The sequence below is a fragment of the Sporomusa sphaeroides DSM 2875 genome, assembly GCF_001941975.2.
GTDB lineage: Bacteria > Bacillota > Negativicutes > Sporomusales > Sporomusaceae > Sporomusa > Sporomusa sphaeroides.
The window spans coordinates 1,507,844-1,623,186 of the sequence record NZ_CP146991.1 but is presented as its reverse complement, the minus strand read 5'-3'; the positions used below and the strand labels follow the sequence as shown (position 1 = coordinate 1,623,186).

Here is a 115,343-nt window from a genome sequence, read left to right as displayed (position 1 = left end):
TTTTTGCAATAATGTTCTGCACCCGATACCTGAAGCGACTCTCGCAGCTTGATCACTGTTCCTATGGCATTAGTCCCTACCGTTTCTTCCTTCCAGCTAACCCCGGGATAAAAGTATTTCGTCATCGGATTCTGCCGGGTATCTTCGTCACATACCATTGCAAGAATACAGCCATTTTCGTCAGTTAATACAACAATAAAGCCAGAGCCTTTAAAAAATTCATAAAGTCTGGACATAAAGGGTTTTGCTGCCTCAATCAGTTTTTCCTTTCTTTTTAAAACCTCACTAAGGCTCAAATCATCCAACCAGTGGTGAATGTTATCATCATAAGGATCTATCCCCTCATGATAACACCTGGCCCATGACTCAATAATTTGCTGACGGGCTTTGCATGTATAGGGGTTACCTGTACTTAGGAATTTTTCCCATTCATGATAAACAGGGTCCTTCATCGGCAAAGAAATTATCGTCATGCAACCCTCCCCCTTTTCTTAGCAGGTATTCGCTCTATGCTGCGCCGAACGCCTAACCGCCACCCACTGGCGGAAATAAGCCCACCCGGTCACCCTCATGTACCGGCTTGTCAAACTCGCATCCAATACCATTAATCATAATCAGATGAATCTCTGCCGGATCAATGTTAATTTTTCTCACCACATCCAACACCGTGCTACCGTCAGGCACCACTACCGTTATTACTCCATTCGGGCTTGCTGGCGTATAACGCCTTAATGTAGCATATAAACGCACTTCCAATATCATAAAAAATCCTCCCGTAGTTATGCAAACATTTTAAGCTTGTCTGTCGCAGGTATTCCTTGAAAACAAGAACATTAAACCGTTTGGTTCACCATAATCCAATGGTTCGAACCATTTTGGGTATCAGTTGTAAAAAGCCGGGCTAAAAGCCCGGCTTTTTATAGTTTCCTAGAAATTGAAGACTTCGTCGATTTCTTCAGGTGCGAAGTCCCAGACAGCATTATGCGGCGGGCATGGCTCATATTCAAAGAATTCAGGCAAACGGTCATGAGCGTTTGTAAAACCGGCTGCTGCATTAAAGGCTCTCTCCGCTTTAAGAATTGATTTGCCGAGAGCAGTTACGTCGTCGGCAGTCAGCGATAGATCATAGCGGGCATTAATCATATCAACCAGCGCGTTAAAGCCCTCCGGAATATCCAGAATAGCGAAGGCAATAAAGAGACACATACCTGTACTATCAACAGCAGCGGTGGCAATCTGCAGGTTACGGGAAAGTTCAATTTGTCCTTCCTTCACAAGCGGGTCCACATAACCACCAACTTTTAGAATGTTGGTAGCAATACAGTAACCAGATGTATGATCGGCTCCCATCGGCGTAGTGGCATATGTCAGACCGATACCTTTTATAGCCCGCGGATCATATGCCGGGATAGCCTGATCTTTAACAACCGGGGTGCGGAATAGACCGCAAACCTTGCCGACAATAGCCGTACCGCCACCAAGTATCCGGCCAAGCGGAGTGGGAATGGCAATTTGCTTGACAGCATCCAAGGCAGCCTTGCCGTCACCCCATGGCAGTAAACCTCCTTCAATAGCAGTGGCTATGGCAACGGAAACGTCGATCGAATCTACACCGACATCGTCCATAGCACGGTCAAGGTAGGCGATGTCATCCATATCTTGAATGCCGGCGTCAGCACCCAGGGCCCATACGGTTTCATACTCAAAACCACTGGTAATGTATTTGCCGTTCTTGTCCGGATACCACTGTGAACAACGGATAATACACCCGGTATGGCAACCGTGGGAAACTTTGCCCTCGCCGCCACGCTCACTGATCGTGGCATTCAGAGTTTCACCAGAAATTTTGTCATTCCAGTCGATACGACCGGCAGTGAAATTCTTAGCAGGCAAACCGCCGGCTTCATTTATGATATTAATCAATACATCGGTACCATACGCCGGCAATGCCTGACCGGTAACCGGATGACTCGTCAAAGCCTTGGCAAATACTTTAGCTGCTGCCTTGAACTCCTCAGGTTTCGCGATGGTAACGCCAGGTGCGCCGGTATCATCAATTACAACAGCCTTTACCTTCTTTGAGCCCAGCACCGCACCCAAACCGCCACGACCGGCACTACGAATATTGCCTTCAGGATCTTTAAAGGAAATATTAGCGGTAGGCAACCGATATTCACCAGCCGGACCTGCCAGCGCGATGCCAGCTTTGGCACCATATTTTTCATTTAGAACTTTAATAGCTTCATAGTTTCCACAACCACCGAGGATTTCAGCCGGCGCCTCGTCTATGCTTACACCCTGCATGTCAACCTTGAGTATATAAAACTTGTCTTCTGCCGGCATTCCTTCAATAACAAGTGCTTTAATACCCATTTTGGCCATTTTCTGTGAGAAGCTGCCGCCACTGTTACTTTCCTTGATGGTACCGGTCAACGGACTTTTGGCCCCTACCGAAATGCGTCCCGACTGGGCAGCATAAGTGCCGCTAAGGAAACCAGGAGCAAAAATCAGCTTGTTGTTTTTCCCCAGAGCATGACATGTCGGCTTAACTTCATCGTTAACAAAGTTTGAAGTAAGCGCACGGCCTGCCAGACCTGCATATTTCGCTGGGGTCTCACTCATTGTGACTTCCTTGGTCGTCATGTTTACCCGGATAAAATTATTCATAAAAAAACCACCCTCCTTAATAATTTGACACATAAAAAAAGAGGCGCTAAAAATATTTTAGTACCTCTTCCTTTGCACATTGGCGGGCACGATAATTGCTTATCGTACCTTAACGTTTATTACCTCCCTGAGGGATAATAATAAATCGGAAGCAAATATTAATTTTTCTTGTCTCTATAAGCCAAATAAAATCCTCCGGTAAAATACAAAAAAAGCCCGTATTAACGGACTTCCTTTGCACAATGGCCGGCGCGAAAATTCCTTCCCGCACCCCGATTACCAGCACCGGTCTGGCGATAGTAATTCGGAACTCTTGTAATATATATTCGTTGTAGAGCTTTATATTCCTGCAATAATTTTACATTTAATTTATTTATTTTTCAGTAAATAATAATTGCCTGACAAAGGCTTTTACTAAACACATTCTGCTGCATTTTTTGAATGCCGCTAGATATTTCCAACAAGTACAAGCCGGGCACTTCGCTGTTACTAAGCGCCCGGCTTGTATCGGTAAAACATACACGAGTTATCCGTTTTGACGGGAAAGGTAATAAGACATACTGCTTAATCCCACCGATAAATCTTCACTGACTACATGAATCGTATCAGGCACATTTATTTTAATCGGGGCAAAATTCCATATCCCTTTAATACCGGCCTCTACAAGTTGTGTGGCAGTACTTTGGGCAAATTCCATCGGCACGGTGATAATCCCAATTTGAATGTCCCGTTCAGTCACTATTTCCTTCATCCGGCTAACATGGAAAATCTCTACTTCATTTATATAACGCCCGATTTTGTCAGGATCAATATCAAAAATAGCCTGCAGGTGGAAGCCTTGCGGTGAAAAATTCGCATAGTTGGCCAAAGCCCAGCCCAAATGCCCAACACCACAAATGGCAATATTCCATTTACGGTTAAGCCCCAATATCTCGCCAATATTGCGCATAAGCTCGCGCACATAATAGCCTACACCTTTTTTGCCGAACTCACCAAAGGCTGATAAATCCTTACGTATCTGTTCCGGCGTAACACCAATCTTCCGCCCCAATTCATCAGAAGATATTATCTCTATGCCTTCTTCCTGACTTAGCTTAAGTGTACGGTAATAAAGCGGCAACCGGTCAATCGTAGCTTTAGAAATTACTGCATTTTCTTTGCTTTCTTTCATAACAACTCTCCCTAGCACAATAGTCAACGCTCATCCAAGCGGTTTATTTTCACATACTTGTATTCTATTCTCACTTGTATTTTAAAATCCTGCTATTTTTAGTAATAAACTCCTAGATTTGTTATATTATTTCACATATAATCTATTTTATGTAAAAACAAGCTACACGAATCCCTGTAGAAAAAACAAGCCGGTGCGATCCTTATCCGGGAAAATTAGTTATACTCTTACCTGCTGTTAAGCAGAAAAAAAAGGCTGCCGACAATACTTTGTCGACAGCCCGGGATGTCCTTGCGGACATCTTTTTTTAGCATTTCTTTTGCGGATGATAGTGGGTATGAAGGAGATGGTGTGATTTTTCACCAAGCGGTTTTCCCAGATAAGTGTCATAGAGTTCTTTAACCGCCGGATTATCATGTGATTTTCTCAGTTCTGAGCACTTGTCGCACTCATAAATAGCATCAATGCGTTTTTGCCGGTGTTCGGCTGAAGTAATAATCGGTTGTCCGCCGCCGCCAGAGCAGCCACCCGGACAAGCCATGATCTCAATAAAATGATAATCAGCTTCGCCGGCACGAATTTTTTCCAGGATTACCCGGGCGTTGGCCAACGTATGAGCTATGGCAACTTTAGCGGTTAAGCCTTCTTTTAACGGCACCGAAGCTTCTTTAATGCCATTCATCCCGCGTACGGCCTCAAACTCAATATTGTCAAGTTCTTTGCCTGATACCATCTTGGCAACTGTCCGGAGAGCAGCTTCCATTACACCACCGGTAGCACCAAAGATCACGCCGGCACCTGAACCAACGCCAAGCGGCGCATCAAATTCAGTCTCAGGTAAATTGTTAAAGGTGATGCCGGCTTCACGAATCATGCGGCCTAATTCACGGGTTGTCAAAACGTAGTCAACATCCTGATAGCCGCTGGAATTCATTTCAGGACGGGCTGCCTCAGCTTTTTTGGCAGTACAAGGCATAATCGATACTGAAACAATATCTTTAGGATCAATACCGACTTTTTCGGCATAATAGGTCTTGGCCAGTGCGCCAAACATTTGTTGCGGTGACTTCGCAGTGGACAGGTGGTCCAAAAGGTCAGGGTATTTCAATTCGATGTAGTTAACCCAGCCTGGGCTGCAGGAGGTAATCATGGGCAGTTTGCCGCCGTTAGTCAAGCGGTCAATAAGCTCTGAGCCTTCTTCCCAGATAGTAAGGTCGGCACTAAAATTAGTATCAAATACTTTGTCAAAGCCCAACCGCTTGAGTGAGGCCACCATTTTGCCGGTAACAATAGAGCCGTTGGCTAAACCAAGAGCTTCACCCAAGGCTACGCGAACAGCAGGAGCCGTCTGCACAATTACATGTTTTGACGAATCATTGATGGCTGCCCATACGGCCTCGGTATCGTCTTTCTCAACAATAGCACCTGTCGGGCATACGGCGGCACATTGACCGCAGTACGTACAGGAAACTTCGTCTAACCCCAAATCAAAGGCGGGAACAACGGTGGTATTAAAACCTCTGTTAGCAAAGCTATATACATGCACACCCTGACGTTCGCTGCAGGCACGAATACAACGGCCGCACAAAATACATTTGCTCTGGTCGCGAACCAAAGACGGATTCTTGGCATCAAGCGGATAGTTTTTCTTTTCACCGTCAAAACGAATTTCTCTAACACCAACGTCGGCTGCTATAGTTTGCAGTTCACAATTCAAATTGCGTTGACAAGATAAGCAGTCAGTCGGGTGGTTGGCCAGCAGCAGCTCCACTACTGTCTTGCGCGCTTCACGGACAGCCGCGGTATTAGTGCGAACAACCATTCCCTCGTTGACCGGATAAACGCAAGACGCAACCAAACTGCGAGCGCCTTCAACCTCTACCATACATACCCGGCAGGCGCCCTCTACGCGCAGCTCAGGATGATAGCACAGAGTCGGAACTTTTATTCCAAGCGAAAGTGCAGCGTCCAAAACAGTCGATGTTTTCGGCACAGCTACTTTCTGTCCATCGATTGTTATATTAACCATTTCCATCGTCGTGTCACCCTCTCTTCTCCCAATCATTATGGGTATTACCGGTGGTTAACCGGCAAGTTTATCCTTTAACAATTGATTTGAACGGGCATTTGCTAAAGCAGGCACCACATTTGATGCATATAGCCTGATCAATCGCATGCTGTTCTTTCTTCTCACCGCTGATTGCTTCCACCGGACATGCCTTTTTGCACAAGCCGCAGCCTTTACAGGTATCGTTAATGCTGTATTCCAGCAGATTGGTACAAGCACCGGCCGGACAGCGTTTATCTTTGATATGGGCTTCGTATTCATCCCGGAAATAATGCAAGGTGGAAAGTACCGGGTTGGGAGCCGTTTGCCCCAAACCGCAAAGAGCCGTAGCCTTAATGTTCTTGGCCAGAGACTCTAAGAGTGCAATATCCTCTTCGCGGCCTTGTCCTTCGGTAATCCGGGTAAGGATTTCCAGCATACGCTTGGTGCCTTCACGGCAAGGAGTACATTTGCCGCAAGATTCAGCTTGGGTAAAGTTCAGGAAAAACTTCGCAACATCAACCATACAGGTGGTTTCGTCCATTACAACCAAACCGCCTGACCCCATCATGGCGCCGGCTTTAATGAGTGAGTCATAGTCTACCGACAAATCCAGCATATGCTCAGGCAGACATCCGCCGGATGGACCGCCGATTTGCACTGCTTTAAACTTCTTGCCGCCTTGAATACCGCCGGCAATACCATAGATAATTTCGCGCATGGTAATACCCATGGGAACTTCAGCCAAGCCGGTATTATTGATACGGCCGGTAAGGGCAAATACCTTGGTGCCTTTACTTTTTTCCGTACCGATAGATGCGTACCAATCGGCACCTCTGGTGATAATTTGCGGCACATTGGCAAAGGTCTCAACATTATTGATATTAGTAGGTTTGCCCCACAGTCCGGAAATAGCAGGGAATGGCGGACGTGGGCGCGGCATACCGCGTTTGCCTTCGATGGAAGCCAAGAGCGCTGTTTCTTCACCGCAGACAAAAGCGCCGGCACCTTCTTTGATCTTGAGCCTGAAGTTAAAGCCTGAGTTTAAAATATTTTCGCCTAACAGCCCCAGTTCTTCTGCTTGCTGAATGGCTATTCTCAGGCGTTTGATGGCCAGCGGATACTCTGCACGAACATAAACATAGCCTTCATCTGCGCCAATGGCGTACCCGCAGATTGCCATGCCTTCAATAATACGGTGCGGGTCGCCCTCAAGCACGCTGCGGTCCATAAATGCACCAGGGTCACCTTCGTCAGCATTACAGACAACATACTTCTTCGTGCCCGGTGCACTGCGGGCAAAGCCCCATTTCATACCAGTCGGGAAACCGCCGCCCCCCCGGCCTCTCAGCCCGGACTTTTTAACTTCTTCAACAACTTCATCAGGCTTCATAGTTTCCAAAGCCTTGCCTAAAGCTTCATAACCGCCTTCGGCTATATATTCATTAACATCCTCAGGATTGATGTGACCACAGTTTGCCAGTACTATTCTCATTTGTTTTTTATAAAAATCAATATCATTATAGCTAGGAATTGCTTCATGAGAACTAGGCTCTTTGAATAGTAAGCGTTCTACAGTACGCCCTTTGTAAAGATGGGTTTCCACCAGTTCAGGCACGTCGCTTTCCTGAACCCGAACATAGAATGTACCTTCAGGATAAATGATAACCAGCGGGCCCATTTCACAAAAACCATGGCAGCCGGTTTCAATAATTTTTACTTCTTTATCCAACCCTTTTTTAACCAACTCTGCCTGAAATGCGGCTTCCACTTTTTTCGAGCCTGATGACACGCAGCCAGTGCCGGCACAAATGAGCACATGCGCTCTGATATGTTCCATACGATCCCCTCCTGTTACTCTACCAAAATTATTCGATGATTTTACCGATAGCAAGTTCTTGTATGATTCTGCCATTAACTACATGCTCGGCAATAATTTTGGGGACATCTGCCGGCGTAACTTTGCCGTAGGTTATCCTCGGTTCGCCAGGACGTACAACGTCAAGCAGCACTTCTTGTTCACACATACCGATACAACCTGTTTGGCGAACTTTAACATCTTCAAGCTTCCGTTTGGCAATTTCATCTAATACAGCAGTCAAAACTTTTCTTGCGCCGGCAGCGATACCACAAGTACCCATGCCAATAATTACCTGAATGCCTCCGTCATGGCGCAGGTTGTTTTTTGTCTTAAGCTGTTCGCGCAGACGTTTCAAATCTTCAATCGTTTTCATTTTTAGCACCTCCGTACAAATTGTCTATGCTTTCTGACAAGTACCCGTCCAACCAAATTAACACATCCGGTTGCGTTAAGGGTATACCATCCAAAATATCGGCGATCTCCTGGGAGGAAACTGAAAGGCTTTGATCATTGAAAGTATGAGAATAAAAAAAATGTAACTCCGGATTAGCGACAAGTATGCTTTTAATGGTTTCCGGCAAGTCTCCCATTGGCGGCCTATCATAGTGGCTGTGCCGGTACATAGCCTCAATTACAGTACCTTGTCCCGGTATGGAATTAATGTCTAAATATCCGTCACAACGTTTAGTCGACATATCCATTAGCGGTAATCCCAAGCCTATTCGTCGGGTAGTCCTGGTGGTTATAAAAGGATCAATGACTAATTGACGCATTTTTTCATTCATACCCCGGCCATTATCAGAAACTCTGATGATCATACGATCATTGACTGTATCTTCAATGATTTCAAGTTTAACAGACGTCGCCTCAGCTTCGATCGAATTTTGGACCAAGTCAAGTATATGAAGTGATATTTCACGCATGGGCTACAACTCTAGGCGTATTGTGACAATAAATCAGGAATCACCTCAGGAGTTAGGCGACCATGGGTATCGTCATTAACCATAAGTACTGGCGCTAAACCACAAGCACCGATACAGGCTACGGTTTCCAATGTAAATTTGAGATCCGGAGTGGTGCCGCCGGCTTTAACCTGCAAGCTATCTTCCAGCGCTGTAAGAATGCTCTTAGCGCCGCGCACATGGCAGGCAGTCCCCTGGCAGACGCGAATAATGTTCTTACCCCGGGGATTGAGGTGGAATTGGGCGTAGAAGGTTACTACACCGTAAATCTGGCTGACCGGAATTCCCATTTTTTCAGCAATATATTGAATAACTTCTCTGGGCAGATAACCATAAGCATTTTGCGCTTCCTGCAATACCGGAATAAGAGCTCCCTTTACACCATGGTATTTGGCAAGAACTACTTCTACCTGGTCCATAGCCAGCTTGCCCGCTTCACCGCCACCACAGCAGCATTTAGTTTCTTTGTCGCTGTTCATGTTTAACTCCTCCTTTGAAAAATCACATTTGTTCCTCGTGCTAGTAAATAGTGGCTAAACCACCACCTTTCGCAAGTTTTGAGCTAATAATGCCTGCCGGATTTCTGCTAATGTCGGTTGCTCAATATGAAAAACAGTTTTTGGACCACTAATAAAATCGTCCATTACATGGGCATCGGAAGCTGTTATAATTGGCAGACAGCCAATAGCGGGAATACGCTGCGGCGCATGCTCTACACTCATATTCCTTGATACTTCCACCGCCGCTAGCTCAACATCTGGTGGAATAAAACCTAGTTGTGAAATAATGCTGTATACTGGCCTGTCAACATGGCTGGCAATACATATTCCGCCAAGCTCTTTTACCTGGGCGGAGATTTCTGCAACGCCTGCAGTCAACGAGGCTAAAAGCATTTCGGTTTTTTCCGCGACAAAATTATCCTCTGCGTCAACAATAAACTGAGCGCCAAAACGTTCAGCATCATTCAGGCGCCCCGACATATGCTGCTGGGTAAATTGTTCCCACGCTTTGAGTTGTCGCATTTTTTCGAATAAAACAACGAGATGTACTTCCTCTTTGCTTTCCACTTCCATACCCGGCAGTATAGTTACATCAGTACCTTTTGCCGCCTCCAGGGCGGCCACGACATTATCACAAGCGTTATGATCGGTAATGGCAACGATATCAACACCGTGCTGCTGTGCGTGCCAGACAATGTTACGCGGCGTCATTTCAATGGCAGCACAGGGCGACAAAAGTGTATGTACATGAAGATCGGCCACAAACCGCCTGATCATTCTCCCTTTATACCCAGCTGGTATAAACGGCCAACCACTTCATATGCAGTCAGTGGTGTGGTAAGAATAACGATTTCTTCTGTCGACGCTTTGCGCAAAGCATCCTCATCAGGCTCCACGCCACCGGCAACAATAATCGCCGTCAATCCCACCAGTAACGCCACAGCCACAATATTCTGGTGACCTTGCATAGTAACCCATACATTACCAGCCTGCGCCTGCCCCATGACATTGCTCAGCAGATCAGACGTATACCCGCCGCTGATTTTTTTGTTGAGGTTGGACTGGCCTGATACTACTGTTAGCGACAACGCGTCCGCTATCTCTTGTACAGTCACAAATACTCCTCCCAATACTGATTTGCTAATTTAACTATTCAGCTTGCTCCTCTTGATCATCCTGATCTTTATCAAGCGGTGGCGGCAGCTTGGCAGCCAGGTTAACCATTTCATATGCCAAATCCCGCACTTTGTTGCGCAAGATGAATACACAATCGGTCAGACTAGCACATCCCTGGGCAATATCTTCAGCCAACGCTTTGCAGTTAGGCGAGCCACAGGAACCGCAATCAAGACCAGGCAAGCATTTTAACGTTGCATCCATGATTTCGATTTTGGACATTGCTTTAGAAATATCGGCATCAAGCCGCAATACCGGTTTAGGTTCAATCGCCCGCCGCCCGGCCACCCCCAGTTCGAATTCTGAGTAATCGGTGCGTGGCAGTCTGCCAAGCTTGGGGTCTAGCATTTTTTTCTTTTCAATTCGCTGTTTCATCCGGTGTTCGGCTACATAACGATTTTCCACCGTCAGGGCTCCGCCTACACAGCCTCCGGTACAGGCCAATACTTCAATATAGTCAACATCTTTGAGTTTACCTAAGGCAACTTGCTCCAGCACATTGATAACCTGGTAAATGCCGTCTACTACCAGTACGTTATCCACACCTACAGCAGCGGTCTCGCCACCCGACACTGCCCAGCCGACACCCAGCCAGGAAGCTTGACGGCGGGCGTCTTGAACATCGGCGGTTACCACTTTAAATAAATCATGATATATTTTACTGATGGCAATGGCACCGCTAATACTGGATGTTTCTGTGCCAAGAGGCTGATATACTGCGGTCATTTTCGCCGGACACGGGGTAATGAACCAGATGCCAATATCTTTCGGATCAAGACCATAGAGCCGCTCAGCCTCAGCCCTGGCCAATCTTCCGGCCACCTCGACAGGAGCGTCAAAAGGTACGATATGATTAATAATCTCAGGAAATTTGACCTGAATCAGTCTGACAATAGCCGGGCAAGCCGAGGAAATGGCCGGACGGGCAATATCAGTGCGCTTCATGTAATCTCTAATTGCCAGTGAGATAATTTCTGCTCCGTGAGCTACTTCAAATACTTCGTCAAATCCCAGTTTTAATAAGCCTGACAAAATGGCCCTAACCGGAATCTCAGGGTTAAACTGACCATAAAGGGACGGCGCAGGCAAAGCAATATTATGTTTAAATTTTTTCAGGTCGCTTAAATCATCAGTCACGGCCGTTTTAGCGTGAGCAGAACAATGCCGGATACATTCACCGCAATCAATACAGCGGGAAGAGGTTATCTGAGCTTTGCCGCCACGGATGCGGATAGCTTCCGTTGGACAGCGTTTCGTGCAATTTACACAGCCCTGGCACCGTTCCGACATTAACCGCACTGAGTGAAAACGCGCTTCCATCACTTTCACCACTCAATCTATAAAATACACACTTATTTCAGTGGTAAATGACCATACTAAGCTTTGTTCCCTTTCCTAGATCGGTTTGGATGTCAAATTCATCTGTACAGCGCGCCATATTGGGTAACCCCATTCCTGCACCAAAACCCATTTCGCGAATATGATCAGGAGCGGTAGAATACCCGGCCCGCATGGCAAGGTCAATATTAGGAATCCCCGGACCTTCATCATCAACTGTCAATGCAGTTCGGTCAGAATAAATCTCAGCCCGGATAACACCCCGTAAAGCATGAATAATTACGTTCATCTCTGCTTCATAGGCACTGACAGCAATTCGCCTGATGATCTCCGGACGTACCCCCAGTTGCTGCAAGGTACGTTTAATTTTGCTGGATGCTTCACCGGCGCCTTCAAAATCGGCGCCTACTAATCTAAATTCTAAGACTATTCCCGGTTGTGGAAGCACGGAGTTTCCTCCTTTTGCGAACTTCCCTTGAGCCCGTCTTTGTACAGAATGCCGCAGGCTTCATACATTTGCCGGTCTGTCGATAACAAAGGTATTTCCATAATTTCGGCCAATGCAATTACTTCTGGTCCCGGCCGTTTTCCCCGTACAAATAATATGGCTACTAAGTCGCTCATTTCAGCAGTACGAATTACTTGAATGTTTGTCAGGCCTGTTAACAAAAGTGCTTGTTCTTTGGTAAAGGCCAAAACATCACTCATCAGGTCTGCGCCACATGCGCTTTTTGCTTCTCGATCAAGCCATTCCATTCCGCAGAGTACCTCGGCATCCAACACATTTCTTACTTGTGCCAGTTTCACTACGGCACCTCCATGAGCCAAATTTGATGTTTGTGCGAAATTTCACAAAACTTACAAGAAAAAATTAAGGGGATGCCCCTCATTGTCGAAAGTTCCACTAATATTTTTGTATATTCGCGTTGCGTATTATAAATCCTGCTGCAAATTGCAAAATAATTAGTTTTTTCCAAAAAATTCTTGTGGGAATTATTGTAAACCCAAACAACAACTTCAACAAGTTCAGGCTGCCGTTCGCTTAATGGTCGATAAGATTCTCTCAATTATAACGATAATTGCCTTCCCACACAACAATAATGATGGCATTGAGCAGCCAGAACAACATCGACAGCTGCACATTAAACATAATATAATCGGTGAAACCATTGAGCACTAAACCTAAGACAGCTGCCATTACTCCGAATATAATCCCGGCTATCATGCGATTGTTGGTCTTGCTTAAAATATCAACGGCTTTTTTGGCGTGACCAAAAATAATTGCCAAAAAGGCCAAAAGACCGGGAATTCCGATCTCTGCCGCAATGTGCAGATACATATTATGAGCATGAACAATCCGGGCGTCAGGATTATTTAAAAAAAAGTCATATTCCGGGTATACCTGCCAATAAGCTCCCCAACCGATACCCAGCAAAGGCTTGTCCATGATCATGGCCAGTGTGCTTTCCCATAGTGCAATCCGCAGTGTCGAGGAAGTGTCTGTGGGATTCAAGACAGACAGCAGCCGTTCCATCACGGCATCATGACCAAAAAATGCAATCAGCGGAATGATTAAAAATAGCCACAGTACCTTGCGGTTGTATAAATGAGCACAGATGGCAGCAACGGCTAAAACACTCAGCCAGGCACCGCGAGAGTAGGTAAGCACCAAACACGCCCCAAAGACAGCAGCAAGCGCAAATAACAGTAATTTCCCCGGCATTGATTCTGTATGCAACCCTAAACCAACAGCCAGCGACATCACCACAACCAGGAAACCGGCCAGCAGATTCGGGTTTTGCAGTGTGGAAAATACCCGGATTTTAAGATCAGGAAACTGCTCGCCATCCACCCAGTGAAAGGTGGATATATCCACTCCCTGAATGTATTGATAAAATCCATAGAAAGCAACCAGTACAGCCGAAATCAGCACCGACCAAACCAGTCGCTGCAGTTGACGCAGTGAATGCAGATTGTTAACAACAAGATAGTAACTGACTATATAGCGCCCCATTAAGTGGTAATAGTTGTAAAAACTAAAATTCCTGTCAGGCGATGCGGCAATAGAAGCAGCAGATAAAATGACGAAAAGCAGGATAAGTTCATCAAAAGGGGTGCGTTTGAACAACAGTTTTCTGGTTACTATCATCTTACCAACCCATAAGGCTGTTCCCACTCCTAAAAACAGAGTGGCGGCATCCAGCGACAAGGGTAAGCAGAAGACCATTGCCAAAATACAGTGTTCAATCAGGTAATCCAGCCGGTATTGGGTTTGGCTATTAAACGAATATGCAATATGCACCACTTCACCTACGGTTCTAAAAACTACTGGCGCTTGAAATCACACCCAAGCGCCAGTAATTATTATATACAATTCTGTCATATTTGTCTACTTTTTAAAGATAATCTGACGGGCTTCGCCAATGAGATACAGTGAACCGGCTACACAAACAATCCCCTCAGCACCGGCCAGCTCCTTAGCCCGGTCAATACCCGACTCAATGGTGGCAGCAGCTTCCACATGGCGCGCCTCTATTTCCCGGGCAATTTCCTCCGGTGTCGCCGCCCGGTAGGAAAGCGGCTGAACGGTAACAACCGTATCTGTTGGGCGGATAAGCTCACAAATAATGCCTGATACGTCCTTATCGCGCAAGATGCCTAAAGCAAAGGTGATATCCTTGCCCGGAAATACCTGATCAAGATTTTGGCGAAGCACCCGTGCGCCATCGGGATTATGGGCACCGTCAATAATCAGAACAGGAGTGCCGGGAACTATTTCGAATCGCCCCGGCCAAAGAACCGCCGCCAATGCCGCTTTTACTGCCTGTGGCGTAATGCGGGTATCATTAGCTCCCAGAATCAACGCAGTGGTAACTGCCACAGCGCTGTTTTCCACCTGATGACAGCCAATAAGATTAAGCTCAGCCTCTATTTTGCCAAATTTGCCAGCCTCTATAGCTACCAGCTGCCTGCCATTTGCCAGGCCCTTAAACTCGCCGGTAAAATGTTCATCTTTAACATAAACTTTAGCGCCTTTTTCTGCTGCCGTCTGCTTAATGAAGGCCAGCGCCTCACCTTTAGCGGCAGTCACAACCGGCACGCCATCTTTTATGATACCGGCCTTATGGCGGGCGACATCGGCAATCGTCGAGCCGCAACGGTCAGTATGTTCCAGGGTGACATTGGTAATAACTGAGATTTCGGGAATAATTACATTGGTTGAATCCAAGAGGCCGCCCAGTCCCACTTCAATAACCGCATATTCGACACCTGCTGCCGCAAAATAGTAAAAAGCGGCGGCAGTAAGTACTTCAAACTCAGTCGGCTGTTCAAAACCTTCTGTCAGCATTTGTTCAACAAAGGTGCTCGTATAAGTAAGCGCTTGAGCAAAGGCTTCCCTGGTAATTTCCTGTCCATTGATTTTCATCCGTTCAGGATAGTCGGTAAGATGCGGCGACGTGTACATACCGGTTTTTATCCCGCTGGCCGACAGCATGGCTGCCAGCATGGCGGTTGTGGAACCTTTGCCGTTGGTACCGGTAACATGGATGGTTTTAAAGCGGCGTTGGGGCTGCTGCATGAGTTCCAGGAGCCGCTCAATCCGGTCCATTCCCAGATTAATACCGAATTTACTCAGGTTTTCGAGGTAGGCTAACGTTTCTTCATAAGTCATATGCTGCACCTCCATATTAATATAAGGGTACTAGTAGTCCACCAAGCCCAAATCCGCAATGTTCTATTCATCCTACAGCTTTAAACTTGGCAGACTACAGGCACTGTGCTACAGTTGGGCTAAATAGGCCAGGCGCTCTTTAATGGCTGCCTGTTTTTCCAGATACTCAGTTTGTTTGATCTTTTCTTTCTCAATAACCTCTGCAGGAGCTTTGGCGGTAAAGGCAGGGTTATCAAGTTTGCCGGCAATACGGGAAAGTTCTTTGTCCAGACTGACCATTTCTTTGTTTAGCCGGGCTGTTTCTTTTTCAACATCAATCAGTCCCTTAAGCGGCAGGTAAATCTCCACGCCATTTGCCACTGCGGTCATAGCGTTCTCCGGTGTGGCGGCATCAATGGCAAGAATTGTCACCGGCTCGGCGGCAGCCAATATTCTGATATAGTCACTATTGGCTTCAAGCCGGGTTTTAAGCTCAGCAGCGGCAATCTTTAAAATAACCTCACTCTTTTTCCCCGGTGGCACATTGACTTCGGCCCGCATATTGCGCACCGCTTTAATTACTTCCATCAAAATACCCATAAGCTGCTCGTCCTGAGGGTAAGACAGTTTTGTGTCTTCCACCGGCCAGCTATTGGTCATAATACTAAGTCCCTGGTGCGGCAGGCTCTGCCAGATGGCTTCAGTGATAAAGGGCATAAAGGGATGAAGCAGGGTTAGCGTATTACCTAATATATAACTGAGAACATACTGGGCCACTTTGCGGCTTTCAGCATCTTCCTTATTATAAAGACGGCCTTTGGCCAACTCAATATACCAGTCACAGAACTCGTCCCAGATGAACTCATATACCATGCGGGCAGCTTCCCCCAGCTCAAACCTTTCCAGATTGCGGGTAACATCCGCCACCGTCTGATTATAACGGCTCAAAATCCATTTGTCGGCAAGGGTAAAGGCTTTGGCATCTGGTACAAATGCCGGGTCAAAGCCTTCCAGGTTCATCAGCACAAACCGCGAAGCATTCCAAATCTTGTTGGCAAAGTTCCGGCTGGACTCTACCCGTTCCCAGTAAAAACGCATATCATTGCCGGGCGTGTTGCCGGTTACCAGCATAAAGCGCAAGGTATCGGCACCGTATTTATCAATCACGTCTAACGGGTCAATACCGTTACCGAGCGATTTACTCATCTTCCGTCCCTGACTATCACGTACCAGGCCATGAATAAAGACATGCCGGAAAGGAATATCCTCCTGAAACTTCAGTCCCATCATGATCATTCTGGCAACCCAGAAGAAAATAATATCATAGCCTGTCACCAGTACACTGGTCGGATAAAATTGTTTTAATTCGGCGGTATTTTCCGGCCAGCCCATGGTGGAAAACGGCCATAACGCCGAACTAAACCAAGTATCCAGCACATCGGGGTCTTGTTCAACACTGCCGCCACACTTGGGGCAGGCGGTAATGTCATCCCGGGATACGGTAACTTCACCGCAACCACAATACCAGGCCGGAATCCGGTGACCCCACCAAATTTGACGGGAAATACACCAGTCCCTGATGTTCTCCAGCCAATTGGTGTAAGTTTTTGTAAAACGCTCAGGTACAAATTGGATGTTGCCTGAGGTTACCGCTTCAATCGCCGGTTTAGCCAGCGGCTCCATCTTGACAAACCATTGTTTCGATACCAGCGGCTCAACAATTGTGCTGCAGCGCTGGCAATGGCCGACAGCGTGATTGTGCTCGTCAATTTTTACAAGATAACCCTGGGCTTTGAGGTCGTCAACAAGCGCCTTACGGCATTCATAGCGGTCTATGCCGGCATATTTGCCGGTATCTGCAGCCATAGTACCGTCAGGATTTATAACAACAATTTCGGGAAGTTTGTGCCTTAATCCCATGTCAAAATCGTTAGGATCATGCGCCGGTGTCACCTTTACCGCGCCTGTGCCAAAAGAAGGGTCAACATATTCATCAGCCACAATCGGCAAACGGCGGCCTACCAGCGGCAGTACCAGATATTTGCCCAGCAAATGTTTATACCTGGCATCCTCGGGATGAACAGCCACCCCGCTGTCTCCCAGGATGGTTTCCGGCCGGGTGGTGGCAACAGTTACATACTCACCGTCAGCACCTTCTACCGGATAACGGACATGATACAAATTACCCGGCTGTTCCTCATGCTCTACCTCAATATCACTAAGCGCCGTATTACAGCGCGGGCACCAGTTGGTGATACGGTTGCCCTGGTAAATAAGCCCTTGCTCATACAAGCTGACAAATACTTCGCGGACAGCTTTCGAGCAGCCCTCATCCATGGTAAAGCGTTCGCGCTGCCAATCACAGGAAGCACCCAAACGCTTGAGTTGATTGATGATGCGGCTGCCGTACTGGGCTTTCCAGTCCCATACCCTGTCAATAAAGGTTTCGCGCCCCAGATCATAACGGGTTTTCCCGTCCTGGGCCAGCATTTCTTCCACCTTTATCTGGGTGGCAATTCCTGCATGGTCGGTACCCGGCATCCACAGCGTGTCATAACCCTGCAGCCGCTTAAACCGGATAAGAATATCCTGCAGGGTGTTATCCAGGGCGTGGCCCATATGTAATTGTCCGGTAACATTGGGCGGCGGAATAACAATGCTGAAGGGCTGTTTATTCGGATCTGTCTTGGCATGAAATAAATTATTTTCTTCCCAGAATGCATACCATTTGGCCTCAACGGCCTGCGGGTCATAGACGGTTGGAATATTGTTCTTCTGTTCCATATGTCCTCCTTGAATATGTGTTTGCATGAACTGACAGCAGAGCTATTGCTGCTATAATTTGCATAAAAAAAATCTTTTCATCCACTATAAGGACGAAAAGAATTAACTTCCGCGGTACCACCTTGATTTTCGGCCAAAACCGAACACTTGCTCTGCCGTAACGGGGCAATCCGGCCACGCCTACTAAATCGGTTCAGCGGGGCGGCTCCTGGATGACCTTCAGCTTGCACACAGAGAAACCTTCCAGCCTCGGGTTCCCTCTCTAAAACAGGCGCATCAGCCTACTTTTCCATTCTTCGCCGTTATTGTATGTAATTGGTTTTTATTATACCTGTTTAAAGTAAACCATGTCAAGATTTGAGGTTATCACGCGACTGCACAAGGTAACGCTCAGCTGCTGTTAAATCTTCCACTGTATTCACATTTAAGAAATAATGATCCAGGATATTCAGCCCAGTCATCTCAGGTTGCTCAACATAGGCGATATTTACATCTTGAAAAAAAGATTGAACACAGCAATGATCTTTATGAAGATGAAGCTCAATCGCAGCTATGCACTGCTTTGAGTATATTGCGTGCAAAGGCTCTACACTTTCGCCGTTATGCGGAATAAGAATATCTTCCCCTGCTAACCGGTTCATCATATAGTGGATAAAGGCTTTTTCGATAAAAGGCATGTCACAGGCAAAAACAAATATGTAAGGTGTAGGTGAACTAATCAGCCCTGCATGGATGCCGCCTAACGGGCCTTTATCTTTGACAATGTCACCAATCATGTTACACCCTAAATAAGAGTATTCCTCCGGATGATTGGTAATAATCACCGGTTTCTGCTGGAAAATGTCGGCCACTTTCCCGACAACAATTTCGATTAACGGCCTGCCGCCCAGTCTTACAAAAGATTTATTTCTCCCCATTCGCCGGCTTTTCCCTCCAGACAATATGAACGGAGTAATAGTATTCCGCCACCTGGGGTTATCCTTGAATATACTCAATAAAACCAGCGCTCCATCTCATAATTAGACATTATATTTAATTATAATAAGCTGTACCAATAATGTCAAGATTATGTCTATTCAATCGCTTGACGGCCTATGAGCACACTATTCAATGACCAATCCACAGTTTTAGCTTAGTACAACCAGCTAAAACTCAAGTCACTTCAGTGCAATATTCCTACCATTCAGAATAATTAGTTAGCGCTTATGCCAATCTGTTTTTATAATATAACTTGATACGAGACTTGGATATCCGGAAATCACAATCTAAGTTAAGAAGGAATTTCAGCAGGTAAAGTGGAACTTTTTTTAAAAGGAGGACAGGCGTTAAGCAATTAGTACTCATCCGGGCCTATGAAAAATTGCACAGGCAAAATATTTTAAAGGTTCTGCTCAACATTACCCCTATACTACGATAAGGAGTGTGAACACTGGTAATGGTCAATTTAACCATTGATGGACAGGTTATTGAAATCGCTGAAGGAAGTACTCTGTTAGAGGCAGCTCAACAAGCCGGAGTAACAATCCCCACTTTGTGCCATCTTGCCGACTTAACTCCCGAGGGTGCCTGCCGGGTCTGTGTCGTGGAGGTAGAAGGTGTGCGAGGGCTGGTTACTGCCTGTACCTATCCGGCTTCAGCAGGACTGGTGGTACGCACTAACTCTGCAGTTATCCGGGAAGCACGCAAAAGTGTGGTTGAGCTCATATTGGCTAACCATCCGCAGGATTGCCTGCATTGTCAACGCAGCCAGGATTGCGAATTGCAGTCGCTCTCAAGCAATCTTGGCATTCGCGAAATTCGCTTTGAGGGAGAACGCCGCAGCTATGCCATAGATGACAGCAACCCCTTTATTATCCGTGATAACAACAAGTGTATTCTTTGTGGACGCTGTGTCCGCGTTTGCCGGGAAATACAATGTTGTGATACCCTCGATTGGACAAACCGGGGCTTTGATACTAAGGTAACGCCGGCTTTTGACGAACCAATGGTCGATTCGTCCAGTTGTGTATTTTGTGGAACCTGCGTATCGGCCTGCCCGGTAGGCGCTTTGACAGAAAAACCTATGCAGCATGCCGGTTTGCCGGATAAAAAGGTCAAAACCACCTGCCCCTTCTGCGGCGTTGGCTGCAATTTTGACCTGAACGTAAAGGACGGCAAGGTCATTGGGGTTACCTCCAATTTGAGCAGCCCTGTCAACGGTCGCCTTACCTGCGTTAAAGGCCGTTTCGGCATTGACTTCATCCACAGCCCGGAGCGCCTTACCACACCTTTGATCAAGAAAAATGGCGAATTTGTGGAAGCAAGCTGGGATGAAGCGCTCGATTTGATTGCCAGCAAATTTACCGACATAAAAACTTCCCACGGCAGTGATGCCTTAGCGGCACTTAGTTCTGCCCGGTGTGTTAATGAAGACAATTATCTTATGCAAAAATTCATGCGCGCAGCGATCGGCACCAATAATATCGATCACTGCGCCCGTACCTGACACGCTCCCACCGTGGCCGGTCTGGCCACTTCATTCGGTTCCGGAGCAATGACCAATTCCATTAACGAAATTCCCCACAGTAAAGTTCTGTTTGTCATTGGCGCTAACCCAACCGAAGCCCATCCTGTCATCGGAGCCAAAATGCGTCAAGCCCTCCGCAACGGTGCTACTCTCGTGGTAGCCGATCCACGGAAAACCGAGCTGGCCGGCAAAGCCCACGTATGGCTGCGCCTGAAGCCTGGTACCGATATTGCCTTAATCAACGGTCTTATGCATATTATTCTTAAGTCCGGCTGGCACGACGAGGCCTTCATCAAAGAATGCACCAGCGGCTTTGAGCAGGTAGCGGAAACCGTGGAAAAATACACCCCCGAATATGTGGAAAAGATTACCGGTGTACCCGAACACTTGTTGTTTGAAGCAGCCAAAATTTATGGTACTGCGGAACGGGCTCAGATTTTCTATACCTTGGGCATCACCGAACACATCTGCGGCACAGATAATGTTATGAGCTTAGCCAATCTCACTTTAATGACAGGCAATATCGGTAAACCCAATGCCGGCCTGAATCCGATGCGCGGCCAAAACAATGTGCAGGGTGCCTGTGACATGGGGGCTTTGCCTAATGTTTACCCAGGCTACCAAAAAGTCGATTTCCCGATGGTGCAGGATAAGTTTGAAGAAGCATGGGGCGTAAAATTATCGAACAAAGTCGGGCTCATGATTCCCGATATGTTTGATAAAGCCATTAGCGGCGAAGTCAAAGCCATGTATATCATGGGGGAAGATCCGGTGCTGACTGACGGCGACGCCAATCATGTACGCAAAGCCCTCCAGCATCTGGATTTCCTGGTGGTGCAAAATCTATTTCTGACCGAAACTGCCAAGTTGGCAGATGTGGTTCTGCCAGGAGCCTCCTTTGCCGAAAAAGACGGCACCTTTACCAATACCGAACGCCGTGTGCAGCGGGTCCGGCAAGCCATCAACCCGCTTGGCGACAGCCGTCCTGACTGGCGTATCCTGATCGATCTGTCCAATCGTATGGGATATCCGATGTCCTACAATCATCCGAGTGAAATTATGGATGAAATGGCCTCGCTCAGCCCGATCTACGGCGGTGTTTCCTTTGACCGCCTGGACGAAAGCGGCCTGCAGTGGCCGGTAACGGACAAAAACCATCCCGGTACCCAATATCTTCATGATAAAGGCAAATTCAGTTGTGGTATTGCCAGGTTCCAGCCAATAGAACACCAGCCGCCCGGCGAGGAGCCGGACGCCGAATACCCCTTCCTCTTAAGCACAGGCCGTATCCTCTATCATTACAATATTACAACCCCCGGGTATTCAAAAACGCTGACTTCTTTCCGCTCTGAGGAACAAGCCATGCTGAATCCTGACGATGCCAAACGACTGGGTATTCAGGATCAGGAAACCATCAGTGTGGCCTCACGGCGCGGCAAAGTACAGACCAAGGCATGGGTAACCGACCGGGTGCCGCCGGGAGTCATCTGGATGTCCTTCCACTACCTGGCAACTCCGACCAATGAGCTTACCAGCAGCAATGTCGACAAAACGACTAAAACCTATGAGTATAAGGTATCTGCCGTTAAGATTGAAAAGCTATAACGCCAGCAAATAAAATAGTCAGCTGCCCATTGATTGGGCAGCCGACCGTTTACACCACCGAAGATAACGTTCAGTATCCGACAGTTCAATAGCTTACATGCAATACCCCGTATCTTTTGGCAATGTCCGCATAGCCTCTGGATGCGGGGTATTTGTTATTTGACCCAACTAATGCAGTTCCCCTTCATAATTAAACATTTTCCCGGGGTTCATAAAGTTTTCAGGATCAATAACCGCCTTCACATCCTTCCCCAGCTTATAGCCGACAGGACCCACCTCGGCGCGCAAATACGGCGCTTTGGCAAAACCGATTCCATGCTCGCCGCTTAAGGTTCCGCCTAACTCCAACGTCACAATATGCACATCCGCCAATGCCTTTTCGGCCCGCTCGAACGCGGCTTTATCCCTTTTGTCAAACAGAATCGTCGGATGCATATTGCCGTCACCGGCATGACCGCAAATCAGGATAGGTATATTATGTTTTTTCGCTATTTCCATTGACTTTTCCACCAATACCGGAACCAGGCTGCGCGGTACGGTGGCATCTTCAGCATATTTGCAGGGGGCAATCTGACCAAAGGCTTTGGCGATACCCCGGCGGGCCGCCCATAGTTTTTCGGCTTCGGCTGCCGTTTGAGCGATTTTAAATTCCATTACGCCGCACTCTTGGCAAATTTCGCTGATCCGCTTGGCATTTTCCTCTACCGTTGACGGCACTCCGTCAACTTCAATAAGCAGCAACCCGCCAGCATGTACCGGCAAGCCAATTTTCAATGCCTTTTCCGTAGCCACAATGGCCATGTTATCCATTAACTCCAGCGTAGTCGGAATAATTCCGGACGCCATGGTCACACTCACGGTTTTGGCCGCGTCTTCCAGGCGTTCATAAATAGCCAGCATGGTCTTTTTGGTTATGGGAGCCGATACTAGCCGCAGGGTAATGGCCGTAATCAAGCCCAGTGTTCCTTCTGAACCAGTCAGCAGCATAGTCCAGTCCGGCCCGCACATATCACCGTCTACCGCATTGCCGGTTTCAACCACTTGACCATTTGGCAATACCACTTCCAAACTCAGCACAAAGTTACGGGTAATCCCATATTTAACCCCTTTGGGACCGCCGGCACATTCGGCTACATTACCGCCCAGCGTCGATTCTTTCCAGCTGGAAGGATCAGGCGGATAGAGCAGACCTTGTTTGGCGGCTTGTGAAGCCAGCTCGAAGGTAATAACCCCCGGTTCAACAACGGCTACCTTGTTAGCGGCGTCAATGCTACGGATGCGGTTCATTCTTACCATGTCGACAATAATTCCGCCTTTGAGGGCAATGGCTCCGCCGGACAGGCAGGTACCTGCTCCCCGTCCGGTAACGGGAATATTGTTCCTGGCGGCCAATTTGACAATGGCAACCACTTCTTCACGGGTGGCCGGCTGTACCACGACGTCCGGACAGTAGTCAAACATGGTGGAATCACTGGCGTAAATGATCCGGTCTTCTTTTTCACTCATGACATATCTGTCGCCGACTATGCGCCGGAGTTCATTGAGAATAGTGCTGTTCATTAAACCTGACCCCCCTTTTCCTTTTGGCCTGCCTCATAAGCCTTGTCAATAATTTCAGCGGTGTGCAGGAATTTAACCCAGCTGTTTCGTTGGTTCAGGCCATCGGTAATATGCATCCGGCAGGATGAGCAGCCGGCTGTGACATAGTCCATGCCGGTGGCTTCAATGTTGTCGATTTTAACGTCATTGATTTTACGTGACAGTTCATAGTATACGGCACTGAAGGTTCCGCCGCAGCCGCAGCAGCGGTCTGCCTCTTTCATTTCGGTAAATTCCAGGCCGGGGATGGCTTGGAAGATTTGCCGCGGTTGTGCCGCGACATTCATGCCACGCACGAAGTGGCAGGCGTCATGGTAGGTGATTTTCAACGGCAGCTTGCCGAAGCTTGTCAGATCGCCGTGCTGTACCACAAACTCAGTGATGTCCATGACTTTGGCGGATAGGGTTTCCCATTCGCGTAAGAGCGGCGAATCCTTAAGCAGGGACTTGTATTCTGCCCGTAAGGCGGTGCCGCAGGTTGGGCAGGCGGTAATGATATAGTCATACTGTTGCTGGTTAATGGCTTTGATGTTTTGTTCGGCCAGTATCCGGGCGGTTTCGACATCGCCGGAGGTAAGGGCCGGGGTGCCGCAACAGCATTGGTCTTCAGGGATGATAATATCATAGCCGTTGCGGGTCAGGATACGAAGTACGGCTTCGCCGGTTTCGGGGTACATGTAGTTTAGTGTGCAGCCGGTAAAGAAAATAACTGTACCTTTGCTTTGCGAGGTTTGAGCTTTGGTGAGGTATGGTATTCGTGACCGGAACGGCTTGCTTGTCATATTGGGTACGACCCTGCGTACACTGAGGCCTGCTCCGGGCAGGGGAATACGGGCTACTTTGCCGCTGCCGTCTGGCAGGGATTTGAAGATTAGTCCCTGGAAGACGCCTCCCATGCGCAGTCCCAAATCAAATAACTTGCGGTAACGCTGGGCAGTAAAAGCCATTTTTTTGAAGGGATTGAGTCCGTTGCGTTTGACTAGCTTGGCTCTGGCTTCCAAAACCAGTTCATCTACTGCAACACTGGAACCGCAGCCTGACTTACAGGCTTTGCAGAGCAGGCATTTTTCAAACCGGGATTGTACGGCAGGGGTCAGTTCTACCTGGCCTGCCAGTACGGCTTCAAGCATGCGCACTTTGCTGCGGGCTGTGGTATTTTCCTGGTGCTCGGCGATGGTGACAGGGCAAACCGAGCGGCAACCGCCACAGCGTGCACATTTGACGATTTCTTTTTCCAGGTGTTTGATTTCTTCTTGATTGTTCACTGGCTAACCACCCCCTGGTTAAATATCTGTTGGGGATCAATGCGTTGTTTGAAAGCCAGTTCCAGTGCTGTGAGTGGGCTGCACATCTGAGGCCCGTACAGCCGGTTATATTTTCCGCTGACTGCGCCTCCCAGTTTACAGGCTTCAGCCTGCAAGGCGGCAATAACTGTTTTGCTTGCTTCTTTTTTGCAGTTCAAACAGAGATGGATTTTCCCGTCTGCCAGTTGTCCGAACAAGCCTCCCGCTATACCTGTTTCACTTATTGTCTTAACTGTGTTGGCGGCAAAGGTGTCCATTGCCGTATAAGGTACTTTCAATTCATCCAGCAGCCAAAAGATGTCTGTGTTTGCTTCCAGGCCGGAGAGTGCCGGTATGGTTGCCGGTTCGGCTGCTGGCCGGCTGTTGGCAGCAGCCAGATAGGCGTCGACTTCTTTGGCATAGTCTATAACTTCTGCCTGATTTCCGTCCAATTCAAAGAGAACCCGCTGGCCTTGGTGCGTTTGCCTGAATAGCCTGCTGCCCACGGTTTCGTCGACCCAAAAGAGCCAGGCGGGCGGAACAGGCCGGCTATGCAGGTAATTAATAAGTTCGATGGCGTTCGCCAGTGCAGGAACGGTAATGTCATAACGCTTACGGCAGGCCGGCTGCGGCATAAGTTTAATGATATAGCGGACACCTGCGGCCAAATCGGCGTAACCGCCTGTCAGATACCGGGTAAAATCGTAGCCTGTCACGTTTTTGATGCAGCTGCCACCCACCGGCGTGGTATCACCGTTGGGCAGTACATAGTTACCGCCAAGCAGAAAGTGTTTCCCGGCCCCATATTTCCAGGCTGACGGATTGGGGCAGCCTTGGTAGGCCCATTCACCGATACTCAGGTTCTCATAGGCTGGAGTATCGGCCGGAATAAACCGCAGCCCCTTGGCAGCGGCAATGGCGTTGAGTTCTTTGAGCAGGATTCCGGGCGGTACAATGACCATCAGATTGTCGATGTCAAAAGCCTCGATTGCATTCCATTCACTAAAATCTAAGGCAATTCCGCCTGGCTGTCCCTTGCGGTACAGGGAAACCGGGGTTTTCTTTGCCTGTGCCTGGCGAAATAGTTCTTGAAGCTGTTCTGTTGAGGTTATTTTCTTTGCTGTTGTATTGTTCAAATGCCGTGGCCTCCTTCTTTAACACATTTTTTGCCTAATACCCCTTTAATGTCGAAATTCCCACATATTTTTTTGATTCTAATAAAAATATAGAAATCCTTCTAAATAAATAGAAGAAGCACCAAATCGTTCCAATGCTCCTCTTTACTTTTTACAGCGCGGCTTCGGCAAAAGTCGATGCTGCTCTTATCCTGCTTAAAAAAAAAGTTATACTTTCTGTTAACACAAAAAAAGCTGCAGCACTAGAGAGTGCCGCAGCTTTTTCTATTAGTCATATATCCTAGCCGGGAGTTGTTAAGCGTTTCTTACTGCATTAGTACGTTTTGCTTTAATGCTGCTCGTGATAGACTCAGGCAAAACAAGCGACAACGCTTTGGTCGGGCACTTTTTTATACACTGAGGACCTTCAGGCGTTTCAATGCACAAATCACATTTGTAAGCTGTCTTTTGACAAGGATTCTCTTCCACCCGCGTCAGGTACACAGCCCCGATCGGGCAGGCCATCAAACAGTTTTTACAGCCAACACATTTGTTGGCAAGTACATAAATGGTTTGCTCACGCTGAACAATAGCTTTTTCCGGGCAGGCTTCCGCACAAGGCGCATCTTCACATTGGCGGCATTGTATGGGAACACTGACATCTTCGGTTTTTACGACAGATAACCGGGGTACAAACGGTACATCCTTAATTGCTTCAGTACCCAGTTTTTTCTCGGTATGCGCTAACACACAGGCAATCTCACAGGTACGACAGCCGATACACAAGTCAGGGTTGCCGATCACAAAAGCAGTATTAAGCATTTCTTATCCCCTCCTGACATAATGGGTATGCAGCAGGTCGTGAGATTTGTGTCCCAGCGGCTTGCCCAAAAAGTCTTTGTACAGCTTGGTAACTTCAGGATTTTCATGCGACTTTCTCAAGGGCAGTTCCTCATCATGCTTATACATGGAAGCCATCCGGCTGGCATAAACAGCTTTGCGCTCAGTTTCCAGGAGAACTTTAGGCTGGCCGCCACCGCTGATACAGCCTTGCGGACAAGCCATTACTTCAACAAAGTGGAAATCAGCCGTACCATTTTTTATTTCTTCAATAATGGGGCCCACATTAGCCAGTCCGGCAACAACCACTGTTTTGACAGCCAGGTCTCCGACCTGAATGGTAGCCCGCTTCACGCCTTCGCTGTAGCGCACATCCAGAATGTTTATATCATCAAGCGCTTTGCCGGTAATCAGCTCATAGCCTGTGCGCAGCGCGGCTTCCATAACTCCGCCGGTAACGCCAAATATATGGCCGGCGCCGGTATAAGCCCCTAATACGGAATCCGGCTGGCTGGGTTCAAGATTCTTAAAGTCGATGCCGGCATGCTTAATTAAATTGGCCAGTTCTCTGGTTGTCAAAACAAGGTCAACATCCTGGCTGCCGCTTGATTTCATTTCCGGCCGGGATGCCTCAAACTTTTTGGCCGTACAGGGCATAACTGATACACTGACTATTTTCTTAGGATCCAGCTTATCTACCTGGGCGCCGTAAGTCTTAAACAATGCGCCGGCCATTTGCTGCGGCGATTTACAGGTAGACAGGTTTTCGTGAAGCTCAAATTGTTCCTGCTCCACATATTTGACCCACGCCGGACAACAGGAGGTAAACATAGGCAATGCACCATTTTCCTGTATCCGCTTGATTAACTCACTGCCTTCTTCCATAATGGTCAGGTCGGCAGTAAAGTTGGTATCATATACTTTATCAAACCCAAGTTTTCTGAGCGCGCTAATCATTTTGCCATCAACCAGTTTGCCTGATTCCATACCAAAATCTTCAGCCAGGCCCACCCTGACAGCCGGAGCACATTGCACCATGGTCACTACCTCAGGATTGTTAAGGGCTTCCCATACTTTTTGTGCATGGCCCATATTATGAGCGGCAAACAGCGGTTCTTTCACACTTTCTAATAAACCGCGGTTTTTCAGCTTGGTTTCGCGCGGCGCGCTGGTCTCTGATTTGTATTCCTGGTATGCGCTGCAAACCTGCACACACTGACCGCAAAAACAACATTTATCATAATTAATATCTACTGACATACCTTCCGGCCCGCCGATAGCTCCCACCGGACAGACCTCGGTACAGCGTTGACATCCGGTACATAATTCCTGATCAATTTCAATCGTATATTGCATAGTACTCACCTCCTATTTCTTAAACATGCCGACAATAGTGGCAACTGCTTTTCTATTCTTCTCTTTTTTTTCCTTATGAGGCTCCACCAAACGCAAGGCTTGTTCCGGGCATATTTCAACACAGATGGGGCCATTGGGCCGGGTATGACACAAATCGCATTTGTTGCCATACAGCAGTGGTTTACCTAGGTTTTCCTGAATGACTTCCCTGCCGTTAACAAACTGCGGTACAAGCTCCACGGCACCGAACGGACAGGCTACCAGGCAGTCTTTACAGCCTTTGCATTTTTCGGTATGAATCAGTACTTTGTCCCCGGCAAAATAAATGGCCTTTTCCAGACAAGCCTGGGCACAAGGGGCATCTTCACAATGATGACACTGTACCGGCATGGTTACTTCCTCCACCCGGGTGACAAATAATTTGGGGAATACCGGAGTATCAATGTTTCCCGCCGTAATCCCTTTTACATTATGGGATGCATGGCAGGCAACCTCACAGGCCTTGCAGCCGATACATTTCTCCCCGTCCCCAACAACAAACGGGCTTAACTTCTCCATATTTACCTCCCTTTCAAGAAGCTACGCTTCCTGTTTTATTTTAAGACACTTCGGCACCCATTTTGCGTTTCAGGTCATTGTAGCTGGCAATAAGCTGCCGTTCTGCTTCCTCCTGATCCGCAATTGCCTCCAGTTTCACTGCACAATATTTGTATTCAGGCGTTTTTGAAATCGGATCAAGGTTATCAATAGTAAGTTCATTACAGGCCCCTATCCACCATTGATAGGTCATATATACGGCTCCCGCTTTTACCCGGTCACTAACTCGGGCTCGTGAGATTACTGACCCGCGCCGCGAGGTAACACGCATCAGTTGTTCATCTTCAATATCCAACCGGGCAGCATCTTCAACACTAATCTGAACATAACCGGGTTCGTCAGCCAGCTGAGACAGCCCCCAGCAGTTGCCAGTCATCGTCCGGGAGGAATAATGCCCCACTTCGCGGACAGTACATAGAACTATGGGGTATTGTTCATCCGGCACCTCTGCCGGTGCCCTCCACTCAGTGGCAAAGAAAATTCCCTTTTTACTGGTGGTTTGGAATATATTCCCTTTGAATAAATAATCGGTACCGGGGTCCTCCAGGGTACGGCAAGGCCATTGCACACTGCCCTGGCGCTCCATTTTTTCATAAGTTGCGCCAGCATAGCTCGGGCATAAGCTAATCATTTCATTCCAAATTGCTTCAGTATTTTTATAAGTTAGCTCATAACCGAATCGCTTTGCCAGTTCGCCGATAATGACCCAGTCATCTTTAACATCTCCTTTGGCGTCAACAGCTTTTCTAAAGCGTTGGAAGCGACGGTCAGCCCCGCTGAATACGCCGCCATGTTCACCCCAGGAAGTGGCCGGCAGGATAACATCGGCATACAGCGCCGTTTTGTTCATAAATATGTCCTGAACTATTACAAATTCCAAATCATTAAGCGCCTTTTTCAAACCGCCTGAATCTGGATCGCTTTGCACCGGGTCTTCACCAATAATGTAGAAGGCTTTTAGCTTGCCTGCGGCAACAGCATGGGGAACCTCAGTTATAGTAAAGCCGATTTTATCCGGTAAAGTCTCCACACCCCAGGCCTTGGCAAACTTTTTGCGGTTGGCGGCATCGGTGACTGCCTGATAGCCTGGATAGATATTAGGCAATGCGCCCATATCACAGGCTCCCTGTACGTTATTTTGACCGCGTACAGGCCCAACACCGGAGCTCGGCTTGCCAATCTGGCCGGTTAAAAGACATAACGAACCCAGTCCTTTTACCACGTCAACCGCCTGGCCGAATTGCGTTACCCCCATTCCCCACAAGATAAAAGAGTTCTTGGAATGAGTATAGATTTTCATGGCTGCTTCTACTAAATCCGGCTCAATCCCGGTTATGGCCTGAGCATATTCCGGCGTGTATTTCTTTACCGTGTTGCAATATTCGGCAAAGCCTTCAGTAAAATTATTAATAAAATAGTCATTGTGCCAGCCTTTAGCTAAAATAATATTGGCAAAACTATTTACCAGAGCCATATTGGAACCATTTTTAAGTTGCAGCCACAAGTCCGAAATGCGCGCCGCCTCAGTTTTGCGCGGATCTACAACAATAATCTTAGCTCCTTTTTGCTTGGCACGTAAAATCCGTTTTGCCACCAGCGGATGTGCGTCTGCCGCATTGTAACCAAAAATCAGCAAGCAATCGGCATCTTCGATCTCAGGTATTGAGTTGGACATGGCTCCACTGCCAAATATAGCTGTCAGACCAGCGACAGAAGGTCCATGGCACACCCGGGCACAATGATCAACATTGTTAGTACCAATAACCGCGCGCATGAATCTCTGCATCACATAATTGGTTTCATTGCCTGTTCCCCTGGCGGAGCCTGTGCCCATAATGGCATCCGGTCCATATTGCTCTTTGATAGTTTTAAGTTTGCCGGCTACATAGTCCAGTGCTTCGTCCCATTCAACCTCGCGTAAGGGTTCACTGCGGGTGTATCTAAGCATGGGTTTGGTAAGGCGTTTACTCAAGATTTTTGTGTCGTTTAAAAAATCCCAGCCATAGTGGCCTTTTAAGCATAGTTCACCTTCATTGATTGGTCCGTTTGCAGGTTCAGCCCCAACAACCCGGTTGTCTTCAACACAAAGGTATAATTGGCATCCTGACCCACAATACGGGCATACTGTCAATACTTTCTTCAACTTAATTCTCCCCTTTTTATAAAACTCGTGATTTATATAAAACGCCGGGAGAACTATTTAGCGAAATCAGCCAAACTTTATCATACCGTTTGCGCCGCAACATTCACCGGATTATCATTATCCCCGGCAAATTACGGCTCGCATGTTTAGCAGTTCTGATTTAGCCTGGCATTGTCTGAACAACCAGCTAAGGCTTGAGCTTTATTAATCGATACACATCAATCCTGCAGCAAAACATTATTAAGAAACGACAGCACCCATTTTGCGTTTAAGATCATTGTATGCCGCAATAAGCTCTTCTTCAGCCTGTTTCTGGTCTGTAATAGCTTCTACTTTGACCGCGCAATACTTATATTCAGGTGTTTTGGAAATAGGGTCCACTACATGAATAGTAAGTTCGTTACAGGCCCCAATCCACCATTGATAAGTCATATAAACAACACCTGCACCCACCCGGTCGGTTACCAAAGCTCTGGTAATAACCGAGCCGCGCCTGGTAGTCACCCGCACAAGCTCCTCATCAATAATACCAAGTTTATCAGCATCTGCCGGATTAATCTGGAGATAGCCCGGTTCATCGGCCAGTTTCGCAAGACCCCAGCAATTGCCTGTCATCGTACGTGCTGAATAATGACCTACTTCCCGTACAGTAGACAATACCAGCGGATACTCAGCATCAGGCCGTTCCACCGGTGGCCGCCACTCGGCGGCAAAGAAGTTCCCCTTCTTGCTGGGAGTCTGGAACACATTGCCTTTGAATAAATACGGAGTACCGGTATCCTCTACCGTACGGCACGGCCACTGAATACTGCCGAGCTGCTCAATTCTCTCATACGTAGCACCGGCAAAGCTCGGACACAAGCTGATCATTTCACTCCAGATTTCCTCGGTATTTTTATAGTTCATTTCATAGCCAAAACGTTCGGCTAATTCGCAAATAATCACCCAGTCGTCCTTAACGTCGCCTTTAGCCTCCACCGCTTTACGGAAGCGCTGGAATCTGCGATCGGCACCGCTGAATACGCCGCCATGCTCGCCCCAGGAAGTGGCAGGCAGGATAACATCGGCATGCAGCGCCGTTTTATTCATGAAAATATCCTGAACAATAACCAGTTCAAGCTCATCCAGCGCTTTTCTCACACCGGCAGCATCCGGATCACTTTGCACCGGATCTTCACCGATAATATAGAAAGCCTTGAGTTTGCCTTCCTCAGCACAATGAGGAACATCGGTCAGCGTATAGCCTGGTTTCTCCGGCAAGCTTTCCACGCCCCACGCTTCGGCAAACTTTTTCCGGTTGGCCGGATCGGTAACTGCCTGATAACCGGGGAATACATTAGGCAAGGCCCCCATGTCGCAGGCACCCTGCACATTATTTTGCCCGCGTACCGGACCAATGCCGGAACTGGGTTTGGCAATTTGTCCTGTCAGAAGACATAACGAGCCTAAGCCTTTAACCACATCTACCGCCTGGTTGTATTGTGTTACCCCCATGCCATAGAGGATAAAGGACCTGTCAGATTTAGCGTAAATTTCCATAGCCTGCTCAACAAGCTTCGGCTCAATACCGGTGATTTGCTGAGCATACTCAGGTGTATACTTAGCCACCATTTTTCTGTAATCTTCGAAACCTTCGGTATATTTCTCAATGTATTCCTTGTTTTCCCAGCCTTTGGTTAAAATGAGGTTGGCAAAACTATTGACTGCCGCCATATTGGAACCATTTTTAATGGGCAGCCATAAGTCGGCAATCCGGGCGGCTTCCGTTTTACGGGGGTCAACAACAATAATTTTGGCCCCTTTTTCTTTGGCTTTCAGAATGCGGCGGGCCACCAGCGGATGGGAATCGGCACCATTATAGCCAAAGATAAATAAACAGGTAGCATCTTCGATTTCCGGTATGGAGTTGGTCATCGCTCCACTGCCAAATGTAGTAGCCAGACCGGCTACAGAGGGAGCGTGTCAAACACGGGCGCAATGGTCGACATTGTTGGTGCCGATCACTGCGCGCATAAATTTTTGCATGAGATAGTTGGGTTCATTGCCCATACCCCGGGCTGAGCCTGTGCCCATAATGGCATCAGGACCATGTTTGTCCCTGATGGCTTTCAGCCTGTCGGCGACAAAATCCAGAGCTTCATCCCATTCCACTTCATGAAACTCCTCACTTCTGTCATGCCTGAGCAGCGGTTTGGTTAAACGCTTACTCAAAATTTTGGTGTCATTCAGAAAATCCCAGCCATAGTGGCCCTTTAGACACAGCTCACCTTCATTGATGTGTCCGTTTGCCGCTTCAGCGCCAATCACACTGCCATCTTCTACCAGCAGGTACATTTGGCAGCCAGCACCACAATACGGGCAAACTGTTAAAACCTTCTCCAAAATTCTTCCCTCCTAATTTAGTCATTTAACATTTGGGTAAGCTTTCCATGCAGTTCAGTACGGAATTATTGCCCTTTGAGATAAAAATTTTAATCTTCTGATTTTATTCCATCCTTGGTCAAGAAACTCCTGCTGGATTTTGAAAAAAATTTCACAAAGTCTGTCCGGATACTTTTGCTAACTGATTTTACTAATGGCTTGCACGAATATTCATGGTGCACTTATAATAAAAGTAATGCAAATAATAGGGAAAAGGGGTAAATTACGCCATGATTCCAGTAATCTCAATTGTAGGACGTTCTGATTGCGGCAAAACTACCTACTTGGAAAAATTAATCCGGGAAATCAAACAGCGTGGCTATAGAGTGGCTACGATAAAGCATGATGTCCATGGTTTCGACATTGACAAACCAGGCAAAGACACCTGGCGTCATGCCCAAGCAGGAGCGGACATTGTCTGCATATCATCACCGGAAAAAATGGCAATGATAAAGAAGGTGGACAAAGAATTATTGCTTGAGGAGGTAGCTGCCCATATCAGCGGTGTTGATATTATCTTTACCGAAGGCTATAAACGTGAAAGTACATGCAGGATTGAAGTATTTCGCAAAGAAGCCTGTGAAAGCCCGTTGTGTTTAAAGGATGAGCTATTTGCCCTGGCATCTGATACCATGCTGTATGATGATGTGCCGCATTTCTCTGTTAATGACCCTGCTCCAATGGCTGATTTTTTGGAAACAACTTTCTTACAAAAAACTATACACAAACCGTAAAACAGCTGCTGACAACAAACGGCGATATGCTCCCAAAGGGCGGCATATCGCCGTTTTGCATCTTACCTCAAACTCTGCTAACTGTCTGCTGCTGTGGCTGCCGCTGTCTGCTTCCCATCATCAGCATACTGGAAATAATAAGGAAACCTCCTGCCCCTTGTGCATAACTGATTGTTTCTCCCAAAAAGAAGAGAGATAAGAGCATAGAAGTCAAAGGAATCATCCCTGAAAAGGCGGCGGTTGTATACGCGTCACAGCGATTGACCCCTGCATAGAAAAACACAAAGGCCAAGGCGGTTACAATCAGTCCGTACCAAATCAACGCCAGCCATTCTTTCAGCCCAATCACCCGTAAAGACGCAAAAGGCTGTTCCACCAAAGCCGGAACAAGCGATAGTCCGAAAGCAATTGCTGATACGATCAGAGTTTGTACCACAGGATGAATTCGCACATCTGCACTGTCCCGCTGCATTGTCTTATGCTTTCTCGAAATAATGTTAAAGACAGATTCGCTTGCCGCAGCACAAAGCATAAATACATTCCCCCCAAAATGCCAGGCTGATAGCTGAATGGAATACAAGCTCGTTCCCTGCAGCAGCACAATACCCGAAACAGTACAGGCAATGCCAAAGGCTGTCCACTCTGAAGGTTTTTCCCTAAGTACAAGAAAAGCCAAAATAGCGGTAATGGCAGGTGTCGTTCCTGTCAATATTCCGGCCTCTACAGTGCTGGTCAAATTTACTCCTAAAAGTAAGAAGACGCGAAACAGAAATATTCCAAAGACAGCCTGAAGCACAAGCAGGTTCCAGTCATTTCTTTTCAACAAACGAATCGTTTGAACGGTTTTCGCTCCGTAAAATGGGGATAAGCACAAGATCATAATGCCTAAACTAACAGCAGTTATTGTAAACCGGTTTAACTTTTCAGAAAGGATATAGCCTGTAATCACCGATGTCCCAGCCAAGGTAAACGCAAACAGCAAATAAATTTTTCCCGTAATATTTTTCATCTGCCACCTTCTTTCTTTACACCCAAGCCTGTTGCTATATATAATAGTATCTTATAAACTGGAATGGTATAAGATCCAGTACAAAGGTCTTTTTATAGAGCCAGTTGGAGGAGGACATATGTGGGGTATTGAATTGCGTTATAAAGCCGAAGTCAGTTTAGCCCGTCAGATTTTTTTATCACTGAAACAGCGTATATTGGCAGGAGAGATTTCGCAGGGAGAGGCTTTGCCATCTACACGGGAACTGGCAAAAGGTTTGGGCGCTTCTCGCAATACTGTTTGTGAAGCATATGATATGCTTTTGACAGAAGGATTCATTGTAAGCCATCAGGGCGCCCCGTCCCGTGTTGCAGCAGGACTTCATCTCACAACGAAAAAAGCCCCCGTTCCTGCGGCAAGGAAGCAAGAGCAGGCACCTATCCTGTGGGACTTCAAAACAGGTCAGCCCGACTTATCCCAATTTCCCCGTCAACTCTGGAGCCAACTGGTACATGCTGCCGCCAATAACCTGACTACGCAGCAGCTGGAATATAGCGGCCCCAAAGGTTATGAGCCTTTATGCGAGGAGATCGCCCACTGGCTGCTGCGCAGCAGAAGCATGGAAGTAAAGTCTGAAGATGTGTATATTACATCAGGTGCAACGGCAGCACTTCATTTGCTCGTAGATATACTGAATAAAGCCGGTCATGCGTTTGCACTGGAAAGCCCGTCCCATCCGGGCATTCGAACTGTCATTGCCGATAGAGGGTATCCCTTGCAATGGCTGCTTGTGGATGAGCAAGGAGCTGATATTTCTACACTCCAGGGCAAAGATATCTGCGCGGTTTATGTCACACCCTCCCATCAATTCCCTTTGGGCGGTATTCTCCCCGCCGGACGTCGGGCCGCGTTGCTACGTCTTGCAAGTGAACATGATTTTTACATCATTGAAGATGATTATGACAGCGAATTTCGGTATACCGGGCCTCCTGTCAGTCCAATCTATTCCATGGATTCCTCCCATGTGATTTATGTGGGAACCTTTAGCAAAACCCTGTTTCCTGCTTTGCGTATCGGGTTTGTGGTACTGCCCAAACAATTGCAGAAGAGTTGGAGACATTCCCGCAATTATATGGATGTCCAGAATCCAATTTTGGAGCAAGCCGCACTGACCCAATTTCTGCATATGCGAAAAATGGACAAACATGTTCAGCGGATGCGGCGGATATATGGGGAAAAAAGAAAGGTCTTATTAAATTCGCTTGAGAATACGTTCGGTGCTTCTGTGCAGCAATGGGGAGATGCTTCCGGCCTGCATCTGGCTCTCTGCTTTCAGGGAATGGAATTTGGGAAACAGTTTGTGCACGACTGCCGGGATGCCGGTATCAGAATATCCTTGGTGACACAGTATTGTCCTATGAACGATCATCACAAAGATAAGCTGCTCTTGGGCTATGGACATTTGAGCCATATACAGATTCAAAAAGGAATACAGGCATTGTATGAATTTATTGCAGAAAGAGCATAAAACAAATGGATATGAGGAGATGTGCGAAATTAGAAGATGCGATTGGGCACTAAAAACCAAGCTGGAACAAGAATATCATGATAAAGAATGGGGAATTCCAATTCATGATGACAGAAAGCTATTCAAAATGCTCATATTGGAGGGAAAGCAAGCAGGCCTCAGTTGGGCGACCATTCTTACAAAAAGGGAAACCCTTTGTGCAGCATTCGATGATTTTGACCCTGCCATTCTGATAACTTATGATGATGCAAAGATCGAAGCGCTTTTACAAGATAACGGAATTATCAAGAACAGGCAAAAAGTAAATGCCGTTATCAGCAACGCAAAAGCGTATTTCAAACTCTGTGAAGAATTTGGTTCTTTAGACAATTACCTGTGGTCCTTCGTCAATCATCACCCTGTTATTAATACATGGACCCGGATCGAAGAGGTTCCATCCTGTACTCCTGTTTCGGCTGCCATCAGCAAAGACCTGAAAAAGCGCGGCTTCAAGTTCGTCGGCAGCACTACCATCTATGCTTTCATGCAATCTGTGGGGATGGTGAATGACCACTTAACATCCTGCGATTTTCGTGAACATTCTTAATCCAACAAGTAACAGCAGGTCAGAAAAAGCCGTAGGATTTCAAAATCCTACGGCTTTTCTTAAAAATTTAAAACATCCTTGCGGGATATTAGCCAAAATTAAGCATCGGCCAGCAAAATAACTTCTATCTCTGTACCGACCGGCAACGGCGGCGAATTCTCCGGAATAACGATTAATGCATTGGCTGCCATTGCCGATTTCAGCATACCATTGCCTTGAGCGCGTGACGGTTCAACAAAAATATCGGTACTCGTCTGCCAGCACCGTGCCCAGACAAAGCGTTTGGCACCTGTCGGTTTATTAAAAGGTGTGGCAAGCACGGCCTTAATCCGCGGCCGCCACCACACTTTACGGCCACCCATTTTCATCAAAACAGGCCGCACCAATTGTTCAAAGGAAATAGCTGCCGCCGCCGGATTGCCTGATAAACCAAGATAAAGCTTGCCATCGCGGATACCGGCTAACACAGGCATTCCCGGCTTGATGCTCACTCTGTCAAACAGTAAGGTAATACCCAGTTTTTTATATACTTCGCTGATGAGGTCATAATCGCCCACCGAAGCGCCGCCGGTTGTTACGAACACATCACAGTCTGAGGCGGTCTCCAGCAGATGAGCAATTTCATCAATATTGTCCGAAGCATTCCCCAGCAAAACAGTCTGCGCTCCGGCCTCGGCAACCTGCGCGCTTAGCATATAGCTGTTAGAGTTACGAATCTTCCCGGAAACCAAGGGGAAATCAACAGGCACAAGCTCACTGCCTGTGGCAATAAGCGCTACCCGGGGTTTGCAAAAAACATAAGGGCGGCTCTTGCCCAGTACGGCGAGCATCCCCATGACACCGGCATTGATAACAGTGCCTTGTGAGACAACTTCTTCACCGCTAAAGATCTCTTCGCCCCGCAAACATATATTTCTTTCGGCCCCTCTGCCCTCCAGGATGGTGACATCACCACCGTTTACAACCGTATCTTCCAGGCGAATTACACCGGTAGCCGCCGGCGGCAAGGGAGCACCGGTCATAATGCGGCAGGCTGTGCCGGAACTGACAGGCTTATCAGACGTTTCACCTGCCGGAATATAATCAATTTGCTTTAAAATTACGGGATTTTCCGGAGTTGCCGCAGCTACTTCCGCCGCAATCAGTGCATAGCCGTCAAGCGGTGATCGATCAAAAGGCGGAAAATCAATGTCAGAAGTTACAGTCTCAGCTAAAATACGTCGCCAGCATTCCTGTAACGCCACTCTTTCCTTCGGCATTACTGTCACTAAATTCAACAAAATTTCCTGCGCAATCTCCAATTTTACTGACATGAGCTTATTCCTCCTCTACTTTCCGAACGGGCAGCAAGGGTACGAACACTCTTTGCACCCCATACAGAGGCCGCCGTATCCCATTTCAGCAAAATCCTGTTTACTTAATCTTTCACCGGCAAGTATCCGGGGAAACACCAAATCCAATACCGTTATTTTGGAGAACATGCCACAGGCAGGCAAGCCCAATATAGCAATATTGCCAAGATAAGCCAGCATAAACATGGCTCCCGGCAACACCGGGGTACCATAAGTAATAACTTCTGCGCCGGTTGCGCGGATGGCATCCGGTGTCACATCATCAGGGTCAACCGACATGCCGCCGGTAACAACAATAACTTCCACACCGGCTTGGGCATAGTCCATAATAGCCTGAGTAATGGCTTCGGCTTTATCAGGCTGAAAGGTAATACCACTAAACTCGGCTTTATAATCTTCTATCTTATCCCGCAGTACAGGTCCGAATTTATCCTGGATACGTCCGTAAAAAACCTCATTACCTGTTGTAATTATACCGGTTTTTAAAGCGCGCAGCGGTTTCACCGCGACAATGTCCTGATATTCACCGGCGATTCTTTCCACCGTCCGGACAACCTGATCATCTACGATTAGCGGCACCACTTTTACCCCGGCCAAAATTTCACCGGCCTTAACCAGCCGGTTACCATGCAATGTGGAAAAGACAGCATAATCAACAGCATTGATACTTGTCACAGCAGCCCTGTTTACTTTTAATAGTCCGTCCTGCTTGGCAATAATCGTTACTTTGCCTTCGCTCGGCCCTGCCATATAGGTATTTTCGCCGCTTACCAGGCGGGCAATCCGCTCTGCAGCTTCGTTTTCATGAATTTGCTGGTCGCCTAGCTCCAAAAGATAGATATGCTCTTTACCGATATTGAGTAAATGCGGTATATCTTCCGGCTGAATAATATGCCCCTTCTTAAAGGCCGGTCCCTTATATTCACCCGGTACAATTTTAGTCATATCATGCCCCAGTACCATACCAACAGCTTCATGTATCCGTACTTTTTTGAGCGCCACTTGCTTCTCCTCCTGAGACCAAATTTCCCGCCTGCTCTTCTGGCGGCAGAACTCCGCTAACTCTTTCCGGATGACTATAGATGTTCAAGCGCTCGCCCCTGGCAAAGCCGATAACCGTCACACCAAGCTCTTCCGCCATATCCAGCGCCAGACTGGTGGGAGCCGAACGGGCAATAATAACAGCGATATTCATCTTACTTACCTTAAGCAAAATCTCAGAGGACACCCTGCCGGAGAAAACCAGCACTTTATCATGGGTACTGATTCCTTCCACCAGACAGCGGCCATATAACTTGTCAAATACGTTGTGACGTCCAATATCCTGACTCCAGCACACCAATTGACCGGCGGCAGCCAGCGCTCCGCCATGCACACCGCCGGTAAGGCGGAACGTTTCAGACGCCGCTTCCAGCAGTTCGGAATAACGCATGGCTTCTGCCGGTGTGATGGTGACCTTATGATTTACCGACTTGGCGGTTAAGACATCATTGACAAAGTAAAAAGCACTCCGTCCCTTGCCACAGCATGCGGTAAGATAACGTTTTAAAAACTTTTTTTCCGCTGCCGTTTCACCGGATACGGTCGTAACCCGGATAACACCCTGCGCAGCGTCAATATCAAGTGTCTTGATATCTGCAGCCGTTTGAATAATCCCTTCGGTAGCCAAGAAACCGGTAACCAGGTAGTCCTCCTCGCCGGCAGCGGCCAGCATAGTCACAAGTTCACTGCCGTTTAAATATATCGTGAGCGGGATCTCTTCCACAACCGGTTCCTCGGTTCGGGTAACATTGTTGCCATGAATTTTAACAACCTGATAGTTGGCGGTTCCTTTGAGCGCCTGCATATCCTCACTCCTTCACAAAGTCCCGATATAGCCTGGCAAGCACAGCGGTAACGGCCCCAGGCGCCGGCTCATTGCCGATAACCCGGGAATCAAGCACAGTCACTGGTATAATTTCCATTACAGAACTTGTTAAAAAGATTTCGTCAGCCCCGGTAAGCTCTTCCGGCCTGACTTGCCTGATTTCCAGCGGTATCCCGGCCGCCTGCGCCAGTTCAATAACCGTGCGTCTGGTTACACCAGGCAAAATGCCGCTATTTTCGTCTGGTGTAACTAACCTGCCTGAGGTAACAAAAAAGATATTGCTCATCGACCCTTCGGCAACAAATCCGTCAGTATTAAGCATCAGGGCTTCCTGAGCCCCCAGCGCTTTTGCTTCTGTTTTGGCCAGGATATTATCAAGATAATTAGCCGACTTTATCCTAACCAACGGCGAAGATAGATTGCGCCGCAGCGTAACGGTGGCAATACGCCAGCCTGCGGGCGGCAATGGCGGCGGCAGTGGTGAGGCAAATACCGTTACCGTCGGCAGGCCACAACTGCCGGGATCAGGCCGCGGTGTCCCGGTACCGCGTGACAATGTCAGCCGTACTGAAGCATCCTTGAGCTGATTTTTCTCAAGTACCGCTGCAATGGCGTCACTGAGTTCAGCACGCTCCGGCAATTGGGGCCATTGTAAATACCTTGCGCCAGCCTCCAGACGTTCCAGATGCGCCTGTAACCTGAATATCCTGCCACTATAAGCGCGCATGGTTTCGAACAAGCCATGGCCATAAAGAAAACTATGATCTAACGGAGACACCAAACCCTCCCCGGCTGAAACAATATGTCCATTAAAATAAACAAGCATGGTATCACCAGCCAATCTGTCTATATCTGATAACCTAAAGCCTTCATCAGGGCCCGCGCTTTGTCCAGACTCTCCTCATATTCCAGTTCAGGTACAGAATCAGCGACAATACCTCCCCCTACCTGGTAATACGCACAGTCACCCTTAATCACAAAGGTACGAATAACTATATTAAGATCGGCATCGCCATTAAAGTCGATATAGCCGATAGACCCGGTGTAAATACTGCGGCGCACCGTTTCAAGCTCGTCAATAATCTCCATGGCCCGGACTTTAGGGGCACCGGTAATCGAGCCGCCGGGAAAAGAGGCGGTGACTAAATCAATGATATCCTTGTCTTCCGCTAATTTTCCCACCACGGTTGATACCAGATGGAACACGGTGGCATATTCCTCCAGGCGAATCAAATCAGGCACACGCACACTGCCAAATTCGCACACCCGACCCAAATCATTGCGTTCCAGGTCAATTATCATAACTAATTCGGCCCGGTCTTTTGCACTGTTAAGCAGCTCCTGGCTAAGCTGCCGGTCCGATTCAGGGTCCTGGCCGCGTGGTCTGGTCCCTTTTATCGGCCTTGTCTCCACCATTCTGTCAGTCACCAGCAAATACCGTTCCGGCGACGCACTGGCAACAATGACTTCGCCAAAATTCAGATAGGAGGCAAAAGGAGCCGGATTGATATGCCGCAAATAACGGTAAAGCTCATAGGGCGGCACAGTCACCTTAGCCTCAAAACGCTGTGTTAAGTTTACCTGAAAAATATCACCGGCGGCAATATAATCTATGCCCTTTTGTACCATATCACAGTGTCCCTGGCGGGTAAAGTTTGACCGGTACTCCCCTGCCGGTATCTGTGGCTGAGGCTCAGGCAGCGGTTGTGCCTGAGCTACCAAAGCTGCCAATTCTGTTATGCGGTTTTCGGCTCGTTTGCGCCGGGAGAGCTCATCTTTTTCCGGAAACCCGTTGGACGCAATATAGGCCTTATTAGCATGGTGGTCAAAAATCAAAACCGTATCGTAAAATCCTAACATACAATCAGGATTATTCAGATCATCATTACTTAACGCCGGAATCGTTTCCAGCAAATATCCCATATCATAACCGAAGTAACCGATAATTCCGCCTGTCAGCGGCGGTAAGCCGGGTACTTTTTGGGTTTTGTATTGGTTGAGCAGCCGCTTAAGCTCGGCAAAAGGATTGCCTGTAAACGTAAGGCTGCCGCCCTTTTCCTCCAGCTGTATTGTCTGCCCTTTACTGGAAAATACCAAAAACGGATCACGGGCAATAAAAGAATAGCGGCCGAGGCCGTTATTATCTTTGCCACTGTCTAAATACACACTATTGGGCTGCTGCGCAAACAGGGCAAACACTTCAGCAGGCGGCAGCGCACATGTTATTTCGCGAATGATCGGTGTCGGATTCATTACCGGCCGGCCCCTTTCCTCTTGCTTGTCCAATTAGGATCTAAAGATAAAAAATTTTCCAGCATAGTATGTCCGGCTTCGGTGAGAATGGACTCAGGGTGAAATTGTACCCCTTCAATAGTATACTCTTTATGACGGATACCCATAATTTCACCAGCGTCTGTCTCGGCACTAATCTCCAGACAAGCAGGCAGGGTTTCTTTTTTAACAATTAATGAATGATACCGGGTAGCGGTAAGCGGATTTGCCAGTCCGGCAAAAACGCCTTTACCGTCATGGAACACCTGTGAGGTTTTACCATGCATCAGGCGTGGAGCACGCACAACCTCACCGCCAAAGGCTTGACCGATAGCCTGGTGCCCAAGACAAACACCCATTATCGGAATTTTTCCTTTAAAATGTTGAATCAGTTCCAGACTGATACCCGCCTCATTGGGCGTACATGGGCCAGGTGAAATAATAATATGATCAGGACGCAGGTCTTCAATATGGGGAATTGTTATTTTATCATTACGAAAAACCCGGATATCTTCCCCTAGTTCGCCAAGGTACTGGACGAGGTTATATACAAAAGAATCATAGTTATCTATCATCAGGATCATCTTCCATTCCTCCTCGGCATTATTTTATCATAGCCTGTCACTACTCTACAAATAGCTATTTGCAATATATTAATAAATGAGGACGGCTGTTTTTGAAGCCGTCCTCATTTATCACAACCTTTATAAAGGAAGTTCCGCGCTCCGCTTGGAACTAAGCGATTCACACAAGTTCTAGCGTCGCGCTGCTCCTAATAACCTGGTTCTCTGCTTATCTACTTATGCTTGGGATGATAATGAGTATGCAGCAGCTCATGGGATTTGTGACTTAAGGGTTTACCCAGGAACTCGTCATACAACGCTTTCACCGCCGGATTTTTGTGCGACTGCCTGATAGGCAGCTCGCGGTCGGCCTGATACAGACCGGCCATCCGGGCTTCCTTGGTAGCCTTGGTGGTGCCCCAGGGCTGACCGCCGCCGCCAATGCAGCCGCCAGGACAGCACATGATTTCCACAAACTGATACTCACAGTCGCCGGCGCGGATTTTATCCAAAATGACCCGGGCATTTTTCAGGCCGTTGGCAATGGCCACTTTGACTTTCTTGCCGTCAAGGTCCACTTCGGCTTCTTTAACGCCGGTGAGGCCGCGTACGCCTTCGAAATCGACGTTGGCCAGTTCTTTGCCTGTGACTACTTCGTAGACGGTACGCAGCGCGGCTTCCATAACACCGCCGGAGGTGCCGAAGATGACGGCGGCACCGGTGGACAGGCCAAGGGGTGCGTCAAATTCTTCTTCGGTCAGTTTATTAAAGTCAAAGCCGGCTTGTTTGATCATTCTCGCCAGTTCACGGGTGGTTAAGACGATGTCGACATCCCGGTAGCCGCTGCCGTTCATTTCGGGACGGGCGCTTTCATATTTCTTGGCGGTGCAGGGCATGATGGAGACAGATACGATTTTGGCGGCGTCGATACCGGCTTTTTGAGGGTAATAGCTTTTGGCTAAAGCGCCAAACATTTGCTGCGGCGATTTACAGGTGGAGACGTTGTCCAGCAGGTCGGGATAGAAGGTTTCGACAAAGTTGATCCAGCCCGGGCTGCAGGAGGTGATGAGGGGCAGGGTGCCGCCCTGGCTCATTCTTTCGAGGAGTTCGCTGCCTTCTTCCATGATGGTGACGTCGGCGGCAAAGTCGGTGTCAAAGACTTTGTCAAAGCCTAAGCGGCGCAGGGCGGCTACCATTTTGCCGGTGGTGATGCTGCCTGGCGCGAGGCCGAATTCTTCGCCGAGGGCTACCCGGACAGCGGGGGCGACTTGGACGAGTACATGGTTATCGGTGTCGGCAATGGCTTGCCAGACTTTTTCGGTTTCGTCGTTTTCGTAGAGGGCGCCGACAGGACAGACGGCTATGCACTGACCGCAGTAGACGCAGGTGCTGTCCTGGAGCGGCCGGTCGAAGGCGGTGGTGATTTCGTAGTCCACAGACCGGTGGGCGGTGTTGATGGCGCCGACGGTCTGGACTTCCTGGCACATTTCGACACAGCGGCCGCATTTGACGCATTTGGACATGTCGCGGACGATGACGCCGTTGGAGGCTTCGACAGGGATTTGTTTGGGCTGGTTTTCAAACAGGGGCTTAGCTATGCCAAAGTCACGGGCCAGCTGCTGGAGTTCACAGTTGGTGTTTCTGATGCACTGGAGGCAGTCCTGGGGATGTTCGGCCAATATGAGTTCAAGCACGTCTTTTCTGGCCTGGCGGACAGCCGGGCTGTTGGTGATGAATTCGGCGCCGTCCCAGACTTCGTTGCTGCAGGCGGTTTTGAGTTTTTTCTGGCCTTTAAGCTCGACTACGCACAGGCGGCAGGTAGCTCGCACTTTAAGGTCCGGATGGTAGCAGAGTACGGGAATGTCGATGCCGACCATTTTGGCGGCATCTAAGATCAGGGTAGTTTCAGGACATGATACGGGGATGCCGTCTATGGTAATGTTGACGATTTTGTTGGGATCGGATGCATGATGACCCACACTACTCACCTCTTTCCTGTTCAGTAAAGCAAATTTGTGCCGGACATTTCTGGTTCAGGTGATCTTCGAATTCGGCTTTAAAGAGCTTCCAGCAGGTGTTGAGGGCTACGGCTGCCGATTGGCCCAAACCACAGAAGGAGGCATTGGTCATGGTGTCAATTAACCGCCGCAGCACGGTCATGTCGTGCTGGGTTGCCTGACCTGCGGAAATTTTGCCCAGTATCTCATAGATTTGCTTGTTGCCTTCGCGGCAGGGGGTGCATTTGCCGCAGGATTCATGGATGAAGAATTCGGTTACGCCTTTGAGGTAATCGATGACGCACACGTCTTCGTCCATAACGACGACGGCACCGGAGCCAACGCTTAAACCGGCATTGCGGAGGGCTTTGTAGCAATAGGGGGTGTCAAGCTGGGCTTCACTGCCAATGGGGCCGGACTGGCCGCCTAAATGGAAGAATTTAAGTTTTTTGCCGTCAGGGATGCCGCCGCCCAGTTCAGGGTCATAGATGACATCGCGCAGGCTGACGCCAAAGGGGATTTCGTATACGCCGCGGTTAACGACGTTACCGGACAGACAGACGAGCTTGGTGCCGCCGCTGTCTTTGGTACCATAGCTTAGGTATTTGTCGCCGCCTTCTAAGACGATGGTGGGGATGTTGGCAATGGATTCTACGTTGTTTACGAGGGTGGGCAGGAGGAACAGGCCGACTTCGGCCAGATGGGGCGGTTTGATGCGCGGGCGGCCGGCCTTGCCTTCGATGGAGTTTAGGAGGGCGGAGTTTTCGCCGCAGACATAGGCGCCGGCGCCGGTCATGATGTGGATGTTGAATTCAAAGCCGCTGCCCAGGATGTTTTTGCCCAGATAACCGGCTTTGACGGCGTTGTCGATGGCGCTTTGGAAGACTTTCTGAATGGCGCGGTATTCGCCGCGAATATAAATATAGCCGTCGTGGGAGTTGAACACATAACCGGCAATGGTCATGCCTTCGATGACCCGGAGCGGATCCTGGCCTAAAAGGATTTTATCCTTAAAGGTGCCTGGCTCGCCTTCGTCGGCGTTAATGACAATGTATTTGGGGAATTCGGGGATTTCCAGCAGCTGTTCCCATTTGGAACCGGCCGGATACGCCGCGCCGCCGCGGCCTAAGAGCTTGGCCTTTTTCACTTCGCCGATAATGTCTTCCGGTTTCATGGTAAAGGCTTTTTTCAGACCTTCATACCCGCCGGACTTTACATAGGCTTCGGTACAGTCAGGACGAATGACGCCGCAATTGCCGGAAATGAGTTGGTTTATTTTTGACATGACGACACCCCCCGGTAACTTGTCACAATTTCGGCTACCTTGGCTGCGGTCAGGTTACCATAGACTTCATCGCCGATTTTGGCTACCGGACCAATATCACAGGCGCCTACACAGCTGGTGTGCAGCAGGGTAAACTGATTGTCAGGAGTGGTCTCACCCAGCTTAATGCCCAATTCTGCTTCAAACAGGGCCACTACGGCATCGGCTTTGGTTACATGGCAGGGTGTGCTTTTACAGATTTCAATGACATATTTGCCCCGGGGCACCGTACTGAACATGGCATAGAAGGTAAGAACATCATGGATTTTGCTGATGGGCACATCCAGTTGGCAGGCGACGACTTCGGCCCATTCTTCGGCTACGTAGTTTTCGCCGGAGGTTGCCTGAATATCTAATAGTATTGATAACAACTGCTCTTTGGCTTTACCATATTGATTGATAATGGCCAAGACTTGCTCGTATCTTCTGATGATTTCCAATGCCTGATCTTTTGTTACTTTTGAACAACACATGCTTGTTATCTCACCCTTTCTTTTGACATCTTGTAATTACCAAGACAAGTCAGTACCTGAAGGAGCATAACAACGACTAGGAGTAACTATACTAAATTTATATGTGAAAATTTGCACAATTTAAGTTACTCAAAGTATTGCCGCAAAATGATAGGATATAGGGTCAGCCATTTTCTTCCCAGGCTGACCCTACCATTCTCCCTGAGTATATCCTTCTAAACCAATGCTTAGCCAGATTATGGGATAACAACGATATTAAACTTTAGGACGCGGCAGGAACCCTGCTCCTTTTACAATCTCAGGCAGGGCTGCTTCCCAGCCAACAGGCATAATATGAATACCGGCTACACCTGGGATCTTTTTGAGCTCGTTGCACATTTCAATAGCAACCTGGATACCCTCTTTTTTCGGGTCCTCAGTTTTCTTCATGCGCTCAATCAGGCTATCGGGAATTTCCATACCGGCAACGTCTTTCTTCATGTACTGCAGCGCTTTTACCGAACGCACAGGCAGAATACCAGCAGTAATCTTAGTCCGTTCATGAATACCGCGGGCCACTACCATTTCCATGAACCGGGCAAATTTTTCGATATCAAATATGGCCTGCGTCTGGATGAAATCAGCGCCGGCATTTACTTTCTTTTCAAGACGGATAGCCCGGAATTCAAAGGGATCGCCAAACGGATTTTCTACAGCACCGATAAAGAAACGCGGCTCGTCTGTTTTGATAACGGCATCGGACAGAAACTTTTTGTCATCCCGCATCTTTTTGACCATGGAAATCAATTGTACGGAATCAACATCATACACATTTTTACTTGTCGGATGGTTGCCGAAAGACTGGTGGTCACCGCTTAGGCATAATACATCGCGAATTCCTATGCTATAAGCCCCCAGCAAATCGCTTTGCATGGCAATACGGTTACGGTCCCGGCAAGTCATCTGAATAATGGGAACGCCGCCGCCCTTAAGGACATGGACACCGGCAGCAATGCTGGACAGCCGCACAATAGCTGTTTGGTTGTCCGTAAGGTTAAAACCATCCACTATGTCTTTAAGTTCATGGGCATGGTGTTCTAATTCATGACCGTTAGAATGCTGGGGCGGTCCAAGTTCGCCTGTCACCACAAAATGGCCTAAGGAGTACAGTTTTTCTAATTTGCTTTCTGTTTTTAACACAGCTTGTTTGTCAATTGCTACTGCTTCGCTCATAACCGCACATCCTCCCTCACAATTTTGCGGGGACCGCCGTCTCTGCTCTTCGACCAGTCTTTTGCGGGTAATACCTCGGTCATCATTTCCAGACGGTTTTGGCTTTTGAGGCGATCATAAATAAGCTGCCATCCGCATGGGGTATCTTTGCTGATTTCGCAAACACCGTTTTGGGAACCGCCACACGGACCATTCATCAAGCTCTTGGAGCAACGGATAATAGGACATACGCCGCCGGTTTTGGCAAGTACACACTCGCCGCATAGCATACAGCGTTCTTCCCAGATGCCATGCTCAATAGCAGCGCCGGCAAAGGTAGTGTTTTGGCCTGGTACAAAAATAATTTCCGGATAGGTTTCCGCCATGTACTGCACACCAACGCCACAAGCCACGGACACCACAACATCAACATCTTTAAGATGTTCTTTAAATCTGGCCGCATATTCCGGATCACACTGCCGCTCATAAGTAGCAGTTTCGATAGAGGTAGGCTGACCGTCAACCTCCAGCTTCATCCGCAAGGCACTGGCCAGAATATCGGCTTCTTTTTGCCCACCGGACAGACATACGGTAACACAGCCGCCGCAACCGGCAACCAGTACTTTTTTAGCGCCTTTTATACTTTCGGCAATTTCTTCAATTGGCTTTATTTGTGCAACTATCATATCGCTTGACTCGTCTCCTTTCTAGGCCTTCCGGGCCTTAAGCGGACTCGGACCTAATTTCTCTAAGAGGCCGGCCATATCCCGGGCGATATGGGCAAAACGCGGACCATGGGTGCCGGACACGTTGTACATAACTAACCGTTCCCGGCCAATGCCGACTTGATCCAAAATTTCCTGGATATGCTCCAAACGTTTCCGGGCACGTGAACTGCCATTGACGTTCATGCACTCATGCTCAGGACAGCCAGCGACAAAGACAGCGTCAGCGCCCTTTTCAAAAGCCTCTAACAACAGTCTGCCGTCAACTTTACCGGCGCAAGGCAATTCAACGGTTTCGATTTTCACGTTAACATCGGCTGGAGGGCCAAGGTCAGAGCTAATTAGCGCACACAAGCGGCAAACAAAACCAACAACTTTACCTTCACTCATATTAACCCACCTCCGTCAACGCGGTCTCAACCCGTGAGAGTACCTCATCGTCCTGATAATGATGGACAAAAATAGCCTTATTCGGACATTCGGATGCACACATGCCACAGCCACGGCAATCAGCAGGCGGAATATAGGCAGCGCCCATTTCTTTCTTCTCGCGAGTGATTTGTGGGATAGTGTAAGGGCAAGTCCGTACACAAGTCAGGCAGGCTGCGCATTTTTCCCATTCTACCTCAGCCACCATACCACCCATCATGAGTGCAGGCTGTGCCAGAATACGAGCCGCGCGCCCAGCTACGCCTTTAGCTTGGGTCAGACATTCAACCACTGATTTTGGCCCATGGGCTGCACCGGATATAAAGATGCCGCCGCCAGGGAAAGCAATCGTACCAAAATTTGAGTGGGTTTCGGAAAGGAAACCATCGGCATTAACCTGAATCTTGAAAATATTGGCAAGCTGCTCGGCTTCCTTGGAAGCCGTCTGAGCTACTGCCAAAATCACCTGATCCGGTTTCAAATTCAAGGTCAGTCCGGATTGCGGATCATTAACAGCCATCGACAGGTTGCCGTCTTTGTCTTTTACTAATACCGGCTTGTCAGTTTCGTCATAGTGGACAAACACTACGCCGGCTTTCCGGGCATCACGGTATTTGAGTTCAAGATAGCCAGGCGTGCGGATATCACGGGATAACACATATACCTTGGCATCAGGGTTTTGCTCTTTAATTTTGGCAGCCGCATATACGGTTTCACCGCAGCAGGTACGGCTGCAGTATTTGTGCTCCTCATTGCGCGAGCCGACGCATTGGACAAAGACATAGGTAGGCTCGCCTTTTGCCGGCAAACGCCCGTCAACCAGCCGGTACATAGCCTCAACACCGGTGATAACCCGCTGATCTTCACCATACATATATTCGGCCGGAACATAGGTTGTCGTGCCTGTAGCCAGGATTACCACGCCATGTTCCACATTCTTAGTTGTTTTTATCTGTCCCTGACCGGTTGCCACCAAAGTGATGAAATGGCCCTGACGACCGCTGAAGTGGGCAACTTCCGAGTTAACCAGCACCTCAATCTTGTCATTCTTGGCAACTTGCTTTTCCAAATTTTCGACAGTTTTCTTTAGGTCATCGGTTTCTAAGCTGCCGGTAAAATTACGGACATAGCCGCCAAGTTCGGCCGACTTCTCAACAATGGTAGAACTATAGCCACGATCAGCTAACGCTAATGCCGCAGCCATGCCGGTAACACCGCCGCCAACGATCAGCGCACGGGGAACAACCGGTTCAGCATGCCATCTTAGCGGTTTAAAGTTCTTGACATCCTTGACAGCACGCACAGTAACAGCAATAGCCGCACTGTTGGCCTTCTCAGAATGATTCTCCCAATTCTTCACAGGCACAGGGGCCATTTCAACCAGCATGCGATTTAAGCCTGCAGCCTGCGCAGCCTCCTGGAAGAGAGTAAGATTGTGTTTCAAGACACAGGGAGCAACCACAATGCGGTTGAGCCCCTGGGTAGCAATCAGGTTTTGTATTTTAGCTATAGCTTCCGGTTGACAGACCGCTTGGTCGCATTCAACCACTACTACATCGCCTTGGCCTTTGGCTGCCTGAATCACAGCTTCGGTATCAGCTCCCATAGCGGCTAACCCGCTTTTGCAGAGGAAAACGCCAAGTCTGAGCGGTTCTTTCGTTACATCACGTTCAGCCACAGGCTTGCGAGCCGGTCGCCCCTCTGATTTGCCCAGTACTCTGGCTGTAGCAGCAGCTGCGGCGCTGGCCAAAGCCATAGTCTCGGGAACATCAAGCGGACCTTGACTGCCGCCGACAGAAAATACGCCGGGGCGTTTGGTATTTACCGGGTCAAGGGGATCTACCTGCACAAAGCCATGTTCATTAAGAGGAAGTTGTAAAATTCCGGCAGTTTCTTTCAGACGGGTGGACGGACGAATACCTGCTGCAAGAACCACCAAATCAAATTCTTCAGCAAGCGGTTTGCTGGCTGCGGCATAATTAATGGATAATTTCTCCGTCACGGGGTCTTCTTTTACCTCGGAAATCATGGTCCGCACATATTTGGTACCTAATTCCTGAGCCCGGGATAAGAAGGTGTCAAAATTCTTGCCACAGGCCCTAAGATCAAGGTAAAAAACCGTAACATCGGTTTTAGGAGAAAATTCTTTTGCCAAGATTGCTTCTTTGGCGGTAAACATACAGCATATTGCCGAACAGTATTCTCCCTTTGACACTACGTCACGGGAGCCTACACACTGTATGAACGCAATTTTTTCCGCGCATTTGCCGTCCGATGGCCGTCTGATACAGTCTGAACGATAGCGGCTCTCAGAGAGCATATGCTCAAACTCTAAGCTGGTGACAACGTTCTTATGATATCCATAGCCGTATTCGCCTTTTTTAGACACATCATACATGCTGAAACCGGCTGCCAGAATAACCGCTCCGACGACGAGTTTTTGGGTGCGCTTGCCGGTTGCGACATCGCTAATGGTAGCTTGGAAGTGGCCTACATCGCCCTGCAGTTCGACCAGTTTGCTGCTGGTATAGAGATGAACAAGCGGATTGTTGTAGGCACGGGTAATGAGCGAACCCAATACCGTACTGGATGCATGGAGATTGCCGCCCAAATACAAAGCAGAAATGTTAACCTGATCACCCCAGACACAGGCTGCCTTGCTGCCATTTTCTGATGAATCGACCAGTTTTCCACCCAGATTTGCTTCATCTGTTATCAAATGAACAGGGTATCCTGCCCCAGCTAATTCCAGAGCCGCCTGCAGACCGGCAATGCCACCGCCAATAACGAGCACATCCTTTTGCATGGCTCTCACTGCCTTTCGATAAAATATCTTTGCTTCACCATCATTGTGAGTAGCCCACCAAGACTAAAGCCATAGGATGAATAAGAATACTATGGATTTGGGCTTGGTGGACTACCGATGTATAACCGCAGAGAAACCGGACATACCTAATAATAGTTCTGCCGGTTTCTCTGGATCGGTTACAACAACTGCAATGATGTCAAGAGCGGTACGGGATCAATAATATGTTTCTTCATCCATTTTTTTGCTTCAGGATGTCCGAAACTAATCCCGAGCAACTCGGTGAAGAAAAATATAGGTATTGGTTTTTGAATTTCTTTCTGCCGGGTTTCCAGAGTCATTTGACATAACGGACATGCAGTCACAATAGCGTCAGCGCCTGCCCGTTGAGCAGCAGTTACCAAGTTTTTGGTTATCTCATAAACAACGTCAGTACGTGGTACTGTTAAGCTGCCACCACAACAGTCGGTTTTGTACGACCATTTCCGCACATCGGCTCCGACCATATTCATCAGCTTATCCATTGCTTGTGGCTGCTCTACATCGTCAAAAGCTACATAGGTCGGCCTTGTAAGCAAACACCCGTAATAAGGTGCAAGCTTAAGTCCCTTAAGGGGTCTTTTGACCTCCCCACCCACTCTGCTAAGAATTTCTTTTCTCATGATGACTTCCAACGGATGTGTAACATGGACATTACCGCTATAGGACGCACCCATTATGCTTTTCAGTTCTTCGTTAGCATCTTTGGCTTCCGGAGTACCTTCCCGCACGTAATGATCAGCGGCTTTTACAAGATTATAACAGGCGGCACATGGCAGCACTAATTCTTTCTGCTGTTCGACTTCGGCGATAACAAGATTTCTCAGTGGCAAAGCGAGCGAAAGGAAACGGTCGGTGGAGTGTCCGGCAGTCGCACCACAGCAATTCCACTCCGGCAATTCAGCCAATTCCAGGTCCAAGGCATCAAATACAGCCTCGGTAGCCATATTATATTCGGCTGCTGTGGAGTGAAGGGAACATCCCGGATAATAACCTAGTTTCATCGTACCTTTTTCTCCTTTGCTCTCTGGAATATTTTCTTGATTTCGCCTTTGCGCCGCTTAAGTGCATTATGAGGTAAGAATGGCATCTTGCCCCGTTTTGTCATTTCTTTGCCGAGGTCCATATCCGCAAAATAAGTCCCTGTACACAGTTTGTAAAGTCCCATAAGTCCAAGTTCATAACCGCGGCCTTCGCCGCCGATTACCGGGAAGCCTTTCATGGAGTCGAGAAACAATTCATAAAACAATTTGATATTGTAATGACTAGCCGGAATCTTATCTTCAGCAATGGTTTCCATTTTAATGGTATCCATAACTTTAGACGTATCGATGCCGTTCGGACAGCGTACAGCGCAGGTCTTGCAACCAACGCATAACCAGGGAGTATTGCTTGTAAATACTTTGTCCTTTTCCCCCAGCTGAATCATCCGCAATATTTCATAGTTATTATGCTCCATGACAAAGTTAATCGGACAGCCACCAGCACACTTCATGCAATGATAGCATGAAGTGATCGGCTGATGTGACTTTTCTTCCATTTCCCGGCAGAAAGAAGTTTTTTCCTTAACGGGTTGATTTACCGTTGACATCATTGACCTCCTTTCCGGGAGTACACCCCCAGCGGAACTAATTACCGCTGTCTGAACACCTTAGCATAGGAGTCGCAGTAAATATCTTTGTTCAAAATAACGCGAGCGGTAGCGATAGCATCAACTAACTCGTCATCGTTAGCATCGCAAATGGCAGAATCCAGACCGGCAGCCATAGCCATAACAGCGAAAGTACGGTTGATGAGCGGACGATGCGGGCTCTTTTGCGATACGTTGGAAAGGCCGACAGTAGTTTTGGGAGGAGGATTGGAAATCATTTTGATTTGACGGATGGTTTCCATAGCTTCAACAGCATGCTCCTGAGCTACGTTAACAGGAAGGATAATCGGGTCGATGAACAGGTTATCAGGCTGCAAACCATAGGCTTCCGCGTTGGCAACAAACTCCATAGCCATAGCAACACGGTCTTCAGCGCTCTTAGGAATACCAACCTTATTGATGCACAGACAAACAACATCGGCTTGATATTTAGCAGCCATCGGGAAAACTCTGTCGATTTTTTCCTGCTCGCAACCAATGGAGTTAATTAATGCGCCTGGTTTGCCATAAGCGATAAGAGCGGCTTCCATAGCATCATAATCAGTGGTATCAATAGCCAGCGGCAAATCGGTACACTCTTTTAAAACATTAATCATCCAAGGAAGATCTACTGTTTGGTCTTCGGAGTTGGGTCCGGTGTTTACGTCAAGGTAATGAGCGCCACCCTCTTTTTGTTTAGCAGCCCACTCTTGTAACGGCTTCGGGTCATGCTCCCGGATAGCTTTACCGATATCTTTAAACATACCATTAATTCTTTCACCAATAATAATCATTAGCAAATCCTCCTTAATATATAATTAATTTTAAGAAAACCCATACATATATTTACAGATGAAATGTTTGAGAATACCCGACAGTCATTGCAACTACGAGCTTAGATTTCAGGAGCCACCATTAAAGCTTCAGCATTTTTCTTGAAGAGACGAACTGCTTCCGGATGACGAAGCACCATGATATGAGCGCCACCTTGTAACAGGCCGGCAGCAGTCATGGCTTCCCAAAGAATGGCACGGTCAGCTTGAACGCCCCAGTTCGGGAAATCGGCTTCGGCAGCAACAGCCTCTTTGGCGCGCCATGCTTCATAACCAACTTGGCAAATTACCGGTTGGGACAGCATTTTGTCACCGCCAAGAGCGCCCAGACGTCCGCGTTCAAGAATCGAGTAAGTATACTCTATACCATAGCCAAGAGCGGCTGTGCTCGGGTCGATAATAATGTTATCGGCAGCCAAACCTAATTCAGTAATAAGGATGTTGAGCTGTTTGCAGATGTTGATATCAAGCGGGCTTTGTGCCAGCACTTTATGCTTGTGAACCATAGCAGCAGCAGCAACCGACTTATAGTTGTCCTGTTCAGCTAAACCGATAAGCAGGTTTTCACCGGCAGCAGCTTCTGCAACAACAGGCAGAACGGCGTTGTCTTTTTCGTCATTACCGCAACCGACTACGATAAGAGGTACGCCTACAGCAGCCAAGACCTCTTTAACTATTTTAGCGCAATCTTCGGGGCTCTTGTTAGCGCCATCGGGATCAGCACCGGCAAGCTTGAGGTAAATCAGGTCTGCGCCGCATTCCACGCATTTTTTGGCCCATTTAACAGGGCAATCCATCACATCGGCAAATACTTCATTCAATAACGGGTGCCAGTCAGGTTTAACATCCTGAATTTCCATTGCGACAACCGGTTTTAAGGGCATATCGCCTTCGAATTGGAGGAACGGCATAGTGGCGTCGCCGCCAACGGTTACTGTGCTGGTACGGGTGCCACCTTGTTCTTTGGTAGCACCGATGGTAACGGTATTAATTTTACCGGTATATTTTTCTTTCAACATATTTGTTGCCATAGTTACGCTCCTTCCAGACTTTTATATTTGTGCTTCTTTACAAATGGCGTTAACCGCCTGTACAGCCACCGAGTTATCTGGTAAATCAAACAACGGCTGGCTTAATAAGTCATATTTGGCTACTTGGGGGTCATAAGGGATTACACCGATTAAGGTAAGACCGGTTTTATCGATCTCAGCTTTGAGTTCGGCAATGTCCTCATCATTTTGTGTCTTAGTAACAACCAAGTAGATGTTCTTTACATCCGACTTAAGGGTATCGACAAGTTGGCGAACACGACCGGCCGAGCGAATACTCCGTGCCGAAGCATCGCTGACAACGAACATATAATCAATATCCTGCGTTACCCGGCGGCTAATGTGTTCCAGACCTGCCTCATTATCCATAAGTACATAGCTGTAGTTTTTGCTAAGCTTATCCATATAACCCTTCAGGAGGTTATTAGGAAAACAATAGCAGCCCGGACCCTCAGGTCCCCCCATCACCAGCATATCAACATAGTCTGATTCAACTAAAGACGATTGGAGTTTATATTCTATATACGTCTCCTGAGTCATACCGGCAGGAATATTTTTCGGGTTTTTGGTACTGGTTATCAGCTCAGAAATTGTTTGTTCAATTTCCATGCCTAGGGCTTCATTCAGGTTGGCATTAGCATCAGCGTCAACCGCCAGAATGGAGCCTTTATTGTTTTTAACCAAATACCGGATAAGGAGTGCGGTAAATGTAGTCTTACCTGTACCTCCTTTTCCTGCCACTGCTATTTGTTTTGCCATGTCTTGAAACTCCTTTCAATGCTCCCAAACTATAGCTTTAAATTATTAAAGATCAACATTGGGAAATAGTGTTAAATCAGTATGTGGAATAAACAGGGATGATACAAATTCGTCCATAAATAAGTTTCCGACCGATAATTCGATATAGGTCAGCTTACTTGCCAGATTGTTGGCTTCAGCCCATGCTTCCTGAGACAATAATGCCATGCAGGCCCCTTTGGCTGATGTATTGCCCACATACTTGTACTTTTGTACAGGTATATCAGGCAACAGACCAATGGCTATAGCATCAGGAATATTGAGATAGTTACCAAATCCGCCTGCCACATAGACGTTTTCGATACTGTCCAGTTCAAAACCGACCACATTTAGCATGGTACGAATTCCGGCAAATACAGCACCTTTTGCTCTGAGCAGATTTTTGACATCAGCTTCACTAATGATGATATCGCGATCAAGGTCAGAATCATCCTGCCAGACAAGAACAAATTCAGGGCCTGCCTCACCAATACGCATCCGGTCAGTTGGCAGACTGGTCTGAAACTTGCCCGCCCGGTCGATAATACCGGTACGCCGCAGTTTCGCCAGGCAGTCGATTAATCCTGAACCGCAGATACCAATGGCTCTGCCGTTATTGATGGTAGTGTAAGATACTTCATAGGTTTGAGGGTCGATTTCCATGCGTTCAATAGCACCATACATAGCCCTCATACCAAAGGTTATCCCAGAACCTTCAAATGCCGGTCCAGCAGAACAAGAACAGGTAACCAGCCAATCACCGGCACCTAATACCATTTCACCGTTCGTACCAATGTCAATCAGGAGAGATATGGGCGCGTCTTCTTTCCCCATATTGGTAAATAAAGTTCCGGAAACGATATCGCCGCCCACATAACTGGCGACTGACGGATAACTAAACACCGGAGCATCAGGATTAACTCTCAGTCCTAATTCCTGCGCTTTAACAACCGGGAAAAAATTAGCTGTGGGAATATACGGTTCCAAACGTATAAATTTGGGGTTAATCCCCAGGAACAAATGCGCCATGGTCGTATTCCCAGCCGTCATAATTACACGAATATCATTTTCTCTAATCGCTCTATGTTTTACCAATATGTCTGAAACCAAGTTATTTACTGTATCGATGATAGCTTGATGAATAGTTTTAAGTCCATCCGTTTCATCGACAGCATATACAATACGGCTAATGACATCATCACCAAAGCGAGCCTGCCGGTTATGAGTTCCCGCCGTATCGACAACTCTGCCTTTTTCAAGGTCAAGAAGATAAGCTGCTACGGTAGTAGTCCCAATATCAACGGCTATACCGTACAGCGGCCGATGGCTATGACCTGGCTCAACGGCAATCACTTCAGCTTTACCACCAACCTCAGACAGCAGTACAGTTACCTTAAAGTTATCAGCCCTTAGAATTTCTCCCAAATCACGAATAATTGCCAGAGGAACATTAATGTCCGTACATTTAGTTTCTTTCCGTAGAACCATAGTCAGGCGATTCAGGTCATCGCGATTGTCCTGAAGACTGGCTGCCGGCAAGGTCAATCGTATACTCCGGCACAGCGGGTGTAAAGGATAGCCGTTAAGCGGGCTTTCTTGCTTTTCTAACAGCAATTCTTTAAGCTGCCAGACATTAAGCAAATAATTACTTAATGCTTCCGACATACCTGCATTTACCGGACTGCTGTCAACCAGGACCTGATGCTTGCTCATGGCAGAAGTTTTAGGTATTTCTACCACCAAATCCTCGTCTTGAACCAGCGTTTGACAGGCTAAGTTGATGCCTTTTTCCATAAGCCGCGCTGCCAAGTGGCTTTCCCTTCTCGCTTTTGCTTTACCATTTTTGAGATGAATTGCACATTTGCCGCAAGTACCGTCACCGCCGCAAGGTGCTTTTATCTCAATATTAGCCTTGCCTGCGGCAGTAAGCAAATCCGTTCCTGACTCTACCTCGACTTTTACGCCGGCGGGAAGAAATGTTACGAACCTTTTGTTCATCCTAAATTATCCTCCTGATTTGTAATGCCGATAGTTCAGCATTTGTTAGCAAGTATAAAGAAAGTATTACTTCATCAGGTGCGGGTAATTAGCTTTGGCGAAAGCCGGAATGCCAGCGGCTTCCTGAGGTCCGACGATTACATCCAAGCCGGATTTTTCTTTAAGCTTGCCACTGATGATAGCAACATAACCAGGAATAACAATATTTTTATGGTTAACCTTGCTCATAATACCCATTTTCTCAACAAACTCGGCAATCGGCTCGGCTACGAATTTACCAGCAGCCCAAGCAGTAAGAACTGATGCGCCGTCAGTGTCGACAGCTACGATATAGCCAGGGATTTTACTGCCAACAACTTCGCCTTCAACAGCAAAGTAGGTAAGAGCAAAGTTAGTGCAGATATATACAGGGCTGTCCGGAGTAACGTCACCAATTTCATAAACCTTAGCGTCAACAGCCATCGGTTTTTGCGGATCGGTGTAGATGTTCATACGCCAAGCCATCAATGGCAGCAGCAGGGCTTGTTCGTCAGCCTTCATGCAAACAATGCTGGCATATTTAGCAACATAAGTAGTTGCTTCAACGATTTCTTCCCTGGCGCAGGTTGCTTGAGTGCAAGCAAGCATCGGATAGCCAAACGGACGAAATTTTTTCTTGATTGCCAGACGACGGGCATTAACCATTTCAGCCAAAGTTTTGGCTTGACTTTGATTACCGAAGTCAATAACTAACTCTTTATATTGAGCAGCCACTTTTTCAACTAAAGCAGCAGTATCATCAAGTCCATTACCTTTTACTACTACCGGGCAGTTATTAGCTTTAGCCAGCTCTACAACTTTTTCCCAGTTTTCAGCAGTTGCGGCGTGAAGAAGGGGTTTTTTAGCAGCTACGGCAGGAACAGCAGCTTCCAAACCTGCTGCATCGGCAACCAGCATGAGAGCGAAGTTAGCTTTAGCAGCTACAGCCTCAACAGCGGCTTTAAAGGTAGCGGCATTGCCAGAGCAGTTAGTGATAGCAACCATATCTATAGCAATTTTTTGTCCAACGCGGTCCATTACCAAAGCGTTAACTTTAGCTATTTTAGCATCTAGTTCTGCACCGGACAGAGTATCAGAAATTTGAATAGCCAATGCGGTAGGATGATAGAAAGTTTTGTCATGACGGAAGAGGACGGTTTCGTCACCCATCACGATTTCCTGTTCGCCTACACCTACTTTAACGGTGCGTACAGGAGGCGCAGTTGCTGCACCTAGTGTTTCTTTAGCAGCCTCAGTTGCATGCGGGCACATATCAAGGGATGCTTTACCATTAGCCATTGCCATTGCAAAAGCTAGGCAGGTAGGTGAACCGCAATCTTTACAGTTAGTTTTGGGTAGTTGTTTGAAAATATCCAAACCTGTTAATGCCATTTTCTCTTCTCCTTTCGAATATAAGAACTTAAAATATGAGAATCGGGACACATCAGAAACGCTATGCTGTTATCCGGATGTGTCCCGAATTCTTCCAAAAAGGTTACTTAGGGTTAATTACATCATCGGATCCATTTTAAGAGCCGGATGTTGTTTTTCTTCAAGGAACGGCAGGATTTCTTCTTCAGTGATACCTACAGTTTCGTCAGCAATCTTGTCAACGAAGTCGGCACCAAGACCAGCAGCTACAGCAGCATCAACCAAGTCTTGACCGAGATATTCTTTGAGCTCTTTCGGCAACCAGACTACACGTCCGAGGCCACCATCGGCAGGAATGAACTTAGAGCTGCAGAGGTAACGACGGCCAATACCCATGAAGCCAGGGGTTTGAACACCGCCGCCGCAAGTGCCGGCCAATGCGGAGAAGGTCATACCGCAAGGAGTATCGCCGGAATGCTCACGGGTAGTAAGCATAACGCCGTTACACAGCGGCAGTATCGCCATAATAGCCTCAAAGCAACCACAGGAAGTCATTGGATCTTCCATCATGGTGTAGAAGTTTACATTTTCTACAGTACGGTTGGAATGAGTGTACAGGAATTCATTCAGATTCTTCCAGCTGCCTTTAGCCTCATCGGTGCATTCACCTTTTTCGATCGGCTGGTTCGGGCCTGTCGGAGTAATCTCATTGGAAGCCTTGGCATCAAGCCAGCTTACAGCACCGCACAAACCTACGCGCTCAGGCGATACGATACAAACATGGTTCGGTGCGAAGGACTGACAGAGTGTGCAGGAGTAGTAGGTCTCAACCGACTCATCGGTAAGGCCTTTGAGACGGGCATCACGAGCTGCGTATTTTTCAATAGCAAGCTTGATTTTATCTTCAATAACATCTTTATCAGTGATAATGGTAACTTGTACCCGGTCAATAATTGCCGGATAATCTGATTTGAATTTGGCAATAAGAATTTCGCCGATATCCTTAATTTTGAAACCTAATTCTTTAGCGTTTTTGCCGATACGCACCCACATCATGTTACGCTGGGCTACGTGCCACAAACCTTCACCATAGTTAATGAAGTAGTGGATACGGCGCTCAAGCACGCCTTCGAAGTCTTCCTGCATCTTACGGCCATAGACGTCAACCATAACGCCCAGCGGGAAGACGCTGCCTTCCGGCATTTCATCAATTTCTGGTCCGATAACTTCGATTTTGCCGTCTTCAACCTGGTCGGCATCAACCATGCGAACAAGCTCGAAGCTGGTGGAGCGGCCGCCGCCGAACTCAACATGTGCATCTTTTTTACGGATGGTTTCGCCTTCGAAAGCCGGTCCAATGGTGATAGGTACAGGGATATCAACAATTTTGATTTTAATGCCGCGCATTTCGAGACCGAGTTTGCCAATCTTCTCATAATCAGGCTCAGATTGATACCAGTCAGGAATTTCTTCAGCAACCGGCTGGTCGGTGACAATCGGGAAGCCCATGAAGATAGCGCCAAATTCAGCAGCAAATTTAACGATATCATTAGGTCCAAGCTGGATTACGAACGCAAGTACGCGTTTTGCCTGATATTCAATAGCACGTTCACGCTGTCCGGCAGGAATGCCACCGAAAGCAAGACCGGCACGGAAAGCAAAGTTAACAGCATGGATAACCTGGGTGAAGTTACCGAGAGGGAAGGTAATGAAGTCAGCGCCAATTTTAACATTTTCTTCAATACATTGCTCGATTACTTCGTTGGCCAGGAAAATCATGATGCCTTTGGATTGGAGGTCTTTTACCAGTTTGCCGGTGGATTTGCTGTCTTTGCCTTTACCGACGATAACAGCAACACCAGGGATAGTTTGGTCAACCAAAGGTACACCGAATTTACGAAGAATAGGATCACCGATAAAACCGCAATACGGATATTTATCAGGTTTAGCGCCATTGATGTAACGAAGTGCTTCAATAATCTCAGCTGCATACAGGGTAGCTTCACCGTTCAATTTAGCATTTTCAAAATTCAGTTCTTCTTTTATGTTAGTGGTCCGAACCCGATTAAGAATGGGGGCGAGATCACCAATTGTATTTACTTCCTCACCGCTCAGCGCAGTGATAACCGGTAATCTGTATGCGGTTTCAGGATATTTAACCGGGCAGTCGGCACCATATTCCTTAATAGCTTTCGCCAGAAGAATTTCTGCGTAGCTGGTAGCTGTGACAGCACCTTCATAGGCGCCTTTAAAAAGCTCCATAGACATATTGTTTTTCTTCCTCCTTCATAGAGTCAATTTCTCATTATCTATTGAGTAGCTAATAGCAGGGTATCAAAGTTAATTACTCGGCAGCCTCTTGTGCATCACGGGCTTTTTTACGCATAGCATTCTTCCAATTGCGTTCTTCCAGTATCTCGACCATTCTGGCAGAAGCTTTATGAGCATCCGGTTCCCAGAAAAAGAAACCGCCAAATACGTCTTCCGCAACTTTGGTAACAACATCATTGACAAGCTGGCTACCAACAGTCGGAGCAATAACACCAACGTGGGTAGGATTACCATAGGCAACGTTCCAGGAACCGATAGCAACAGCCTTTTCCGACATTGCTTCCGGAGCGCTGACAACATAAGGAACTTCTGCATATTCTAAGCCCATAGTGTTAGCCAGATCTGTAGCAAAGTCCTGGCAACGGCTATTGTCAACACAAGAACCCATGTGGAACATCAGCGGCAACTCTTCAGTTAAGCCGGCAACTGCATTCAAACGGGCAAAGAATTTTTTCAGACCTTCACCTGCATATTCTTTAACAGCATCACCGTTCATCATACCAGCCAGCGCGTGAGCCTGAGCTGAACAACCGGTAGCTATAAGAAGAACATCGTTCTTAGCCAACTCTTTGGCGATTGTAGTATGGTTGTAGTCATGAGTGCCTTTCAGGTTATTACAGCCAATAAGAGCTGCAACCCCTTTAATTTCTCCGGCCTCAATCGCGTCGGCAACAACTTTCATCGGATTTTCCGGGTTAATTTTTCTAAAAATGTTATACATGGCTTCTAAAGTGAAACCAGCAACAACTTTATTTCTGAGTTCGGGAATACATACTTTTGACTTATCCCGGTTTTTATAGGCATCAATAGCTAAACGGATAATTTCTTTGGCACTGTCAACAGCTTGGTGCTCATCAAACGCAAAATGATATGATCCAGGAATCTTCATGATTGGCATGGTGGTAACGATCTTAGTGTGATAGCATTCAGCGGCAGAGCGTATGCTCGGCATGATACACTGAACGTCAACAACCATTGCGTCCATAGCACCAGTCATAATAGCAAGCTCTTGGGTAGCAAAGTTAGTGGCAATGGCAACGCCTTCACGAGTCAGAACCTCGTTACCGGTGCAGCAGATACCAACAAGGTTAATGCCTGCAGCGCCAGCAGCTTTAGCTTCCTCCTGCATTTCTTTGGCAGCCTTAACAACCATTTGGGAAAGAAGCGGATTATGACCATGGAGAGCAATATTAACTTTATCTTCTTTGATTGCGCCAAGATTAGCCTCAGTTACTACAGGAACGCCAGTACCAAAGAGAATATCCGACAAGTCGGTAGCAAGATGCTGACCGTCGATATCGCACAAGGCAGCCTTAAGACCACCAAAAATAATATTAACAGGGTCGGAGTCAACACCGATATGAGTTTGGTGGAGTAATTTGGCCAGACTTAAGTTAATGCCGGAAGGCATAATAGCAGTTTTACGCCAAATGTTAAGTCTTTCTTCATTTGTATAAGCGTTAATCCAGGCAAGCTCTTTAGTCTCATCAACACGGCCAAATTCAGCAAGAGCTGCGCTAGCTACGTCTTTGCAGATTGCCATCATTTCGCGGCCTTCGGTTTCAACACCGATTTTTTTCGCAACTCTTATGAGCTTATCGGCATCTGTGATTTTATAGTCATGAACTCTTCCTTCAGCAACACTTAGCAGAACTTCTGCGATTTCGCGGCCATGGTCGGAGTGAGCCGCAGCGCCGCCTGCAATGTAACGAACGGTATTTCTAGCAACGATGGTGTAGTCAGCGGCACCACAAATACCTTTATTACCACCTGGTTTCTTGGGCAGAATGCGGCAAGGACCTTGTAAGCAAATACGGCAGCAAATACCAGTATTGCCAAAGGTACAACGAGGCTCTTGAGCTTTGGCGCGATCAAATGTTGTTAAAAAGCCGATTTCTTTGGCTTTATCCAGCATCTGAGTTGCTGCCACGTCAATTGTTCTTTGTTCGGACATTCTTCTTTTCCTCCCTATGTTCATCATAGTTGTTTTTCAGGTGAATCCACTTACAAGGAGCTTAACTAGTCAGGATCGGTTAATTATGAGGTTTTTTTCACAAACTCTACACTTACAGGTATTCGCCCTTAGGCGGGCGAATACCTGCTGAGTTATGAGAAAATTTTTGTATATTTTTGTTTTTTTATAAAATTTAGAACAAACCGCTAACTTTGCCGGTATTAACGTCAACATCAATACGGCGATATGCAGGGTCAGAGCTGGTTCCCGGCATCAAGCTGATAGCACCGGCCATCGGGCAGAGGAATTTGGCGCCGCCATAAACCAGGATGTCGCGAATCGGCAGTCTCCAGCCTTTCGGTACGCCTTTCCAGGTCGGTTCATGCGACAAGGACAGGTGGCTCTTAACCATCATCGTGCAATAATCGGCGTACTTAGGATCAGACTCAAATTTCTGTGCTTTTTCTTGAGCCAGAGGAGCCCAGTCAACACCATCGGCACCATAAACTTCTTTGGCAATAAGCTCAACGCGTTGACGAAGCGGCATTTCAAGCGGATACAGATATTTGAAATCAACTTTTTCTTTACAAGCATCCATAACAGCATCAGCCAGATCAAGAGCGCCGTCGCCACCCTTGGCCCAATGCTCGGAAACAGCGGCGCGAGCGCCTGCTTGTTCAGCAATCCTTTTCACAAGCGCATGTTCGGCAGCAGTATCTGTGTAGAAAGCGTTGATACAAACAACAGGCTTAATACCGGATTTCTTAATCATGTTGATCAAGTGCACCATGTTTTCACAGCCTTTTTCTAAGAGGCCAAGGTTTTCTTTGGTGTACTCGTCAGGAAGCGGACGGCCTGGTACAACGGTAGGTCCGCCACCATGCATCTTAAGGGCGCGAACAGTGGCAACCAGGATAGAAACGTTAGGCTTAAGTCCGCTTAAGCGGCACTTAACGTTCCAGAATTTTTCAAAGCCGATGTCGGCAGCAAAACCAGATTCAGTTACATGATAATCAAAGCACTTCAAGCCTATGCGGTCAGCAATAATAGAGGACTGGCCAATAGCGATATTGGCAAACGGGCCGGCATGTACGAAGCAAGGCTGACCTTCTACTGTGGAGCAAAGTGTCGGATTGATGGTATTACGCATCCAAGCAGTCATAGCGCCATCAACTTCCAGGTCACCGGTAGTGACAGGTTCGCCTTGTCTGTTATAACCAACTACGATATGCTTGAAGCGTTCGCGCATATCTGCCAGATCTTTCGCAACAGCCAAAATAGCCATCAATTCAGAACCAACAGCAATACCGAACTTGGAATGCATCATAAAGCCGTCTTTTTTACCACCAAGACCCATAATGATGTTACGGAGACCTTGGGCTGCAAAGTCAATTACCCAGCCCATTTCTATGTTTTTGGGGTCAATATCTAAACGCTTGAGGTTTCTCTTAGCCAATTCAGCATCAGTATAGTTAGCCTCATGCTGCATTCTGGCATTCATAGCTACCATACCCAGGTTATGCGCATTCATAATGTCATTGATGTCGCCGGTCAAACCAAGCGAAAACTCAGTCATCGGAATGAGGAGCGCATTACCGCCGCCGGCAGCAGTGCCCTTAACGTTCATGGTAGGTCCGCCGGAAGGCTGCCTTAGGGCACCGCCAACGTTTACACCGCGTTTTCCAAGACCTTCCATGATACCGATGGAGGTAGTTGATTTGCCTTCACCAAGCGGAGTAGGAGTAATGGCGGTTACCTCAATGTAGTTGCCGTCAGGTTTATCCTTCAGGCGGTCAATGACTTTCAGAAAATCGACTTTCGGGGTTTTGCCGTAAGGAATAATTTCGTCCTTTTGCAGTCCCAGAATTTCCTGGTACTTCTCGGTACTGGGAAGATTTCCTGCGGCCTCCGCCGCCTCAGCGATTTGCCAATCCTTCATTTGCGTAGCATCCCAAGCCATAAATCTAAATCCCCCTTTTAAGTTGTTATTTAAGAATGCAAGCTATTTTTTAACTTTACATCCTGTAACGATACGTCCATAGATTTCTTCCATGGTCGTTTTGAAGGCTCCGGTAAGTATGTCTGCTTCGTTTCCGAGAGCGACATCCAGCAGTTCGTCATCAAAGCGAATGACACCTAACAGTTCTTGAGTCGTAAACTGTTCCTGGATGAATGTTTCTTCTTTCGGAGAACGAATCTTATTAGCAATAACTTTTGTAACCTCAATGCCCAAATCATTAGCCAGCTGCATGACTACTCTTGCGGTTTGAACACTGGTCTTACTCGGTTCTGTAACAACAAGCATCAGGTCTACACCTTTTGATGTGCCACGGGTCAAGTGTTCAATGCCTGCTCCCATATCAAGAATAACCACATCGTCCTTATCCAGGATCAAAGCGTCTACTACGGAGAACAGAAATGCATTTTCGCGGCAATAACATGCTGAACCGCCTGGTTTAATAGCGCCCATTCGTAAAAATCTGATGTTACCCACGCTAATGGAATACTCATCTAATATGTCATCCACATCAGGATTAAGACTATAGAATAAACCACCACCGGCACTTTTCTGCTTAATGGTTTCTTCCATGTCAATTAGTGGAATTACTTTAGCCAAGATATCATCAGGAATTCCTAAAGCCAAGCCTAAACTTGCATCAGGATCAGCGTCTACTGCGTAAACACGGCGGCCCTCACGGGCAAATAATTTAGCTAAACTGGCAGAGACAGACGTTTTTCCGACGCCGCCTTTGCCGGAGACTGCAATTTTCAAAGTTTCACCTCCTTAAATTTGGTTATCTCAAACAAATTGTATTGTTTGCGAAAATTTCATATTGCCGGTATATATGGAATTGTCTGTCAAATACAGGCAGTATCTGCTCGCCGCTTAACTTAAGGTTCGAACTGTTTTATTGAGCAGACTGGCGCCGGCAGCAGCAGCCACCACTAAATCCTCGGTGGGTAGATAATACTGAGCCGTAGCATCAAATAATACAGTTGCATTAGCCGGGAACTCCTCGTCCCCTTCCCAGATAACATAAGTTATCGGAATGCGCGGTAAAATGTCCAGTGTAATAGAGACATCACCATATTGGGCAAATGTAACTCCCAGCTTTTCACCCACTTGGCGCAATAAACCGGATTTTTTCCCAAATATGGCCTTAAAACCGCCAAGTACCCGGCCATTGAATGGCTGCAAATAAATCATGCCGCCTGGTATTTCTTTAAAAGATATCAACTGCCCGGACAGAGCGTGTCCGCTTGCAGTAAACAGGTAGTGAAGCAAAACTACTTTAGTGGCTATCGGCACCGGTTCCTGGCGTCCGGCAAAGCTGACTTCCCCGTCAGGATAGCTTACAGTGTACATGTCATTTATGTATTGAAGTGTAAATACACCACCATCAAATTCAGCGCCACTGTTTGCGGCCATTTCTTCCGGATTTTTAGCAGCTAAGCCAGCGCAAGCTTTTTCATAAGCCAACTGATAGCCATCCTGCAGATGCTGTGAATTACTGTTACCGGTTTGCATTGGCTGTGCCCCCTAGTGCAATAGCAGAATTACAAATATTGTTAAGCCAATCCGTTTTGCATTTCGCAAGCCTGAATGGTTTGCTTGCAGAGCACGACGGTTGTAACTGAGCCAACACCGCCGGGAACCGGAGTGATTTTGGCAACAATCGGCTCTACTTCGGCGTAGTCAACATCACCGCAATATTTTCCAGGATTGTCCGGATCTTCATTAATCCCAACGTCAATTACTACTTGACCTGGTTTTACAAAATTAGCCTTAACCATTTTGGCCCGGCCCACTGCGGCAATGAGAACATCGGCGTCGGCACAGACTGCCGGCAGATTATCTGTCCGTGAATGGCAAATGGTTACTGTTGCATTCTCTCTTAAGAGCAGCATGGCAACAGGCTTGCCAACTACTTGGGAACGACCCAGGACAACGGCTTTCTTACCTTTTAACGGGATATCATAGAATTTGAGAATATCCATACAGGCCGTAGGAGTACAGGGCGGGAAGCCGGTAGGATCGTCCGTGTAAACTTTAGCGGCACTGCCAATGGTCATGCAGTCGACATCTTTTTCTACAGGAATAAGACTGCGAATTTTTTTCTCATCCAATTGCTTGGGCAGTGGCGCAAACATGAGAATACCATTGACTTCTTTATTAGCGCCAACCTCGATCACGGCTTTTTCAAAAGCAGCCTGATCAATATCGGCAGGATATTCGAAAACTTGGTATTCCATGCCAATGGACTCACAGGTTTTCTTGGCGCCGCCCTCATAGAAGAGATCGTCAGGACGGGCACCGACCCGGATAATCCCCAACTTGGGAGTAATACCTTTAGCTTTAATGGCTGCCACCTTTTGGGAGAGTTCCTCCTTCATGGCATCGGCCACCGCTTTACCGGCTAATCTTTCGGCCATCGTCAGATTCCTCCTATTTCTTTATCTTATTAAGAACCAGTTCAAGCGTAGCATCAGCGATTCTGGAGCCATCGGCCAGCAATTGTTCCATTTCCGCTTTGTTTTTGTTAACATATTCCTGATCCTTAATTGTATTCAGGTTTATCACAACATTGAGCATCCCGCTGATCAGGGCGGATTTTAAAAATACTACGCCGCAGCCGACATCGGAAATTGCCAAATTGGTGCCAATTTGACCCATGCGCTCGTGCAATTTAATTCCTTCGTAGCATTTACGCATAATTTCCATCGGGCCTTCACAGGCATCTTTCGAGCATTTTTCCATAACTTGTTCTTTATAAGCTATCTGCTCTGGTGTGTCTTTGGGCAAGCCATAGGCTTTGGAAAGTGGCTCAAATACCGCCGCATCCTCATCCACCAATTTTTTTAAATCATCAATTACCTTGTTGCCTTTAACAATTAGGTCTTTAACTTCCTCTTCCACTTCGGCATATTTCTTTTTGCCTACAGTCAAGTTGCCGACCATGTTGGAAAGAGCCATCCCGATGGCACCGCCAAGGGCTGCTGCACCGCCACCGCCCGGTACCGGAGCTTTGGAGGCCAGCACTTCCAGAAAATCAGAGCAGGACTTGTCTAGCATACTCATGGTTCTTAATCCTCCCAATTCTTCCGTTAATTTGAAATAACAACAGCATGTTTTCCCGACAACATTATTTGTTTGTTATTTCACATACATTTCATTTGAAAAAATTCGCTTTATATTCTGAAATTCCTGCTAGTTTTTAACTGCTTAAAAAAAATATTATTGTCGCATTTTGGCGAATTTTCATTTTATTACACGACAAAACCTCCCTGTCGAAAAACATGGAGGTTTTGTCGTGTAATGTCTTTGGCATATTTACAAATATAGCTAAATTTCGCACCATTGCTAATCCAAGCACTATTGTTTACCGCACCATATATAATGAAATAACGGTAAAGATAAACAGCAAAGTGCTCACCAAGCCGTTGCGCATGAAATAGCGCTGAGTAACCTGGCGCAAATCATCCGGACTGACAATAGAATGCTGATAGATTAAAACAATGGCAGCTAATGCCACGCCAATATAATAGATAAAATGCAAATTCAACAATACTCCGACAATCATAAAACCAAAAATACTTATGCCATGCATGTATTTCGACAGCTTCAAAGCGCCGTCAACACCGAAACGTACCGCCATTGAGTGGAGGCCATGGGTTTTATCAAACGCCACATCCTGACAGCCATAGATCACGTCAAAGGCAGCAATCCATACCCCCACCGATAATCCGAGAAAAAGTACAGCATAAGAAACTTCACCGGCAACGGCAATCCACGCACCAACAGGGGCTGCCGCCAAGGCCACCCCTAGAACCAGATGACAGGTCCAGGAAAATCGCTTCATATACGGATAGACGACTAAAGGTATTAGTGCTAACGGCCAGAGTTTTAAGCAAAGCGGTTGCAATTGGGATGCAGCCAGAAGGAACACCAGGAGACAAACAATAATGAGAAGAGCGGCCTCCCAGGTTTTCACCGCGCCGGTAACCATTGGCCGTTTGGTAAACCGGGGATGCTGCCTGTCATATTTTAAATCAATATAATTATTAAGAGCCAGTGCCGCACTGCGGGCACCGATCATAGCCAGCGTAACCCACAAAAGGTCGTGAGCACTGGGAAAACCGCCGGCAGCCAAAAACGCTCCCATATAGGCAAATGGCAGCGCAAACACGGAATGGGACAAAGCAATATTATCAAGGTGGGCTTTTAACTTACTCAAGTCCTAAATCCTTCCATTTAACGTCAACCATTTTCTTAATGTCGTCAGACATGGTGATCTCATCAGGCCATTCACGGGTTTGTCCTTCTGACGGCCATGATTTTGTAGCGTCAATACCCACTTTTGTTCCCCAATTGGGCATTGGCGAGGAATGGTCGAGAACGTCAAGCGGTCCGTCTACCATAACAATGTCGCGCCTGGCATCAATATTATTAAATACCCGCCACCAAACTTCCTCCATCACCTGAACATTAACATGCTCATCAACGACAATAATCATTTTAGTAAACATCATTTGTCCCATACCCCAGATGGCGTGCATTACCTTTTTAGCCTGCTGCGGGTAGCTCTTTTTAATGGATATCACTGCACAATTATGGAATACGCCTTCCAGCGGCAGATTGATATCAACAATCTCGGGCAGCTGCATTTGCAGCACCGGCAAGAAAATGCGTTCTGTCGCTTTAGCCAGAAAGCAGTCTTCCATCGGCGGCTTACCCACAATGGTAGCCGGATAAATTGGATCTTTGCGATGAGTTATGCAGGTAATATGAAAAACAGGGTAATTATCGGCCAATGAATAGTAGCCGGTATGGTCACCAAAGGGCCCTTCCAGACGTAATTCGTCCAGGTTTACATAGCCCTCAAGCACAATCTCCGAACCTGCCGGTACTTCAACATCAATTGTCTCACATTTAACCATTTCCACGGCTTTTTTTCTTAAAAAACCGGCAAAAACCATTTCATCAATATCTCGCGGCAAAGGTGCTGTAGCCGCATAGGTAATCACAGGATCGCCGCCAATGGCAACCGCAACTTCAATCTTATCTTTACCTAACTCCCTGTGGGCACGGTAATTTTCGGCCCCGTTTTTGTGAATATGCCAATGCATGCCTGTTGTTTTTTGGTCAAAAACCTGTAACCGGTACATGCCAACATTACGTTTGCCATTAACAGGGTTCTTGGTGAATACCAACGGCAATGTAATAAACCGGCCGGCATCTCCCGGCCAGCATTTCAGTATCGGAAATTTATCCAGTGAAGGCTGATCTTTAATAATAATTTCCTTGCACGGTGCATTTTTCACATATTTAGGAAAGTTGATTGCCCGCTTAGCTGTCGGGATAATTTTAACCAAATCCAGTTTATTTTGTAATGAAATATAAGGCAGCTTCAAAATTTGTCGTATTTCCTGGGCAATATCATCAATTTTATCGACACCAAGCGCTAAAGCCATACGTTCCATGCTACCGAACGCATTCATTAATACCGGCACATCATAGCCTGTAACATTCTCAAACAGCAGGGCGACATTCTTATCTCCTTGCATTTTAGAGACCCGGTCGGTAATTTCGGTAATTTCAAGCTCACAATCGACTGGCTGACTGATGCGTTTCAGCCATCCCCGCGACTCCAGTGCAGCAATAAATTCCCGTAGATCATTGTAGGCCAAGTCAATACTCCTTTCGAGTTTGCGAGGTAAAAATCTACTTTTGCAATATATGTTTTACAATTAATATGCTTATTTCATACAACAGGATCATGGGTACTGCTATCATCGTTTGCGAAAAAACATCAGGGGTGGGTGAAATTACAGCCCCGACCACAAAAGACATCACCAGCACCAGCTTACGTTTAGCCAGGAGAAATTGGGAACTGATAATGCCCATCTTGGCCATCACCAGTATAAATAAAGGCAATTCAAAAATAAAGCCAAAAGGCAAAAGAAAGGAAATGACAAAAGACAAATATTGTCCTATGGAAAACATCGGTTGAAGGTTGTCTGTCGCAAATCCCATAAAAAATCTAATTCCTGCCGGCAGAACAAGATAATAGGAAAATAGCAGACCGACAAAAAATAAAACAATGGAAGCAGGCACCAAAAAAATCCCGGCCGTACGCTCATTATTTGTCATGGCCGGTACAATAAAGGCCCACAATTGATACATAACTATCGGCAAAGCTAATAAAAATCCGGCAAAGAAGGAAACCTTCAAATAGGTAAAGAATGCTTCTGCCGGATTCATATAATAAAGCTTTCCAGCCGGTACAGTGATAAGTGCGGTAATTTCAGCAGCATAGAAATAGCAGGCAATGCTGCCTATAACAATAGCTGCAATCATGGTGATCAGACGGCGCCGCAGTTCTTCCAGGTGTCCGATTAGCGACATTGAGCCTTGCGGTGGTTCTTCATCAATCCTAGACGCGTCTGGTCGGCTGTCTTCACGAATAACTTTATCACTGTATATTACTCCGGTGTTTTCCGTAGTTTCAGGTGTTACCCGGTTATTATCCTCATTACGCGTATTCTCAGGCATCAAACCCCTCACTTATGCTCGTCAGTCTGCTTGTTATCAATGGTTTTGGCCTCAACTTTAGTCGTTTCTTCTTTAGGATTGGTAATATCCGTGCTGGCCCGTCGGAATTCCTGAATTCCCTTGCCAATTGCCTTACCAACTTCGGGAAGTTTTCCCGGACCAAATACAATCAAAGCAATGACTAATATCAACACCAATTCCGGCATACTAAAACTAAACATAGCTACCATCCCCCTTTTCATTCTTGGACATATAATATATTATACCTGTCCGCTCCAAAAAAAACAATGCGACAAAGCAACAACAAAAATACGGCTGCCCTTATATGCCCTGCCAAGCACATTACGAAGGAAAGCCGTAATCTTCATTAGGAATCTGCAACTTTTTACTGTCTCCCTGCATTTTGGGAGTGTCGAGTTCACCCTTTTTAATTTTGGCAAGCACACTTTCAACCAAACTAAGATGTTCTTGCATTTTGCGTCTGGCTAAGCGTGGATTGTGGGCAGTGATGGCTTCATATATCTCATAATGAGATTGATGCAACAGTGTTGGCATGTTTTCAATCAGAAACATTTTTTGCCGGGTGGTGCGAAACGTCTTGGTCAATAAATCGGTGATGGTATGCATTACTTTGATCAAAACCGGATTATTAGCCGCCTTGGCAATTGAAAAATGAAAAGCTGCATCACCATGTTCCCCGATACCGCCGGTATTAACTTCTTCAAGCATAGAAGCAAGCGCGCACTTTATATCTTCAAGATCTTCCGGTGTTGCCCGCATGGCAGCCAGCGCTGCCGTTTCTATTTCGAGAATCTTACGCACCTCAAGCAATTGAAAAAGATCATCAATCTCTACTTGTAAAAAGAATGATAACGGTTCCATCATGCCTTCATAGGAAACCTGCCTGACAAAGCTGCCTTCACCGGGACGAATGGTAATAATGCCCATAATTTCCAGAGCACTGAAAGCTTCGCGTACCGAGGCGCGACTGACATCCAAGGTTTCTGCAAGCTCTCTTTCGGAAAGCAATTTGTCTCCCGGCTGCAATTTACCGTCAATAATCAGTTTTTTTATCTGCCCAATGATTTCTTCATATACTTTTTTGGTTTTAACAGGCTTAAACATTAGCACCTCCGGAGATCACACTAGTATTTACGCAGTCCCACAAAGTCGGCTACTGCAAACAAGGATTCTCTCACAGAGCTATTAAGTGTTGCCGGCAAACTATTGCGGGCATGTTGCAAATAGGTATGCACCTGCCCATAGCTGTACTCAACAGCTTCTGTTTGGTGAATGATTTCTAAGCCTCGCTTAACTTCATCATCAGACATTTTCTGGTTTATGATAATATTTCGCAGTTCATCTGAGCGCGGGCTATTTTTTAAGGCATATATGACCGGCAGTGTTACTATTCCCTGCCGCAAATCATTGCCAACCGGTTTACCCAACTGTTCGGCAGAAGCTGTGATATCCAGGATATCGTCGGTTATTTGAAAAGCCATGCCCAGCGCATATCCATATTCCCGGACCCGGATAACACTCTTTTCGTCAAGACCGCCGGCAATTGCCCCAAGCTCGCAGCTGGCGGCAATAAAGTCAGCCGTCTTTTGGGCTACTCTAAGACGATAGTCGGCCTCAGTCTGATTGGCATTAAATGCTTCTTTCAGTTGTATGATCTCGCCCTCGCAGATATTACAAATCACATCTGTCAAAATTTTTAGCATATTTTTCCGGGCCAAAATAATGGCTGAAAATGCCTTGGCAAATAAATAGTCTCCTGTTAATACCGAACTGTGATTGCCCCAACGGGCATTAGCGGTTGGCCGGCCGCGCCGGGTAGCGGCATTGTCAATAATATCATCATGCACCAGAGTTGCCATGTGGATAAGCTCAATAGCCACCGCCATAGGCAGCAGTTCCGCCTGATTGGGAACCCCGCCACGGGCACACAATAGATACAAAGCGGGCCGTATGCGTTTACCGCCCGCTTGTACCAGATGCACACCAATATCATTAACCATGTCTACCGGCGATTGTATTATAGAGTACAGTTCCTCTTCAACAGCCACAAGGTCTTCACTAACTATATCAAAAATATTGTCTGGAAATTTGCTCACTCAATAATCACCTACAAGACAGAATCTGTTTCTATAATACACCATTTCATCGATAATAGTCTACAATAATAGTTGGATTATTTATTTTTTTCCACCCGAATAGCGCAATCCGGACATACCATCTGACAAATACCGCAAAGAATGCACTTTTCCATATCGGCTTCGACACGCGGTGTACCATAAACCCCCAGCTCTTCCGACCAGATAATGCACTTTACCGGACATTTTTCTATACATAAGCCGCAGCCTTTGCATAGGTTAGGGAAAGTAGCCCAGAAGCCTTTTTCTCCGTCATATTTTGCAGATTCCCAATTAACTTTAGCCATTTTTTCCCCTCCTTACATCGCACTCTTAATGAGTTTGTAGCCGCGCTCCAGAGCCTCAAAGTTCATGTCGCGGAGTTTGGGATTTTGCTTAAATTTGTCACCAAGTTTGCTTTCCAGTGCTCTCTTAATGCTGTCCATCGGCAGCAGTTCGGTTGCTGCAATGACTGCACCAAGAATAATAATATTGAAAACACGCGGATGCATTTCGTTTTTGGCAATATCATTGGCAGGGATGGCCACAACCTTTTTAACTTCGGGAATATCAGCCGGATCAACACCCGGACCGGGTTTAGTAAACGAACAGGTTTTAGGCTCGCCGGCAATCAAGTCCTGTGGCAAATCAGCATTAGGGTGCTCGGCTGTCGGACATGGCGGCGTTACATCAAAATATTGCATACCGATAATGTTGTCGCTCACTTGGCCTTCCTGAATAAGCGAATTATCATATATATATACCGTATCTTTCCCGGCATAGGTTTTTGTCCGCTGAACTGCACGCGGACTTACCGGAATAAGAATATCGGCTTTCTGAAACTTAGGAGCGCCAATCTCGCCGTCACTTACCTGTACAAAGGCAATAGAAACGCCGCCGCGCTGCTCTACACCAAAGTTGGGAATATATAACGCATTTTTTCCTTCTTCATTGGCGGCTTCAGCCAGGATTTCGGCAATGGACTGAACACCTTGACCACCCTCACCGGCAATAGCTATCTTAACAACCTTTGCCATCAACTTAGCCCTCCTTTGCTTGCGGCGTCTTAAGTTCGCCGACTTTGTAATACGCTGCCATATCTTTCTCGATAAACTCCCAGGTTTGTTTGGCATTGGTACGCCAGTTAGTCGGACAGCCGGCCAGACATTCTACAAAAGACAGACCATTGCCATCCATTTGATTTTGGAGAGCTTTTTTAATAAAACCTTTGAGCTGGCGTGGGTTGGCCACTGTACCGCGGGCGACATAAGCACCCTCCGGCGCTACGGCAGCCACCATTTCAGGCCCTTTGGTAGGATGCCCGGTTTGTTCTATATCACGTCCATACGGAGTAGTTTCGGTCTTCATGCCAGGCAGGGTAGTTGGAGCCATTTGGCCGCCTGTCATACCATAGTTACCATTATTGCACAGGATTATGGTAATCTTCTCGCCGCGAACCGCCGCATTGAAAAGGTGTTGAGAGCCAATGGCATACCCGCCGCCATCACCCATGTAAGCAACACCGATAATATCGGTATTGGCACGCTTCATACCGGTGATTACCGGGGTAGTGCGGCCATGATGGGTCTGTACTGTGTCAACATTGAAAAAATCCCAGGCCAAGAGTGAACAGCCGATATCACAGCCAAAAACCATTTTATCTTTGATACCTAATTCGTCAATGGCCTCGCCAAGGCATTTCAGAATAATTCCATGACCGCAGCCGGGACAAAATTTATGTGCTTTTGTTTCTTCATTCCAACTGGCAGGCATAGCCGGCTGAAGAACGTTGTTTTCTTTAAGTTCTTGCATGGTAGTCCTCCCTCCTAAATCTACAGTTTGTTATACGCTTCAAGCATTTCTTCGGTAGTGATGCCGACACCGGGGCGCAGCATGGGGACAATTTCAATTGTGCTGCCGAATATCTCATGTTGAACAAGTTTCAATAACTGACCGTACGCCGATTCGGCGACCAGCAATTTCTTGACACCTTTTATTGCCTCTTGCAGTTGTTTGCCCGGGAAGGGACGAACGGTAATCGGACGGAAATAACCAACCTTCTCGCCTTTGGCACGCAGTTGGTTATAAGCAGTCAGTGCGGCGCGTGATACAATGCCATGGGTGAGAAAAATCACTTCCGCATCTTCACAGCCTCTGGCATCCCATTCAACTACTTCTTCAGCCATCTTATCCCAATCATGCTGATTCTTCATTACGACTTCATACAACTCATCTTCCGTGTTATACGTGTTGCGAAGATGCTTGATTGTGCGTCCCGGGTTTTCAGTATCGCCAAGGAGGGGTTCCGGCTTCACTAAAGCCACGCCTTTTTCAGCAGGGTCATAGATAGTCAGGGGCTCACGCATTTTAGCCTGATAGCCATCACCCAGGACAAATGCCGGAAAACGATATTTCCAGGCCGAATTAAAAGCCTTAATGGTATAATCAAACAGTTCCTGATGGGTAGCAGTCGAGTAGACAATACGATGCCCCTCGCCATTACCGCCGAAAGTTGTCAGAATGGTCTCTTGCTGGGCATAGATAACGGTTGCCGTTGAGGGGCCGCCCCGCTGCTGAATTATATAGACAATCGGCAGACGCATCATTTCAGCCATACCGGCAGACTCTTGCATGAGCACGTTGCCAGGACCTGCGGTTGCGGTAAATGCCTTCCTGCCTGTCATTACACCGCCAAGAGTAGTGAAGCCGGCGGAAATTTCGTCTTCGGTTTGCAGGAAGCGTTTCCCGTACTTAGGAGCAAGCCTTGTCCAATAATGCATAATCTCATTCTGTGGTGTGATCGGGTAGCCATACATAATATCGGCTTTAGCTGCTACCGCAGCCCAGGCACACACCTCATTGCCTGTCATGAATACTCTTTGTTCACCTTGCAGTGAAACTTCGGCCATAAGAGCACCTCCTCAAAATATGTAACCTTCCGGGCTGTCAGCCATCCCGGCTGAGCCTCTTCATAGTCAGGCCGTAGCCTGACTGCCGCCCACGGCGCATAAAACACCTATGGACAACAGTCAATCTACGGAAACATGTATCTGTCATAACGGTTATTCTAAGTTTGTGTCCATATTCTAAGAAACATGTAAGCTGACCAAATAAGATTAGGGGTGGGAATATAAATTCCCACCCCCATATCTTACCCAGAATATAGCATTTCTATATCCCGGACTAAAATCCTGATTCTTTCTGCAGCGACATTTCTCCTAAGGAATCATCCAGGTTAAGAAATATGCCTGCGCATAAGTCATTAAACCAATGATAACAGCCAATACGAGCGAATGCATTACTGTAAAGCTGAACAAATCGCCTTCTTTACCGACAAGTCCGGTTGCAGCCGTTGCCACAGCAATACTTTGCGGCGAAATCATCTTACCGGTAACGCCGCCTGATGAGTTAGCGGCAACAGCCAAAACAGGTTCCATCCCTACTTGTTGGGCAGTAACGGCCTGGAGATTGCCGAACAGGGCGTTAGCCGAAGTATCCGAGCCTGTCAGGAAAACACCCAGCCAGCCAAGGAAAGCCGAGAAGAAGGGGAAGAAGCTGCCGGTACCTGCCAGGAACAAGCCCAAAGTGGAGCTCATACCCGAATAGTTCATGATATAAGCAAGACCAAGAACACAGGGAATAGTGATAAGCGGTTTGGTTAACTGTTTAAAGGTTTTAGCAAACAAGCTGACGAAGCGGGAAGGGCCAACACCCAGAATCATGGCTGAGATTATGCTGGCAATGAAGAGGGCGGTACCGGCTGCGCTCATCCAGTTGATTTTATATAGAGCAGCCATGGCAGTCGGTTGCTTGGCAATTGGTGCCACCTGCATAACTACTTTATCAAGACCTGGAACAAGGATTTTGATACTTACAGCATCAATCACTGCCTGAACAGGCTTCAGGCCCCAGAGAATAACCATAACGGTAAGGACGATAAACGGCGACCAGGCTTTGAAAATAGTGCCTGCACTATACTTAGGCACATTCGCCATACTCGTAGCGGCAGCTTTTTCATCTGCAAACCGCCAGGTTTTAGCAGGTTTCCAGATTTTGAGGAAAAGAGCCAGTGAAATCATGGCCGCCAATGCGGACAAAATATCGGGAAGCTCTGGTCCAATATAGTTTGAGGAAAACCATTGGAGTGTTGCAAAGGAGATACCGGCTACCAAACAGGCAGGCAATACTTCCATGGTGGATTTCCAGCCGGACATAAGTACAACAAGCCAAATGGGAATGATTACTGAGAGGAACGGCAATTGACGGCCAACCATCTGGCTGATTTTCATGGTTTCAATACCGGTAACCTGGCCGGCAACAATAATGGGAATACCGATACCACCGAAGGCAACCGGCGCCGTGTTGGCAATTAAGCAAAGGCCGGCAGCATAAAGCGGATTAAAACCAAGACCTACCAGCATACCTGCCGAAATGGCTACAGGTGTGCCAAAACCGGCAGCCCCTTCAAGGAAAGCGCCAAAAGCAAAAGCGATTAGCAATGCTTGTAAACGACGATCATCGGTAATGGAGGCAATTGAGTTCTTAATTATTTCGAATTGACCGGTTTCGACGGTCATATTGTAAATGAAAATTGCGGTTATAACGATCCAGAAGATGGGAAACACACCATAAAAGGCACCCATTACTGTGGCAGTAAGCGCTGTCGCAACAGGCATCTTGTATACCAGCACTGCCACAAGTACTGCGGAGGCAACAGCGGCACCTCCGGCAATTTGACCTGGCGCCCGGCGGATGGCCAGCAAATAAAATATAATAATCATTGGAATTGCTGCCATCAGTGCCGATAAAGCTAAACTGCCCATTGGGTCATAGATTTGTGTCCACGTCATAATTTACACCCCTTTTTTAGTTTGGGTTTTTTTATTTATCTCTATAGCTGAGTTCACGTATTTTTCTTTAAATTCACCCCCTTTGTACAATTTTTTTTGCCCTTCAATCCATTTTTCCATTTTCCATAATATGGCATTGCGGGCAGGTGGTCTGACCACCTTACCTCTGATGATATTCTACTCACGCCAACAAATTCCTGCTGCATTTATTTAAATATTTGCAAATTTTTATTAATTTTTTATTTTTACAAAAATACCCTTTTTACGCATGTCGATTTTTGATGAATTAAATAGTATTATCATTTTTAGGTAAAAATGTTGTTTTTTTAGCACAAAGAAACCGTGGCTTAGGCTGGCAATGGAAGCAAAAGTCAGCCCTTATCCTTAAAAATAAAAAAACAGCGCAATAAGCGCTGTTTTTCAGCCAAGCAATGCCCCTAGAGCAATTGACATCAATTTCGCTTCATGGGTATCTGCCCGTGAAGTGACCACAACTGGCTTAGCGGCCCCCAAAACCAAACCGGCAATTTTTCCTTTTGCAATATAGACCAGTGATTTTCCCAGGATATTACCTGCCACAATATCTGGGGTAACTAAAATATCGGCCATGCCGGCAACCGGACTTTTAATCCCTTTGTGGCTGGCGGCTTCCAGGCTAATAGCATTATCAAGCGCCAACGGTCCATCAACAATGGCGCCTTTAATCTGCCCACGGTCTGCCATTTTGGTAAGTGCAGCCGCTTCCAAGGTGGCCGGCATGTCGGGGTTAATCACTTCAACAGCAGCCAATACGGCTACTTTGGCCGGACTGATTCCAAGCACCCTGGCTAATTGAACGCTGTTTTGAATAATATCTGCTTTCTGCTGCAAAGTTGGCGCAATATTCATTCCGCCGTCAGTTACCATCAGTAAACGGTCAAATCCCGGCAGTTCGTAGACCGCCGTGTGACTAAGCACTCTGCCTGTGCGTAAGCCAATTTCTTTATCAAGCACTGCTCTTAATAAATCAGCAGTATTAATCAGACCCTTCATCAATACATCGGCTTGGCCGCCGGATACCAAAGCAACCGCCCGATACGCCGCCTTGCGGTCATCCGGTTCGTGTATTATCTGCACATCCTCCAGGCTAACACCAAGTTTACCGGCAGTTTCATGAATTTTCTCCCTGTCTCCGACCAGTATAAACTCAGCAATTTTTTGTTCACGCGCTCCCTGAACGGCTTCCATAATCGCATCATCCTGGGCCACAGCGACAGCTACCCGCTTAGGAGCCTTGTCTTTTACCGCGTTTAGTATATCCTCAAAGTTTCTAAGAACTTTATCCACCACTTCCGCCACTCTCCTTCGCATATTCAGGGAAATAACTCATACTGGTTTTTTTCCACTCGCGTGTACTGAATAGCAGCATGTAATGCTCCAGTCCCGCGGCTTGAGCCAGTGTCTCGGCTAAAGCCCGGCACTCCTCGCGCGTATGGGCATGGAGCATGGTGTAAAAGTTATAAGGCCATTCCGGCAGTGAAATCCGGGAATAACAATGGGTAACCGCCCGGTAGCCTGACATTAACTGCCCAACCGCGGCAAGACGTGCTTCCGGCACATTCCAGACACCCAACGCATTAGCGGCATACCCGACTTCCCGGTGGCGCAATACGGCCCCCATTTTGCGCAACCGCCCTGATTGACGATAGGCAGCCAGTCTTGCCAGCAATTCCTGTTCACTAATACCGACTTTTGCCGCCAACACTTTGTAGGGTTCAGGCACCAGCGGAAAGTCACCTTGCAAAACGGCAATTAGTTTTTTGTCCAGATTATCTAACATATGACACCTCGCAGGTTGTTTGATCTCTGAGTTAAAACAGTTTTATCTATTCCGCAGGAAAAAATTACAAACTAAATTCCACACTTACCTTATATTTTTCGATGGCAGGCAGACTGAGTAAACCCTCAACCCCCGGCAAACTGCGGATAGCTGCCAGAACGCGGTTCTGCTCAGCCTGATCGGCGGTAAGCAGGGTAAACCAAAGATTATATTCACTTTCCCGTTCGTAGTTATGGGTTACACCACTATAAGCATTTACAGCCTGAGCAACGGCGGCAACCTGCTCGGGACGGACTTTGACAGCTGCCAGCGTGCTGACATACCCCAGGCAGGCCGAGTCAAAAAAAGCGCCAAATCGCCTTATGTAGCCATTGTCTTTGAGCCAGTTTAATCGTTCCAGCACCGTACTTTCCTCAACCTCTAACCATTGCGCTACCTTCGCATAGGGCCGTGATTCCAGCGGCAGTCTGGTTTGGATAATATTAAGCAGCTCTTTATCAAAAGGGGTTAGCATATGTGTCCTCCCAACTTTGAATATAAGTAAAGGGACAGCCGGCTGACTGTCCCCTCCGTGTGATATCCCTATTTTAGCAAAATATTCTTAATAACGTCAAGAAGTTCATCCCGTCCGGCGTTAGTTACTGCTGAGTAGGGTATAATACGGCCTCCCGGATGGAGTTGACCCATATTAATCCCTTGCGTAATAACCTGAATATGCTGCTGGATGCGGCTCTTGGAAATTTTATCGGCTTTAGTGGCTACCACTTGAACATTGAGGCCATGTTCTATCAGCCAATGATAGACGTTAATATCACTCTCCATTGGCGGATGACGCAGATCAATTAATTGGCATACCAGCTTAAGGCGCGTTGACTTTAGCCAATATTCCTCAATAAATTTAGACCAGGTTGCTCTGGCTGATTGTGCTCTTTTGGCATAACCATAGCCAGGCAGATCGACCAGCATAAACTCCAGCCGTGATTGATCTGACAGCTTGCCTGTAAGGCGAAAGTAATTAATGGTCTGGGTTTTGCCGGGCGTCCCACTGGTACGGGCCAGGCCATTGTGACGGCACAAGGAGTTAATCAGCGACGATTTGCCGACATTAGAGCGCCCAATGAAAGCTATCTCCGTAAGCTCGCCTACAGGATATTGACTGGAATTAACAGCAGTGGCGGCATAACTGGCATGGGTAATATTAAAACTGGTCGTATCTGCCATTACTCTTTCACCATTGCTGTTTGCAGCACTTCATCCATGTGTTCAACAAGCACAAAGGCAAGATTCCGTTTGACGTTCGCCGGAATTTCATCAATATCACGCTTGTTTTCTTTGGGCAGCATGACTGTTTTTATTCCCGCCCGGTGAGCGGCAAGGACTTTTTCCTTAATGCCGCCGACAGGCAACACCCTGCCGCGAAGAGTTATTTCTCCCGTCATGGCAACATCGCTCCTGATAGGTTTACCGGTCAGTGCTGATGCGACCGCAGTTGCCATGGTAATGCCGGCAGACGGACCGTCTTTGGGAATGGCGCCTTCGGGCAGATGGATGTGAATATCCAGCTTTTCATGAAAATCTTCTTCAATGCCCAGTTCTTTTGCCCGTGAACGAATATAACTGAAGCCGGCTTGCGCAGATTCTTGCATAACATCGCCTAACTGGCCTGTCAAAGTCAGCTTGCCTTTGCCTTTCATGGTGGAAATCTCAACAGCCAGCACATCACCGCCAACTTCCGTCCAGGCAAGGCCGGTGGCTACTCCCACCTGGCTGTCTTTCTCGGCCTGAGCATGACGGTATTTGGTGGCTCCCAGGAAAGTATGCAGGTTCTGAGCCGTAATCTTAATAACAGGTCCCTGGTCTTGAACAATTTTGCGCGCCGCTTTGCGGCAGAGATTGGCAATATTGCGCTCAAGATTCCGTACACCCGCCTCGCGAGTATAGTCACGAATAATTTTGGCGATAGTTCCTTCTGAAAATGAAATTTGCTGCGGTGTGAGGCCATGGTCGGTTGTTTGCTTGGGAATAAGATACCGTTTGGCGATCTCTATTTTTTCTTCCTCAGTATAGCCGGCAATGCTGATAACTTCCATACGGTCTAACAAGGGTCTCGGAATATTATGCATGACATTAGCTGTAACTACCCAGAGTACCCGGGATAAATCATATGGCAGTTCAATATAATGGTCGCTGAAGGTATTATTTTGTTCCGGGTCAAGCACTTCCAACAAAGCAGATGACGGGTCGCCCCGGAAGTCGGCATTCATTTTATCAATTTCATCCAAGAGAAACACAGGATTTTTTGAGCCTACAGTCCGCATACCCTGAATAATACGTCCCGGAAGCGCGCCCACATAGGTCCGGCGATGACCTCTTATTTCCGCTTCATCCCGAACTCCGCCTAACGAAACGCGGACAAACTTCCGTTCCATAGCTCTGGCGATAGAACGGGCTAACGATGTCTTCCCGACACCCGGCGGACCAACAAGACATAAAATGGGGCCTTTCATTTTTTCTGTCAACTTACGGATTGACAGATATTCTAAAATACGTTCTTTGACTTTTTCCAAGCCATAATGATCTTCGTCAAGGATTTCCTCGGCAACACTAATATCCAGCCGGTCATCGGTTTCCGTAGTCCAGGGCAGCGTTAACAGCCAGTCAAGGTAGGTGCGGATAACACCGCTTTCCGCCACCATCGGGGGCATTTTTTCCAGACGGTCGATTTCTTTATTGATTTTTTCTTCTACTTCTTTGGGCAGGTTTTGTTCTTTGACCCGCTGCCTGTATTCCTCTACTTCGGCGGTGCGCTCATCTTTTTCGCCTAATTCTTTTTGAATGGCTTTGAGTTGTTCACGCAAATAATATTCTTTTTGGGTTTTCTCCATTTGCTTGCGAACCCGGACATGGATTTTCTTCTCCAGTTCAAGAATTTCCATTTCGCGGCCAAGGATCTCACATAACCGTTCCAACCGGTCTTTAATTTCTACTGCCTCCAGCAGGGTTTGCTTATCTTCAATTTTGAGTGCCAGATGACTGGCAATAAGGTCAGTCAGGCGGCCGGGTTCTTCTACAACAACGACTGATACCAGGGTTTCGGGTGGTATCTTCTTGCTCAGCTTAACCCATTGTTCAAATTGATTAATTGCTGTACGTGTAAGCGCTTCAACCTCCGGTGTTTTAGGTTCAACTTCGGTAAATTCGTTAATCTGAACCTGATAGTAAGGATCAAAGCTGATAAATTCTTCGATTTCACCACGGTACAAGCCTTCGACCAATACCCGGATGGTTCCCCCCGGCAATTTCAAAAGCTGCTTAATTTCGGCAACAGTACCCACTGAAAAAATATCTTCAGGCTGCGGCGCGTCGGTTTGAGCATCCTTTTGTGTAGCCAGCATAATCAGACGATCCTGCACCATTGCCTCTTCCAAAGCACTGATAGATTTTTCCCGGCCAACATCCAGATGAATAATCATGTATGGAAAAACTAATATACCTCTTAATGGCAAAAGTGGTATTATACGGCGTTTATCTGCCAATATAGCTTCCTCCCTTCGGTAACCTTGCGGTATTATCTTAGTGGTCATTTAGTAGTTTCAACACCGCTATGTAAAATATTCTAAAGCAACCACTAAAAATCCTTTTATTCCTCAATAAATATAGGCCGGGTTTAGCAACCCGGCTAGCACTGGCATAAATGGAGACTTGATTCAGATAGAGTTGTAACCCCATCTGAATCTTAGTCGGAATTATCCAGGGACTTAGCCGCTCTTACTCCCGCTTGCAAAAGCGGGAGTCTTAGAGCGGGTTAGTCATCGGATAAATTTATACTTTATCGACACCGGCAGCAGCCAATACCTCCGGCATAGTTACCGTTACATCCTGCCGCAGCACATCTCCGGTCTTGATTACGGCATGCTTCAATACTTCTTCGAAGGTTTCGACAGGAATGACTTCAATCTCCATATTCTTGTAGAGTCCCTGCCAATTTTCCGCAGGAATAATCACTCGCCGCGCACCAGCCTGCTTAGCGGCTGCTACCTTCGCACTCACTCCGCCGACCGGTTTTACTAACCCGCGAATAGAGATTTCACCTGTCATCGCAACAGTATTGTCGATAGGTATGTTATTAACAGCCGAATAAATAGCGGTAGCCACCGTCACTCCGGCTGACGGACCATCTACGGGAACACCACCAGGAAAATTTACATGGATGTCATATCTATGATATTCAATACCACACATTTTGGCCAATACAGTAAGTACATTATCCAGTGACCCTTTTGCCATGCTTTTGCGGCGCACGACCCTGCCGGGCGAACCCATTTCTTCTTCTTCAATAACGCCGGTAACGGTTAGCTTGCCGGTACCATAATTATTAGGCACAGCCGTTACTTCGAGCTCCATAAGCATACCGATATTGGAACCATATACAGCCAGACCGTTAACCACACCAACTTGGGGAGTAAGGGAAACCTTTTTCTCAGGCCGCGGGTTGTACTGACCAAAATTTATGACCCATTCCGCATCAGCCTGGGCAATGCTTCGCTCGCCTTTGCCAGTGCTTTGCACAATACCGGCCGCAATCTGAATGATATTTACGGCTTCCCGCCCGTTAGTGGCAAATTGCTTAATGACATCCAACGCACCCTGCTCAAGGGTATAGTTAATCTTTTTTGCCGCATTTAAAGCCACATTGGCAATTTCATCAGGCAATAACGGCCGGAAAAATATTTCTACACACCGGGAGCGGATAGCTGGCGGAATATCTTGCGGCATCCGGGTGGTAGCCCCAATAAGTCTAAAGTCTGCAGGCAGCCCATTTTGAAATATGTCATGTATATGTTGTGGTATGTTGCCGTCCTCACTATTATAATAGGAGCTGTCCAGGAAAACTTTACGGTCTTCCAATACCTTTAGTAATTTATTCATCTGGATATGATGAAGCTCGCCAATTTCATCAATAAACAATACGCCGCCATGAGCTTTGGTTACGGCTCCGGCTTTTGGCTGAGGAATGCCGGCCATCCCTAACTGACCAGCGCCTTGATAAATAGGGTCATGTACGGTGCCAATAAGCGGGTCTGCAATACCCCGCTCGTCAAATCTGGCTGTTGTGGCATCAAGCTCGATAAACTTAGCCGCAACATTAAAGGGCGAATAACTATTTCGCCTGGCTTCGTTGAGAACTAACCGCGCGGCCGCCGTTTTACCCACACCTGGCGGACCATAGATCAATACATGCTGTGGGTTGGCGCCACATAAGGCAGCCCGAAGGGCTTTCAGGCCTTCTTCCTGGCCAACGATTTCCGAAAAGTCGGTTGGCCGGGTTTTTTCCGCTAGTGGTTCGGTTAAGGATATCTCCCGCATTTTTTGCAGTTTGTCCATTTCTTTTCTGGATTCGCGCTCTACGGCTATCTTGTTTCCTTGCTGTGATTTAAGCAGGTTCCAGAAATAGAGCCCAATAACCACGGCAAAAAACAGTTGAATGACAGTAATAAGATTGACAGCATAATCCAAAATTCAATGAACCTCCTTCCCCGGGCAAAATTTTTAAGTCTTGTAGCTTTATCATGAGTCTAGTATAGGCAATGTACACTATTTTATCCTGGCAAAACCCGGCAAGCAAAGCTGAATATGTAAAAAAAAGGAGCCTTAGGCTCCTTTTATCGGTTAAGCAGATTCTTCTTTTTTCTTTGTTTTGCGTTCGGCAGCCACCAGTATCGGTTCTTCTTTATTCAAAATAACCTCTTTGGTGACAATGCATTTGGCAATATCGGTACGTGACGGAATATCATACATCACATTCCGCATAATACCTTCAATGATCGCTCTAAGTCCCCGTGCCCCGGTATTGCGTTTTAAAGCTTCAGCAGCAATAGCACTTAGCGCATCTTCTTTAAATTCAAGCTGGACATTATCAATTTCCAGGAATTTTTGATATTGCTTAACAAGCGCATTCTTTGGCTCAATCAGAATGCGTACAAGAGCAGCTTCATCCAATGCATCCAAGGTAACAATCACCGGAAGACGTCCAACAAATTCAGGAATTAATCCAAATTTGAGGAGATCTTCAGGCAGAATGCTCTTGAGCATTTCACCCAATTGCTTTTTCTCTTTGCTGCGGACTTCGGCACCAAAGCCCATAGACTTTTTGCCTGTTCTGGAACTAATGATCTTGTCAATGCCGTCAAAGGCACCGCCGCAGATAAAAAGAATATTTGTAGTGTCAATTTGAATGAATTCCTGATGAGGATGTTTGCGTCCACCTTGCGGCGGTACACTGGCCACCGTACCTTCAAGAATTTTCAGGAGAGCTTGCTGCACTCCCTCACCGGAAACATCACGGGTGATTGAGGGGTTTTCTGATTTGCGGGCAATTTTATCAATTTCATCAATATAAACAATGCCCTTTTCGGCCTTTTCAACATCATAATCGGCTGCCTGAATAAGTTTTAAGAGAATGTTCTCGACATCCTCGCCCACATAACCGGCTTCCGTCAATGAGGTAGCGTCAGCTACAGCAAAGGGAACATTAAGAATCTTGGCCAGGGTTTGCGCCAGCAGCGTCTTGCCGCTGCCGGTCGGCCCAAGCATGATGATGTTGGACTTTTGCAATTCGACATCATCCATTTTTGCGCCAAGGTTAATTCGTTTATAATGATTGTACACGGCTACGGCCAGTGACTTCTTTGCTTCTTCCTGACCAATGACATACTGATCAAGAATATCATTTATTTCTTTGGGCTTAGGAACATCTCTGAGTTCGACATCCAAATCTTCACTCAGTTCTTCCTCAATGATTTCATTGCAAAGTTCGATACATTCATCACATATATATACACCTGGCCCGGCAACAAGCTTTTTTACTTGTTCCTGCAGTTTGCCGCAAAAGGAACATTTTAGTTGACCCCTGTCATCCCCAAATTTCAACATATTACCACCTCTCTACTTGGGAGTCTCCTTGTGTCTGTCACCCCGCACTACTACTGCGTCAATAAGGCCGTATTCTTTCGCCTGCTCACTGGACATGAAGAAATCCCGTTCGGTATCGTTCTGGATTTTTTCCATAGATTGACCGGTATGGTGAACAAGAATTTCGTTTAAATGTTCACGCATGCGAAGTATTTCCCGGGCATGAATTTCAATGTCGGTGGCCTGCCCTTGGGCACCGCCAAGCGGCTGATGAATCATAATCCGGGAATTAGGAAGCGCATACCGCTTACCTTTAGCCCCGGCAGCCAAGAGAAGCGCACCGGCGCTGGCAGCCTGACCTATGCAAATCGTGGATACATCCGGCTTAACATATTGCATGGTATCATACATTGCCAGGGCAGCCGTTACCACTCCCCCGGGACTGTTAATGTAAATATGGATGTCTTTATCCGGATCTTCTGATTCTAAAAACAGCAGCTGAGCAATTACCAGGTTAGCCACATTGTCATCAATTGGTCCACCAATAAATACGATGCGGTCCTTTAATAACCGCGAGTAAATATCATAGGCCCGCTCACCGCGGTTAGACTGCTCTACTACAATTGGCACATAAGGCATGACAAATCACCTCAAACTCAAAAATTTATTTTGCTACGCCGTCAATTACAAGCTGGGCAGCTTTTTTACGTAAAACTGAATCTTGCAGTGCCTGGAACCGGCCGGTTTGACGAATGACTTTAACAATTTCTTCGGCCGTAGTTTGGTAATTCGCCGCCATAGACGCAATTTCCTGCTGCATTTCTTCCGGATTGGCCGTGAGACCCTCCGCTTTAACAATGGCTTCCAATACCAGGTCGGTTTTAACATTATATAATGCAGAGTCACGGTAGTTATTGCGCAAAGCAGCCATATCCATTTTAGTATATTCAAGATATTTATCAAGTTTCATACCACGTTGCTGCAAGTTGATATCAAAATCCTGAATCATGGTGTCAATTTGATTCTCAATCATTACTTCGGGAACATCAAGTGAAGCATTGTCAACAGCAGTTTTTATTGCTGCCGTACGGAACTCACGTTCTGCCTTTGCTTCAGCAGCCTGTTCTAACCTATTCTTAATATCGGCTTTTAATTCCGCCAAAGTATCAAACTCACTGGTTTCTTTGGCAAATTCATCATCAAGCTCCGGCAATTCCTTGCGTTTGATGTCATGAATATTTACGGTAAAGGCAGCTTCCTTCCCTGCCAGCTCAGCAACAAAATAGTCTTCCGGGAAAGATACTTTTACTTCGCGTTCTTCACCGGATTTAGCACCTACCAGTTGGTCTTCAAACCCGGGGATAAAACTGCCGGAACCGATTTCCAGCGGGTAGCTTTTGCCTTCGCCGCCTTCAAACGGAACACCGTCAATAAAACCCTTAAAGTCAATGATCGCTAAATCTCCCTGCTTAAGTTCAGCATCTTCCACTACGACCATCTTAGCATTACGGCTGCGGTTTCTCTCAATTTCACTGTCTATGTCGGCTTCAGTAACTTCTGCGACAGTTTTTTCAATGGCAAGCTCTTTATACTGACCCAAAGTTACTTCAGGTTTTTTAACAACAGTGGCTTTAAATACTAACGGCTGATCTTCCGCTAAGGTAACAACCTCAATTTCCGGACGGCCAACAGGGTCTATTTCCTGTTCAGCCAGTGCTTTGCCATAGGCTTCAGGAGCCAGGATTTCAAAAGCTTCATCCAAAAGTGCTTCTTTGCCGATACGCATTTCAATGACCTTGCGCGGAGCCTTGCCTTTACGGAAACCAGGAATGTTGACTTGGTTGGCTAATTTGCGGTAAGCCTTTTCCAGAGCCTTGGCCACCTCAGCCTGTGGAACTTCAAGATTGAGTACTGTTTTATGATTGTCTATTCTTTCCGCTGTTACCTTCATTTATGTATTTCCCCCTTATTAAATTAACTGCTGACACAGCTTATTCACTGTCAACCGAGTGCTGCATCCAGCGATAACACGAAGTATATCACCGGCCTTTTTGCCGCCAGGCTTTGTTGTCGTCGCCTTACATATGTCCGATATGTGCGGCTCCTCCGCCGCGCCTGACAACAAAAATTCTCGGAGCTATACTTCATAACATCACTGAATGCAACACTAGTCCATTATCACAGTATTCCCATTATTGACATAAACTTTATGGTTTCTCTAGTATTCCCATTAAAAAATCCAGCCAGTATCCATAAATGCAGCAATGTCATGAATAATATCATACCACAAGTAAATATCAAAGACAAGATATGAGCAAAAAACCCAGCCAAAAGTGCTGGGTTTTTGCGCGTATGGAGCGGAAAACGAGATTCGAACTCGCGACCCTCGCCTTGGCAAGGCGATGCTCTACCGCTGAGCTACTTCCGCATATTGTGCTAACAACGAAATTGATTATAAACCATAAATTATTATCTGTCAACATTAATCAATCTATTCTGTTAAACAATCCTATTCCCACCAATAAAATGCTTGCAGCATGCTGTATATTTTACAATTGAAACTAGCACCTATCTATCGGCTTGCATATTATGTATAAACACAAAAACACGGCTTGTGCCAAACCTGTGGTGACAACACAAGCCGCAAATTATCCTGAACAAGCCCACTCAGGATAAGCAAAGCTACGCTAAAGGAGGCGTCCGGTTGTATTACCATTTGAAAGCCGAAAGTGTCTTGATAGAAGGGAAAGCACGCGGTGCTATCTACGACTTTTCCTCAGGCCGAGTGTATTCTATCAACCGGGGAGCAGTAGAACTGCTCAAGGCGTGCGAAAGCTCGGCATTAGAAGAAATAATGGATGTCAACTCAGTTGACGGCAAGCGGTACTTATCATTTCTTGATAAATTGACAACCAAAGGGCTTGGCGCAATATACAACGAACTTCCCGCCGGAAAACGAACATGCCCCATCCAGCCGTACCAGCCTACACTTGAGTATATCTGGCTTGAGCTTACATCAACCTGCAACAACCGCTGCTTACATTGCTATTCGGCCAGCAGTCCGCACACGGCGGCAGGCTGTATGCCACATACCCGCTGGCTTGAATTAATTACCGAAGCCCGGCTGGCAGGCGCCTACGGCATTCAGCTTATTGGCGGCGAACCGTTGTTGTACCCAAGGTGGCGAGAATTAATCATCAAGGCCCGCGAGGAAAACTATGAATTGGTTGAGATATTTACCAATGCCACACTTGTGGATGATGACTGTATTGACTTTTTTAAACAGCATTCTGTCAGCATTGCCACCACTATCTATGCCGACAATTCCGCAGTTCATGATAGGGTTACCCAGCATCCCGGCAGTTTTGACAAAACTATGTCTGCCATTCAAAAAATTCTGGCCAAGGGGCTGCCGCTGCGTATTGCTTCTATTATTATGAAAGCCAATGAACAAGAAGCAGAAAATATTGTGAAACTTTTGACCGACCTTGGGGTTGAGCCTGTGCCACCCGATGTCATCCGACCTACCGGACGCGGTGATAATCTGGAACTGCTGCCCCAAGCCTACAGCAAACCGGCCATTAAGCCCCCCTTCTTTACCGACCCTGAAACATTTGGCAAAGCGCAGCATTTCCATAGCTGTTTAGCAGGCCGGCTGGCCATAACGTCTACCGGCGATGTCATTCCCTGCATCTTTGCCCGTGATCAAGTTTGTGGAAACATATTGAACACATCACTTGCTGCCATACTTACCGGCCAACCGCTGACCACCTGCTGGCAAACCACAAAGGACTGTATCAGCAAATGTCAGGATTGCGAATACCGCTTTGCCTGCGCCGACTGCCGCCCGTTAGCCCAAGGCCAGGACCCAAAGAAGTCCTGGCAAGCCGCCCCTGCCGACTGCTCCTATAACCCATACACAGGAAACTGGGAGGATAGATGAAAATGTATGATGACAAATATATGGACCCGAAATGGGAAACCCCGGAAATGGAAGATATGGATGACGAATTTGAAGAAGACGAAAATACTGAACGTATAAGCTGCAATCCTGCTTGGAACCCCTGTCGACCAAATCAGCAAATCGGCTGCCGCCCCTCCTGGGCGCCTTGTTCTCCCCGCCAATGCCGTCCGCATTTTTGTTTTCCGCAGCAACAATGCAGGCCATGGCAATGCAGCCCAAGGCAGTGCAGACCATCACAGTGCAATCCGCAACAATGCAGACCACAGCAATGTAGTCCGCAGCAATGCAGCCCTCAACAATGTAGTCCAAGGCAGTGCAGTCCTCAGCAATGTTCCCCGCGTCCGTGCCGGCCTGCTCACCGCCCCTGCAACCCGTTATAAGTATAGAGAGAAGGGTACCGTAATGGTACTCTTCTCTGCTGTATGTAATACATATGTATTCCTACCTGACCGGAGGGGTACGATTATATGTCAGAACAATGGCTATATGAATAGCTGCGAGAAGTGCCCCTCCTAAATCTGCCAGTAAATCAAGGTTGGTATCAAGCAGACTGGGCTGACTGGGAATTGCCGGCCGCATAGTCGCATCTCCTATGAATTCACCAATTTCATAGATTGCACCAATACTTAGCCCCAGGGAGATAATAAAAAATAAGCTAAAGGCCCGGTTTATAACAGGCCGGGTTAACGTACAAATAAGAGTGTAAACAAATAACGCAAAGGCGTAGCTTCCAAATACATGCTGAATTTTATCAAAAATCGCCGACGTGGCATACAAATTTAAATATAGCCCGGCAAAACTGTCACTGAGAAGCACTGCCATTACCAACACCCGGATGTAATTACTTAATTGAACATCATATTTCATTTCTAAAAAAGTATAAATTACCCATATAGCTGCTTTGATTGCAATATTTTTTGCATAATCATACCGGCCCTGTTCCAGCACCCCGATAATGATAACAATGAAAAGCGCCAGAAATATTCCCGTCAATGCCAAAGCGACTTTTCGCTGACTGGTCAAAGTTGATCCCCTCCATGCTTCTTATTATTGTCCAGCCTGAAGGATATATATATCTTTATTTTTGTGGAAACATATGTTATAAGAATGAATAATAATTATCATAGGACAATAACAATTAAATTATTTGAAGAGGAGGCACTTTAATCACCAGCATAGCTTCTATATCGTGGCCGGCAAGGAATGCACATATCTATTTGCCCTTATGCATGTGATAAAACGCCTTAAGCGACTTTTTCGTCTCGTCATCAAGGTAATGCCAGCGCATTCCTTGAATTGCACCCTCCAGCGCTGAAAGCCGCATAATGCAAGCGGACGGGTCACGGGCAAGGATGCGTAGCCATGCTTCACGGCTACCTATGTTTCTTAACTCTTCCTCGGTAGTAATACCCACATCCGCAAGCTGCGCTTCCAACTTGGCAGCGATATTCGGCAATTTTGTTAACTCCCCCATAAGCCATTCTCCTCCTTTCTCCGTTCTAGTTCGATGATCCCATTTGATTTTCTGCATTATCCAAAGCGCGGATGTCTTGATAAGCGGAAATTATATTCATTGACTGCAAATTGTCAGCTGAAAATTTATAGTTTCTAATATATACTATATACAAAAAGACTCTCAGGTCAAAACCTGAAAGTCTTTTTGTTTGATTTGGTGCGGGAGAAGGGACTTGAACCCCCACGGTCACCCGCCAGATCCTAAGTCTGGTGCGTCTGCCAATTCCGCCACTCCCGCATTATGGTGACCCACCCGCGACTCGAACGCGGGACACCCTGATTAAAAGTCAGGTGCTCTACCGACTGAGCTAGTGGGTCGACATCTTTAAATAAGTTCCTTACTAACGCTCGGAACTAAGCGATTCACACAGGTTTTCGTGTCACTATCGTTCCTAAAAACCTGGTTCTCTGCTTATGGCAGGGGCGGCTGGACTCGAACCAACGCATGACGGAGTCAAAGTCCGTTGCCTTACCGACTTGGCTACGCCCCTACTAACAAGATTATTGGGGTGACTGAAGGGGATCGAACCCTCGAATACCGGAGCCACAATCCGGCGTGTTAACCGCTTCACCACAGCCACCATATCCAGTGCCGCTAACGACAGAATTTATTCTATCATACCACCATATTTATGTCAAGCATCCCAAATCACTTTTCTTGCTGACATATTTCTGACAACATTTCATGAGTTTCCTGGCCTGATCCGGTGGGTTGGAACTGCCGTTGCCGGGTCATCCGGCCAATAATGCTTGGGGTAACGTCCCATTAAATCCTTTTTGACTTCAAAGTATGTAGTACACCAAAAACTGGCTAAATCCCGGGTTACCTGAACCGGGCGCTGCGCCGGTGACAGCAGTTCCAAGGTCAACGCGACTTTCCCCCCGGCAATACACGGAGTTTCTTTAAGCCCAAATAGCTCCTGAAGTTTTACCGCCAGTACAGGGCATAGCGGATTGCTATAATTTATGGCAATCTGCCGGCCGCTGGGCACAACCACATGGGCAGGCGCATACTCATCAAGCTCCTGACGCTGCTGCCAGGTAAGCAGATTTTCTAAAATGGCAGCTACATTGAGTTTCGCTAGTTCTGCCCGGCTCGTTAGACCGTAGACATACGGTCCAAGCCAGTTTTCCAAAGTAGCAAGCAGCTTTTCGTCAGAAACGTCAGGCCAGCCTTCCGTCTGCTGCCCAGCAAATAACAAGCGTTGACGCAATTGCTGTGCCGCTTTGGTCCAGGGCAGGATGCTCAAGCCCTCAAGGGCAATGCCGCTCAGCAGGGCGGCCATAACGCCGTCCCGGTCAGGATTGGCACAAGGACTTTCCTTTAACAGGATGGCACCAAGCCGCTCATAGCTTTTTGCCCGTACTGCCTGGGCGGCTGCATCCCAGGCGACATTGGTCCCGGCTGCTATCTGCCGGCTAAAATAGCGCCTTATCTGTTCATAATCTATCGGCGCAGCCAAAAAAATCCGGCTGTCGGTCCCTTGCCCATCAAGATCGGCGGCTACGATATACGGACTATGCGCCAAGGGCTGTAATTCATGCATGCCGGCACCACGCCCATTCTCCAACAGGAACCGGCCGCCACTCCGCAATTGTCCAATTCTGTCCGGATAGGCAAAAGCCAGTACCAAGCCGCAAGCTTCCACCGTCTCCTGCCGGTTGCGGTGAATGGAAAAATCCTGTTTTAACCTTTCACTTTCGGCCTTAATGCGCCGGCGCAGCGACTCCTCAGGATACTTGCCGCTTGCAGCTTCACGCACAGCCTCCAGCCGCAGCCGCAAATCAACATCAGTCCTATTGCCATTGCCTTGCAAAAAATCCCGTTCCTGTAAAATAGCCGCAAGTTCACAGGCCAGGTTACCCAAACCCGCTTCTTTCGCTCTGATGATCATATGGGCCAAGCGCGGGTGCAAGCCTGACTGAACCATCAACCGCCCATGGGCAGTAATACTACCACCTGTTTCCAACGCCCCCAGCTTCACCAGCAGTGCCTGCGCCTGCAAAAATGCCGCTGCCGGCGGTATATCCAGCCATAACAGCTGCTGAGGGTCATTCACTCCCCAGGCAGCCAATTCCAAAGCAAGTGGTGTCAAATCGGCGGCTAAAATTTCCGGCGTATTGCTGGATTCTAAATACAAATCCTCCTGTCTGGTCCAAAGCCGGTAGCAACTACCCGGACCCAGTCGTCCCGCACGGCCACGCCGCTGCTCGGCTGCCTGACGGGAAACCCTTACCGTTTCCAAGCGTGTCAGCCCGGTACGGGACGAATACTTCGGCACACGCATCAACCCGCTGTCAATGACTGTGTCTACCCCCTCCACCGTAAGGCTGGTCTCGGCAATCGAGGTAGCCAATATGACTTTCCGCATCCCATCCGTACTGGGTAAAAGAGCCGCATCCTGAGCGGCTGGCGACAAATTACCATAAAGCGGTGCAACTCGCGCCTGTTTTGTTATGCCATTTGCGCTTAACTCAGCCTGAACCCGGCGAATCTCTCCGGCTCCCGGCAAAAACACCAATACATCACCACTGTTTCCAGCAAGCGAGGTAAACACCGTTTGCGCAACAATATGTTCCAGTTGACTTGCTGTTCGCCGTTCTAGATAATGAGTCTCCACCGGAAAAACCCGGCCATTACTCCTAAGAACCGGCGCATTGCCAAGCAAGGCAGCTACCGGCTCAGCGGCAAGCGTTGCCGACATAATCAGCAGACGCAAATCTTCTCTAAGTACTGCCTGCGCTTCCAGCGCCAGCGCTAAGCCGAGGTCGGCCTGCAGACTCCGTTCATGGAATTCATCAAATAGTATCAGCCCTACGCCATCTAACGCCTGGTCGCTTTGCAGCATTCTGGTAAGAATACCTTCGGTAATGACTTCGATACGTGTTTTGGGACCAATACAGCTGTCCAGCCGAACCCGGTAGCCTACCGTTTCTCCAGGTTGCTCTCCCAGCAACCGGGCCATATAACGCGCAGCAGCACGAGCGGCTAAGCGCCTTGGCTCCAGCAGCAGGATGCGCCGCCCCTTTAGCCATGGCTCATTCAACAGCGCCAACGGAATGCGGGTTGTCTTGCCTGAGCCGGGTGGTGCTACAAGGACCGCGTTTCCCGGCAAGCTAAGTACGGCTTTAAGCTCAGGCAGGATTTCCTCAATGGGTAAAGTATTCATCAACGCCCTCAACCGGCAAACCCGTCGGGATGCGCCTGATGCCAGCGCCAGGCGGTGGCAATTATCTGCTTAATATCGGTGTACCGGGGCTGCCAACCTAAATCCTGCCGGATTTTATCAGCGCCGGCAACCAGCACGGCAGGATCACCGACACGCCGGGCGGCTACCGTTTGGGGCACAGTCAGGCCGGTTACCGCTTCAGCGGCTGCAATTATTTCCCTAACGGTAAAGCCATTGCCATTACCAAGATTATACACATCAGACCCATGACCGTTGTATAAAGCCGCCAGTGCCAGCACATGGGCCTGTCCCAGGTCGTTTACATGAATATAGTCCCGCACACAGGTTCCGTCTTTGGTGGGGTAATCCTCGCCAAAAATGCTTAGTCCCTTAGTTTTCCCCTGACAGGCTTTGAGCACAAGCGGTATCAGGTGCGTCTCCGGTTGATGATCTTCACCGATGTCACCTGCGGCATCAGCACCACAGGCATTGAAGTAACGCAAGGCAATATAGGTAAGTCCGTACGCACGTGAATAGTCCGCCATGGCGTTTTCCATGATAAGCTTGGTCCTGCCATAGACATTGGTAGGATTTTTAATTGACTCTTCGGTTATCAGGGATTTTTCCGGCTCACCATATACGGCAGCTGTTGACGAAAATACCAGTTTTTTAACGCCATTTTCCAGCATAACATCAAGCAGATTCAGCGTTCCGGCAACATTATTGTGATAATAGTCCTGCGGCTTGGCCATGGAAACCCCGACAAGGCTATAGGCCGCAAAATGAACGACCGAGCTGATGCTGTAGCATTTGATGGTGTCAGTCAGGCGTTCACTGTCAAAAATATCGCCTTTAATAAGTACGCTGTTTTTTACCGCAGCCTGGTGACCTGTCACCAGATTATCATAAACAATCACTCTGCTGCCTGTTTTTTCTAACAGGCGTACCGTATGAGAACCAATATATCCCGCGCCGCCTGTCACCAAAATATTCATGGTAAAGCCTCCAATACTTATGCAAACACTTTTTATTCTGGATATGGGTCAGAACTGCCGCCTGCCAGATAATCAATAAATTGTTTTGCCAGCCGGCCTGAGCGGCCCGAATGTGACATCTCCCACCGCAGCGCTTTTGTTCTAAGCTCGTCGCCTGTTAAACGTATACCGTTTCTCAGCGCAATGTCTTCAACAATTTTAAAGTACTCTTCCTGGTTGGGCAACGGATAAAACAGCGTAATCCCAAAACGGTCTGCCAGCGATATCTTTTCATTAATGGTATCCTGGCGATGCAGCTCGTCGCCACTGCGGTCATCCCAGGTTTCCTTTATCAGATTTCGCCGGTTGGAAGTGGCATAAATCAGGACATTGTCAGGCCGAATTTCCATTCCACCGTCAATGAGGGATTTTAACACTTTGTATTCTGCTTCAAATTCTTCAAAAGACAAATCATCAATAAATAAGATGCATTTTTTACCCCACTGGCGCAGTACCGACATAATTTCGGGAATACATTCAAAATCGCTTTTGGCAATTTCAATCAGTCTAAGACCTTCCTCAAAATAATGGTTAGCCACGGCTTTAACTGATGACGATTTGCCGGTCCCCCTGGCGCCTACCAACAGCACATTATTAGCCGGCCGGCCCTGAATAAAAGCCTCTGTATTACGGATAAGCTCGTTTTTTTGGTAATCGTAGCCTATAATATCCGACAACTGCACCGGATCAGTATGTTCAATCCCAACAATTTCCCGCTCCCGGCTATCCCATTTAAACGCACTGTACCCGGCTAATTTACCACAGCCATAATGATGATAATATCTGGCAAGAGCCGCAGCCAGTGCCTGCGGTGAATATTTATTTTCAACTTCAAAAAATAAATCTCTGAGCACAGCCAGGTTCCGGAAACTTCTCGATTTTCTGGCAGCATCCCCGGTAAGCGGCCGATAATCTGCAATGATAGCCCGAACATCAGCTGAAAATAGTGTGCTTATCCCTGCCAGCAGTTTTTTCAAAATAGCAATATCATGAACAACAGCCTCCTGCAAACTGCTTTCTGCCTTAACGGCCAGCTTCTCAGCTGTGCTGCTGAAGATATTTTGGTCACACCCAATCAGTCCTAATACATAATTCTCCGGAATATTACCGGTCACACCTGTTGCTTCAGCCCACTCAATCAGGATAGCAGCCAGCGCATACTCATTATCGTCTGCTGTATCTGCCTCCGCTAAAGCCTGCAAGCCGTTCACCACATCATCACCCAGCAAATTGCGGAAAACCAATAATTGATTCAGTTCAGTACAAATCGCGGCCACGACAAACCCCTCCTGCAAAAATGATTTATAAAAAGAAATAAGCGGTCATAACATAAAACCGCCCTAGTTGCATAGGTAACCTATACAACAGGAGCGGTAAAATTCGCAGTATCGTCCTGCCCTGCACTCACCTGCTATTGCCGGTTACACTGTTACCATGAGTTACGCCCCGGCCAACTGTACCGAATCGTTAGAATTCGCAAGAGTTACATTCAGGCACTTGGCTAGTACATTCAGGGTGAAACGCATCAATACTATGCTTATATACATTATCCTAAAACTTCACAGCACTGTCAACAATCAGTTTACAGTCTGTCTTGATTATCCGGGTACTTCCGGCCACATTGTAAATTACAGCTTTGCCTACAGATTTTTCCCGGATGGCGTCCTGCTGTTCCTGCTTTTTCTCTGATTTCGTACAAGGCTTCTATCTGTGTGGCCGACAATTCCACAGGCTTCCCCATTTGTAAGGACAAAAAGGTTATTTTGGCATAAAATTCTACCGACTCCAGCTTGTGATAAGCAGCAGTCAGGCTGTCTCCCCAGGCGAGCGCACCGTGGTTTGCCAATAGCACAGCATCAAAATGCTCCAAATAAGGAGCCACCGCATTGGGCACCTCTTGGGTAGAAGGAGTACCATATTCAGCCACCGGTACACACCCCAGCATAGCGACAGCCTCCGCAATCAGCGGTTTATTCAGGGGAGTCCGGGCAATAGCAAAGGTCGTGGCATACGGCGGGTGGGCATGAACAACTGCCTGAACGTCCGGGCGCTCCTCATACACCTTAAGATGCATCTTAAGCTCTGATGACGGCCGCCAGCTGCCCTCTGCCGCCACGATGTTGCCTTCCCGATCAACAGTCAGCAGCATATCCGGGGTCATAAAGCCTTTGCTTACCCCTGTCGGTGTGGTGAGAAACTCGCCAGTGTTCAATCTCACACTGATATTGCCGTCATTAGCCGCAACAAAACCACTGTCATACATTCGTCTGCCAATCTGACATATCGCAAGTCTAAGCTCATTCTCTGTCATTGCTACAGCTCCTACTGTGGTCGTACTTTACCGGTCATATGTTCCACCGTAATTTTTATTACCGTTGTCCGGTCTTGACTTTTTCGGATATATTCTTTTCCCTGTTCCAGATAGTCTGGTCCGTATTTACTTATCAGACCAAGCAGCGCTTCCTGTTTTTCCTGGCCCAGCACCACAGTCGCTTGACCAAAAACAATTACACTTTCATAGCTTGTCGTGAATTTCTCCGGCATGGATTGCTTTTGGCCAACAACACAAAACGAAACTTTGCCATTGCCGGCTATATTCTTAAGTTTATAGCCATCATTGGCACTATGGAAATAAATGCTGCCATCTTTATAAATATAACTAAGCGGCACACCATAAGAATAGCCTTCCTGGTTTACTGTTGACAAAACACCATATTCACATTTTTCCAGAATTCGAATTGTCTCTTCGGTACTGACTTGCCGGTCAATCCGTCTCATAGCTGTAAACATATCATCACCCAATTATAATAGTTTATTGGTATACTATACCAAATTATATATAAAAGGTAAATATATTGAAAGCTAAACTTGTGACCGTACAGACAGCCACCGGGAATTATCGCTGGCACACCGGACAATAAAAGGCATTCCTGCCGCCAACGCGTTTGGTTTCGATAGAAGTGCGGCAAACATAACAGGGCAGGCCGGTGCGATAAGCTACCTGCAAATGGGGTTCAAACCCTCCTGTCAGGGTGTCATCTGAGGCAAACTTGTCTTCATTAACCCCACCCAGTTCAATCGCTCTGGTAAGAATAGCGCGAATACAGTGGTACAGGTTAATTCTTTCCGTTGTTGTGAGTGCAGCAGCTTTGCGTTCAGGCCTAATCCTGCTGCAAAACAGCGTTTCATTGGAATAAACGTTGCCAATACCGGCAAGGAACGCCTGATCCATCAACAGGGGTTTTATCATTCCTTTACGCTTTGACAGTAGGTTTAAAAATTCTTCCGGCGTAAATTCCGGCGAAAGCGGCTCCGGGCCAAGGCCGGATAATTCCGGTATATCCGCAAAATTGACAGCAGGCATCAGATGGATATAGCCTAAAGTAAGTTTAAAAAAAGCCATTTTATCCCCGGAGTTTAACGTAAAAACAACCGAAGGACGGCCACTCACTGTTTCCCAGCTATAAAAAATCCGCACATACCCTTCAAGCATAAAATGTACTACAAGGGAATGAGCATTGGACAAGGTCAGGATAATCTGTTTTGCCCGTCTCCTGACCTTGATAATTTGTTGACCGGTTATGGTATCAATGAAATTGTCCGCAGCTACATTAAGTGATTTTTCCCGGTTAATCATTACTGTATCAATTATTCTCCCCTGAACACACTGTTCAAGCTGACGTCTGACTGTTTCGATCTCTGGAATTTCCGGCAATTCTCCGTCAATCCTTTCCCCTGTTGTCGGGCAGCATAATATGAGCATTAGCGGCGCTACACCGCCTATATTCGTTTTTTCCCTGGCCTGCCACTGACAGGCCAGGGCTTCGTTGTGTGCGCAGGTGACTTGCCTGAGTCATTGCGCTTTGCCGCCGCCGGCCGAAACATCAGATAATAGGCCAACTCCTTGCGGAAGCCCAGTTGCTCTAAAACAGCCTGTTTGCCAGGATCGTCACTATAGATTGTGGTGCTGATAACACCCGGGCCATAGCTCTCAGCAATAAGCCGAATGGCCTTACTGAGCAGCCCCTGGCGCAAGGGCTCATAGTCCGGATGTATGGTAAGACTGATTACATGGCTTTTGACCTTGAAATAACTGTTCATATTCAGCCAGGCTACGATTTTGCCGTCTTGTTCCACAACGTAGTCCTGCTTTTGTTTACGCATCAGATAATTTTTCGCCCATTCCAGATGCCTAACCATCATACTGGGGCTAAACTCCCCGTAAGTCCGTCTAATCACCCGGCGCAGGGTAGTAGGCACCGACTCCAGATATAAATGATATAATTTCCCGCGTTCCCGCGTGGTAAGCTTACGGAATCCCGGCAATTCCACTACTTGCGGCAATACAAAGGCCGGCTCCAGACGCAATTCGTAATGCAGTATCTCGGTCATTTCCCGGAAGCCCAGCCGTTTATAGAAGTTGTAGGCCCTATTGCCAACCCGGACTTCCAAAATAACATCATAATTATTAGCATCAGCCGCCTGGGAAAACAGCATCGTCAGCACCCACTGGCCCAGACCCTGTCCCCGGTACGCTTTGCTAAAGGCAATATAATCAATATGCATCTGAGTAGAGTTGATGTAAGATACCTGGACAAACCCCACTAATTCCCCGGAAATTTTTATTACATAAATATTAAAATGGTTTTTAACCCATAGAGAAAACTTACTTAACGGGTTCAGAATATAATAAAATTGTCTGGTGCGACGAATGCGGCGTTTCACTTGTTCAATATCCACTTCATCAGCAAAAGCACTGGTAAATAACTTCTCTAAATTGCCAAGATCATCGCGTCGAACCTTTTCGATTGTCAAATCTTCAAATGGTTTTTTCGGCATAAAATTCTCCCAGGCAAAAGATTAGTACCTTGTTTAATTAGTATAAATCAGAACCTGAGTTTTTATTAATTGTAAAACAACAAAGTCTATACGCATCTTTGACCATAACGTAAGCCTTGTTGTTTTGAAAAAATCACCTAATTTTTGACCAGTTTTTTTACTACTTCCATATTTAACCCGCTATCTAACGGACTGATTCTTGCAATCTTCATATCTTGGACAGTAAACACCATTTGTTCCGGAATATCATAATAGCTGGCAATAATATTGGACGGTATGGGCGGACGCGGTTTACGACGCTCCAAACGCCCATACCTCCGGTAATTCCAGTTAGCCCAAGCCAGCATGACCAAAAACATCGCTAATGCAAAGACAAAAACCAGAAACAACATATTTTCTGTGCCTTCAATAATGTCCGGTGAAAAAAGCTTGGCGTACAAGGAGCGTCCACCTAAGATCCAAACAACCGCCGAAAGGAATGTTTGAAAAAAGTATAAAAAAACAACCCAGATCGAAGCCGAAGCCAATACCTCTAAGCCGCGGATAATCGGCTTCTGCAAAATCGGTTGATTAATTACCAGTTGGGTTTCCAACGCAGCAGCTTCTTCAGTTTCTCGAGCTTTAGTTAAGAAAATCATTTGTGTAATGTTATAAAAAAGCAACCCGGTAATAATTACAATTGCACTTATTATAACAAAGAATACTGCTATATTCTTGATTAACAACTGTTCAGGGGCCTGAATGTACCCAAAGACATAGCTAAGATACAGCACAATGACCACTAATAGAAGACCTGCAATAATAGCCATAAGCTTGCTGCCTAAAATCCGGTACAAATTGTCACTGGTGTTCAAAAGCTCCCTCCTTTCGCATGAATGCGCATTATAATTTGGTGAATATCCCCCTGTCAGGACTGGTCCAGACAGCTGGCTGTCCCATTTTTCGGAATAATGCCCGTGGTGCTGCATATACGGTAGCCAAAGCCGTCAATAGCCAATAGGCAAAGGGATACCAAATAACCCAAAACAAATAGCCCGGAATAGATTTCTCATATTTTTGGTCAATAGTTAAACCGATGAGAAACTGCAGCAGACATATAAAAGCAAGCATCGAACCTTTCCATTCCGGAAAAATACGCACCTCCGGCAAGCCGGTTGGATAAGTTAAGTTAACAAGTCCGACAATCCCCAGTAAAATAAAAACATATGACCAGATGATGGATAACACATACTCTAGATATACCGGCCATAAACGGCGTTGTTTCCAGCTTTTCCAAATATCGCGGTGCCGGCGGACAACCTCTACACCGCCTTGTGCCCATCTGACTCTCTGCCGCCACAAGCCGCTGACCGTCTCTGGCACTAAAATCCAACACAACGCATTCGGTTCATAACGGATATCCCAGAATCGTTTTTCCAGTTTCCACGTAATATTAATATCATCAGTAATCATGTCGGTATCCCATAAACCGGCGTCAAAAATAGCTTGCTTACGGAAAGCAGCAATTACGCCAGATACAGTCAACACTTTGCCTAAAATCCGTTGGGTGCGTTTAATCATCCCGATGATTGAGGAGTATTCACCCACCTGAATTTTCGCCAACAGGGATGTACGGTTTCTCACCCGGGGATTACCGGTAACCGCCCCCACGCGGGGACCATTAAAATGACTGACCATCCAGTGCATCGCCCATGGATCAAGATACGCATCCGCATCAATGCAAAGCAGGATATCCCCTCTGCTGGCCAACGCCCCATAACGCAGCGCCGACGGTTTACCTACATTTTTATTTAACAATAACACCCGTACTCGTTCCTCGTTAGCTTCAATTTCCTGGATAATAGCTGCGGTAGAATCTGTACTTGCATCATCAAGAACGATAATTTCAAAATTAGGATATTCAGAAGTAAGTACGGCTTCGACCGTGCTGCGGATAGCGTCTTCTTCATTGCGGGCAGGAATCAACACCGATACCAGCGGATATTCTTTTAACTCCGGTACCTGTTTTTCTCCTCGCTCCCGCCGCAAATAAAAATACGATGCGCCCATCATCCAGACAATACTCATTGCCAGTGGGTAATAGAAAACATAGTTCTCTAAAAACTCAAGCCAGCTATATGTTTCCACCCTGTTTCACCCCCTGGTTTAAATTATTCCGAAAAAACATTCTCCGGGTAGTATGCAATATGAATAGCGCCTTTTTTCTTCAGCGCATTGGTAAAGCGATTTATTTCATCTGCGCTTAGCCAGCGGTTTTTATTCCAATCATAAGTTTGCAATTTAAACACGGTTTTTTGCGCATTCTGCGGATTCTTTAATGCAGCTGTTGCTAATTCTTCCAGCCAGCCAACCGGATCCTCATATTCTTTTTCTAAATAGGGATAGGCCATAATCACCGTATAATCATAGGTATCCAGATATTGCCCGTAATTTTGACCCAGCCACGTTTCAGCTGCGGGCTCAGTAATAAGGATAGGGTAAATATTGCGGGCACTGCCAAGATTAGTCCGGTATTCTTTCGCTGCAGCCTGTAGTTTTACCGTCAGACCGGTAAGCGCATTAGTTTTCATTTTTATCCAGCGGTCATTTAATTCCGGGTCAGCTTTCAATAATTCGGGAGTAAGCTCCAAACCTGTCTCAGTTTTAAATACTTGCCTGGCTGCGGGTGAGAAATCCTCAAAATCATTAAGATATACATCATCCTGAAACAGTATGCCATTGATATCATTGTATTTCACAAGATCAGTAACCATCGCTGTCAGGCGGTCACTCACTTCCGGGCTAAAAGGAGTTGCCCGGCGATACCAGCCCAGATTTTTTGCTTCACAGGCCACAACCGCAGTTTCCGGATTCTCATCAATAATCCATTGCGCCGCCAGTGTCGGCAGCCATGCATAAATTGTAAATTTGCCTTCTGCCCGCAAGCGTGCAATCACATGGTTAAAAATATCGGCCCTGACCGGAGCTGTCGTGGTGTAAAAATATACACTTTCTATATTGCCTGTTCCATTCTCATCACTGAAGGCTTGCAGGTAAACGGTATTCGTACCGGAAGCCAGGAGGCGGTCAATGGCCAAATTTAGATTTTCTTCCGTTTGTTCGGTACTATCCGGATCATAAATTTTGTCGAGATCCAGTTGTGCGGCTTTGACCGGTGCCTTGCCGATTGTGTTAACTAATTGAGCAAACCTTTTCTTGGACGGGTTATTCGTTATGATGATACGATTGGCTTCTTTCAGCGCCTGTTTTCCGGGACGGTTAACCCCGTCATCCAAGGCAAAGCAGGCTTCGAAGCCTGCCGCGAAAGCATCCTCAATAGCTAATTGGGTGTAGGCCCCAAAAGGCCAAACCAGCGCTTGGGCTTTATGTCCCAATTCTCTTGTCAACACTGCTTGCGTTGCCGCAAAATCACTCATTACCCGTTGCCGGTAGTCGGCAACCGATTCGTATTTTCCCTCTTTATATTGCAAACTACCGAATAGCGGTCCCCGGTCGCCTTGGGGTGTAGTGACAGTAAAACGATGTGCCGCATGAGAATGGGACGCAATAGTAATCAAACCGGAAGATTCCATCTCCCGAATTTGCTGCCAGGTCAGCAGCGGTCCCAGATCGGCAGGGGCGTAATCCAGCCATGATGTTACAATGGCCATCATCCCCGGATAATTATATTCTTTCAGTAAAGGAAATACTTTTGTATAAAAGGACTGGTACCCGTCATCAAAGGTTAGCATCACCGGCTTAGCCGGCAGCTTATCTTCCCCCTTTGATGCTGCAATATAGTCTTCAAGCGAAATAGGTGTATAGCCATTTTCCTTCAAGTAATCCAAATGGCTTCTCAAGGCAGCAGGCGTTACAGTATAAATATTATTGCCTGGCTTTTCAGCAACATCGTGATAGCATAAAATAAGAACATCGTTTGCCGCAGCCGGTAAACTAACAGAAAATAATACTCCCAGCAGGCATAACAGAGATATCCACACTTTTCTGTTCATCCAAAATAAACCTCCTAACTACCACGTGAAATAGTAACTAACATCAAATTGTCGATCAGCAAATTGGGGCTTTCCCCCTGTACTTGTTGAGTAACCGGTGCGTAAGCCGTAGCCGGCACCAATCACTAATGCTTGATTACGCGAAAATGTACAACCATACTCCAAACGAACAGCAGGATTAAAATCTATAGGCTCCGGCCGGTCGCGTCCCCAGCCCAAATCCAGCGAGGTTTCCCAATAATGCTTAGGGTAATGCCAACGCTGGCGCAAGCCTGCCCCATAACTTTCCCGTGTCTCCGGACTTTCATAGACAGGTTCAACACCATTGATCTCCTGCTTTTTATAATTATCCCTGCCAAAATAACTAAACCAGCTCAGCGTTTTTTGTGCATTATTAATCATGATATGTTCCCAGTCCAGACTAAACCCGTTGCGGAGATTGCTGTCACTGTAATTCGCAGTAGTTGCCGTAATGCCAGCGATATCCCGGGTACCTATTTGACGGGTAAACCCTAGCTGGTATTCTGTCAGCATAATCCGGTCTGCCAATGCCTGCACATCAGCTACCGGTACACGATTGATGGCAAAATCCAACCAGCTTTGTTCACCAAAATAGTAACTGCCAGCAAAACGGTAACCATTAAGTGTCCCGTGATTGCGGCTTTGATCCAGCCACAGCTGCGCGGTGTGTTTCATATCAACATATCGTCCACCGACAGAAAAGGTTTTCAGGGTATCTGCGCCATCATTATCAGAAATCCGGCTGGCAGCCACTCCGGCCAATGCAAAGAAACGATCGCCAAGCCGCTGTTCACCAATGATTTGACCGGTGCGAACCTCATTGCCTTTATAATCACTACTGCTGGAAAAAGCAGAATACATATCACCCTGCAGGCGCCGGTCAAACCGGCCTGCCGCCTGAGCCACAACCGGGTTGGTGCTATATTCACCATTTAGCTTTTCGAGCGCGCTTCTGGCAGCACGATAGTCACCGACAGTAACCGCTGAATTTATAATACCGCCGGCAGCTACAGGCTGCGCAGCCGGCAACGCCGCCAAGGCTTCATATTGCTCGCAGGCTTCCCGGAGCAGCCCACTATTATAAAGAGCAACTGCAAAACGCTGGCGAATTATTACATTTTCCGGGTACGTATTGATGATTGTGTGATACAGATTTTTTCCCGCTTCATATCGTCCCATTTCAAAGAAACGATTAGCATCATAAGCAACATTCATGGCTTGCTCAATGCCTGTATTAATAATTTCAGTGTATAATTCCATGCCGGTTCTCTTATTTTTCCCTGACAATAAATACGAATAGGCCAAGCTATGTTTGTCACTTAACAGTGATTCTTCATCATCCCAGATACTGCGATAAACACCGATAGCTTGTTGGGGCAGGTTATACCGCAAATAAGCGTCGGCTAACGCCCGCCGTCCATATACGGGAATACTGCGATAATCTGGCCATAGACGCTCTGCTTCGGTAATCGCCGTTTTATAATCGCCGTTTAGGAATAACGCCAAAATATAATCACACTGCATTTGAATGGTAGCCGAACCATCCTGAATCGTCGGACGCAGAAGTACTATTCCATGATAGTACTCCTCATTTCTGATACATTGTGCCGCCATTTCCCCCCGCAGTGACAACAGTGATTGCACCGGATACTTTTCCTTGCTCCGGGCGATCAGCGCCAGGGCTTTATCAATAACCGCAACCGCGCCAATCGCATCACCGCGCAAAAACAGCAGTCTGGCTTTGCCGCTATAGACCTCCAGATTGTCAGGCTGTTCTGTCAGCAAGGTCTCATAAACTATATCGGCTTCCTCATTTTTACCCATATAAGCCAGACTTTCTGCTTCCCAGAGCCTGACCTTCTGATTTCCGTCTTGAACTAATCGGTGGTATAACTGCCATGCCTCATTATAGCGTTCAAGTTTAAAATAAGCGCTGGCCACATTGACTCTTACATAATCGGGAACAGCTTGCGACATATGCAGTAATTGGTTTTCATAAATCCGAACGGCAGTTGCATAATCCCCGGCCCAGCAAGCAACAACAGCATAATCAAACCACATGGTTTTCTGCACACCGGCATATTCTGACAACGTTTCGAATATAGCCAGTGCCAGCCCATACTGTCCATCCCGCGCCAATGCCACCGCATAATCCTGCGCTACCTGCCAGTTTCCTTGCTGTTCTTCATAATTTTGCCTCAGCAACGCCAGCGAAGGTTGCATTTCCGCCACAGCAGGTGCAGCCTGCGCAGTGTTGCTGAGGCAAAGACTCAACACTGCCCCTAACAAAGCTGCCTTAACTTGCATCATATCAAACTCCCTTATATGATAAATTCTTGTCATTCCTAACACGTTCTTAGTATCATTTCTACATTGGTTCATACTGAACAGACAGCTTGCCGCACCTTCCATTGGAGAGCATGCTAGAACATTAAAATGAACTTAGCTAGCTATACAAGCACATTCAAATGGATGTAAAAATAGCCCGATTACAAAGTTAACCATCTTTGCAACCTGGCTATCTTAACAAATTGTCTTAGACCCGTGGCTTTGCGTCCCCACTTTTCAGAAGGTTTGCCTATGCTATATAAAATTTATTTCGCACTTGATATTTTGACCACTTGTTCCTTATAATGACTTGCTCACATCTGGTATTTTTTATGACATAAGTGGTATAAGTCATCACACTAATTCACACCAACGTTAATTGACTTCCTATTTACATTGTTACTTTGCTATAATAAAATAGAGTACCAAAACACATAGCATAACTGGAGGTTAGAACAATGGTTTGTCAAAAATGCAATGCAGCCATTCCGGCTGGTGAAGAAGTCAAACACCGGGGCCAGACACTGTGTGAGGACTGTTATGTGGAAGCGCTGGAACCGCCGCGCAGTTGTGATGTAGCTGCCGTGTACAGTGCTAAATCGGCACGCAAGGCAGCAGGCCAGGAAGGCACCGATGGCCTGACCGACCTGCAAAAAGACCTCTACAATTACGTCCAAGCTGAAGGACCGGTTACACATGACCAAATTATGCAAAAATTAAGCATATCACGGCTACAGCTCGAAAAAAACTTTGCTGTCCTGCGTCATTGTGAGTTGCTGCGTGCTTTTCGGGAAAACGGCCAGGTGTTTATAACTATCTGGACCGAGGGTGGCCCTGGCGAAATGCAGCTTACTGACCGCTAGCCTTGACCTGCCTGCTATTTCGCATAAGAAACTGTTTTCGCTGAGGTGGGGGCACTGAGGCCCGGCGGCCATTAGCATTAGAAAACTGGTACAGATTATATTATATGTATAACAATATATAATGGTTTTGACAATTAGACTGTAGATATAAACATACGGACCGGAATTTATACAAATTGATCATTGGCCGGAAAACAAAACAAGCTGATTTTCCCTTCGGAAAATGCCGCCTGTTTTGTCAACAGCCTGCTTCACAACCTGCATGCAGTGTTCCTAGACGCTAATATGGGCTCAAAAGCAAGAGGAAATCCGTCATGGAACAATTGTCACGTCGGCTACAGGCGATATATTGGCTTTAGCTTTTTCAAGCGTGACGTGCGAAACAGGTTCCAATGGAGAACAGCAACCGGGCGGGAGGAAGTCAATTCTACTTTTGATATAATTTGAAACTATCCGAATTATACTGTATGCCAAGGAATTTGTTATTGCCTAAGACTGGCTTGCTGAATGGTGTTAAATATAATCTAGTCCATTCAATCTACACAGCTAATCTAATTGAACTCAATAAAAATCTCATTTATAATAAAATAATGCATTTTCTTTCTGCTTTACCGACTCAAATTGTCTGAAAAACCTTGTCCAAACGCATTTACTATTGGCCCTTCCCTAGCTGATTCGATGGCGTCTGGGTCAGTGAATAGCAAATTGTTCAAATTCAGGTGTTCCTACTATAAGTCTTCTATCAGTAGTTGTTGTCAAAAAACCTTAATCTCCCTTCTCGCCACGTTGGTCTATATAGTAATGTCAAATAAAATTGGGAGAACCTTATGCTGAGTGGATATCCTGACTTGCGCGGCTGGCTAAGATTCAGTTAAACGGGCCTTCGGTGAGCAATCCGCCACCATAGAAAAAAACAACACGCCTACGCTTCTGATGGTACAACAAACAGGCTTGAGCACAGAGATGGTTATTCCTTTTGGCTTATGGCCAATATCATGAGCGTGGCAACTGCGACAGCAAAATGCTTCAAACAGTCATTGTACCATCCTTCTCCTTAACAGGCAGGAGCTAACCGTCCCCTGAACAGCCTGTACACTTAATTATACTGTATTTTCCCAGTGGGAAAATATTTAGGATAAAAAACGAGATTGCCGCCAAGCAATCTCGTTTTTTATCACTATAATTCTATTGTCTCCCGTATAATGCTGCCAACTGCTTCTTTACATCGGCATTGGCCAAATATTCGTCATAAGACATTTGGCGGTCTACTATACCATTGGGCGTAATCTCAATAATACGGTTAGCTATCGTTTGAATAAACTGATGGTCATGAGACACAAATAAAACAGTGCCGTCATAATTGATTAAGCCGTTATTCAATGAGGTAATCGACTCTAAATCCAGGTGATTGGTTGGCTCATCCAACAAGAGGACATTGGCGCCGCTCAGCATCATTCTCGCCAGCATGCACCTTACCTTCTCTCCACCTGACAAAACATTGGCTTCTTTCAGGCTTTCCTCACCGGAAAAGAGCATGCGTCCCAAAAAGCCTCTAATAAAGGATTCTTCCTGATCACGGGAAAACTGTCTTAACCAGTCTACGAGGTTTAACTCCACACCGTCAAAATACTGGGAGTTATCCTTAGGCAGGTAAGCCTGACTGGTAGTTACACCCCATTTAAAGGAACCGCTATCAGGCTCAAGTTCTTCCATGAGAAGCTTGAACAGGATGGTTTTTGCCATTCCTTCCGGACCGACAAAAGCAATTTTATCCCCTTTATTGACAGTGAAGCTAATATCATTCAAGCTTTGTTCTTCGTCCAGCTTTTTGCTGAGATTTTCTACTGTCAGCAGTTGTGCCCCAGCCTCCCGGTCAGGCTTGAACGCTATGTACGGATATTTGCGGGAAGAGGGTTTAATATCATCAAGTGTAATTTTTTCCAGCAGTTTTTTCCGGGAAGTGGCCTGCCTGGACTTAGACGCATTAGCACTAAAGCGCTGGATAAAGTTCTGCAAATCCTTAATCTTGTCTTCTTTGCGTTTATTGGCTTCTTTAGCCAACTGCAACGCCAACTGGCTTGATTCCAGCCAAAAATCATAGTTGCCTACATAGAGCTGGATATTCTGAAAATCGATATCGGCAATATGGGTGCATACCTGATTTAAAAAATGCCTGTCATGTGACACGACAATAACGGTGTTCGGGAAATCAGCCAGGAAATCTTCCAGCCAGCTGATGGATTCGATATCCAAATGGTTAGTCGGTTCGTCCAGGAGCAGAATATCAGGATTGCCAAACAGAGCTTGGGCTAAAAGTACCCTTACTTTTTCATTGCCGCTGATATCTCCCATTTTAAGCTGATGCAACTCTTCTTTAATCCCCAAGCCATTCAGTAGTTTCGCAGCCTCGGTCTCGGCATCCCAGCCGTCGAGTTCCGCAAACTCACACTCCAGTTCAGACACTCTAATCCCATCTGCATCGGAAAAATCCGGCTTAGCATACAGCGCATCTTTTTCTTCCATAATGGCATATAAGCGGGAATGGCCCATAATGACGGTTTTTAATACTTCAAATTCATCAAATTCATAGTGATTTTGTTTAAGCACTGCCAACCGCTCGCCGGAGGTGATAGCCACTTCACCGGCAGACGGCTCGATTTCGCCTGACAGCACTTTCAAGAGAGTTGATTTGCCGGTTCCGTTCGCGCCAATGAGACCATAGCAATTGCCTGGCGTAAATTTTATATTGACATCTTTGAACAGAATGCGTTTGCCAAATTGTAATGTTAAGTTGCTTGTACTAATCATTGCTTTACCTTATCTTTCTTAATAATCACTTGAAAAATAATTATAACATATTTTTGAAAAAAAATAAAGCCGGCCATGACGGCGAGCTTTTCTTAGTCAACCAGAATAGATAACTCAAAACAATAATAGACTAATGGCCATAACCAGCATCCCCAGTACCAGACCGAACATTTCACTGTGTCCTGTACCTGATTCGCGGGCCATTGGCAGTAATTCATCCAGTGATATATATACCATAATGCCGGCAACCGCGGCAAAGGTAACCCCCAGAACCATTTCATTTAAAAAGGTTTTTAAGACAATATAGCCCAGTAATCCGCCCACAGGTTCTGCCAGCCCGGATAACAGCGAATAGCCAAACGCCTGCAGGGTATTGCCTGTGGCATAATAGATCGGCAAAGCCACAGACATACCTTCCGGGATATTGTGAATGGCAATAGCGGCCGCCAAAGATACCCCTAAAGCCGGATCATCCAGAGTGCCGATGAAGGTAGCCAAGCCTTCAGGAAAGTTGTGCAGCGCAATGGCAAAAGCGGTAAACAACCCCATCCGTTTTAGCTTTTCCGCCGAAAGCTTCTGGGTTTCCTGCGCTGCATTAACATCGACCTCATGGTAGCTCATGTGCTCCGGCACCAGTTTATCCAGCAGAATGGATAGCAAAATGCCGCCAAAGAAGCTGGCAATGGTTATCCACTTGCCCAGAGGATCGCCCATATGAGCAATCAGTGAACCCTCGGCCTGGCGCAAGAGTTCAACAAAAGAAACATAAATCATGATCCCGGCCGAAAAGCCCAGCCCGACAGACAGCAGCCTGGTATTATTCCGTTTTACAAGAAAAGCCAGTAATCCGCCCACACCGGTTGCCAAACCGGCTATCGAAGTTAATATAAATGCTAAAACCACATTGTCGCTCATATCGTCCCCGCCATTTCTACATTGTTAGTTTCAACCAAGTAGAGAAAGTACGTAGCGGCCAATAAATCGGCAACCCCGCCAGGACTAATATTTCGGGCAATAAATAGTTCATCCATTTCTGCAATTTTCGCCCTGCCTGGACCGGCAAGCATACCCCCGCGACTCATTATCCCTTTAGCCTGGTTTTTCACATCAAGCAAAACTTCCAGGCTATGGCGGTTTAAAATCGTAGTATCTTCCACCACCGTCATTAAACTCACCAGTGTATGTACCAGGGCGTCATTCAAAGACAGCCCTGCGGCCAGCGCCTGCTTTAATACCGGCAGACCATGCTCCCGAATACTGGGCATACCGCTCTCCACTTCGCCGCGGATACCGGTTACTCCATATTTCAGGTACAGCTTTTCGCCGGCAGTCAGCCTGACCGGATCTCTCGCCGGCAGCACCGCCAGCTCTCTGCTCACAATGCCTTGCGCCATAACGGCGGCTGTATCAAGAATTTGTTCCCCGGTAACGGTTGCTGACTGTTTCAAGGTATATGCAGCAGCTGCTGCCAGTATCCCCAGCAGGAACAACAGCCCTTTTTGGGTGTTAACACCGCTTGTGGCCTTCATCATCCGGGCTTCACCGTCTTTGCCGATATATCGCAGCACCGGCAATAACTCTGCCGGCAAACCATCGTGCCGGTAGCCGGCGGCGGCACAGCGGAACATACTGCCGGCCAGCGCACTGCTGCTCATCAAAAAGGTGAAGAAATCCATATCGTTGTGCGCACCGGCATTATCCCGGTCTACCAACCCCGGCGCCGGTGTGCAGGCCGCTTCCATCAGCATGGCTTCAACAGCCCAGGCACCTATATCCCAAACAGCTTGTGGCCAGGGGTCGGTGGCTGTCGCCGCAAAAGCTGCCAACCTTGCCTGAACATTAGCTTTAATTTCCTCAAGCGTATGTTTGTTGGAACGGCGGCACAGTACCGCAGGCTCACCGCACAGAAAACAGGTACGTTCCCGCTGGCCTAAGGTACTGCGGGAAATTTGCCTGCCGTCTGCACTAAATACATCAATATCAAACAGCCTGGCATGAAAACCGGCTTCTTCAATAGCAATACAGGAGCGTTTAAGTTCGTCCGGACTACCGTCCGCGACCAATACCGCTGCCGGGCCTGTC

General features: G+C 47.0%; 96 protein-coding genes, 5 tRNA genes, 1 riboswitch and 1 other annotated feature (2 of these 103 running past the window's edge). Of the genes, 6 read left to right on the top strand and 95 right to left on the bottom strand.

Annotation, left to right across the window (positions count from 1 at the left end; all coding sequences use genetic code 11):
- The 18 genes from SPSPH_RS07125 to mobA all read right to left on the bottom strand — a co-directional run.
- Window positions 1-473: the 5' end (the start) of a sigma-54-dependent Fis family transcriptional regulator gene (locus SPSPH_RS07125; protein ID WP_075754537.1), read on the bottom strand. The gene continues 1,522 nt to the left of window position 1, outside the view; 473 of the gene's 1,995 nt are visible here — the first part of the coding sequence; the start codon lies at window positions 471-473; its stop codon lies beyond the left edge, outside the window.
- A gap of 52 nt (window positions 474-525) precedes the next feature.
- Complete coding sequence (locus SPSPH_RS07120) at window positions 526-762, bottom strand: MoaD/ThiS family protein (RefSeq protein ID WP_075754535.1); 237 nt, start codon at window positions 760-762, stop codon at window positions 526-528.
- Window positions 763-927: 165 nt separating this feature from the next.
- Window positions 928-2,667 carry an aldehyde ferredoxin oxidoreductase C-terminal domain-containing protein gene (locus tag SPSPH_RS07115; protein WP_075754533.1) on the bottom strand — a complete coding sequence of 580 codons (1,740 nt, stop codon included), beginning with the start codon at window positions 2,665-2,667 and terminating at the stop codon, window positions 928-930.
- Between the two features lie 526 nt (window positions 2,668-3,193).
- The gene (locus tag SPSPH_RS07110; RefSeq protein ID WP_075754531.1) at window positions 3,194-3,838 is read right to left on the bottom strand and encodes a redox-sensing transcriptional repressor Rex; all 645 of its coding nucleotides are present in this window, start codon (window positions 3,836-3,838) and stop codon (window positions 3,194-3,196) included.
- A gap of 307 nt (window positions 3,839-4,145) precedes the next feature.
- A complete protein-coding gene (locus SPSPH_RS07105; RefSeq protein WP_075754529.1) occupies window positions 4,146-5,873 on the bottom strand; it encodes an NADH-dependent [FeFe] hydrogenase, group A6 in 1,728 nt (575 codons plus the stop codon).
- 61 nt (window positions 5,874-5,934) lie between these two features.
- Window positions 5,935-7,725 (bottom strand): NADH-quinone oxidoreductase subunit NuoF, encoded by a 1,791-nt coding sequence (gene nuoF, locus SPSPH_RS07100; protein WP_075754527.1) that lies wholly within the window; start codon window positions 7,723-7,725, stop codon window positions 5,935-5,937.
- A 28-nt stretch (window positions 7,726-7,753) separates the two neighbouring features.
- The gene (locus SPSPH_RS07095; RefSeq protein WP_075754525.1) at window positions 7,754-8,119 is read right to left on the bottom strand and encodes a (2Fe-2S) ferredoxin domain-containing protein; all 366 of its coding nucleotides are present in this window, start codon (window positions 8,117-8,119) and stop codon (window positions 7,754-7,756) included.
- Window positions 8,106-8,669: an ATP-binding protein gene (locus SPSPH_RS07090; RefSeq protein ID WP_075754523.1), complete on the bottom strand. Its 564-nt coding sequence runs from the start codon at window positions 8,667-8,669 to the stop codon at window positions 8,106-8,108. Before SPSPH_RS07090 ends, SPSPH_RS07095 begins: the two co-directional genes overlap by 14 nt.
- An 11-nt stretch (window positions 8,670-8,680) precedes the next feature.
- Window positions 8,681-9,187, bottom strand: coding sequence for an NADH-quinone oxidoreductase subunit NuoE (gene nuoE, locus SPSPH_RS07085; protein WP_075754521.1), 507 nt, complete (start codon window positions 9,185-9,187; stop codon window positions 8,681-8,683).
- 54 nt (window positions 9,188-9,241) lie between these two features.
- Window positions 9,242-9,985 carry a PHP domain-containing protein gene (locus SPSPH_RS07080; protein ID WP_075754519.1) on the bottom strand — a complete coding sequence of 248 codons (744 nt, stop codon included), beginning with the start codon at window positions 9,983-9,985 and terminating at the stop codon, window positions 9,242-9,244.
- Entirely contained in the window at window positions 9,982-10,323 is a 342-nt protein-coding gene (locus SPSPH_RS07075) for a DRTGG domain-containing protein (protein ID WP_075754517.1), read from the bottom strand. Before SPSPH_RS07075 ends, SPSPH_RS07080 begins: the two co-directional genes overlap by 4 nt.
- A 34-nt stretch (window positions 10,324-10,357) precedes the next feature.
- Window positions 10,358-11,704 carry a [Fe-Fe] hydrogenase large subunit C-terminal domain-containing protein gene (locus SPSPH_RS07070; protein ID WP_075754516.1) on the bottom strand — a complete coding sequence of 449 codons (1,347 nt, stop codon included), beginning with the start codon at window positions 11,702-11,704 and terminating at the stop codon, window positions 10,358-10,360.
- A 37-nt stretch (window positions 11,705-11,741) separates the two neighbouring features.
- On the bottom strand, window positions 11,742-12,170 hold the full coding sequence (locus tag SPSPH_RS07065) for an ATP-binding protein (protein WP_075754514.1): 429 nt from the start codon (window positions 12,168-12,170) through the stop codon (window positions 11,742-11,744).
- Window positions 12,149-12,529, bottom strand: coding sequence for a DRTGG domain-containing protein (locus SPSPH_RS07060; protein ID WP_075754512.1), 381 nt, complete (start codon window positions 12,527-12,529; stop codon window positions 12,149-12,151). The genes SPSPH_RS07065 and SPSPH_RS07060 overlap by 22 nt, the downstream gene beginning before the upstream one ends.
- 256 nt (window positions 12,530-12,785) lie before the next feature.
- Complete coding sequence (locus SPSPH_RS07055) at window positions 12,786-14,024, bottom strand: O-antigen ligase family protein (protein ID WP_075754510.1); 1,239 nt, start codon at window positions 14,022-14,024, stop codon at window positions 12,786-12,788.
- A gap of 87 nt (window positions 14,025-14,111) precedes the next feature.
- Window positions 14,112-15,395: a bifunctional folylpolyglutamate synthase/dihydrofolate synthase gene (locus tag SPSPH_RS07050; RefSeq protein ID WP_075754508.1), complete on the bottom strand. Its 1,284-nt coding sequence runs from the start codon at window positions 15,393-15,395 to the stop codon at window positions 14,112-14,114.
- A gap of 108 nt (window positions 15,396-15,503) precedes the next feature.
- Window positions 15,504-18,158, bottom strand: coding sequence for a valine--tRNA ligase (locus tag SPSPH_RS07045; protein WP_075754506.1), 2,655 nt, complete (start codon window positions 18,156-18,158; stop codon window positions 15,504-15,506).
- An 85-nt stretch (window positions 18,159-18,243) separates the two neighbouring features.
- Window positions 18,244-18,464, bottom strand: a binding site (T-box leader).
- 44 nt (window positions 18,465-18,508) lie between these two features.
- On the bottom strand, window positions 18,509-19,099 hold the full coding sequence (gene mobA / locus SPSPH_RS07040) for a molybdenum cofactor guanylyltransferase (RefSeq protein WP_269147939.1): 591 nt from the start codon (window positions 19,097-19,099) through the stop codon (window positions 18,509-18,511).
- A 488-nt stretch (window positions 19,100-19,587) separates the two neighbouring features.
- On the opposite strand from mobA, the gene fdhF (SPSPH_RS07035) reads away from it, so the two are divergent.
- Window positions 19,588-22,269 carry a formate dehydrogenase subunit alpha gene (gene fdhF, locus SPSPH_RS07035; protein ID WP_109298213.1) on the top strand — a complete coding sequence of 894 codons (2,682 nt, stop codon included), beginning with the start codon at window positions 19,588-19,590 and terminating at the stop codon, window positions 22,267-22,269.
- A 168-nt stretch (window positions 22,270-22,437) separates the two neighbouring features.
- On the opposite strand, the gene SPSPH_RS07030 is transcribed toward fdhF (SPSPH_RS07035), so the two are convergent.
- The 8 genes from SPSPH_RS07030 to fdhF (SPSPH_RS06995) form a co-directional block, all read right to left on the bottom strand.
- Window positions 22,438-23,829, bottom strand: a complete 1,392-nt coding sequence (locus tag SPSPH_RS07030; RefSeq protein ID WP_075754504.1) for an FAD-binding oxidoreductase — start codon at window positions 23,827-23,829, stop codon at window positions 22,438-22,440.
- Window positions 23,829-25,133, bottom strand: a complete 1,305-nt coding sequence (locus SPSPH_RS07025) for a (Fe-S)-binding protein (RefSeq protein WP_075754502.1) — start codon at window positions 25,131-25,133, stop codon at window positions 23,829-23,831. Before SPSPH_RS07025 ends, SPSPH_RS07030 begins: the two co-directional genes overlap by 1 nt.
- Window positions 25,130-26,287 carry an FAD-binding oxidoreductase gene (locus SPSPH_RS07020; protein ID WP_075754500.1) on the bottom strand — a complete coding sequence of 386 codons (1,158 nt, stop codon included), beginning with the start codon at window positions 26,285-26,287 and terminating at the stop codon, window positions 25,130-25,132. The genes SPSPH_RS07025 and SPSPH_RS07020 overlap by 4 nt, the downstream gene beginning before the upstream one ends.
- 294 nt (window positions 26,288-26,581) lie before the next feature.
- Window positions 26,582-27,088: a 4Fe-4S dicluster domain-containing protein gene (locus SPSPH_RS07015; RefSeq protein WP_075754498.1), complete on the bottom strand. Its 507-nt coding sequence runs from the start codon at window positions 27,086-27,088 to the stop codon at window positions 26,582-26,584.
- 3 nt (window positions 27,089-27,091) lie between these two features.
- Window positions 27,092-28,462 (bottom strand): [FeFe] hydrogenase, group A, encoded by a 1,371-nt coding sequence (locus tag SPSPH_RS07010; RefSeq protein ID WP_075754496.1) that lies wholly within the window; start codon window positions 28,460-28,462, stop codon window positions 27,092-27,094.
- A gap of 12 nt (window positions 28,463-28,474) precedes the next feature.
- On the bottom strand, window positions 28,475-29,020 hold the full coding sequence (locus SPSPH_RS07005) for a 4Fe-4S dicluster domain-containing protein (protein ID WP_075754494.1): 546 nt from the start codon (window positions 29,018-29,020) through the stop codon (window positions 28,475-28,477).
- Between the two features lie 40 nt (window positions 29,021-29,060).
- On the bottom strand, window positions 29,061-31,202 hold the full coding sequence (fdhF, locus tag SPSPH_RS07000; RefSeq protein ID WP_075754493.1) for a formate dehydrogenase subunit alpha: 2,142 nt from the start codon (window positions 31,200-31,202) through the stop codon (window positions 29,061-29,063).
- Window positions 31,203-31,442: 240 nt separating this feature from the next.
- Window positions 31,443-33,584 (bottom strand): formate dehydrogenase subunit alpha, encoded by a 2,142-nt coding sequence (gene fdhF / locus SPSPH_RS06995; RefSeq protein WP_269147927.1) that lies wholly within the window; start codon window positions 33,582-33,584, stop codon window positions 31,443-31,445.
- 269 nt (window positions 33,585-33,853) lie between these two features.
- Here fdhF (SPSPH_RS06995) and mobB point away from each other — a divergent pair, with 269 nt between their 5' ends.
- Window positions 33,854-34,357 (top strand): molybdopterin-guanine dinucleotide biosynthesis protein B, encoded by a 504-nt coding sequence (gene mobB / locus SPSPH_RS06990; RefSeq protein WP_075754487.1) that lies wholly within the window; start codon window positions 33,854-33,856, stop codon window positions 34,355-34,357.
- Window positions 34,358-34,424: 67 nt separating this feature from the next.
- Here the strand turns inward: mobB and SPSPH_RS06985 are convergent, their stop codons facing one another.
- Window positions 34,425-35,366: a DMT family transporter gene (locus SPSPH_RS06985; RefSeq protein ID WP_075754485.1), complete on the bottom strand. Its 942-nt coding sequence runs from the start codon at window positions 35,364-35,366 to the stop codon at window positions 34,425-34,427.
- Window positions 35,367-35,484: 118 nt separating this feature from the next.
- On the opposite strand from SPSPH_RS06985, the gene SPSPH_RS06980 reads away from it, so the two are divergent.
- Window positions 35,485-36,873 (top strand): PLP-dependent aminotransferase family protein, encoded by a 1,389-nt coding sequence (locus tag SPSPH_RS06980; RefSeq protein ID WP_075754483.1) that lies wholly within the window; start codon window positions 35,485-35,487, stop codon window positions 36,871-36,873.
- Window positions 36,848-37,459 carry a DNA-3-methyladenine glycosylase I gene (locus SPSPH_RS06975; protein ID WP_233138711.1) on the top strand — a complete coding sequence of 204 codons (612 nt, stop codon included), beginning with the start codon at window positions 36,848-36,850 and terminating at the stop codon, window positions 37,457-37,459. The genes SPSPH_RS06980 and SPSPH_RS06975 overlap by 26 nt, the downstream gene beginning before the upstream one ends.
- A 98-nt stretch (window positions 37,460-37,557) precedes the next feature.
- Here the strand turns inward: SPSPH_RS06975 and glp are convergent, their stop codons facing one another.
- From glp to SPSPH_RS06735, 48 genes are all read right to left on the bottom strand, one after another.
- A complete protein-coding gene (glp, locus tag SPSPH_RS06970; RefSeq protein ID WP_075754481.1) occupies window positions 37,558-38,772 on the bottom strand; it encodes a gephyrin-like molybdotransferase Glp in 1,215 nt (404 codons plus the stop codon).
- A 15-nt stretch (window positions 38,773-38,787) separates the two neighbouring features.
- Window positions 38,788-39,813 carry a molybdopterin-binding protein gene (locus SPSPH_RS06965; protein WP_083945442.1) on the bottom strand — a complete coding sequence of 342 codons (1,026 nt, stop codon included), beginning with the start codon at window positions 39,811-39,813 and terminating at the stop codon, window positions 38,788-38,790.
- A complete protein-coding gene (gene fdhD / locus SPSPH_RS06960; RefSeq protein WP_075754479.1) occupies window positions 39,785-40,657 on the bottom strand; it encodes a formate dehydrogenase accessory sulfurtransferase FdhD in 873 nt (290 codons plus the stop codon). The genes SPSPH_RS06965 and fdhD overlap by 29 nt, the downstream gene beginning before the upstream one ends.
- A 4-nt stretch (window positions 40,658-40,661) precedes the next feature.
- Window positions 40,662-41,456: an aminotransferase class IV gene (locus SPSPH_RS06955; protein WP_233138710.1), complete on the bottom strand. Its 795-nt coding sequence runs from the start codon at window positions 41,454-41,456 to the stop codon at window positions 40,662-40,664.
- A gap of 68 nt (window positions 41,457-41,524) precedes the next feature.
- Window positions 41,525-42,931, bottom strand: coding sequence for an aminodeoxychorismate synthase component I (pabB, locus tag SPSPH_RS06950; protein WP_075754475.1), 1,407 nt, complete (start codon window positions 42,929-42,931; stop codon window positions 41,525-41,527).
- Window positions 42,931-43,533 carry an aminodeoxychorismate/anthranilate synthase component II gene (gene pabA / locus SPSPH_RS06945; protein ID WP_075754473.1) on the bottom strand — a complete coding sequence of 201 codons (603 nt, stop codon included), beginning with the start codon at window positions 43,531-43,533 and terminating at the stop codon, window positions 42,931-42,933. Before pabA ends, pabB begins: the two co-directional genes overlap by 1 nt.
- 212 nt (window positions 43,534-43,745) lie before the next feature.
- Window positions 43,746-45,491, bottom strand: a complete 1,746-nt coding sequence (locus SPSPH_RS06940) for an NADH-dependent [FeFe] hydrogenase, group A6 (RefSeq protein ID WP_233138648.1) — start codon at window positions 45,489-45,491, stop codon at window positions 43,746-43,748.
- 1 nt (window position 45,492) lies between these two features.
- Entirely contained in the window at window positions 45,493-46,794 is a 1,302-nt protein-coding gene (locus SPSPH_RS06935) for a complex I 51 kDa subunit family protein (RefSeq protein ID WP_083945380.1), read from the bottom strand.
- A complete protein-coding gene (locus SPSPH_RS06930) occupies window positions 46,782-47,306 on the bottom strand; it encodes a complex I 24 kDa subunit family protein (protein WP_075753373.1) in 525 nt (174 codons plus the stop codon). Before SPSPH_RS06930 ends, SPSPH_RS06935 begins: the two co-directional genes overlap by 13 nt.
- A gap of 255 nt (window positions 47,307-47,561) precedes the next feature.
- Window positions 47,562-48,518, bottom strand: a complete 957-nt coding sequence (locus SPSPH_RS06925; protein ID WP_109298232.1) for a methylenetetrahydrofolate reductase — start codon at window positions 48,516-48,518, stop codon at window positions 47,562-47,564.
- Entirely contained in the window at window positions 48,515-49,183 is a 669-nt protein-coding gene (locus tag SPSPH_RS06920) for a methylenetetrahydrofolate reductase C-terminal domain-containing protein (protein ID WP_075754471.1), read from the bottom strand. Before SPSPH_RS06920 ends, SPSPH_RS06925 begins: the two co-directional genes overlap by 4 nt.
- 21 nt (window positions 49,184-49,204) lie before the next feature.
- The gene (locus SPSPH_RS06915; protein ID WP_075754469.1) at window positions 49,205-49,612 is read right to left on the bottom strand and encodes a hydrogenase iron-sulfur subunit; all 408 of its coding nucleotides are present in this window, start codon (window positions 49,610-49,612) and stop codon (window positions 49,205-49,207) included.
- Window position 49,613: 1 nt separating this feature from the next.
- Entirely contained in the window at window positions 49,614-52,457 is a 2,844-nt protein-coding gene (locus SPSPH_RS06910; RefSeq protein ID WP_075754467.1) for an FAD-dependent oxidoreductase, read from the bottom strand.
- A gap of 179 nt (window positions 52,458-52,636) precedes the next feature.
- The gene (locus tag SPSPH_RS06905; protein ID WP_075754465.1) at window positions 52,637-53,500 is read right to left on the bottom strand and encodes a CoB--CoM heterodisulfide reductase iron-sulfur subunit B family protein; all 864 of its coding nucleotides are present in this window, start codon (window positions 53,498-53,500) and stop codon (window positions 52,637-52,639) included.
- Window positions 53,497-54,090, bottom strand: coding sequence for a 4Fe-4S dicluster domain-containing protein (locus SPSPH_RS06900; RefSeq protein ID WP_083945441.1), 594 nt, complete (start codon window positions 54,088-54,090; stop codon window positions 53,497-53,499). Before SPSPH_RS06900 ends, SPSPH_RS06905 begins: the two co-directional genes overlap by 4 nt.
- 38 nt (window positions 54,091-54,128) lie before the next feature.
- Window positions 54,129-54,920, bottom strand: coding sequence for a methyltetrahydrofolate cobalamin methyltransferase (locus tag SPSPH_RS06895; protein ID WP_075754461.1), 792 nt, complete (start codon window positions 54,918-54,920; stop codon window positions 54,129-54,131).
- 101 nt (window positions 54,921-55,021) lie between these two features.
- A complete protein-coding gene (locus SPSPH_RS06890; protein WP_075754459.1) occupies window positions 55,022-55,990 on the bottom strand; it encodes an acetyl-CoA decarbonylase/synthase complex subunit delta in 969 nt (322 codons plus the stop codon).
- A gap of 21 nt (window positions 55,991-56,011) precedes the next feature.
- Window positions 56,012-56,767 carry an AAA family ATPase gene (locus SPSPH_RS06885; protein ID WP_075754457.1) on the bottom strand — a complete coding sequence of 252 codons (756 nt, stop codon included), beginning with the start codon at window positions 56,765-56,767 and terminating at the stop codon, window positions 56,012-56,014.
- A 45-nt stretch (window positions 56,768-56,812) separates the two neighbouring features.
- Window positions 56,813-58,783 (bottom strand): ASKHA domain-containing protein, encoded by a 1,971-nt coding sequence (locus SPSPH_RS06880; RefSeq protein WP_075754455.1) that lies wholly within the window; start codon window positions 58,781-58,783, stop codon window positions 56,813-56,815.
- Window positions 58,784-58,849: 66 nt separating this feature from the next.
- Window positions 58,850-60,193 carry an acetyl-CoA decarbonylase/synthase complex subunit gamma gene (gene acsC / locus SPSPH_RS06875; RefSeq protein WP_075754453.1) on the bottom strand — a complete coding sequence of 448 codons (1,344 nt, stop codon included), beginning with the start codon at window positions 60,191-60,193 and terminating at the stop codon, window positions 58,850-58,852.
- A gap of 117 nt (window positions 60,194-60,310) precedes the next feature.
- On the bottom strand, window positions 60,311-62,440 hold the full coding sequence (gene acsB / locus SPSPH_RS06870; RefSeq protein WP_075754451.1) for an acetyl-CoA decarbonylase/synthase complex subunit alpha/beta: 2,130 nt from the start codon (window positions 62,438-62,440) through the stop codon (window positions 60,311-60,313).
- Between the two features lie 76 nt (window positions 62,441-62,516).
- On the bottom strand, window positions 62,517-64,457 hold the full coding sequence (gene cooS, locus SPSPH_RS06865) for an anaerobic carbon-monoxide dehydrogenase catalytic subunit (RefSeq protein WP_075754449.1): 1,941 nt from the start codon (window positions 64,455-64,457) through the stop codon (window positions 62,517-62,519).
- Window positions 64,458-64,650: 193 nt separating this feature from the next.
- A complete protein-coding gene (locus SPSPH_RS06860; RefSeq protein ID WP_075754447.1) occupies window positions 64,651-66,417 on the bottom strand; it encodes a formate--tetrahydrofolate ligase in 1,767 nt (588 codons plus the stop codon).
- A 42-nt stretch (window positions 66,418-66,459) separates the two neighbouring features.
- Window positions 66,460-67,230, bottom strand: coding sequence for a P-loop NTPase (locus tag SPSPH_RS06855; RefSeq protein ID WP_075754445.1), 771 nt, complete (start codon window positions 67,228-67,230; stop codon window positions 66,460-66,462).
- Window positions 67,231-67,344: 114 nt separating this feature from the next.
- Entirely contained in the window at window positions 67,345-67,986 is a 642-nt protein-coding gene (locus SPSPH_RS06850) for a DUF3786 domain-containing protein (RefSeq protein ID WP_075754443.1), read from the bottom strand.
- A gap of 41 nt (window positions 67,987-68,027) precedes the next feature.
- On the bottom strand, window positions 68,028-68,891 hold the full coding sequence (locus tag SPSPH_RS06845; RefSeq protein WP_075754441.1) for a bifunctional 5,10-methylenetetrahydrofolate dehydrogenase/5,10-methenyltetrahydrofolate cyclohydrolase: 864 nt from the start codon (window positions 68,889-68,891) through the stop codon (window positions 68,028-68,030).
- 13 nt (window positions 68,892-68,904) lie between these two features.
- On the bottom strand, window positions 68,905-69,537 hold the full coding sequence (locus SPSPH_RS06840) for a cyclodeaminase/cyclohydrolase family protein (protein ID WP_075754439.1): 633 nt from the start codon (window positions 69,535-69,537) through the stop codon (window positions 68,905-68,907).
- Window positions 69,538-69,838: 301 nt separating this feature from the next.
- Window positions 69,839-70,693 carry a UbiA-like polyprenyltransferase gene (locus tag SPSPH_RS06835; protein ID WP_075754437.1) on the bottom strand — a complete coding sequence of 285 codons (855 nt, stop codon included), beginning with the start codon at window positions 70,691-70,693 and terminating at the stop codon, window positions 69,839-69,841.
- Entirely contained in the window at window positions 70,686-72,146 is a 1,461-nt protein-coding gene (locus SPSPH_RS06830) for a menaquinone biosynthesis decarboxylase (RefSeq protein ID WP_075754435.1), read from the bottom strand. Before SPSPH_RS06830 ends, SPSPH_RS06835 begins: the two co-directional genes overlap by 8 nt.
- A 34-nt stretch (window positions 72,147-72,180) precedes the next feature.
- Entirely contained in the window at window positions 72,181-73,011 is an 831-nt protein-coding gene (tatC, locus tag SPSPH_RS06825) for a twin-arginine translocase subunit TatC (RefSeq protein ID WP_083945440.1), read from the bottom strand.
- A gap of 8 nt (window positions 73,012-73,019) precedes the next feature.
- Entirely contained in the window at window positions 73,020-73,232 is a 213-nt protein-coding gene (locus SPSPH_RS06820; protein WP_075754433.1) for a Sec-independent protein translocase subunit TatA/TatB, read from the bottom strand.
- A 121-nt stretch (window positions 73,233-73,353) separates the two neighbouring features.
- Window positions 73,354-74,136, bottom strand: a complete 783-nt coding sequence (locus SPSPH_RS06815) for a FadR/GntR family transcriptional regulator (RefSeq protein ID WP_075754431.1) — start codon at window positions 74,134-74,136, stop codon at window positions 73,354-73,356.
- A gap of 20 nt (window positions 74,137-74,156) precedes the next feature.
- Window positions 74,157-75,128 (bottom strand): polyprenyl synthetase family protein, encoded by a 972-nt coding sequence (locus SPSPH_RS06810; protein WP_416341314.1) that lies wholly within the window; start codon window positions 75,126-75,128, stop codon window positions 74,157-74,159.
- Between the two features lie 77 nt (window positions 75,129-75,205).
- The gene (locus tag SPSPH_RS06805) at window positions 75,206-75,454 is read right to left on the bottom strand and encodes a 4Fe-4S binding protein (RefSeq protein ID WP_075754429.1); all 249 of its coding nucleotides are present in this window, start codon (window positions 75,452-75,454) and stop codon (window positions 75,206-75,208) included.
- A gap of 12 nt (window positions 75,455-75,466) precedes the next feature.
- Window positions 75,467-76,183 carry a 2-oxoacid:acceptor oxidoreductase family protein gene (locus SPSPH_RS06800; RefSeq protein WP_075754427.1) on the bottom strand — a complete coding sequence of 239 codons (717 nt, stop codon included), beginning with the start codon at window positions 76,181-76,183 and terminating at the stop codon, window positions 75,467-75,469.
- A gap of 4 nt (window positions 76,184-76,187) precedes the next feature.
- Window positions 76,188-76,958, bottom strand: a complete 771-nt coding sequence (locus SPSPH_RS06795; RefSeq protein ID WP_075754425.1) for a thiamine pyrophosphate-dependent enzyme — start codon at window positions 76,956-76,958, stop codon at window positions 76,188-76,190.
- A gap of 20 nt (window positions 76,959-76,978) precedes the next feature.
- The gene (locus SPSPH_RS06790; RefSeq protein WP_075754423.1) at window positions 76,979-78,055 is read right to left on the bottom strand and encodes a ferredoxin oxidoreductase; all 1,077 of its coding nucleotides are present in this window, start codon (window positions 78,053-78,055) and stop codon (window positions 76,979-76,981) included.
- Window positions 78,056-78,364: 309 nt separating this feature from the next.
- The gene (locus SPSPH_RS06785; protein ID WP_075754421.1) at window positions 78,365-79,996 is read right to left on the bottom strand and encodes an L-lactate permease; all 1,632 of its coding nucleotides are present in this window, start codon (window positions 79,994-79,996) and stop codon (window positions 78,365-78,367) included.
- Window positions 79,997-80,416: 420 nt separating this feature from the next.
- Window positions 80,417-81,325, bottom strand: a complete 909-nt coding sequence (ptb, locus tag SPSPH_RS06780) for a phosphate butyryltransferase (protein ID WP_269147926.1) — start codon at window positions 81,323-81,325, stop codon at window positions 80,417-80,419.
- The gene (locus SPSPH_RS06775) at window positions 81,315-81,815 is read right to left on the bottom strand and encodes an AsnC family transcriptional regulator (RefSeq protein ID WP_075754417.1); all 501 of its coding nucleotides are present in this window, start codon (window positions 81,813-81,815) and stop codon (window positions 81,315-81,317) included. The genes ptb and SPSPH_RS06775 overlap by 11 nt, the downstream gene beginning before the upstream one ends.
- Window positions 81,816-81,879: 64 nt before the next feature.
- Window positions 81,880-82,329: an Lrp/AsnC family transcriptional regulator gene (locus SPSPH_RS06770; RefSeq protein WP_075754415.1), complete on the bottom strand. Its 450-nt coding sequence runs from the start codon at window positions 82,327-82,329 to the stop codon at window positions 81,880-81,882.
- Between the two features lie 68 nt (window positions 82,330-82,397).
- Entirely contained in the window at window positions 82,398-83,036 is a 639-nt protein-coding gene (yihA, locus tag SPSPH_RS06765; protein WP_075754413.1) for a ribosome biogenesis GTP-binding protein YihA/YsxC, read from the bottom strand.
- Window positions 83,036-85,399: an endopeptidase La gene (gene lon, locus SPSPH_RS06760; RefSeq protein WP_075754411.1), complete on the bottom strand. Its 2,364-nt coding sequence runs from the start codon at window positions 85,397-85,399 to the stop codon at window positions 83,036-83,038. Before lon ends, yihA begins: the two co-directional genes overlap by 1 nt.
- Before the next feature lie 238 nt (window positions 85,400-85,637).
- On the bottom strand, window positions 85,638-87,332 hold the full coding sequence (gene lonB / locus SPSPH_RS06755) for an ATP-dependent protease LonB (RefSeq protein WP_075754409.1): 1,695 nt from the start codon (window positions 87,330-87,332) through the stop codon (window positions 85,638-85,640).
- Between the two features lie 153 nt (window positions 87,333-87,485).
- Complete coding sequence (clpX, locus tag SPSPH_RS06750) at window positions 87,486-88,748, bottom strand: ATP-dependent Clp protease ATP-binding subunit ClpX (protein WP_075754407.1); 1,263 nt, start codon at window positions 88,746-88,748, stop codon at window positions 87,486-87,488.
- 12 nt (window positions 88,749-88,760) lie between these two features.
- Entirely contained in the window at window positions 88,761-89,366 is a 606-nt protein-coding gene (gene clpP, locus SPSPH_RS06745) for an ATP-dependent Clp endopeptidase proteolytic subunit ClpP (RefSeq protein WP_075754405.1), read from the bottom strand.
- Between the two features lie 25 nt (window positions 89,367-89,391).
- Window positions 89,392-90,678 (bottom strand): trigger factor, encoded by a 1,287-nt coding sequence (gene tig / locus SPSPH_RS06740; protein ID WP_075754404.1) that lies wholly within the window; start codon window positions 90,676-90,678, stop codon window positions 89,392-89,394.
- A gap of 402 nt (window positions 90,679-91,080) precedes the next feature.
- Window positions 91,081-91,155 (bottom strand) — tRNA-Gly (locus SPSPH_RS06735).
- A gap of 276 nt (window positions 91,156-91,431) precedes the next feature.
- Here SPSPH_RS06735 and SPSPH_RS06730 point away from each other — a divergent pair.
- The gene (locus tag SPSPH_RS06730; RefSeq protein ID WP_075754403.1) at window positions 91,432-92,670 is read left to right on the top strand and encodes a radical SAM protein; all 1,239 of its coding nucleotides are present in this window, start codon (window positions 91,432-91,434) and stop codon (window positions 92,668-92,670) included.
- 462 nt (window positions 92,671-93,132) lie between these two features.
- Here SPSPH_RS06730 and SPSPH_RS06725 read toward each other — a convergent pair whose 3' ends face one another.
- The 17 genes from SPSPH_RS06725 to SPSPH_RS06645 all read right to left on the bottom strand — a co-directional run bounded on the left by SPSPH_RS06725 (window position 93,133) and on the right by SPSPH_RS06645 (window position 109,572).
- Complete coding sequence (locus SPSPH_RS06725) at window positions 93,133-93,714, bottom strand: hypothetical protein (RefSeq protein WP_075754399.1); 582 nt, start codon at window positions 93,712-93,714, stop codon at window positions 93,133-93,135.
- Between the two features lie 190 nt (window positions 93,715-93,904).
- Window positions 93,905-94,165 carry a TfoX/Sxy family protein gene (locus SPSPH_RS06720; RefSeq protein ID WP_075754397.1) on the bottom strand — a complete coding sequence of 87 codons (261 nt, stop codon included), beginning with the start codon at window positions 94,163-94,165 and terminating at the stop codon, window positions 93,905-93,907.
- Window positions 94,166-94,361: 196 nt separating this feature from the next.
- Window positions 94,362-94,444 (bottom strand) — tRNA-Leu (locus tag SPSPH_RS06715).
- A gap of 4 nt (window positions 94,445-94,448) precedes the next feature.
- Window positions 94,449-94,524: transfer RNA gene (locus SPSPH_RS06710), tRNA-Lys, on the bottom strand.
- Window positions 94,525-94,621: 97 nt separating this feature from the next.
- A tRNA-Gln gene (locus SPSPH_RS06705) sits at window positions 94,622-94,697 on the bottom strand.
- A 14-nt stretch (window positions 94,698-94,711) separates the two neighbouring features.
- A tRNA-His gene (locus SPSPH_RS06700) sits at window positions 94,712-94,787 on the bottom strand.
- Window positions 94,788-94,889: 102 nt separating this feature from the next.
- Window positions 94,890-97,376 carry an ATP-dependent helicase HrpB gene (gene hrpB / locus SPSPH_RS06695; protein WP_075754395.1) on the bottom strand — a complete coding sequence of 829 codons (2,487 nt, stop codon included), beginning with the start codon at window positions 97,374-97,376 and terminating at the stop codon, window positions 94,890-94,892.
- An 8-nt stretch (window positions 97,377-97,384) separates the two neighbouring features.
- The gene (gene galE / locus SPSPH_RS06690) at window positions 97,385-98,371 is read right to left on the bottom strand and encodes a UDP-glucose 4-epimerase GalE (protein ID WP_075754393.1); all 987 of its coding nucleotides are present in this window, start codon (window positions 98,369-98,371) and stop codon (window positions 97,385-97,387) included.
- A 32-nt stretch (window positions 98,372-98,403) separates the two neighbouring features.
- A complete protein-coding gene (locus SPSPH_RS06685) occupies window positions 98,404-99,687 on the bottom strand; it encodes an ATP-binding protein (protein WP_075754391.1) in 1,284 nt (427 codons plus the stop codon).
- A 305-nt stretch (window positions 99,688-99,992) separates the two neighbouring features.
- A complete protein-coding gene (locus SPSPH_RS06680) occupies window positions 99,993-100,721 on the bottom strand; it encodes a class II aldolase/adducin family protein (RefSeq protein WP_075754389.1) in 729 nt (242 codons plus the stop codon).
- A gap of 11 nt (window positions 100,722-100,732) precedes the next feature.
- The gene (locus SPSPH_RS06675; RefSeq protein WP_075754387.1) at window positions 100,733-101,200 is read right to left on the bottom strand and encodes a pyridoxamine 5'-phosphate oxidase family protein; all 468 of its coding nucleotides are present in this window, start codon (window positions 101,198-101,200) and stop codon (window positions 100,733-100,735) included.
- A 106-nt stretch (window positions 101,201-101,306) separates the two neighbouring features.
- Complete coding sequence (gene mutM, locus SPSPH_RS06670; RefSeq protein ID WP_083945439.1) at window positions 101,307-102,173, bottom strand: bifunctional DNA-formamidopyrimidine glycosylase/DNA-(apurinic or apyrimidinic site) lyase; 867 nt, start codon at window positions 102,171-102,173, stop codon at window positions 101,307-101,309.
- 17 nt (window positions 102,174-102,190) lie between these two features.
- The gene (locus SPSPH_RS06665) at window positions 102,191-103,249 is read right to left on the bottom strand and encodes a GNAT family N-acetyltransferase (RefSeq protein WP_075754385.1); all 1,059 of its coding nucleotides are present in this window, start codon (window positions 103,247-103,249) and stop codon (window positions 102,191-102,193) included.
- 137 nt (window positions 103,250-103,386) lie between these two features.
- A complete protein-coding gene (gene pgaD / locus SPSPH_RS06660; RefSeq protein ID WP_158027052.1) occupies window positions 103,387-104,058 on the bottom strand; it encodes a poly-beta-1,6-N-acetyl-D-glucosamine biosynthesis protein PgaD in 672 nt (223 codons plus the stop codon).
- Between the two features lie 73 nt (window positions 104,059-104,131).
- Window positions 104,132-105,376, bottom strand: a complete 1,245-nt coding sequence (gene pgaC / locus SPSPH_RS06655) for a poly-beta-1,6-N-acetyl-D-glucosamine synthase (RefSeq protein ID WP_075754381.1) — start codon at window positions 105,374-105,376, stop codon at window positions 104,132-104,134.
- A gap of 23 nt (window positions 105,377-105,399) precedes the next feature.
- Window positions 105,400-107,241, bottom strand: a complete 1,842-nt coding sequence (gene pgaB / locus SPSPH_RS06650) for a poly-beta-1,6-N-acetyl-D-glucosamine N-deacetylase PgaB (protein WP_075754378.1) — start codon at window positions 107,239-107,241, stop codon at window positions 105,400-105,402.
- 18 nt (window positions 107,242-107,259) lie between these two features.
- Window positions 107,260-109,572: a tetratricopeptide repeat protein gene (locus SPSPH_RS06645; protein ID WP_143558965.1), complete on the bottom strand. Its 2,313-nt coding sequence runs from the start codon at window positions 109,570-109,572 to the stop codon at window positions 107,260-107,262.
- 195 nt (window positions 109,573-109,767) lie between these two features.
- A riboswitch (cyclic di-GMP riboswitch) is annotated at window positions 109,768-109,851 on the bottom strand.
- A gap of 197 nt (window positions 109,852-110,048) precedes the next feature.
- On the opposite strand from SPSPH_RS06645, the gene SPSPH_RS06640 reads away from it, so the two are divergent.
- Window positions 110,049-110,453 carry a hypothetical protein gene (locus tag SPSPH_RS06640; protein ID WP_075754374.1) on the top strand — a complete coding sequence of 135 codons (405 nt, stop codon included), beginning with the start codon at window positions 110,049-110,051 and terminating at the stop codon, window positions 110,451-110,453.
- A 1,185-nt stretch (window positions 110,454-111,638) separates the two neighbouring features.
- Here SPSPH_RS06640 and SPSPH_RS06635 read toward each other — a convergent pair.
- From SPSPH_RS06635 to citX, 3 genes are all read right to left on the bottom strand, one after another.
- Window positions 111,639-113,261: an ABC-F family ATP-binding cassette domain-containing protein gene (locus SPSPH_RS06635; RefSeq protein WP_075754372.1), complete on the bottom strand. Its 1,623-nt coding sequence runs from the start codon at window positions 113,259-113,261 to the stop codon at window positions 111,639-111,641.
- A 114-nt stretch (window positions 113,262-113,375) separates the two neighbouring features.
- Entirely contained in the window at window positions 113,376-114,176 is an 801-nt protein-coding gene (zupT, locus tag SPSPH_RS06630) for a zinc transporter ZupT (RefSeq protein WP_075754370.1), read from the bottom strand.
- Window positions 114,173-115,343, bottom strand: the 3' portion of a protein-coding gene (citX, locus tag SPSPH_RS06625; RefSeq protein WP_083945438.1) for a citrate lyase holo-[acyl-carrier protein] synthase. Its footprint extends 233 nt past the window's final position; the window shows 1,171 of its 1,404 coding nt (coding positions 234-1,404); its start codon lies beyond the right edge, outside the window; it ends in the stop codon at window positions 114,173-114,175. The genes zupT and citX overlap by 4 nt, the downstream gene beginning before the upstream one ends.

Excerpts from the sequence above, each read along its gene's own strand:
- SPSPH_RS07120 (WP_075754535.1), bottom strand. The coding sequence starts at position 762 with ATGATATTGGAAGTGCGTTTATATGCTACATTAAGGCGTTATACGCCA.
- SPSPH_RS07115 (WP_075754533.1), bottom strand. The coding sequence starts at position 2,667 with ATGAATAATTTTATCCGGGTAAACATGACGACCAAGGAAGTCACAATG.
- SPSPH_RS07110 (WP_075754531.1), bottom strand. The coding sequence starts at position 3,838 with ATGAAAGAAAGCAAAGAAAATGCAGTAATTTCTAAAGCTACGATTGAC.
- SPSPH_RS07105 (WP_075754529.1), bottom strand. The coding sequence starts at position 5,873 with ATGGAAATGGTTAATATAACAATCGATGGACAGAAAGTAGCTGTGCCG.
- nuoF (WP_075754527.1), bottom strand. The coding sequence starts at position 7,725 with ATGGAACATATCAGAGCGCATGTGCTCATTTGTGCCGGCACTGGCTGC.
- SPSPH_RS07095 (WP_075754525.1), bottom strand. The coding sequence starts at position 8,119 with ATGAAAACGATTGAAGATTTGAAACGTCTGCGCGAACAGCTTAAGACA.
- SPSPH_RS07090 (WP_075754523.1), bottom strand. The coding sequence starts at position 8,669 with ATGCGTGAAATATCACTTCATATACTTGACTTGGTCCAAAATTCGATC.
- nuoE (WP_075754521.1), bottom strand. The coding sequence starts at position 9,187 with ATGAACAGCGACAAAGAAACTAAATGCTGCTGTGGTGGCGGTGAAGCG.
- SPSPH_RS07080 (WP_075754519.1), bottom strand. The coding sequence starts at position 9,985 with ATGATCAGGCGGTTTGTGGCCGATCTTCATGTACATACACTTTTGTCG.
- SPSPH_RS07070 (WP_075754516.1), bottom strand. The coding sequence starts at position 11,704 with ATGGAAGCGCGTTTTCACTCAGTGCGGTTAATGTCGGAACGGTGCCAG.
- SPSPH_RS07050 (WP_075754508.1), bottom strand. The coding sequence starts at position 15,395 with ATGACTTATGAAGAAACGTTAGCCTACCTCGAAAACCTGAGTAAATTC.
- SPSPH_RS07045 (WP_075754506.1), bottom strand. The coding sequence starts at position 18,158 with ATGGAACAGAAGAACAATATTCCAACCGTCTATGACCCGCAGGCCGTT.
- SPSPH_RS07030 (WP_075754504.1), bottom strand. The coding sequence starts at position 23,829 with ATGAACAGCACTATTCTCAATGAACTCCGGCGCATAGTCGGCGACAGA.
- SPSPH_RS07015 (WP_075754498.1), bottom strand. The coding sequence starts at position 27,088 with ATGCTTAATACTGCTTTTGTGATCGGCAACCCTGACTTGTGTATCGGC.
- SPSPH_RS07010 (WP_075754496.1), bottom strand. The coding sequence starts at position 28,462 with ATGCAATATACGATTGAAATTGATCAGGAATTATGTACCGGATGTCAA.
- SPSPH_RS07005 (WP_075754494.1), bottom strand. The coding sequence starts at position 29,020 with ATGGAGAAGTTAAGCCCGTTTGTTGTTGGGGACGGGGAGAAATGTATC.
- mobB (WP_075754487.1), top strand. The coding sequence starts at position 33,854 with ATGATTCCAGTAATCTCAATTGTAGGACGTTCTGATTGCGGCAAAACT.
- SPSPH_RS06985 (WP_075754485.1), bottom strand. The coding sequence starts at position 35,366 with ATGAAAAATATTACGGGAAAAATTTATTTGCTGTTTGCGTTTACCTTG.
- SPSPH_RS06980 (WP_075754483.1), top strand. The coding sequence starts at position 35,485 with ATGTGGGGTATTGAATTGCGTTATAAAGCCGAAGTCAGTTTAGCCCGT.
- SPSPH_RS06975 (WP_233138711.1), top strand. The coding sequence starts at position 36,848 with ATGAATTTATTGCAGAAAGAGCATAAAACAAATGGATATGAGGAGATG.
- glp (WP_075754481.1), bottom strand. The coding sequence starts at position 38,772 with ATGTCAGTAAAATTGGAGATTGCGCAGGAAATTTTGTTGAATTTAGTG.
- fdhD (WP_075754479.1), bottom strand. The coding sequence starts at position 40,657 with ATGCAGGCGCTCAAAGGAACCGCCAACTATCAGGTTGTTAAAATTCAT.
- pabB (WP_075754475.1), bottom strand. The coding sequence starts at position 42,931 with ATGAATCCGACACCGATCATTCGCGAAATAACATGTGCGCTGCCGCCT.
- pabA (WP_075754473.1), bottom strand. The coding sequence starts at position 43,533 with ATGATCCTGATGATAGATAACTATGATTCTTTTGTATATAACCTCGTC.
- SPSPH_RS06935 (WP_083945380.1), bottom strand. The coding sequence starts at position 46,794 with ATGTCAAAAATAAACCAACTCATTTCCGGCAATTGCGGCGTCATTCGT.
- SPSPH_RS06930 (WP_075753373.1), bottom strand. The coding sequence starts at position 47,306 with ATGTGTTGTTCAAAAGTAACAAAAGATCAGGCATTGGAAATCATCAGA.
- SPSPH_RS06925 (WP_109298232.1), bottom strand. The coding sequence starts at position 48,518 with ATGAGCGAAGCAGTAGCAATTGACAAACAAGCTGTGTTAAAAACAGAA.
- SPSPH_RS06920 (WP_075754471.1), bottom strand. The coding sequence starts at position 49,183 with ATGATAGTTGCACAAATAAAGCCAATTGAAGAAATTGCCGAAAGTATA.
- SPSPH_RS06915 (WP_075754469.1), bottom strand. The coding sequence starts at position 49,612 with ATGAGTGAAGGTAAAGTTGTTGGTTTTGTTTGCCGCTTGTGTGCGCTA.
- SPSPH_RS06910 (WP_075754467.1), bottom strand. The coding sequence starts at position 52,457 with ATGCAAAAGGATGTGCTCGTTATTGGCGGTGGCATTGCCGGTCTGCAG.
- SPSPH_RS06905 (WP_075754465.1), bottom strand. The coding sequence starts at position 53,500 with ATGAAACTAGGTTATTATCCGGGATGTTCCCTTCACTCCACAGCAGCC.
- SPSPH_RS06900 (WP_083945441.1), bottom strand. The coding sequence starts at position 54,090 with ATGATGTCAACGGTAAATCAACCCGTTAAGGAAAAAACTTCTTTCTGC.
- SPSPH_RS06895 (WP_075754461.1), bottom strand. The coding sequence starts at position 54,920 with ATGATTATTATTGGTGAAAGAATTAATGGTATGTTTAAAGATATCGGT.
- SPSPH_RS06890 (WP_075754459.1), bottom strand. The coding sequence starts at position 55,990 with ATGGCAACAAATATGTTGAAAGAAAAATATACCGGTAAAATTAATACC.
- SPSPH_RS06885 (WP_075754457.1), bottom strand. The coding sequence starts at position 56,767 with ATGGCAAAACAAATAGCAGTGGCAGGAAAAGGAGGTACAGGTAAGACT.
- SPSPH_RS06880 (WP_075754455.1), bottom strand. The coding sequence starts at position 58,783 with ATGAACAAAAGGTTCGTAACATTTCTTCCCGCCGGCGTAAAAGTCGAG.
- acsC (WP_075754453.1), bottom strand. The coding sequence starts at position 60,193 with ATGGCATTAACAGGTTTGGATATTTTCAAACAACTACCCAAAACTAAC.
- acsB (WP_075754451.1), bottom strand. The coding sequence starts at position 62,440 with ATGTCTATGGAGCTTTTTAAAGGCGCCTATGAAGGTGCTGTCACAGCT.
- cooS (WP_075754449.1), bottom strand. The coding sequence starts at position 64,457 with ATGTCCGAACAAAGAACAATTGACGTGGCAGCAACTCAGATGCTGGAT.
- SPSPH_RS06860 (WP_075754447.1), bottom strand. The coding sequence starts at position 66,417 with ATGGCTTGGGATGCTACGCAAATGAAGGATTGGCAAATCGCTGAGGCG.
- SPSPH_RS06850 (WP_075754443.1), bottom strand. The coding sequence starts at position 67,986 with ATGCAAACCGGTAACAGTAATTCACAGCATCTGCAGGATGGCTATCAG.
- SPSPH_RS06845 (WP_075754441.1), bottom strand. The coding sequence starts at position 68,891 with ATGGCCGAAAGATTAGCCGGTAAAGCGGTGGCCGATGCCATGAAGGAG.
- SPSPH_RS06840 (WP_075754439.1), bottom strand. The coding sequence starts at position 69,537 with ATGAGTATGCTAGACAAGTCCTGCTCTGATTTTCTGGAAGTGCTGGCC.
- tatC (WP_083945440.1), bottom strand. The coding sequence starts at position 73,011 with ATGCCTGAGAATACGCGTAATGAGGATAATAACCGGGTAACACCTGAA.
- SPSPH_RS06820 (WP_075754433.1), bottom strand. The coding sequence starts at position 73,232 with ATGTTTAGTTTTAGTATGCCGGAATTGGTGTTGATATTAGTCATTGCT.
- SPSPH_RS06815 (WP_075754431.1), bottom strand. The coding sequence starts at position 74,136 with ATGTTTAAGCCTGTTAAAACCAAAAAAGTATATGAAGAAATCATTGGG.
- SPSPH_RS06805 (WP_075754429.1), bottom strand. The coding sequence starts at position 75,454 with ATGGCTAAAGTTAATTGGGAATCTGCAAAATATGACGGAGAAAAAGGC.
- SPSPH_RS06800 (WP_075754427.1), bottom strand. The coding sequence starts at position 76,183 with ATGGCAAAGGTTGTTAAGATAGCTATTGCCGGTGAGGGTGGTCAAGGT.
- SPSPH_RS06795 (WP_075754425.1), bottom strand. The coding sequence starts at position 76,958 with ATGCAAGAACTTAAAGAAAACAACGTTCTTCAGCCGGCTATGCCTGCC.
- SPSPH_RS06790 (WP_075754423.1), bottom strand. The coding sequence starts at position 78,055 with ATGGCCGAAGTTTCACTGCAAGGTGAACAAAGAGTATTCATGACAGGC.
- SPSPH_RS06785 (WP_075754421.1), bottom strand. The coding sequence starts at position 79,996 with ATGACGTGGACACAAATCTATGACCCAATGGGCAGTTTAGCTTTATCG.
- SPSPH_RS06775 (WP_075754417.1), bottom strand. The coding sequence starts at position 81,815 with ATGTTAGATAATCTGGACAAAAAACTAATTGCCGTTTTGCAAGGTGAC.
- SPSPH_RS06770 (WP_075754415.1), bottom strand. The coding sequence starts at position 82,329 with ATGCTAACCCCTTTTGATAAAGAGCTGCTTAATATTATCCAAACCAGA.
- yihA (WP_075754413.1), bottom strand. The coding sequence starts at position 83,036 with ATGGCAGATACGACCAGTTTTAATATTACCCATGCCAGTTATGCCGCC.
- lon (WP_075754411.1), bottom strand. The coding sequence starts at position 85,399 with ATGACCACTAAGATAATACCGCAAGGTTACCGAAGGGAGGAAGCTATA.
- clpX (WP_075754407.1), bottom strand. The coding sequence starts at position 88,748 with ATGTTGAAATTTGGGGATGACAGGGGTCAACTAAAATGTTCCTTTTGC.
- clpP (WP_075754405.1), bottom strand. The coding sequence starts at position 89,366 with ATGCCTTATGTGCCAATTGTAGTAGAGCAGTCTAACCGCGGTGAGCGG.
- tig (WP_075754404.1), bottom strand. The coding sequence starts at position 90,678 with ATGAAGGTAACAGCGGAAAGAATAGACAATCATAAAACAGTACTCAAT.
- SPSPH_RS06720 (WP_075754397.1), bottom strand. The coding sequence starts at position 94,165 with ATGGGGGAGTTAACAAAATTGCCGAATATCGCTGCCAAGTTGGAAGCG.
- hrpB (WP_075754395.1), bottom strand. The coding sequence starts at position 97,376 with ATGAATACTTTACCCATTGAGGAAATCCTGCCTGAGCTTAAAGCCGTA.
- galE (WP_075754393.1), bottom strand. The coding sequence starts at position 98,371 with ATGAATATTTTGGTGACAGGCGGCGCGGGATATATTGGTTCTCATACG.
- SPSPH_RS06680 (WP_075754389.1), bottom strand. The coding sequence starts at position 100,721 with ATGACAGAGAATGAGCTTAGACTTGCGATATGTCAGATTGGCAGACGA.
- SPSPH_RS06675 (WP_075754387.1), bottom strand. The coding sequence starts at position 101,200 with ATGTTTACAGCTATGAGACGGATTGACCGGCAAGTCAGTACCGAAGAG.
- mutM (WP_083945439.1), bottom strand. The coding sequence starts at position 102,173 with ATGCTCATATTATGCTGCCCGACAACAGGGGAAAGGATTGACGGAGAA.
- SPSPH_RS06665 (WP_075754385.1), bottom strand. The coding sequence starts at position 103,249 with ATGCCGAAAAAACCATTTGAAGATTTGACAATCGAAAAGGTTCGACGC.
- pgaD (WP_158027052.1), bottom strand. The coding sequence starts at position 104,058 with ATGGCTATTATTGCAGGTCTTCTATTAGTGGTCATTGTGCTGTATCTT.
- pgaB (WP_075754378.1), bottom strand. The coding sequence starts at position 107,241 with ATGAACAGAAAAGTGTGGATATCTCTGTTATGCCTGCTGGGAGTATTA.
- SPSPH_RS06645 (WP_143558965.1), bottom strand. The coding sequence starts at position 109,572 with ATGATGCAAGTTAAGGCAGCTTTGTTAGGGGCAGTGTTGAGTCTTTGC.
- SPSPH_RS06640 (WP_075754374.1), top strand. The coding sequence starts at position 110,049 with ATGGTTTGTCAAAAATGCAATGCAGCCATTCCGGCTGGTGAAGAAGTC.
- SPSPH_RS06635 (WP_075754372.1), bottom strand. The coding sequence starts at position 113,261 with ATGATTAGTACAAGCAACTTAACATTACAATTTGGCAAACGCATTCTG.
- zupT (WP_075754370.1), bottom strand. The coding sequence starts at position 114,176 with ATGAGCGACAATGTGGTTTTAGCATTTATATTAACTTCGATAGCCGGT.